The 90,500-nt window shown below is 35.6% G+C and carries 93 protein-coding genes, 1 pseudogene and 1 other annotated feature (1 of these 95 only partly in view); of the genes and pseudogenes, 69 read left to right on the top strand and 25 right to left on the bottom strand.

Annotated elements, in window-relative coordinates:
* The first annotated feature begins 202 nt into the window (after nt 1-202).
* From recD2 to CJ191_RS01595, 11 genes are all read left to right on the top strand, one after another.
* Complete coding sequence (recD2, locus tag CJ191_RS01645; protein WP_102198783.1) at nt 203-2,719, top strand: SF1B family DNA helicase RecD2; 2,517 nt, start codon at nt 203-205, stop codon at nt 2,717-2,719.
* 303 nt (nt 2,720-3,022) lie between these two features.
* Complete coding sequence (gene alaS / locus CJ191_RS01640; RefSeq protein ID WP_102198782.1) at nt 3,023-5,665, top strand: alanine--tRNA ligase; 2,643 nt, start codon at nt 3,023-3,025, stop codon at nt 5,663-5,665.
* A gap of 64 nt (nt 5,666-5,729) precedes the next feature.
* Nucleotides 5,730-5,993, top strand: a complete 264-nt coding sequence (locus tag CJ191_RS01635) for an IreB family regulatory phosphoprotein (protein ID WP_003140964.1) — start codon at nt 5,730-5,732, stop codon at nt 5,991-5,993.
* Nucleotides 5,993-6,412, top strand: coding sequence for a Holliday junction resolvase RuvX (gene ruvX, locus CJ191_RS01630; protein WP_070467187.1), 420 nt, complete (start codon nt 5,993-5,995; stop codon nt 6,410-6,412). The genes CJ191_RS01635 and ruvX overlap by 1 nt, the downstream gene beginning before the upstream one ends.
* Nucleotides 6,413-6,459: 47 nt before the next feature.
* Nucleotides 6,460-6,762, top strand: a complete 303-nt coding sequence (locus tag CJ191_RS01625; protein ID WP_070467189.1) for a DUF1292 domain-containing protein — start codon at nt 6,460-6,462, stop codon at nt 6,760-6,762.
* Between the two features lie 192 nt (nt 6,763-6,954).
* Nucleotides 6,955-8,076: an endolytic transglycosylase MltG gene (gene mltG / locus CJ191_RS01620; RefSeq protein ID WP_102198781.1), complete on the top strand. Its 1,122-nt coding sequence runs from the start codon at nt 6,955-6,957 to the stop codon at nt 8,074-8,076.
* Nucleotides 8,077-8,190: 114 nt separating this feature from the next.
* A complete protein-coding gene (gene udk / locus CJ191_RS01615; RefSeq protein ID WP_070467193.1) occupies nt 8,191-8,826 on the top strand; it encodes a uridine kinase in 636 nt (211 codons plus the stop codon).
* A 118-nt stretch (nt 8,827-8,944) separates the two neighbouring features.
* Nucleotides 8,945-9,424: a transcription elongation factor GreA gene (greA, locus tag CJ191_RS01610; RefSeq protein WP_070467195.1), complete on the top strand. Its 480-nt coding sequence runs from the start codon at nt 8,945-8,947 to the stop codon at nt 9,422-9,424.
* Nucleotides 9,425-9,606: 182 nt separating this feature from the next.
* Nucleotides 9,607-10,359, top strand: a complete 753-nt coding sequence (gene liaF / locus CJ191_RS01605) for a cell wall-active antibiotics response protein LiaF (protein ID WP_102198780.1) — start codon at nt 9,607-9,609, stop codon at nt 10,357-10,359.
* Complete coding sequence (locus CJ191_RS01600) at nt 10,356-11,417, top strand: sensor histidine kinase (RefSeq protein ID WP_102198779.1); 1,062 nt, start codon at nt 10,356-10,358, stop codon at nt 11,415-11,417. The genes liaF and CJ191_RS01600 overlap by 4 nt, the downstream gene beginning before the upstream one ends.
* A complete protein-coding gene (locus CJ191_RS01595) occupies nt 11,410-12,042 on the top strand; it encodes a response regulator (RefSeq protein WP_070467201.1) in 633 nt (210 codons plus the stop codon). The genes CJ191_RS01600 and CJ191_RS01595 overlap by 8 nt, the downstream gene beginning before the upstream one ends.
* A 58-nt stretch (nt 12,043-12,100) precedes the next feature.
* Here CJ191_RS01595 and rnjA read toward each other — a convergent pair whose 3' ends face one another.
* Both rnjA and CJ191_RS01585 read right to left on the bottom strand, forming a co-directional pair.
* The gene (gene rnjA / locus CJ191_RS01590; protein WP_102198778.1) at nt 12,101-13,774 is read right to left on the bottom strand and encodes a ribonuclease J1; all 1,674 of its coding nucleotides are present in this window, start codon (nt 13,772-13,774) and stop codon (nt 12,101-12,103) included.
* Nucleotides 13,774-13,992, bottom strand: a complete 219-nt coding sequence (locus tag CJ191_RS01585; protein ID WP_070467776.1) for a DNA-directed RNA polymerase subunit epsilon — start codon at nt 13,990-13,992, stop codon at nt 13,774-13,776. The genes rnjA and CJ191_RS01585 overlap by 1 nt, the downstream gene beginning before the upstream one ends.
* Before the next feature lie 177 nt (nt 13,993-14,169).
* On the opposite strand from CJ191_RS01585, the gene CJ191_RS01580 reads away from it, so the two are divergent.
* Entirely contained in the window at nt 14,170-15,156 is a 987-nt protein-coding gene (locus CJ191_RS01580) for an aromatic acid exporter family protein (protein WP_070467777.1), read from the top strand.
* A gap of 86 nt (nt 15,157-15,242) precedes the next feature.
* Here CJ191_RS01580 and trhA read toward each other — a convergent pair whose 3' ends face one another.
* On the bottom strand, nt 15,243-15,914 hold the full coding sequence (gene trhA / locus CJ191_RS01575; protein WP_070467778.1) for a PAQR family membrane homeostasis protein TrhA: 672 nt from the start codon (nt 15,912-15,914) through the stop codon (nt 15,243-15,245).
* Between the two features lie 148 nt (nt 15,915-16,062).
* On the opposite strand from trhA, the gene CJ191_RS01570 reads away from it, so the two are divergent.
* The 3 genes from CJ191_RS01570 (at nt 16,063) to CJ191_RS01560 (ending at nt 18,920) form a co-directional block, all read left to right on the top strand.
* A complete protein-coding gene (locus tag CJ191_RS01570; protein WP_070467779.1) occupies nt 16,063-17,349 on the top strand; it encodes a YcjF family protein in 1,287 nt (428 codons plus the stop codon).
* A gap of 96 nt (nt 17,350-17,445) precedes the next feature.
* Nucleotides 17,446-18,021: a DUF1836 domain-containing protein gene (locus CJ191_RS01565; protein WP_102198777.1), complete on the top strand. Its 576-nt coding sequence runs from the start codon at nt 17,446-17,448 to the stop codon at nt 18,019-18,021.
* A gap of 23 nt (nt 18,022-18,044) precedes the next feature.
* Entirely contained in the window at nt 18,045-18,920 is an 876-nt protein-coding gene (locus CJ191_RS01560; RefSeq protein ID WP_070467781.1) for a DegV family protein, read from the top strand.
* An 89-nt stretch (nt 18,921-19,009) separates the two neighbouring features.
* On the opposite strand, the gene CJ191_RS01555 is transcribed toward CJ191_RS01560, so the two are convergent.
* The 3 genes from CJ191_RS01555 to CJ191_RS01545 all read right to left on the bottom strand — a co-directional run bounded on the left by CJ191_RS01555 (nt 19,010) and on the right by CJ191_RS01545 (nt 21,425).
* Nucleotides 19,010-20,602, bottom strand: coding sequence for an ABC1 kinase family protein (locus tag CJ191_RS01555; RefSeq protein ID WP_070467782.1), 1,593 nt, complete (start codon nt 20,600-20,602; stop codon nt 19,010-19,012).
* Between the two features lie 117 nt (nt 20,603-20,719).
* Complete coding sequence (locus tag CJ191_RS01550; RefSeq protein WP_070467783.1) at nt 20,720-21,043, bottom strand: hypothetical protein; 324 nt, start codon at nt 21,041-21,043, stop codon at nt 20,720-20,722.
* An 85-nt stretch (nt 21,044-21,128) separates the two neighbouring features.
* Complete coding sequence (locus CJ191_RS01545; RefSeq protein WP_070467784.1) at nt 21,129-21,425, bottom strand: HesB/YadR/YfhF family protein; 297 nt, start codon at nt 21,423-21,425, stop codon at nt 21,129-21,131.
* A gap of 181 nt (nt 21,426-21,606) precedes the next feature.
* Here CJ191_RS01545 and CJ191_RS01540 point away from each other — a divergent pair, with 181 nt between their 5' ends.
* The 5 genes from CJ191_RS01540 to CJ191_RS01520 all read left to right on the top strand — a co-directional run bounded on the left by CJ191_RS01540 (nt 21,607) and on the right by CJ191_RS01520 (nt 26,096).
* Nucleotides 21,607-22,272 carry an ABC transporter ATP-binding protein gene (locus tag CJ191_RS01540; RefSeq protein ID WP_070467785.1) on the top strand — a complete coding sequence of 222 codons (666 nt, stop codon included), beginning with the start codon at nt 21,607-21,609 and terminating at the stop codon, nt 22,270-22,272.
* On the top strand, nt 22,265-23,035 hold the full coding sequence (locus CJ191_RS01535; RefSeq protein WP_070467786.1) for an ABC transporter permease: 771 nt from the start codon (nt 22,265-22,267) through the stop codon (nt 23,033-23,035). Before CJ191_RS01540 ends, CJ191_RS01535 begins: the two co-directional genes overlap by 8 nt.
* Before the next feature lie 174 nt (nt 23,036-23,209).
* A complete protein-coding gene (locus tag CJ191_RS01530) occupies nt 23,210-23,971 on the top strand; it encodes an acyl-[acyl-carrier-protein] thioesterase (protein ID WP_070467787.1) in 762 nt (253 codons plus the stop codon).
* A 20-nt stretch (nt 23,972-23,991) separates the two neighbouring features.
* On the top strand, nt 23,992-24,927 hold the full coding sequence (gene coaA, locus CJ191_RS01525) for a type I pantothenate kinase (protein WP_102198776.1): 936 nt from the start codon (nt 23,992-23,994) through the stop codon (nt 24,925-24,927).
* A gap of 14 nt (nt 24,928-24,941) precedes the next feature.
* Entirely contained in the window at nt 24,942-26,096 is a 1,155-nt protein-coding gene (locus CJ191_RS01520) for an AI-2E family transporter (protein ID WP_102198775.1), read from the top strand.
* A gap of 86 nt (nt 26,097-26,182) precedes the next feature.
* On the opposite strand, the gene CJ191_RS01515 is transcribed toward CJ191_RS01520, so the two are convergent.
* The 7 genes and pseudogenes from CJ191_RS01515 to CJ191_RS01485 all read right to left on the bottom strand — a co-directional run bounded on the left by CJ191_RS01515 (nt 26,183) and on the right by CJ191_RS01485 (nt 37,426).
* Entirely contained in the window at nt 26,183-28,012 is a 1,830-nt protein-coding gene (locus CJ191_RS01515) for an ABC transporter ATP-binding protein (RefSeq protein ID WP_308409769.1), read from the bottom strand.
* Nucleotides 28,005-29,744, bottom strand: a complete 1,740-nt coding sequence (locus CJ191_RS01510) for an ABC transporter ATP-binding protein (protein WP_070467790.1) — start codon at nt 29,742-29,744, stop codon at nt 28,005-28,007. The genes CJ191_RS01515 and CJ191_RS01510 overlap by 8 nt, the downstream gene beginning before the upstream one ends.
* A gap of 146 nt (nt 29,745-29,890) precedes the next feature.
* Nucleotides 29,891-31,522, bottom strand: a complete 1,632-nt coding sequence (locus tag CJ191_RS01505; RefSeq protein ID WP_102198774.1) for an ABC-F family ATP-binding cassette domain-containing protein — start codon at nt 31,520-31,522, stop codon at nt 29,891-29,893.
* Nucleotides 31,523-31,658: 136 nt separating this feature from the next.
* Nucleotides 31,659-33,818: pseudogene (locus CJ191_RS01500) on the bottom strand (RNA degradosome polyphosphate kinase); the annotation flags it as partial.
* Nucleotides 33,819-33,857: 39 nt separating this feature from the next.
* Nucleotides 33,858-35,411: a Ppx/GppA family phosphatase gene (locus CJ191_RS01495; RefSeq protein ID WP_070467793.1), complete on the bottom strand. Its 1,554-nt coding sequence runs from the start codon at nt 35,409-35,411 to the stop codon at nt 33,858-33,860.
* A 205-nt stretch (nt 35,412-35,616) separates the two neighbouring features.
* On the bottom strand, nt 35,617-36,510 hold the full coding sequence (locus CJ191_RS01490; RefSeq protein WP_102198772.1) for an SDR family oxidoreductase: 894 nt from the start codon (nt 36,508-36,510) through the stop codon (nt 35,617-35,619).
* Nucleotides 36,511-36,547: 37 nt separating this feature from the next.
* On the bottom strand, nt 36,548-37,426 hold the full coding sequence (locus CJ191_RS01485; protein WP_102198771.1) for a Cof-type HAD-IIB family hydrolase: 879 nt from the start codon (nt 37,424-37,426) through the stop codon (nt 36,548-36,550).
* A gap of 167 nt (nt 37,427-37,593) precedes the next feature.
* Between CJ191_RS01485 and CJ191_RS01480 the strand changes: the two genes are divergently transcribed.
* Nucleotides 37,594-38,274 carry a uracil-DNA glycosylase gene (locus tag CJ191_RS01480; protein ID WP_070467796.1) on the top strand — a complete coding sequence of 227 codons (681 nt, stop codon included), beginning with the start codon at nt 37,594-37,596 and terminating at the stop codon, nt 38,272-38,274.
* Nucleotides 38,275-38,277: 3 nt separating this feature from the next.
* On the opposite strand, the gene CJ191_RS01475 is transcribed toward CJ191_RS01480, so the two are convergent.
* On the bottom strand, nt 38,278-38,739 hold the full coding sequence (locus CJ191_RS01475) for a BlaI/MecI/CopY family transcriptional regulator (protein ID WP_070467797.1): 462 nt from the start codon (nt 38,737-38,739) through the stop codon (nt 38,278-38,280).
* Nucleotides 38,740-39,129: 390 nt separating this feature from the next.
* Between CJ191_RS01475 and nrdI the strand changes: the two genes are divergently transcribed.
* The 3 genes from nrdI to nrdF are packed head-to-tail and all read left to right on the top strand — an operon-like array spanning nt 39,130 to nt 42,669.
* On the top strand, nt 39,130-39,501 hold the full coding sequence (nrdI, locus tag CJ191_RS01470) for a class Ib ribonucleoside-diphosphate reductase assembly flavoprotein NrdI (protein WP_070467798.1): 372 nt from the start codon (nt 39,130-39,132) through the stop codon (nt 39,499-39,501).
* Nucleotides 39,482-41,665, top strand: coding sequence for a class 1b ribonucleoside-diphosphate reductase subunit alpha (gene nrdE, locus CJ191_RS01465; protein WP_070467799.1), 2,184 nt, complete (start codon nt 39,482-39,484; stop codon nt 41,663-41,665). The genes nrdI and nrdE overlap by 20 nt, the downstream gene beginning before the upstream one ends.
* A gap of 32 nt (nt 41,666-41,697) precedes the next feature.
* Complete coding sequence (nrdF, locus tag CJ191_RS01460; RefSeq protein WP_070467800.1) at nt 41,698-42,669, top strand: class 1b ribonucleoside-diphosphate reductase subunit beta; 972 nt, start codon at nt 41,698-41,700, stop codon at nt 42,667-42,669.
* Nucleotides 42,670-42,731: 62 nt separating this feature from the next.
* Here the strand turns inward: nrdF and CJ191_RS01455 are convergent, their stop codons facing one another.
* From CJ191_RS01455 to recU, 3 genes are all read right to left on the bottom strand, one after another.
* Nucleotides 42,732-43,679, bottom strand: a complete 948-nt coding sequence (locus CJ191_RS01455; protein ID WP_070467801.1) for an alpha/beta fold hydrolase — start codon at nt 43,677-43,679, stop codon at nt 42,732-42,734.
* Between the two features lie 266 nt (nt 43,680-43,945).
* A complete protein-coding gene (locus CJ191_RS01450) occupies nt 43,946-46,381 on the bottom strand; it encodes a transglycosylase domain-containing protein (protein ID WP_102198770.1) in 2,436 nt (811 codons plus the stop codon).
* A 30-nt stretch (nt 46,382-46,411) separates the two neighbouring features.
* Nucleotides 46,412-47,020 (bottom strand): Holliday junction resolvase RecU, encoded by a 609-nt coding sequence (gene recU / locus CJ191_RS01445; RefSeq protein ID WP_083272745.1) that lies wholly within the window; start codon nt 47,018-47,020, stop codon nt 46,412-46,414.
* Between the two features lie 258 nt (nt 47,021-47,278).
* On the opposite strand from recU, the gene tig reads away from it, so the two are divergent.
* Nucleotides 47,279-48,559 (top strand): trigger factor, encoded by a 1,281-nt coding sequence (gene tig, locus CJ191_RS01440; protein ID WP_102198769.1) that lies wholly within the window; start codon nt 47,279-47,281, stop codon nt 48,557-48,559.
* A 96-nt stretch (nt 48,560-48,655) separates the two neighbouring features.
* Here tig and CJ191_RS01435 read toward each other — a convergent pair whose 3' ends face one another.
* Both CJ191_RS01435 and CJ191_RS01430 read right to left on the bottom strand, forming a co-directional pair.
* A complete protein-coding gene (locus CJ191_RS01435; RefSeq protein ID WP_102198768.1) occupies nt 48,656-49,594 on the bottom strand; it encodes a nucleoside hydrolase in 939 nt (312 codons plus the stop codon).
* A gap of 138 nt (nt 49,595-49,732) precedes the next feature.
* The gene (locus CJ191_RS01430; RefSeq protein ID WP_070469128.1) at nt 49,733-50,932 is read right to left on the bottom strand and encodes a NupC/NupG family nucleoside CNT transporter; all 1,200 of its coding nucleotides are present in this window, start codon (nt 50,930-50,932) and stop codon (nt 49,733-49,735) included.
* 241 nt (nt 50,933-51,173) lie between these two features.
* On the opposite strand from CJ191_RS01430, the gene clpX reads away from it, so the two are divergent.
* The 11 genes from clpX (at nt 51,174) to CJ191_RS01375 (ending at nt 67,545) form a co-directional block, all read left to right on the top strand.
* A complete protein-coding gene (gene clpX, locus CJ191_RS01425; protein WP_102198767.1) occupies nt 51,174-52,430 on the top strand; it encodes an ATP-dependent Clp protease ATP-binding subunit ClpX in 1,257 nt (418 codons plus the stop codon).
* Between the two features lie 84 nt (nt 52,431-52,514).
* Nucleotides 52,515-53,120 (top strand): ribosome biogenesis GTP-binding protein YihA/YsxC, encoded by a 606-nt coding sequence (yihA, locus tag CJ191_RS01420; RefSeq protein ID WP_070469130.1) that lies wholly within the window; start codon nt 52,515-52,517, stop codon nt 53,118-53,120.
* A gap of 91 nt (nt 53,121-53,211) precedes the next feature.
* Nucleotides 53,212-55,107, top strand: coding sequence for a DNA primase (gene dnaG, locus CJ191_RS01415; protein ID WP_257994097.1), 1,896 nt, complete (start codon nt 53,212-53,214; stop codon nt 55,105-55,107).
* Between the two features lie 42 nt (nt 55,108-55,149).
* A complete protein-coding gene (rpoD, locus tag CJ191_RS01410; RefSeq protein WP_070469132.1) occupies nt 55,150-56,274 on the top strand; it encodes an RNA polymerase sigma factor RpoD in 1,125 nt (374 codons plus the stop codon).
* 768 nt (nt 56,275-57,042) lie between these two features.
* Entirely contained in the window at nt 57,043-60,207 is a 3,165-nt protein-coding gene (gene carB / locus CJ191_RS01405; RefSeq protein WP_102198765.1) for a carbamoyl-phosphate synthase large subunit, read from the top strand.
* Nucleotides 60,208-60,327: 120 nt separating this feature from the next.
* Nucleotides 60,328-60,539: a binding site (T-box leader), on the top strand.
* A gap of 304 nt (nt 60,540-60,843) precedes the next feature.
* The gene (gene argB / locus CJ191_RS01400) at nt 60,844-61,707 is read left to right on the top strand and encodes an acetylglutamate kinase (protein ID WP_102198764.1); all 864 of its coding nucleotides are present in this window, start codon (nt 60,844-60,846) and stop codon (nt 61,705-61,707) included.
* A gap of 14 nt (nt 61,708-61,721) precedes the next feature.
* Nucleotides 61,722-62,747 (top strand): ornithine carbamoyltransferase, encoded by a 1,026-nt coding sequence (gene argF / locus CJ191_RS01395; RefSeq protein ID WP_102198763.1) that lies wholly within the window; start codon nt 61,722-61,724, stop codon nt 62,745-62,747.
* Nucleotides 62,748-63,788 carry an N-acetyl-gamma-glutamyl-phosphate reductase gene (gene argC / locus CJ191_RS01390; RefSeq protein ID WP_070469136.1) on the top strand — a complete coding sequence of 347 codons (1,041 nt, stop codon included), beginning with the start codon at nt 62,748-62,750 and terminating at the stop codon, nt 63,786-63,788. It begins immediately after the preceding gene.
* Between the two features lie 23 nt (nt 63,789-63,811).
* Nucleotides 63,812-65,080 carry a bifunctional glutamate N-acetyltransferase/amino-acid acetyltransferase ArgJ gene (gene argJ / locus CJ191_RS01385; protein ID WP_102198762.1) on the top strand — a complete coding sequence of 423 codons (1,269 nt, stop codon included), beginning with the start codon at nt 63,812-63,814 and terminating at the stop codon, nt 65,078-65,080.
* Nucleotides 65,081-65,089: 9 nt separating this feature from the next.
* Nucleotides 65,090-66,271: an aspartate aminotransferase family protein gene (locus tag CJ191_RS01380; RefSeq protein WP_070469137.1), complete on the top strand. Its 1,182-nt coding sequence runs from the start codon at nt 65,090-65,092 to the stop codon at nt 66,269-66,271.
* Nucleotides 66,272-66,471: 200 nt separating this feature from the next.
* Entirely contained in the window at nt 66,472-67,545 is a 1,074-nt protein-coding gene (locus CJ191_RS01375) for an FUSC family protein (protein ID WP_102198761.1), read from the top strand.
* Between the two features lie 330 nt (nt 67,546-67,875).
* On the opposite strand, the gene CJ191_RS01370 is transcribed toward CJ191_RS01375, so the two are convergent.
* The 5 genes from CJ191_RS01370 to CJ191_RS01350 form a co-directional block, all read right to left on the bottom strand.
* Entirely contained in the window at nt 67,876-68,961 is a 1,086-nt protein-coding gene (locus CJ191_RS01370) for a tyrosine-type recombinase/integrase (protein WP_102198760.1), read from the bottom strand.
* A 146-nt stretch (nt 68,962-69,107) separates the two neighbouring features.
* Entirely contained in the window at nt 69,108-70,070 is a 963-nt protein-coding gene (locus CJ191_RS01365) for an Abi family protein (protein ID WP_102198759.1), read from the bottom strand.
* A 235-nt stretch (nt 70,071-70,305) separates the two neighbouring features.
* Nucleotides 70,306-70,689, bottom strand: a complete 384-nt coding sequence (locus CJ191_RS09215) for a hypothetical protein (protein WP_257994096.1) — start codon at nt 70,687-70,689, stop codon at nt 70,306-70,308.
* Between the two features lie 43 nt (nt 70,690-70,732).
* On the bottom strand, nt 70,733-71,503 hold the full coding sequence (locus CJ191_RS01355; protein WP_102198758.1) for a helix-turn-helix domain-containing protein: 771 nt from the start codon (nt 71,501-71,503) through the stop codon (nt 70,733-70,735).
* A gap of 231 nt (nt 71,504-71,734) precedes the next feature.
* Nucleotides 71,735-72,592 carry a hypothetical protein gene (locus CJ191_RS01350; RefSeq protein ID WP_102198757.1) on the bottom strand — a complete coding sequence of 286 codons (858 nt, stop codon included), beginning with the start codon at nt 72,590-72,592 and terminating at the stop codon, nt 71,735-71,737.
* A 138-nt stretch (nt 72,593-72,730) separates the two neighbouring features.
* Between CJ191_RS01350 and CJ191_RS01345 the strand changes: the two genes are divergently transcribed.
* The 3 genes from CJ191_RS01345 to CJ191_RS09110 are packed head-to-tail and all read left to right on the top strand — an operon-like array spanning nt 72,731 to nt 73,357.
* Complete coding sequence (locus CJ191_RS01345; protein WP_102198756.1) at nt 72,731-72,931, top strand: helix-turn-helix domain-containing protein; 201 nt, start codon at nt 72,731-72,733, stop codon at nt 72,929-72,931.
* A 3-nt stretch (nt 72,932-72,934) separates the two neighbouring features.
* Nucleotides 72,935-73,141, top strand: a complete 207-nt coding sequence (locus CJ191_RS01340) for a helix-turn-helix domain-containing protein (RefSeq protein ID WP_102198755.1) — start codon at nt 72,935-72,937, stop codon at nt 73,139-73,141.
* A gap of 54 nt (nt 73,142-73,195) precedes the next feature.
* Complete coding sequence (locus CJ191_RS09110) at nt 73,196-73,357, top strand: hypothetical protein (RefSeq protein WP_180960911.1); 162 nt, start codon at nt 73,196-73,198, stop codon at nt 73,355-73,357.
* Between the two features lie 79 nt (nt 73,358-73,436).
* On the opposite strand, the gene CJ191_RS01335 is transcribed toward CJ191_RS09110, so the two are convergent.
* Nucleotides 73,437-73,784, bottom strand: a complete 348-nt coding sequence (locus CJ191_RS01335) for a hypothetical protein (protein WP_102198754.1) — start codon at nt 73,782-73,784, stop codon at nt 73,437-73,439.
* 55 nt (nt 73,785-73,839) lie between these two features.
* Between CJ191_RS01335 and CJ191_RS01330 the strand changes: the two genes are divergently transcribed.
* The 30 genes from CJ191_RS01330 to CJ191_RS01190 form a co-directional block, all read left to right on the top strand.
* Entirely contained in the window at nt 73,840-74,757 is a 918-nt protein-coding gene (locus tag CJ191_RS01330) for a DUF3102 domain-containing protein (protein ID WP_102198753.1), read from the top strand.
* A complete protein-coding gene (locus tag CJ191_RS01325) occupies nt 74,750-75,274 on the top strand; it encodes an ORF6C domain-containing protein (protein WP_102198752.1) in 525 nt (174 codons plus the stop codon). Before CJ191_RS01330 ends, CJ191_RS01325 begins: the two co-directional genes overlap by 8 nt.
* 12 nt (nt 75,275-75,286) lie before the next feature.
* Nucleotides 75,287-75,589 carry a DUF771 domain-containing protein gene (locus CJ191_RS01320; RefSeq protein WP_102198751.1) on the top strand — a complete coding sequence of 101 codons (303 nt, stop codon included), beginning with the start codon at nt 75,287-75,289 and terminating at the stop codon, nt 75,587-75,589.
* Nucleotides 75,590-75,594: 5 nt separating this feature from the next.
* Complete coding sequence (locus CJ191_RS01315) at nt 75,595-75,822, top strand: hypothetical protein (protein WP_102198750.1); 228 nt, start codon at nt 75,595-75,597, stop codon at nt 75,820-75,822.
* 100 nt (nt 75,823-75,922) lie between these two features.
* Nucleotides 75,923-76,126, top strand: a complete 204-nt coding sequence (locus tag CJ191_RS01310; protein ID WP_102198749.1) for a hypothetical protein — start codon at nt 75,923-75,925, stop codon at nt 76,124-76,126.
* Entirely contained in the window at nt 76,123-76,305 is a 183-nt protein-coding gene (locus CJ191_RS01305; RefSeq protein ID WP_102198748.1) for a hypothetical protein, read from the top strand. Before CJ191_RS01310 ends, CJ191_RS01305 begins: the two co-directional genes overlap by 4 nt.
* A gap of 12 nt (nt 76,306-76,317) precedes the next feature.
* A complete protein-coding gene (locus tag CJ191_RS01300) occupies nt 76,318-76,503 on the top strand; it encodes a hypothetical protein (RefSeq protein WP_102198747.1) in 186 nt (61 codons plus the stop codon).
* A gap of 72 nt (nt 76,504-76,575) precedes the next feature.
* Entirely contained in the window at nt 76,576-76,767 is a 192-nt protein-coding gene (locus CJ191_RS01295; protein ID WP_102198746.1) for a hypothetical protein, read from the top strand.
* Nucleotide 76,768: 1 nt separating this feature from the next.
* Nucleotides 76,769-77,254: a siphovirus Gp157 family protein gene (locus CJ191_RS01290; protein ID WP_102198745.1), complete on the top strand. Its 486-nt coding sequence runs from the start codon at nt 76,769-76,771 to the stop codon at nt 77,252-77,254.
* 11 nt (nt 77,255-77,265) lie between these two features.
* On the top strand, nt 77,266-77,958 hold the full coding sequence (locus CJ191_RS01285) for an AAA family ATPase (RefSeq protein ID WP_102198744.1): 693 nt from the start codon (nt 77,266-77,268) through the stop codon (nt 77,956-77,958).
* Nucleotides 77,955-79,397: a DEAD/DEAH box helicase gene (locus tag CJ191_RS01280; RefSeq protein WP_102198743.1), complete on the top strand. Its 1,443-nt coding sequence runs from the start codon at nt 77,955-77,957 to the stop codon at nt 79,395-79,397. Before CJ191_RS01285 ends, CJ191_RS01280 begins: the two co-directional genes overlap by 4 nt.
* Nucleotides 79,398-79,420: 23 nt before the next feature.
* A complete protein-coding gene (locus tag CJ191_RS01275; protein ID WP_102198742.1) occupies nt 79,421-79,975 on the top strand; it encodes a DUF669 domain-containing protein in 555 nt (184 codons plus the stop codon).
* Between the two features lie 13 nt (nt 79,976-79,988).
* Nucleotides 79,989-82,289, top strand: coding sequence for a phage/plasmid primase, P4 family (locus CJ191_RS01270; protein WP_102198741.1), 2,301 nt, complete (start codon nt 79,989-79,991; stop codon nt 82,287-82,289).
* Between the two features lie 259 nt (nt 82,290-82,548).
* Nucleotides 82,549-82,755: a YozE family protein gene (locus CJ191_RS01265; RefSeq protein WP_102198740.1), complete on the top strand. Its 207-nt coding sequence runs from the start codon at nt 82,549-82,551 to the stop codon at nt 82,753-82,755.
* A complete protein-coding gene (locus tag CJ191_RS01260; RefSeq protein ID WP_180960910.1) occupies nt 82,739-83,056 on the top strand; it encodes a VRR-NUC domain-containing protein in 318 nt (105 codons plus the stop codon). The genes CJ191_RS01265 and CJ191_RS01260 overlap by 17 nt, the downstream gene beginning before the upstream one ends.
* A complete protein-coding gene (locus tag CJ191_RS01255) occupies nt 83,053-83,262 on the top strand; it encodes a hypothetical protein (RefSeq protein WP_102198738.1) in 210 nt (69 codons plus the stop codon). The genes CJ191_RS01260 and CJ191_RS01255 overlap by 4 nt, the downstream gene beginning before the upstream one ends.
* Nucleotides 83,263-83,264: 2 nt before the next feature.
* The gene (locus tag CJ191_RS01250) at nt 83,265-83,720 is read left to right on the top strand and encodes a hypothetical protein (RefSeq protein ID WP_102198737.1); all 456 of its coding nucleotides are present in this window, start codon (nt 83,265-83,267) and stop codon (nt 83,718-83,720) included.
* A gap of 96 nt (nt 83,721-83,816) precedes the next feature.
* Nucleotides 83,817-84,446: a nicotinamide riboside transporter PnuC gene (pnuC, locus tag CJ191_RS01245; protein ID WP_102198736.1), complete on the top strand. Its 630-nt coding sequence runs from the start codon at nt 83,817-83,819 to the stop codon at nt 84,444-84,446.
* 11 nt (nt 84,447-84,457) lie between these two features.
* Complete coding sequence (locus CJ191_RS01240; protein ID WP_102198735.1) at nt 84,458-84,976, top strand: helix-turn-helix domain-containing protein; 519 nt, start codon at nt 84,458-84,460, stop codon at nt 84,974-84,976.
* Between the two features lie 68 nt (nt 84,977-85,044).
* Nucleotides 85,045-85,494 (top strand): DUF1642 domain-containing protein, encoded by a 450-nt coding sequence (locus CJ191_RS01235; protein WP_102198734.1) that lies wholly within the window; start codon nt 85,045-85,047, stop codon nt 85,492-85,494.
* An 11-nt stretch (nt 85,495-85,505) separates the two neighbouring features.
* Nucleotides 85,506-85,739, top strand: coding sequence for a hypothetical protein (locus tag CJ191_RS01230; protein ID WP_102198733.1), 234 nt, complete (start codon nt 85,506-85,508; stop codon nt 85,737-85,739).
* Complete coding sequence (locus tag CJ191_RS09105) at nt 85,739-85,906, top strand: hypothetical protein (RefSeq protein WP_180960909.1); 168 nt, start codon at nt 85,739-85,741, stop codon at nt 85,904-85,906. The genes CJ191_RS01230 and CJ191_RS09105 overlap by 1 nt, the downstream gene beginning before the upstream one ends.
* Nucleotides 85,903-86,118: a hypothetical protein gene (locus CJ191_RS01225; RefSeq protein WP_102198732.1), complete on the top strand. Its 216-nt coding sequence runs from the start codon at nt 85,903-85,905 to the stop codon at nt 86,116-86,118. The genes CJ191_RS09105 and CJ191_RS01225 overlap by 4 nt, the downstream gene beginning before the upstream one ends.
* A 16-nt stretch (nt 86,119-86,134) precedes the next feature.
* Complete coding sequence (locus CJ191_RS01220; RefSeq protein ID WP_102198731.1) at nt 86,135-86,377, top strand: glutaredoxin family protein; 243 nt, start codon at nt 86,135-86,137, stop codon at nt 86,375-86,377.
* A 150-nt stretch (nt 86,378-86,527) separates the two neighbouring features.
* On the top strand, nt 86,528-86,953 hold the full coding sequence (locus CJ191_RS01215; protein WP_102198730.1) for a DUF1492 domain-containing protein: 426 nt from the start codon (nt 86,528-86,530) through the stop codon (nt 86,951-86,953).
* Between the two features lie 579 nt (nt 86,954-87,532).
* The gene (locus CJ191_RS01210; protein WP_102198729.1) at nt 87,533-87,955 is read left to right on the top strand and encodes a terminase; all 423 of its coding nucleotides are present in this window, start codon (nt 87,533-87,535) and stop codon (nt 87,953-87,955) included.
* Nucleotides 87,956-87,968: 13 nt separating this feature from the next.
* The gene (locus CJ191_RS01205; protein WP_374754463.1) at nt 87,969-89,426 is read left to right on the top strand and encodes a PBSX family phage terminase large subunit; all 1,458 of its coding nucleotides are present in this window, start codon (nt 87,969-87,971) and stop codon (nt 89,424-89,426) included.
* A 45-nt stretch (nt 89,427-89,471) separates the two neighbouring features.
* Nucleotides 89,472-90,080, top strand: coding sequence for an HNH endonuclease signature motif containing protein (locus CJ191_RS01200; protein WP_102198728.1), 609 nt, complete (start codon nt 89,472-89,474; stop codon nt 90,078-90,080).
* Nucleotides 89,968-90,258, top strand: coding sequence for a hypothetical protein (locus tag CJ191_RS09210; protein ID WP_180960912.1), 291 nt, complete (start codon nt 89,968-89,970; stop codon nt 90,256-90,258). The genes CJ191_RS01200 and CJ191_RS09210 overlap by 113 nt, the downstream gene beginning before the upstream one ends.
* Before the next feature lie 14 nt (nt 90,259-90,272).
* On the top strand, nt 90,273-90,500 hold the 5' end (the start) of the coding sequence (locus CJ191_RS01190; protein WP_102198726.1) for a phage portal protein. The gene runs 1,293 nt beyond the window's last position; the window shows 228 of its 1,521 coding nt (coding positions 1-228); the start codon lies at nt 90,273-90,275; its stop codon lies beyond the right edge, outside the window.

The raw sequence follows: 90,500 nt of genomic DNA, 5'->3' as shown, positions 1-90,500 counted from the left end.
GTAGAGTCTGCTTACGCAAAATATTGAACCGCCGTGTACGGAACCGTACGCACGGTGGTGTGAGAGGTCGGAATCGAAAGATTCCTCCTACTCGATTTTAGAAATGATTAGCTAACAAAGATATAAAGGGACAAATCTCTCATCCCTAGCTTGCTTGATATGCTATAATTATAAGGATTATGATGAGGAGGGAGTAGCTAACATGGGACAAAATCAAAATAATATATCAAGCGAAGATTATGTCATAGGTGAAGTAAAAGCAACCTTCTTTTTTAATGAGCGCAATTTTTATCGGGTAATGTCAGTTGCAATTGATGAGACAAATACAATGTATTCAGAAAAAGAAATTGTGATGACTGGTAATTTTCCATCTATTCAAGATGGCACTACATATCATTTTAATGGGAAGTTAGTAGACCATGCAAAATATGGTGTTCAATTTCAAGTGACCTCCTATGAAGCGCAAAAAATTACCTCTAAAGAGGGTTTAGTGCGCTTCTTATCATCGGAACAATTTCCTGGTATAGGAGATACACTAGCTAGTCGTATTGTGGACACTTTTGGCGACAAGACGATAGATATCATTCTAAATGATCCTGATGCCTTAAAAGTAGTGAAGGGTCTTTCCAAAAAAACGCGAACCATTTTATATGAAAGAATGGTGGAACAAAGAGGAAATGAGCAAGTTTTTGTAAAACTAGCTGAAATGGGTTTTTCTTCAAGACTAGCAGGACAAATTTATGGTCTTTACCATAATGAAGCAGTTGAAATTATAGAAGAAAATCCTTATATATTGATTGATGATATTCGTGGATTTGGTTTCCAAAAAGCTGATCAAATTGCCTTAAATATTGGATTTCCCTTAGATTCTCCAGTTCGGATTGCAGGTGGCATAATGTTTGTGTTGAACTTGGCTACCTTTGAGTCAGGTAATACTTTTGTGATGGAGAAGCCACTTATTGAAAAAACACAAGAAGTATTGATGCATGGACAGTCTCAATTTATTGATGCTAAATTAATTGAAAATACGATTTCTGACATGAACGAGACAGGTAAGTTAATACTATCTGAAGAGGGGCGGGTTGCTTTACCTTCCCTGTATTTTGCAGAAGTTGGTATTGCGAAAATGATGGATCAAATGCAACAACCACAATACCAACCCCAATATCCTGGTGTTGATTTAGATGAAGAGATTCAACAATTAGAAAAAGATCTTGGTATTTCCTATGGACAAGCACAAAAAAAGGCAATAAAAGAAGCTTTAACGTCTAAAATGTTCATCTTAACGGGTGGGCCTGGAACGGGTAAGACAACGGTATTGAATGGTATCGTACAGTTATATGCCCGTCTAAATAGTATTTCATTAAATGTAGAAGAATATGATCCCGGTGCTTTTCCAATTTCATTAGCCGCACCAACGGGACGTGCAGCTAAACGGATGACTGAAATGATAGGTATACCAGCTTCTACTATTCACCGTTTACTCGGTTTAACAGGTGAAGAAGATGACCGAGAAGATAGTGAAGAGGTGGGTATTCAGTTAGAGACAGACTTGCTGATTATTGATGAAATGTCTATGGTGGATACCTGGTTGGCCTTTAAGTTACTTTCATGTGTACCATCATTTATGCAAGTCATTTTTGTTGGGGACAAAGATCAATTAGCCTCAGTTGGGCCTGGTCAGGTTCTTGCCGACTTACTTTCTTCTCAAACGGTTAAAACGCGTGAATTAGATGAAATTTACCGCCAGAAAAATCAGTCAACTATTGTGCAATTAGCGCATCAGATTAAGCAAGGTATTGTGCCTAAAGATTTGATGATGAACCAAAGAGATCGGTCGTTTTTCAAAGTACAAGCGAGCCAAATTGCCGATCTAGTAGCCGTTGTAGCAAAAAGGGCGATTGAGAAAGGGTATCCAAAACGCGATGTCCAAGTTCTAGCGCCTCTTTATAAAGGACAAGCAGGCATTAATCATATTAATGAGCGACTTCAGGCCGTATTAAACCCCAATGAAGATGGTAAACGGCGTGAATTAGTATACTTTGAGCAAATTTTTAGAGTTGGCGATAAGGTCTTGCAGTTAAAGAATCAAGCCGAGAAGAACGTTTTTAACGGTGACTTAGGCGAGATTGTGGCAATCTTTTTTGCGAAAGAAACAACTAATAAAGTTGACCAGATTGTGGTACAATTTGACGAAGTTGAAGTGACTTATGAACGAAATGATTTTAATGAAATCACTTTAGCTTACTGTACTTCTATTCATAAATCACAAGGTTCAGAATTTCCAATTGTGATTGTGCCGTTAGTGCCACAGCATCATCGCATGCTGAAACGAAATCTGTTATATACAGGGATTACTCGTGCTAAACAATCCCTAATTATGTGTGGAGATCCTCAAGCTTTTCAAACAGCGATTCAAAATGTGGATGCAAGTCGCCAAACACAATTAAAAGACTTTTTAATGGAAGCCGTAGATATTGATGAGCGAACCGCCACTGCAATTCAAAGCGAAATAGCTGAAGAAGCGGAAACGGCAAGTCAGCTAGTGAATAACGAAATGGATAGTACAAATTGTGAACATGATGATGCATTAAGCGAGAAAAATATGGATGAAGAGATATTCAATCATCAAGATTTTCATCTAACTGTCGATCTTATTCTTAGTCATTCTATTGATCCTATGATTGGAATGGATGGGATAAGACCTGAAGATTTTTAGTAGAATCGATAAGGTGAAAACTTGACAAAAAGGGCATTCTGTCAGTATAATTTGGAAGGTAAAAAGACTTTAAAAGTCAACAAGTAGAAAGAACCATATTTTATGAAATTTAGCGAGGATGAATAGGTGCAAGCATCCACCCGTAAAATGCTCTCTTTCTAAAAAATTAGTCGAAAGACTACGCGCTAGCGTTATCCAGCAATTAGAGAGGTAATGTAAACATAGCATTGCAAATGAGGTGGTACCGCGCGAAGTCGTCCTCAGTTTGCAATACTATGTTTTTTTATTTTGAGGAGGAGAATTATGAAACAATTAACATCAGCAGAAATTAGACAAATGTGGCTAGATTTCTGGAAATCTAAAGGTCATAGTGTAGAGCCTAGTGCTTCATTAGTCCCAGTACAAGACCCATCTTTACTTTGGATTAACTCAGGAGTTGCTACCTTAAAGAAATATTTTGATGGTTCTGTTGTACCAGAAAATCCGCGAATCACAAACTCGCAAAAATCAATTCGTACGAATGATATAGAAAATGTAGGGGTTACTGCACGCCATCATACTTTATTTGAAATGTTAGGAAACTTTTCGATTGGTGATTACTTTAAAGAAGAAGTTATTCCATGGGCTTGGGAGTTTTTAACTGACGAAAAATGGTTAGCTCTAGAACCTGAAAAGCTTTATATGACTTATTATCCAGAAGATACTGAAACAGTAGAATTATGGCGTCAAGCGACTGACTTATCTGATGATCATTTTGTCCCAGTTGAAGATAATTTTTGGGATTTGGGTGTTGGACCATGTGGCCCTGATACTGAAATTTTTTATGACCGTGGTGAAAAATACCAAGATCTAGAAGATTCTGATCCGGAAATGTACCCAGGTGGGGAAAATGAACGTTATTTAGAAATCTGGAATATTGTATTTTCACAATTTAACCATATGCCTAATGGGGAGTATGTGCCACTAAAACAGAAAAATATTGATACGGGTATGGGATTGGAACGTATGACTTCTGTTATACAAGATGCACCAACTAACTTTGAAACAGATCTATTCTTACCAATTATTAAAAAAATTGAAACGCTGGGAGCAAGTGTAAAGTATGGTGAAAAAGCTGAAACTGACGTATCGTTTAAAGTGATTGCTGACCATGTACGTGCAGTTACTTTTGCAATCAGTGACCGTGCGTTACCCTCAAATGAGGGCCGCGGTTATATCTTACGTCGCCTGATTCGTCGTGCAATTATGCATGGCCGTCGTTTAGGCATTAAAGATAAATTCTTAGTGAAATTAGTACCTGTTGTAGCTGACATTATGGCTGACTTCTATCCCGAAGTAAAAGATGACCAAGATTTTATTCAAGATGTCATTGATACAGAAGAAAATCGTTTCAATGAGACAATTAATGAAGGGGAAGCCATTATTCAAGAAGTAATTTCTTCACTTGAGGCTGCACATAATAAAATGATGTCTGGTGCCCAAGCCTTTAAATTATATGATACATACGGATTCCCATTAGAATTAACCCAAGAGTACTTGGAAGAAGTGGGTATTGATGTTGATTTATCTGGATTTGAAGAAGCGATGAAGGCACAAAGAGAACGTGCACGTGCTGCTCGTAAGGATTCAGCAGGGATGGGCGTACAATCTGAAGTGTTGAGTGATATTGATGTAGTATCTACATATGTTGGCTATGACCAATTGACAGTAGAGACACGGGTAAATACGATTGTGTCTGGTGATGCTATAGTTAGCTCTGCAGAAGCAGATGAAGAAATTTACCTAGTTGTAGAGCAAACGCCATTTTATGCCGAAATGGGTGGACAAGTTGCTGATACAGGAGATATATTAGATGAAAGTGGTCAACTAATTGGACAAGTGGTAAATGTTGTACGTGCACCAAATGGACAACATTTACATGAAGTAAAACTGGAAGCTGCAGTTGTGTTAGATCAAATAGTACAGTTAGTTGTGGATCGTCGTCGCCACCATTCAATTGAGAAAAATCATACAGCAACACATTTACTACATCAAGCATTGAAAGATGTTTTAGGCGATCATGCGAATCAGGCCGGTTCATTAGTTACTGCGGGTCACCTGCGTTTTGACTTTTCCCACTTTGGTCAAGTAACGGATAATGAATTAGCTGAAATGGAAGCTAAAGTAAACGAAGCAATTGCAGAAGCTTATCCAGTGGTGACAACAGTAACCTCTATTGAAGAAGCAAAAGCTGCAGGAGCACAAGCTTTATTTGGCGAAAAATATGGTAGTGAAGTGCGTATGGTCGATATTAACCATTGGTCTATCGAATTATGTGGGGGTACGCATGTAGCAAATACTGCTGAAATTGGTTTATTCAAGATTATCTCTGAATCTGGTATTGGTGCGGGTGTAAGACGTATTGAAGCTGTGACTTCTCTTGCGGCAATTCAAGAATATAAAAAACAAGAAAATATTTTGAAACAAATTGCAGAAAACTTAAAAGCTAAAAGCTTCTTGAATATTGTTGAACGGTTACAACAATTTAAAGAAGATCATAAAGAAACTTTACAACAATTAAGCGCGTTACGTGATAAAATGAATGCGCAAGCTGCGGTACAAATTTTTGACCATGTAGAAACTGCTGGTGCATACACTGTGATTGCTGAACATGTTCCTAATCGTTCAATGGAAGAGTTGCGTAAAATTGCTGATGAATGGAAACAAAAAGACAGTTCTGATATCCTTGTACTAGCAACTTCTCGTGATGATAAAGCGAATTTATTAGTTGCTGTTGGTCAAGATGCAGTTAAGTCTGGCATCAAAGCGGGTGACCTTGTTAAGCAAATCGCACCAAAAGTTGGTGGTGGCGGTGGTGGTCGACCAGATATGGCCCAAGCAGGTGGTAAAAATCCAGCTGGCATTAGAGAAGCACTTGCATTTGCGAAAGAAATTATTAGCAAATAATGACGAATTCTTGTTAAACTCTAGATAATTAGGTAAACTATAGATAATATTTGGAGGTGTTCTGATGAGTAATAAAGATGAAACAGTCCTATTCAACTTTGGAGAAAATAATGAAAAGGATGTCAAAGAGACATTAGAAATCGTTTATGACTCACTAAAAGAGAAAGGCTATAACCCAGTAAATCAAATCGTTGGTTATTTATTATCTGGTGATCCAGCTTATATCCCACGTCATAATGAAGCACGTAACATTATCCGTTATCATGATCGCGATGAAATTCTTGAAGAATTAATTGTGAATTATATGAAACAATCTGGTCGCGAATAATGCGTTATATGGGATTAGATGTGGGGTCTAAAACAGTCGGAGTGGCTGTTTCTGATCCGTTTGGTTGGACTGCTCAAGGAGTAGAGATTATTCCAATTGATGAAGAAATGGAACAATTCGGTTTGGAACGCCTTGGTGAGTTAGTGGCTGAGTATAAAGTAGAAGCATTCGTTCTTGGTTTACCCAAAAATATGAATAATACGATTGGTCCACGAGCCGAAGCATCACAAAGATACGGACAACTTATTTTAGATCAATTTGACATTCCTGTTTTCTACCAAGACGAACGGTTAACTACTGTTCAAGCAGAGCGGATGTTAATAGCAAACGACGTTAGCCGTAAGAAGCGAAAAAAAGTGATTGATAAATTAGCAGCCGTATTAATCTTACAGAACTATTTAGATACCCACCCATCATAATAGGGTTTAATCTATATTTACCCAATATACAAAAAGGAGAATTTTAAATGACTGAACATCACGAACATGACCATGAAGGTCACGACCACATTACAATCATTGACGAGGAAGGTAACGAACAACTATTCGAAATATTATTTACATTCGATTCAGAAGATTTCGGTAAATCGTACGTTATTCTTTACCCAGCAGGCGTATCTGATGAAGAAGGAGTAGAGTTACAAGCCTTCTCATATGAAGAAAGCGAAGATGGCTTTGAAGGTCAATTGAATCCTATTGAGACTGAAGAAGAATGGGATATGGTAGAAGAAGTATTAGCGACTTTTATCGAAGATGAAGACATGCAATAGGATTAAGTAGCTATTAGAACATATGAAGGATTTGGGACTATTTGGTCCCAAGTCCTTTTATCTTTTAGAATGTTATTTGAGTAATTATTACAGCTATTTTACGTTTATTTGTATTTATCTAACATTTATATAGAAAAATTACACATTCATGTATAATAGGAGTAATGATTTTACAAGAAGAGGAGTCGCTATATGTCTAAGAAAGCACGCGAAGATTTTTACAAAAAACAGAAAGATCTTGATCGTAAAGCAGCATCTACTGCTTCAAAAATAGCTAAGTGGTTTTTGATTATTTCTGCAACCTTAATTATTGTTGTTGGTTTATTTTTATCGTTTATGATCTTTACAGGAGGTATTGGTAGCTCTGGCGAAACTGTCGAAGTGAACATTCCAGAAGGGTCAACAACAGCTGATATTGCAAGCATTTTAGATGACGAAGGTATTATTTTTAACGACTTCCTTTTTACAACATACTTACGGTTCTTTGGTAATGATGCTATTGAAGCTGGAACATATACTTTACATAAGAATATAGGATATACAGATGCTAATAATGAATTACAACAAGGAGCTACAGCTCAAGTAGCGTCTATTGCTATTCCTGAAGGTTCATCGCTAGAAAGCATTTCACAAATTATTGCTGATGCGCTAGCTATAGATCAAGAAGATGCGTTAGCACAAATGACAGATGATGCGTTATTTGAAGAATTATTAGCTAAATATCCTGAATTACTGACTGATGTATCAAAAAATGATGATGTACGTTATAAGCTAGAAGGTTATTTATATCCAGCGACATATCAATTATCATCTACTGTAACAGTAGGAGATATTGTGACGATGATGGTTGATGAAATGGAAAATGTTCGTCAAACACATACAGCTGAGATTGAAGCTTCTGGATTCACTTTCCATGAATTCCTAACTTTGGCTTCATTAGTTGAGGCAGAGGCGCCCTCATTAGAAGACCGTGAAATGATTGCAGGTGTATTCATGAATCGTTTAGAAATTGATATGCCAATTCAATCAGATATATCGGTCTTATATGCAAATAATACACATTCTGCATATGTTACCAATGAGGATGCAGCTGTAGATTCACCATATAACTTGTATATCAATACAGGTTTTGGTCCAGGTCCGTTTAATAACCCTGGTATTGAAGCCATTGAAGCCTCCATGAATCCAACTGAGTCTGATTATCTGTTCTTTGTAGCTGACCTGAAAACAGGTAAAGTATACTATTCGGAAACTTATGAGGAGCATGATGCGTTAGTTGAACAATATGTTACTGAAGAAAACGCTAACTTATAATTTACAGTAAAAAATAAAAATAGCTTGAATTTACTTGCAATTGAGAACATTTTTCTCTATATTTAATAGCAGTGAATTCGAGCTTATTTTTAATATCAGGAAGGTGTGTTTTGAATGCGTAAGCCAATCATCATCGGTGTAACAGGTGGTACAGGTTCAGGGAAGACAACTGTAACCCGTAAAATTATTGAAGAATTTGGCGATGTCAGTTTAGCTTATATCCCACAAGATGCTTACTATAAGGATCAAAGTCATTTAACAATGGATGAACGTGCGTTAACTAACTACGACCACCCACTAGCATTTGACAATGATTTATTAAGTGATCATATTCGACAATTATTAGATGGAGAATCTGTTCAAATGCCGGTTTATGATTTCACTCAACATAATCGTGCAGAAGAAACGATTCGTTTAGAACCCAAAGAAGTGATTATTATTGAAGGTATTTTAATCTTCTTTGATAAAGAACTGAGGGATTTAATGGATATTAAAGTCTTTGTAGATACTGATGATGATATCCGTATTATCCGGCGTATTAAGCGTGATATGGCTGAGCGTGGACGTTCATTAGACTCGATTATTGATATGTATACGTCGGTTGTAAAACCCATGCATGAGCAATTTATCGAACCAACGAAAAAATTTGCAGATATCATTATTCCAGAAGGTGGCTCCAATAATGTTGCGATTGATTTGATGACAACTAAAATTCGCTCAATCATTCCAGATGACTTAAAAACAGATTAATTAAAATATTATTAGAGATTATCAAATTAAGTGTATTGCAAAATATCTAGTTCCATGATATTGTGGGTCTATTCACTTTTGATAAGTTGAAATTACTATTGTTGTTAGGAGTAGAAGTATGGCAGAAGAAGTATATCCAATGACCCAAGAAGGTCTTGAGAAAATTCAACAAGATTTAGACGAGTTAAAAATTGTAAAACGTAAAGAAATCGTAGAACGAATTAAAATCGCACGTTCATATGGAGATTTATCAGAAAACTCTGAATATGAAGCGGCTAAAGATGAACAGGCCTTTGTTGAGGGTCAAATTCAGAAATTAGAGAAAATGGTTCGTTACGCAAAAATTATTGATCCAAATGAAATCGATGAAGGTATTGTTTCGCTCGGACGTAAAGTAACTTTTATTGAGTTACCTGATGGTGATGAAGAAGTTTACTCTATCGTTGGTCGTGCAGAAGCAGATCCATTAGATGGTAAGATTTCTAATGAATCACCGATTGCACAAGCATTGATTGGTAAAAGTGTAAACGATGAAGTGACAATTGACACACCAGGTGGCGACATGGTAGTAAAAATTATTAGTGTCGATGCAATCTAATTTAAGTAAATTTTAAGACATATCTCTATCACACATGTGGTGGAGGTATGTCTTTTTTACAAACTATTATGATAAGTTTAAGGCTTAGGTCTAATGTAAAAAGATTATCTATCTCATAAAATGGTCATATGTAGTAAAATGTAAAATGGTATGATTAAAATATGAAGAGGATGGAGGGCAATATGAGGAATCTATGGATGATATTAGCTTGTTTTGCCGGATTAATTGTTTTTACAGGTTTATTGATTAAACCAGAAAATGTGATTTCTATTGTGGTCGGCTGTGGCTTATTGGCTATCAGTAACCATATAAAAATGCAAATAAATGAAGAAAAGCAGCATCAAAGTTGGTTGAATTTATTACTAGTTGCTATAGGGTGCTTCCTCATTTTTATTGGAATAGTGACCTTACCTTATATTTCAGGCATTTTATTAACCATGATCGTTGTTGGTTTGGTCTACTATGGCATTACTAGAGATCAATCTGATAATGAGAAATATGATTTAACTTTACGTCAAACGAAGATTGTGGAAATGGAAGATAATAAGTTTAATAAGAAAGAAACTTTTTTAGTATTTGATCAATTATTTAATCATGCGCCGTATCAAGAAGAAATATATACTTGGAAAAATATTGAGCTGTATCATTTGTATGCAAATACCTTTATTGATTTTGGATCAACTATTGTCCCTCTTGGTACAAATGTGGTGGTAATTAATCAATTAATTGGTCATACGAAACTGGTTGTGCCTGAAGGTATTGGCTTTGAATTACATGCTAATGGCTTTCGTACGGAAGTGAACTGGAATGGTAAGAAAATACCATTAAATAATGAGCGAAAAATTTTTATGAGTAATGATTATCAACAAAGCAATCGAAAGATTTATTTACAAGTTTCTCAAGGATGGGGAGCGGTTGAGGTGGTCTTTTTATGAGAGGACGTCGCCTGTTAACTATCTTTCTAGTTATTTGGTTATCACTATTAACTTTGTCAATTGGCGCATATATCTTAATGATACTTGCACCAAATATGATGTACGTTAAAACATCCTATCTTGGTGTTGCACGTTTAACTTTACCTTTTATCTATTTGTTAATGATCAATATGGGCATCTCCTTACTGGCAACTTTTATTTTGTATTTCTTCTTATATAAGGATGAGCAGCGATTAACTGCAAAATTAACCGCTTTGACTACTCGGAAATATGATTCACCTGTTTTTCAAGGTGAAGTGACTGGTACATATACGAATGATCAACTGGAAGGTCAAATTGAGCAGTTAAGAGTGATGTTGCAGAATATGGAAATGGCCTTACAAGCGAAGACAGTAGCTGGCGAAGCAAATTCTGAGATGAATCGAAATGAAATAGTCAAAGAGGAACGACAACGAATCGCTAGGGAATTACATGATTCAGTTAGTCAGCAATTATTCGCTATGACAATGCTTCTATCTGCGATTCAAGAACAAGCAGATAATATAGATCCCGTAAATCAACAACTTATTGGTAAAGTGGCTGATATGGTTGATCAAGCACAGGCTGAGATGCGGTCATTACTCCTCCATCTACGCCCAATTTCACTAACCAATCAAACTTTAGCAGAAGGGATTAAACAGCTCTTTAGAGAATTAGAAACAAAAGTAAAAATCAATTTCGAAGCAACGGTGACTGATGTTCAGTTGCTACCGGAAGTAGAGAACCACTTATTTCGGATTGTACAAGAATTATTGTCTAATAGCCTAAGACACGCAAAAGCGCAAATTATAGAGTGCCATTTATATGAGAAAGATCGGAATATTTACCTAAGGTTTTCGGATGATGGTGTGGGTTTTGATACGGATAAAGAATTAGCACAAAGTGGCGGGTATGGTTTGAAAAATATCCAAGAGCGTGTTGGACAATTAGGTGGCAGTGCGAATATTATATCTTTTGAAAATCAGGGGACCTTAGTACAAATTGTTATACCAAGAAAAATGGAGGGTATGTATGATTAGTGTATTACTAGTAGATGATCATGAAATGGTCAGATTAGGCGTTTCAACCTATCTATCTACTCAAGCAGATATAGACATAGTGGGGGAAGCAAGAGATGGATTAGAAGGCAAAAAATTAGCTTTAAGCTTACGTCCAGATATTATTTTAATGGATTTAGTGATGGATAATATGGATGGTATACAAGCGACACAAGACATTTTAGCCGAGTGGCCAGAAGCAAATATTTTAATTGTTACTTCTTTTATTGATGATGAAAAAGTATATCCAGCAATGCAGGCTGGTGCAAAAGGGTATATACTAAAAACATCTTCAGCTAGCGAAATTGCTTCAGCTATTCGGCGAACATTCGCCGGTGAATCAGTCATTGCCCCCACCGTAAATGAAAAACTCATTGCTCATGAGGTAGAATCTAACCGCCATTATCTTCATGACGATTTAACGTCACGTGAGCAAGAGGTTCTGCAGTTGATTGCTGCTGGTAAATCAAACCAGGAAATTGCTGACGAGTTATACATTACTTTGAAGACTGTAAAAACACATGTATCCAATATACTATCAAAATTAGGTGTAGAGGATCGCACACAAGCGACTATTTATGCTTTTCAACATCAGCTTGTAAAATAAAGAAAACCTGCGATATAAGCTTAATAAGCTCGATATCGCAGGTTTTTCAATTCTATCATTATACAGGCATAACGACAGCCATAATCATTGGATTACGTTTAGTGCGTTTATATAAGAATGGTTGTAGGGCGTTTTGCATTGCATCACGTAATATTTTTTCGTTCACTTTCTTACCAGAATTAAGGTGGCCGATAACTGTGGTTCGGATAACTTTTTGCGCATCTTGAATCAAACCAACTGATTCACGCATGTAAATGAAACCACGAGAAACAATATCAGGACCAGCGAGTAATTCATTCTTGCTAAAGTCAACAGATACAACAGCCAATACTAAACCATCTTCAGAAAGATTGTGTCGGTCACGTAAAACAATATTGCCGATATCTCCAATGCCTTTACCGTCAACATAAACAGCTTCACCTGGGAAACTACCTGCGCGACGAGCTGAGTCTTGCGTTAAAGCTAAGACTTCACCATTCTGCATAATAAATATATTTTCACGTGGAATTCCGACTAATTCAGCTTGTTCGGCTTGAATACTTAACATACGGTACTCTCCATGAACAGGCATAAAATATTTCGGCTTCATCAACGATAACATGAGTTTTTGTTCTTGTTGACCCCCGTGTCCAGAAGTATGGACATTGTTTACTTTGCCATGTATAACTTCCGCTCCTGCAGCCAATAATTGGTTGATAACATGGTTTACAGATAAAGTATTACCTGGAATAGGGCTAGATGAGAAGATCACAGTATCGTCTGGTTGAATAGAAATTTGTCGGTGGGTACCGTTAGCAATTCGAGAAAGAGCAGCCATTGGTTCACCTTGAGAACCAGTACACATAATTAAAATTTCGTTTGCTGGGTATTGGTTGATTTCGTTACTTTGAATAAAAGCATCCTCACCAACATTAAAGTAGCCAAGTTCGATAGCATTACGAATGGCGGCTTCCATAGATCGACCAAATACGGCTATTTTTCTACCTTGAGCAACCGCAACATCAATAGCTTGCGATAGACGTGAAATATTTGAAGCGAATGATGCAAAGATTATTCGACCTTCGATGTTGGACATGATATCTGCTAATGATTCACCAACAGCACGTTCTGATTGGGTAAAGCCTGGAATTTCAGCATTTGTGGAGTCACCAAGTAATAATAGGACACCTTCTTCACCAATTTTAGCCATTTTATGGATATCAGCTGGTTCATCAACTGGCGTGAAATCGAATTTATAATCACCAGTAAACACAACATTACCTGGTGGGGTCTTTACCACGATGCCCATTGCGTCTGGAATAGAGTGGGTAGTGCGATAAAAAGAAACGGATGTTTTTCTAAACTTGATAACAGAGTCTTCATCAATAATATGCAATTCTGCATCTCGTAATAAACCGTGTTCTTCTAGTTTATTCTTAATCAATGCCATGGCTAATTTTCCTGCATAGATTGGAATATTGATTTGTTTTAGTAAGAAAGGAATACCACCAATATGATCTTCGTGACCATGGGTAATGAATAAACCTTTAACTTTTTGTTTGTTTTGAATGAGGTATTGATAATTGGCAATAACATAGTCAATACCTAACAAATCGTCTTCTGGGAATTTAACTCCAGCGTCTAATAATAATATTTCATCTTGAAATTGGACCCCATAAGAGTTTTTACCGATTTCGTCTAATCCCCCGAAAGCGAAAACGCCAACTTCATTATTTTTTATATCAACTTTCATTAATTAGAAAGCTCCACAACTTTAAAGTCTGGATTTTGTTGTTCGTATTCTAAATGCGCACCTTCAAGTGGTTGAATAAACTCGACTAGATAGGGGGTTTCATTCTCTAGATAGGCACGAACTTCACGTTTAGTTTCAGCTTGGATATACATAGTGTGTGTTGACTCACGACGTGGTACTTCAGTCAATGAGTCTTGATAAGTAACTTTAAAAATCATTTTTTGCTCCTTTTATAAATTTATTAAAAATGTGATCTTACTCGCTGACACTATTCTACCATATTTCATTATCTTTGCGCACTTTTTTGGAAATTTGGTAGTGTGCTACGTTTTTTACAAAATGAATTTCAGAATATATGCTAAAATATGCATGAGTATAGTTAAAGGAGCGATCGAATGCCTATAGCAATTAAAAGTGCAAAATATGCAGTGGCCACATTTATTGCGATTTTTTTAGCGCAATGGCTAGGGTTAGATTATGCGGTATCTGCTGGTGTTATTGCGATTCTTTCATTAGCAGAAACCAGCAAGAAAACTGTTCAATACATTGAAAACTTGACCCTTACTATGATTTTAAGTTTGCTGATTGCCACTATATTATTTAACATTTTTGGATATGAAATCTGGGTATTCTCACTTTATTTACTGATAACCTATCCTATTTCAGTCTATCTTAAAAGTGATAATGCGATTGCACCCTGTGCAGTCTTTATCTCACACTTATTATTAGAACAAGCTTCTGATTTTAATTGGTGGATCAATGAGATGCTGCTATTAGTTATAGGTGTAGGGATTGCTGTAATAGTCAATTTGTACCAAACATCTGAAAGTGGTCAGATGAATAAGGTAAAGGTGGAAATTGAAGCGGAAATGCAAACCATTTTAAACCAATTAGCTGATAAAATGGATACGTCTCATCATCAAAACTATCTATTATATGAGCATATTGATCAAGCTTATGAATTAGCTAAACATGGCGAATACCTAGCTATGAAAGAGGCAGAAAATAATATTAGCGGTGAAAGTCAAATTTATTATCAAAATTATTTTTCTATGCGTAGTTCACAACTAATTATTCTTTATGATATTAATAATTCCCTAGATAATATTTTTGAATCAACAGAGCAAACATATGATTTGAGTGATTTTTTCAGACATGTTAGTCAAGAATTATCTGAAATGAATACGGCGGCTAAACTTAGAAATGAATTAGCACAATTAAAGACGCGCTTTAGAATGCAACCGCTCCCCCAAAGTAGAAATGAGTTTGAAACCCGTTCAATGCTTTTTGATATTTTATTAGACTGTGAAAAATTTTTGAATTTAAAATATGAATTTTATAAAAGTAGTCAGCGATTAAAGTATCTGCAAAATAAGAAATAATTGAAGAACAGATGCATATAAGTAAATAAGGGGAGGTGACAAAGAAGTCACTTCCCCTTATTTACTTATATGAATTGTTATGTTTCTTACACGTACAATAGCACTGAGAAGTACATAGCAATACTACCACCAAGTACAAATAGATGCCAAATGACATGCCAGAATTTAAGATCATCATGTGCATAGAAAATAGTACCAACCGTATAGGTTACGCCGCCTGCAATTAACCAAGCAATACCGCCACTACCGATTGCTGATGCCATTTGTGGCATTGCAATTATGCCAAACCATCCCATTAATATGTATAGGAGGGTGGAGAATTTCTTCATTTTGTTTAGGAAAAGAATCTTACCCACAATGCCGAATATTGCAATAGACCATTGGGCGATAAAGATAAACCATCCAAACCTACCACCAATTGCGACAAGAGCAAATGGTGTATATGAACCAGCAATTAAAATAAAAATGGATGAGTGGTCGATAATTTTAAAAATACCTGCAGCTTTCGTAAAAGAGAAGCTATGATATAAAGTGGATGCTAAGTATAAAGCACACATTGAAAGGCCATATATAACGTATGAAAACACTTCAAGTGTATCTTCATTTTCAATCCCTTTTAGAATTAGGAAAACAGTGGCAACAATTGAAAGGACAAATCCAATACCATGGGTTACCGAATTTAAGACCTCATTCGTTATATAGTAAGCTTTTGTATAAGGTAATTTCATTTTTTCTCGACTACGTGAATTAGCAGACATTATTTTCCTCCTTAAGTAGGATGTGTTTTTAACATTTGTATTATAGCATATTCTATGAGGTAATTATTAAAAACTGATTCAATATCATACTATTTTAACTAATATCTGATAAAATTAAATATAAGAAATAATCGTTGAGGTGAACAAAATGGCTAGAAATATGGATTGGTCACTAGCAGATGAGTTAACTAAAAAAACACAAGATGAGCTTGAAAAAATTGAGAAGGTACACATTTTGGTTGTAGGAAAAACTGGAGTAGGAAAGTCTACACTCATTAATAGTATTTTCCGTGAAAAATTAGCTGAAACGGGTATTGGACAACCAGTAACAAAACATTTGCGTAAAATTGAAAAAGAAGGCGTTCCAATGGTACTATACGATACTAGAGGATTGGAATTAGATTCTGATACCCAAATGCAAGTCACTAGTGAAATTAATGACACCTTAGCTAAAATGTCAAAAAACCAAGAACAAATGCATGTAGTTTACTATTGTATAAATGCTAGCGCTTCACGTATTGAAGATATGGAGATACGACTGATAGAATATCTTGCAGGTAAAATGCCCGTCATACTGGTTTTGACTCAATCAATTGGTGAACAGGCTTTAAAGTTTGAACGATACCTAGTGAATAAAAATCTACCGGTACAATCGATTATTCGTTTGATGGCTATAGATTATAAAATTACTGATGATTATGCTATTCCCGCTTTCGGCCTTAAGGAATTAGTAGAAAGAACGTTCGGTTTATTGCCACATAACGTACACACAGCTTTTAATAATGCCCAACAAGTTGATATCGATAGAAAGGGTCGAGCAGCTAGACGTTGGGCGCGTAAATATATTGTCACAACATTTGGTGTCGGATTCACACCAATACCTTTCTCAGATGCCACTGTCCTAGTGCCAATGCAAATCGGTATGATGGCACATATTACAGCAATATTTGGTATCTCCATGGACCAATCAACAGCTCTAGGTATTTTAGGTGCTATTGGTGGTACAGGATCAGCAACTTATGTTGGACGGCTTATTGTCTCTAATGTCATAAAATTCATTCCAGGATTAGGATCAGTAGCAGGTGGTGTCATTTCTGGTACAACTGCTGCCATCGTTACAACTGCATTAGCAATGTCATATATTGAAGTATTAACCTTTATCGCTACAGCAGAAGCCAAAGGGAAAGAAGTGAATCCACGAACTGTGCGTAAGCTGATGAAAGAATTATATGGAGAAAGATTAAAACGAGGGAAAGAAGATCCGGATTTCCAAGCAGCTATGGAAGAGATGGAGACTAAGACAAATAATTATAACAAACAACGTCAAACGAATGAAATTCAAAGTAAATCGACAGATAATATTAAAGATACTAATAGTGGGCAACAAGCGCGAATGAATTGGTCAAAATGGACTTTAAGAAAGCGTAAGCGCTAGCTAAATACCTGTACTTTTCGGATTCAAAACTATTGTTCATAGTGATGATAACTTTATGGTATAATGTTCTTATAATGAAATAGTGGGTGAGTAAGAGTGGAGAAACAAATAGAATTTGAAAATTGGGTCAAAAGTTTAGATGATATTAAAATGCCGCGATGGGAAGAAATTACGGATATTCCTTTATATATGGACCAGCTCATTGCAGTTGTAACCCAGTATTTAGAACCATTCCAAATTTTTTCTTCAGATAAAAAGCCTGTGACATCTTCGATGGTCAATAACTATGTTAAACTAGGATTAATTCCTAAGCCAATTAAAAGACATTACAATAAACGTCACATTGCTTATTTAATTGTGATTACCTTGTTTAAGGAAGTTATTTCAATCCAAGACATTCGACGGGTGTTGATTTTTATAGCGCAATCTCAAGGTAATTCAAATGCTTATAACCAGTTTTGTGGATTATTGGAAACCACCATTAAACGACAAGCGCATGACTATTTAAATATAGCAATTAGCGACGATATCCAAACAGACTATTCAAAACCGAATTATTTTGATCAGTATATTATTTACTTGGCTTGTGAAACAGTAACTAATTTGTTATTTGCAAAAAAATTCATTTCTTTTGTAGAACAAGATATCACAGAAAAAGATATAGAAGCATAACGCTTAATGTTGGGGGAATCAATTTGGAAAAAATAGGTTTTATTGTGGACTCTGGTTCAGATGTTCCAAAAGAGTTTGTAGATAAATTTGAAATCGAAGTATTACCTTTAAATGTAGCCTTTAGCGAAGGTGAATATTTAGATGGAGTAACCATCCAACCTCAAGAAGTTTTCGAAAGAATGGCAAATGAAATTCCTAAAACTTCCTTACCAAGTGGTGAACTGATCGAAAAGGCATTTAAAAACTTAATTGCTAAGGGTTGTACGCATATTATTGCGGTAACGATTTCTTCAAATCTTTCAGGTACAAATAACTCTATTCGTTTAATTGCAGAAGATTTTCCTGAAGTAGAATGCTTTCTTTTAGATACTAAAAATATTGGTATTGGTTCAGGATTATTTATGATTGCTGCTACTAAGTATTTGGAAATGAAAAATGACTTTCAAATGATTACCAAAAAGCTACAGGACTCAGTTGAGAAGGGGCATGTATTTTTCCATATTCCAAACCTTAAATATTTGATTGCTGGTGGAAGAATTGGTCGTGTAACAGGCGCAGTAGGTACTTTGTTAAATATTCAACCTATTATTACTTGTGATGATGAAGGGATTTATACTACAATTGCTAAAATTCGCGCTTCAAAATCAAACAATGAAGGTAAAATTATGAAGAAAATGGTTGAACTTGCAAAAAGCGTTGTACCTGAAAATCAGGAGTTTATGATAGCTACTTGTGGTGGGAATCCATCTGCAAGAGTTACAGCAGCTAATTTGCTAGAAGGATTAAAAGAATCACTTCCTAATTTTTCAGAAGCATATGATGTACAGTTAAGCTCAGCCTTGGCAGTGCATACTGGTCCGGAATTAACTGGTTGTGCGATTCTGCCACTGTATAGCTAAAAAATAACAAGAAAGATCCGGAAGCATATCCGGATCTTTCTTGTTATCCTGTCTTTGATATTTTTGTAGTGAGTTATACATACTAATTGTTACTTCCGACGAGCTCTTAACATTGAGATGAGTAATATAAGACCAATCATACCAGTAATAATGAAAAAGAAAATACCTAATAATTCAGCATAGTAAGTTTGTGCTGAAGTAATGATTAAGGTCGAAGCTAAAATTAAGGCAGATAAGATAACGCCAAAAATAATCCTATTAATCATACTATTGATATCACGAATACGCTCATCTATATTCTCAAAAGTTAACCGGACATTCAACCGACCATTGTTAATATTATCCATTAAACTTTCTATTTTATTGGGCATCCGTCTAGTCGAATTTAGGGTCCTAAATACTTCTCTAGCAAGCGCATTAGGATCTAATATCTTTTCCCATGCTAGTGAGCTGCTAGACAAGAAAAATGACTGGAAAATTGCCATAAAATCTAAATGAGGATCTAAACTCTGAGCAACACCTTGTACCATTGCTATTGTCTTTTCTAATAGAATATATTCGGATGGAAAGGTAAGCCCGTGTTTATGACCAAATTTTAACAAGTCTTGGAATATATCATCGATTTCTAAGGCTTCCATTCCCGTAGTTAGATACCTATTGAATAAACTTTCTATATCACGATAGAGAACCACTTTGTCTACGGTTTTGTTTATTTTACAGATTTGTAAAAGCACATTGACTAGACCGTCGATATCTTTTTCAACTAAAGAAGTAAGGATTTGAATAAGTAATTGCTTTTGACCTGGAGAAATTCTTCCCATTGCACCAAAATCGATAAATACGATTTTTCCATCTCTAATCAAGATATTTCCAGCATGAGGATCAGCGTGGTAGAAACCATCATCAAAAACTTGATATAAGTAGGACAAGACAAATTTACTGGCTAAATCATTTAAATCATATCCTTCTTCCTTTAAAGCAAAATGACGACCAATTGAAACGCCCTCAACGTATTCTTGAACTAATATCTTTCGCGTAGATAAGTTCAAGTAAGGAATGGGGTTGATAATAGTTGTTCGTTGTTTATGATTCTCTGCAAATAGCAACATATTATGCGCCTCGTTTAGAAAATCCATTTCTTCTAAAATCTGGACTTTAATATCTTTCAATATTTCGACAGGATTGATAATAATATCCATAAATATTGAAGGAATAGCCTCAACGACGCGAATAAAAATATTTAAATCACGGATTAATTGGTCTTCTATTTCAGGACGTTGAACTTTGACAACTACTTGCTCACCAGTATGAAGTTGGGCCCGATGAACTTGAGCGATAGAAGCTGATGCTAAAGGTTGTTCATTGATTGAAGCAAAGTCAGACTCAATTGCGCTACCAACTGACTCAAAATATTCTTGTTGAATGATATCAAAGGGGATAGGTAAAGTATCCTCTTGTAATTTTTCTAATTCTATTAAATATTCTATAGGTAAAAGGTCGCTTCTAGTAGACAAAATTTGGCCAATTTTAATAAAACTTGGTCCTAATTCTTCAAAAGCTTGTCTTAAGGCTTTAGGTCGATCACTTTCCTCATTTTTTTTAAATCTATACCGTATCTCACCAAATCCATAAGCCCCTAGAATGGAAACAATCTCGCGAAAACGTTTACTATCAGTTTGCATTTAATCACCGTCAATCCAAGCGAATATCTATTGATAACTCTATTTTTATCTGTATTTATGGCAAGTGAGGCTGGGGCAAAATTGCCTCAGCCTCAAATTTTAACGATTGTATTAAAACTACTGATCCTCTTTTTCAGAACTATTACCATCTGTAGATTCTCGGTTAGCTTCTTTTAGAGCTTGCACTTCTTGGGTTAAATTTTCTACTTGACCTTGTAATGCTAAAATACGTTCAGACAAGGTTTTATCCAGCGCATCTGAGCTGGTAGTACTTTCTGTGTGCCCTTTGGCTACTCGTTGAATATCTTCACTTAATGATTTACCCTCAGCCACAGAAATTTGCCCTTTTTCAATTAAGCTTTTGATTAATTCATCCGCTTTTTCATAGGATAGTCTAGTGCCACCGATTGCTGCTAGAAATAAATTCTTAATTGGATTCATATAGCTTCACTCCTTTTTTTACTTAATATGATACCAAAAGTTACGCAGTGGTTGGTAACCACTTATATTGTATTAATAATTTAGACTATTGTTCAATAAACCGGTAAATAAAGTTCTCCTCTTCAGGGGAGAAATCAACTTCGAAATCATAGCCATGGAAGAACCACTCATCATTCTCTGTAATATAGTAATGGATACCGTCAATGGTTTCGTCTGCTAATAAAGCACCTTCAGGCGATTCAACAGTTAAGCCCACTGAAAACCCCTCGTGAACGGCTGTTTTACCATATACACGACTATGAAATCCAACTTCACTACCCGAGGACAATCCCATGTCGTTTTTAAAATATGTTTGTGCTGCTGGTGTTATCGTAAGTTTCATACTGTCACCTCTATAAATTGTAAAACTTATTAGTTTCATTATAACGTATTGTTTATATTAAGCAATATTTTCTTATTTCATACTTGTTAGCTAATTCTAGTTTCCAAAAAACAGAGAATTATCACAAATATGCAATAGTGTATGATAGAATATTCATGTAAGTAAAGGAAGGATGAATCATATGGAAGGAATAGTAACTTTCAATCAAGTAACCTTTAAACCAGGAGAAGATTATTTATTAAAAGATATGTCTTTTACAATTTATCCAGAAGAAATGATACGGATAGAAGGCGCTTCAGGTAGCGGTAAAAGTACTTTGTTACGATTAATTGCAGCTTTAATTCCTAGTAGTTCTGGGGATATCACTTATTTAAACCAACCGCTGACAAAAGTATCTTATCAAGAATATCGACAAAATATATCTTATGTGGCTCAAAACCCGCATTTATTTGGAGAAACAATCCGCGATAACTTTGAACTAGTTTTTAAAGCGCGCGAGCAAGATTTTGATGAAGAATTAGTTTTAAATTATATGAAAGACTTTGGATTGGCCCATATTGGTTTAGATAAGTCTATCCACAAGATTTCAGGCGGTGAAAAACAGCGAGTTGGGCTAATTAGACATCTTATTTTTCCGCCAAAAGTACTTTTATTAGATGAAATCACTTCATCCCTAGATGAAGATAATAGAGCGTTGGTATGGAAAATCTTAATGGATTACAAAGCAGAGCATAAAATAACGGTTATTTGGGTGAGTCATATCGAAGATGGCTCTATTAGTCCAAACCGGATTGTGCATATTTCCCAACAGCAAATATCAATTGAGGAGTGTAGTAGAAATGACTAATGCCTTAACAATAACACCAACGACCCTAGCTTTTTCATTTATTTTAGTTGTAATTGCTGTATTCATTTCATATAAAGAAAAACTTGGATTAGAAAAGGATATTCTTTGGGCAATGTTGCGTATGGTTGTTCAACTTGTCATCATTGGATACGTCCTTACTTATATATTCCAAATTCATTCATTCATAGTAACAGCACTGATTATGATTTTTATGATTGTAAATGCAGCTTATAATTCCGGTAAACGCGCAAATAAGATACCAAATGCTTTTAAAATATCATTAATAGCAATTATTGGTGGGGTGGTAACTTCTATTCTTGTCTTGGTAATTTCAGGATCTATACAGTTTGTACCAGCACAAATTATTCCGATAACAGGAATGTTAGTTGGTAATGCTATGTCTGTAATTGGTTTGGCTTTTCGTAATTTAAATAATGAGTTTTCAAAATCTCAGCAAGAAGTAAACGAACAATTAGCACTAGGTGCATCTATTAAATTGGCATCTACTAGCATTTTAAGAGAAGCAATCAAGGCTGCTATGCAACCAACTATTGATACTGCCAGAACCGTAGGATTAGTTTTATTACCAGGTATGATGACTGGGATGATGTTAGCTGGTGCTGTACCACTAAGTGCAATCATGTATCAAATTCTAATCTATTTTATGATGGTTGCTACTTCAGCTATTACTTCTATGATTGCAGTTTACCTAGCCTATCCTCATTTTTATAGTGAATATGGTCAATTACAAATCCCATCATAGAAAGATGGAAAGGGTTAGAACGATAAGTTTCTAGCCCTTTTTACGTTACTACATAGGTCCAGATTAATGTTTTTATGCTAGCTTAAAATGTGAAATATACGTATAATAAGAGTTATGTTATTGGAGGATAGTATATCGAATGATACGGTTTGAAATTATCAAGGAGGTAAAAGAATGGGTTTAGTATATCAAGAGTTAATTAAAGTACGTCATTACCATTGTAATGCTTTAGGAGAAATGACACTTCCTGCTATCTTGGATATTATGTTGATTGCATCTAATAATCAAGAAGAAACCATTCCTGAAGCGAAAGAAGGTTTTCGTGAACAGGGGTGGGCTTGGATTATTACGCAAAATCAAATAGACATCAATCGTTTACCACGTTACAACGAAGAGATCATTGTAGAAACTGAAGCTACTACCTACAACAAATTTTTTAGTAAAAGGCATTATGCCCTAAAGTCAAAAGACGGCTTAGTGTTAGCGCAAGCAGAGACAACTTTTGCCCTAATTGATCTAAATCACCGGTCTATTGTCCGTATCCCAGAAATAGTTGCAGAATGGTATCAGGTTGAAAAAGAAGTAAAGGCCAGTCGGCGGAAACGGCTAAACAAACAAGTTAAAGTTGACTCTAAGGTTAATCGCTTTGAAGTAAAATTTTTGGATATAGATATGAATAACCATGTAAATAATACAATTTATTTACGTTGGATTACGAATTCATTAGGGATGGACTGGTTTGAAAAATATACTCCGATTAATTATACAGTTGCCTATGAAAAAGAGATGTATCTACATCAAGAAGGAAAAGTGCACTCAGATTTATCGGCACTATCGGATTCACTTAATACAGGCGATACATTTGTTACGCAACATGTAATCGATAGTGAAGATAATGCCCATTGCTTAACAGAAATTACATGGCAGGTTAAATAACCAGCTAGTTTGGAGTAACAATGCAAGTAAATAGAGACTATTATATTATAGAAAGAATGGAATGGAATCAATATTTAAAAGAGCTAGATGAAGAGTTTGAAATTAAGTTGACTAACGAACAATTGGATCGTTTAACATCTCTAAATGATTCTCTATCTTTAAAGGATGCTAACGAGGTTTATAAACCCTTGACACAATTGATTTCTATTTATCGAGAAAATTATAAAAACTTAGAAAGAAAACGGTCTAATTTCTTTGGTATTACTGGTGAAATTCCGCCATTTATCATTGGTATAGCAGGGGGCGTTGCGGTTGGAAAAAGCACAACTGCACGTTTGCTAAAGTTATTTCTAGCTCAAGCCTATCCGGATTTGAACGTAGAATTAATAACCACAGACGGATTTTTATATCCAAATGCTGTACTTGAAGAAAAAGGTTTAATGGATCGAAAAGGATTTCCAGAATCATATGATATGGACGCTTTAGAAACATTTCTAACGGATGTTAAAAGCAACAAGAAAAAAATATCATATCCTAAGTATTCACATTCTATATATGACATTGTCAAAGATGAAGTGAATGTTTTACAAGATCCACAAATTTTAATTGTTGAAGGCATTAACGTTCTCCAAACTACTGAGAACAATACTGTTTATATGAGTGATTTTTGGGATTTGTCCGTATATGTAGATGCTGAAGAAGAGCAAATTGAAGAATGGTTCTATCAACGGTTTAATTTATTGTTAGACCAAGCAAAAGACTCACCAAATGATTTTTATTATCAATTTACTCAGGTACCATCTGAAAAAGCTATGGCAAGGGCTGAATACACATGGCATAATATTAACTTGATTAACTTGAAAGAATATATTTTACCAACTCGTAATCGAGCGAATATCGTTATTCATAAGGAAAAAAACCATTATATTAATGAATTATGGATTAAGAAATATTAGAAAGCAGGCAAATAGTGAAGAAAAAGTTTACCTGGCGAAGAATCGTCAGCTTAATGTTTGTAGTCATAGTTGGCTATTGGACAATGAATAATTTTAATATCATTAAAGGAATGATAGATTCTGTTATTTCAGTGACTTTGCCATTCTTATTAGGTGCTGCTTTGGCTTTTATCCTCAATTTACCTTTGAAATTTTTTGAGAAATACATGACCAAGTGGGTTGGGAAATATTATACCTGGTATAGAATTGTTGGTATATTATTCGGCTATGTGATTATTATAGGTATTATTGTTTTCATTATCTTTTTAGTTTTACCAGATTTGCAGGACACATTAGGGTCTTTCATCAGCCAAGTACCTTCAGAAATTAACAAATTATATTTAGCTATTAACCAATATATTGTAGATAATCCACAGATACTTGAGACTGTGAACCAATTAAATGTGAATACAGATCAGTTACGTGACCAGTTATTCTCTATGGTTCAAACTTTTACTTCCGGTATTTTGGACACTACTATTAGCATGGTTGGTAATTTGGTAAGTGGGGTATTTAATACTTTCGTAGCGATTATTTTTGGAACCTCCATCCTTTTTAAGAAAGAGACATTGGCTAGACAATTTAAAATGATCATTTATGGTACCATGCCTAAAAACTGGGGAAACTTTACTGTAAACCTTGTATCTGAAGCTAATGAGACCTTTAGTCAATACGTTTCTGGACAAGTGGTGGAAGCAGGTATTTTATTAGGACTAGTATTCATTGGTATGACTATCTTCCGTTTTCCATTTGCTTTATCGATTTCTGTGTTAACGGGAGCGATGGCTTTAATCCCTATCTATGGTGCTATTATGGGAGGGATAGTCGGCTTTTTCTTGATTGCGGTTGTGGATGTTGTACAAGCTATTTGGTTTGTGGTTTTCATTATCGTTGTACAACAAGTTGAAGGAAATATTATTTATCCACGTGTTGTAGGAGGATCAGTAGGATTACCTGGTATTTGGGTATTATTCTCAGTAACAGTTTCAGGTGCATTCTTTGGATTAGCGGGTATGCTACTTTCCGTACCCATTTTTGCCTTATGCTATAAACTTGCATCTGCCACAATTAATTACAACTTAGAACAAGATAATATTAAAGTAACTACAAAAACGAATAATATTCATTAAAAGAAAGACCAATAATAAAAAATAAAAGGACGATGACTCGCTTTGGTCATCGTCCTTTTGATATTATAAATTTTATTCATAAAGCATTAAGAATAACCCATAGAAACATCCATAGGTGTTTCTTCAGAGAATTGACTATTATATAAGTCGGCATAGAAGCCACCTGCAGCCATTAATTCATCATGGGTACCATGCTCAGTAATATTCCCTTGTTGCATTACAAGAATTAAGTCAGCGTCACGAATAGTAGACAAACGATGTGCAATAACAAAACTCGTTCTACCTTCCATTATTTTATTCATCGCTTCTTGAATCAATTTTTCTAGACGCGTGTCTACCGATGAGGTAGCTTCATCTAGAATTAGAATATCTGGGTCGGCAATGACAGCTCGGGCAATTGTCATCAACTGTTTTTGACCTAAGGAAATATTGTTTGCTTCTTCATTAATTTCCATTTCATAACCACCCGGTAAAGTATTGATAAAATGATCAACGTTCGCAATTTCTGCTGCTTCTTGTACTTCATAATCATTCGAATCAAGTTTACCAAAACGGATATTTTCTAAAACAGTATCTGTATATAACCAAGCATCTTGTAGTACCATACCAAAGTGATTACGTAATTCACTTCTTGTCATGGATTTAGTTGGTACACCATCAATTTTAATAGCGCCAGCATCTACGTCATAGAACCGCATCAATAAATTGATTAAAGTGGTTTTACCAGCACCGGTTGGTCCAACAATAGCTACTGTTTGACCAGGTTCAACCTTGAAAGAAATATCATTCATTAATGGTTTTTCTGGATCGTAACCAAAGCGTACGTGATCAAATTCTACAGCACCCTTAACTTTTGCTGGTAGATGACCGGTAACTTCTTCTTGGACCTCATTTTCTTCTGCTAAGAAGTTAAAAACACGATGAGCAGCAGCTAATGCGGATTGTAAGACCCCACTTAGCTGAGTAAGCATTTGGATAGGTTGGGTAATTTGTATTACATATTGCACTAAGGCTTGTAAATTACCTACTGTCAACTTACCAGCAAGTGTATATAAACCACCAGCCAGGGCTGTCGCGACGTAACCTAAATTACTTACAGTATTTAAGAGTGGCATCATAAGAGATGATAGGAAGCTGGCTTTAAAACCATAGTCACGTAATTGTTGATTACGATGTTTAAACTCTTCCACAGATTCTGCTTGACGACTGTAAACCTTAATTTCTGTGAATCCAGATAACTGTTCTTGTGTATAGCCAAATAAGTTACCCAAGGCATTTGCTTGGTTCTGGAAGGCTGATTGGGATTGATTAATAATTAGTTTAGCGAAAAGGTATGACAATGGAATAGTAGTTAGAATAATTAACGCCAAATGCCATTGGATTAAAAACATCGAAACAACTGCAAATGAAATCCCCAAGATAGCATTTACAAATTGAATAAATGATTGTTGTAATGCGTTAGTAATTGAATCAATATCGTTAGTCATTCGAGACAAAATGTCCCCGGTAGGATGGCTATCAAAATAGGAAACAGGCATTTGATTCGCTTTCTTAGCAACATCATTACGTAAGTCGTAAATAGCATTTTGTACCACGTTTGTTAGCCAATATTGACCTAAATATTGACCGGACCAAAAGAAACAGCCACGGATAAAATATAGTAGGGCAATATAACCAACATATTGGAAATTAATACTTGCACCCGGTACTTGGTTCATAATATCTACGACATTACTGGTTAATTCAGTAATAGCTAAACCTAGTACAAAAGGCTCTAAAACACCAGCAATATTCATCCAAATAGTGGCAAGCATTGCTAATATAAACTGACCCTTATAAGGTCTGATATATTGCCATAGATTGCTTAAAATTTCCTTCGTTGGAATTTCTCGTTTTTCAATTTCTGTATTAGCCACGATTTAATTCCTCCTCACTTAATTGAGATGATGCAATCTCATAGTATAACTCTGAAGATTTTAGTAGTTCTTTATGTGTTCCACGAGCAGCCACTTCACCTTCATCAAGAACGATGATTTGATCGGCATGGATAATAGAACTTACACGCTGTGCAACAATAATTGTTGTCGCATTCTTCGTTTCATCTTGCAGGGCTTGACGAACAGCTGCATCAGTCTTGTAGTCCAGAGCTGAGAATGAGTCATCGAAAATATAAATCTCTCGCTCTGCAATGATTGAACGCGCAATAGAAAGCCGTTGTTTTTGACCACCAGATAGGTTAGCACCACCTTCATCTAAGTGTGTTGCGTATTTTGTTTCTAGGCGGTTAATAAATTCAGAGGCTTGTGCCACGTTGGTAGCTCGGTCTAAATCCATATCATCGGCATTATATTTACCATAACGTAAGTTTTCTGCGATATCTCCAGTAAATAATAAGGCTTTTTGCGGGGTATAACCAATTTTTGCTCGTAAGGCATCTAAATCATAATTACGTATATCAATGCCATCGATTAATATTTGTCCCTTAGTTACGTCGTAGAAACGCGGAATTAATTTAACGATAGTTGATTTACCTGATCCAGTTGAACCAATAAAGGCTACTGTCTCACCAGGCTTTGTTTTAAAGGAAATATTTCTCAAAACTGGCTTAGAAGCATCTGGATAAGCGAAATCGACATCGCGAAATTCTAGGGTACCAAATTCATCAGTTTCAGTAATGGCAACTTGTGCATCAGGTGATGCAACTGTAATTGGCATATCCATTACTTCCTCTAACCGGCCAGCGGATACTGCAGCACGGGGATACATCATAAAAATATTTGCGAACATGAGTAATGAAAACAGTGCATGGAAAACATATTCGATGAAGGCAACCATAATCCCTACTTGCATAGTACCTTGTTCAATTAAACCTGCACCGAACCATAGAATGGCGATGATCACAGTATTTAGTAGTAAAGAGAAAGCAGCCGGTGTAATCGCAATCGTTTTGAATAATTTTCCAGATTGTTTTTTGTAGGAGTGGTTGACATCTTTGAAGCGCCCCTCTTGGAATTGCTCGTTGTTAAAAGCACGAATTACCCGTAAACCAGTGATATTTTCTCGCAGAATGCGATTAATATTATCTAAACTTGCCTGTTGTTTTTCAGAAATAGGTAACGTATATTTGGCGATAAAAATAACTAATAAGATAATAATGATCGATACAGGAATAACGTAAATACCTAATGCTGGTGAAATGGAGAAGATCATTATAATAGAGAAAATTAGCATCATAGGAGATACCAAACCTTGTTTTAAAGTCATTTCCATAAATTGTAAAATCACGAAAGCATCGGTTGAAATACGTGTCGTTAATGATGCGACCCCTAATTCTTGAAATTCATGATGGGATAGACTTTGCATTTTTTGGTAAGCATCATTTCGGATGTTCATTACCATATCATTGACGATACTAGAAACCGTGTACGCAGTAAGTGTTCTAGAAACTAAGGCTAATATTACCAAGCCCATCATTAGCCATGTATATCGCCACAATAAAGGGATGTTCCGTGTAATGATTGCATTATCAATCATCTGTGCTAAAAGGGTAGGCAGGCCGATCATAACAGCAGCAGTACCAAATGTAGCAATCAGTGTAATAAATAATTTACCAGGATATTTTTTTATATATTGCCAGATAAAATTCAAGTGTTCTCCTCCTTAAAATATTTTTACTGCTTTTAAATTAGGAATTATAGCTAGAGTGAATAAAAGGCAGACCGAAACCGGTCTGCTTTTATCAGTTTGGCTGATGGCAAAAGATTATAGCTCTCTTTCTTTTGTCATCAGCTCCTTTATTCAGCGTATAATTTTTTGATGCGGTCTTGCACATCTTTATTTTCTAAGAATTCTTCATAAGTTGTATCCATACGGTCAACTATACCATTTGGTGCTACGTGAATGATACGGTTAGCAATTGTTTGGATAAACTCTCGGTCATGAGAAGTGAATAATTCTACTTCTTTAAATTTAATTAATCCTTCATTTAAACTCGAAATAGATTCTAAATCTAAGTGATTTGTTGGATCATCCATTATTAAGACATTTGCTTTGGATAACATCATTTTAGATAACATACAACGAACACGTTCTCCACCAGACAAAACATCTAAGTTTTTGTTTACTTCATCACCTGAGAAAAGCATGCGCCCTAAGAACGAACGTAAGAAAGTATTATCTTCCTCTTCTGGACCATTAGCAAACTGACGCAACCAGTCTAGGATACTTTGTTGACTATTTTCAAATTCATCAGAGTTATCACGGGCTAGGTATGTTTGGCTAGTAGTGATTCCCCATTTGTATGAACCTGAATCTGGTTCCATATTACCGGTGATGATTTCCATCAGAGCAGTTGTAGAGACATCATTACGAGAAACAAAAGCAACTTTATCTTTAGGACGAATAATAAAAGAAATATTGTCTAATACTTTTACGCCATCTATTGTTTTAGAAATGTTCTCTACTGTTAGGACATCATTACCAATTTCACGCTCTGGTTCAAAACCTACGAATGGGTATTTACGACTTGAGGGACGAATATCGTCCAACTCGATTTTTTCCAATGTCTTCTTACGAGATGTGGCTTGTTTTGATTTAGATGCGTTGGCAGAGAAGCGAGCAATAAAGTCTTGTAATTCCTTTATTTTTTCTTCTTTTTTCGCATTTGCATCAGCTTGTAGTTTAGCTGCTAATTCTGAAGATTGTTTCCAGAAATCGTAGTTACCAACATAAAGTTGGATTTTCCCATAATCTACATCACAGATATGTGTACATACTTTATTTAAGAAATAACGGTCATGGGAAACAACTAATACAGTATTAGGGAAGTTGATGATATATTCAGCTAACCATTCTATGGTATCTGAATCTAGACCGTTTGTTGGTTCATCTAAAAGTAAAACATCAGGTTCACCGAATAAAGCTTGTGCTAGTAAAACTTTTACCTTTTCCTGTTCGGCTAATTCACTCATCGTTTGGTAATGCATGTCTTCATCAATACCTAAACCACGTAATAATTGTGATGCTTCACTTTCAGCATCCCAACCATTCATTTCAGCGAATTCAGCTTCTAATTCACCAGCGCGAACACCATCTTCTTCTGAGAAGTCAGCTTTAGCATATAAAGCATCTTTCTCCTCTCGAATATCGTATAAACGCTTATTACCCATGATTACTGTGTCTAAAACGGTACATTGTTCAAAACCAAAATGATTTTGACTTAAGACTGATAGACGTTCATCTTCTCCCATTGATACGTTTCCGGTTGTTGGGCTTATTTCTCCAGATAAAACTTTTAAGAATGTAGATTTACCTGCTCCATTAGCGCCAATAATGCCGTAGCAGTTTTCTGGAGTGAATTTTAAGTTTACTTCATCATACAATTTACGATTCGCAAATTGTACACTTACATTATTTACAGTTAACATCTTGATCCTCTTTCTTCCGTAAGATTCATGGCGAAAAACGCCTAACCATACTCATGGTACATGATTAGCACCCTTGAATCAAATACATTTGAACCAAAGGTACTATTTTTATTTTAGATAACGAATAAATATCTCACTATTTTTTATTTAAACGGTTTTGTAAGCGTTCAAACCAAGTCATTTTACTCTGAGGAGCCGATGTTCTAGCTTGATCACTCTCGTTTTGAGCCTTTTTCATGAAGATTCGTTGGGAATCCACTGGCGCTAAATCGTTTTGCACATACTGATATGTACAATCAGGCAATTTGAATCGAGCCTTGGTATTATCCTCAAGATAGACTTTAAGAATTTCCATAATCTCGTTATGTATTTTTTTATCTAAAATTGGGAATTCGATTTCCACTCGGCGTATCATGTTTCGAGTCATCATATCCGCTGATGATAAAAATAATTTTTCATCACCATTATTATTAAACCAGTAAATTCGGCTGTGCTCTAAGAAACGACCAATAACGGAAAGAACAGTAATGTTGTCTGATACCCCTGGAATTCCAGGTACTAAACAGCAAATTCCACGAATAATTAAATCAACCTTTACACCAGCTTGACTTGCTTCATATAATTTTTTAATGACATCTTTTGAAGTGAGCGAATTCATTTTAGCGATAATATGACCATTACCATAAGCCTTATGCATTTGAATTTCATCTTCAATATCTTCAATGTAGTTATCACGGATTGCGAAAGGTGATACGTGTAGGTAGTGGTAGTCAGGTTGGTTAGAGTAGCCACTTAAGTAGTTGAAGAAATCTGTTGCGTCTTCTGCAATCCCTTCATTGGTTGTGATGATCCCCATATCAGTATAGAAGCGAGCCGTTTTATCATTATAGTTACCTGTTCCAAGGTGGACATAACGGTAAACGCGACCGTTCTTTTGTTTAACCACCATGGCAATTTTCGAATGGGTTTTTAAATGCGTTTTACCATAAATTACATGACAACCAGCTTCTTCTAATACTTTTGCCCATTGGACGTTATTTTCTTCATCGAAACGTGCTTTTAATTCTACTAACACGGTAACTTGCTTTCCTCGTTCTGCAGCTGTTTTCAAGGCAGAAATAATAGGCGAATTAGATGATACCCGGTATAATGTCTGCTTGATTGCTAAGGTATGTGGATCGTTAGCCGCATCTTGGATAAATTCAACTACAGGCTTAAATGAATCATAAGGGTGGTGCACAAAAATATCGCGTTTTTCAGCTAATTTGAATAAGTTAGAGGTTTGTAACTCACTAGGGTAAACAGGTTTAAACGGTTCATAACGTAAATTAGGGAAATAATTCTCTAAAATATCAATGGCATCACCAAGACCAGTTAGATCAAGTGGCCCATTCACGAAGTATAGGTCACGTTCTAGTAAGCCCAATTCTTCCAATAGGTATTCGATGTCTGCTTGGACATAGTCTTGATCATGGTCATCATCTTGTTGAATTTCAATACGAACGGCCATACCATTACGTCGTTGTACTAAATAGTCTTCAATAACTGTTAATAAATCTTCCGCACCATCTTCTTGAATGTCCAAATCGGCATTACGAGTTATACGGAACAAGAAACTGGATTCAATAGTGTAGCCAGTAAATAAGGTTTCAATAAAGTTTGAAACGATATCTTCTAAATTAATGAGATAGTGTTTACCATCTTCTTCATAATGGTAGTAGCGGTTTACCAATTGCGGAATTGGCACAATGGCTACTTGCTGTTCACCTTCGCGACTTAAATTCACAAATATATGAATTAATTTGTTATTCAAGCTTGGAAAAGGGCGATAAGCATCGATACCAAGTGGGGTAAGCGTTGGGTATATCTCGTTAAAAAAGAATTTTTTCATTTTTTCTTGACGATGCATTGGCGCTTCATTGAAGGGAATAAAGTGAATATGATGTTTTGCCACTTCTTTTTTCAAATCTTGGTACAAGGCATATTGATACTCATTGTTTTCATGATTCTTTTCAGCTATTGCAATTAACTGCTGTTCAGGCGTCCATTGCTTTTTACTATCTAATTCATTCACATTTAAATGGTACTGGTCTTGTAATCCAGCGACACGAACCATCATAAATTCATCTAAATTTGAGGTTCCAATACTTAGAAAATTTAAACGTTCTAGTAAGGGATTTCTCTCATCGGCAGCTTCTTGTAATACCCGATGGTTAAAACTTAACCAAGATACTTCTCGATTTTCATAGTAATCAGGGTTATCAAGATTGTATTTGATTTGTTCAGTCATTTTCGTATTCTCCTTCTTATTAAACTATGGAGAGTTTAGTAACTGTTAAATAATGGCCCGATATGAATTTGCATGTATAAATTCTAAGGTTATATCTTTACCGATAGCCCGTTCGATGTGTTTCTTTTGATCTTCAGAACGATAAACTTCGGATAATAATTCTCCTTGGTAGAATACACGTAGAATTAAGTGTTTGCCTTTCATTACGGTATCCATACTTTTTACAATATTATTATGAGAATCATTTAGACATTCAGCAAACTTGATCAGTCCTCCAATATTTTGAAGGTTTTCCATTTGTTTATCGTCTAGCATTTCTCCATAGCTAGTTAAATATTGGTCAAATAAAGTTTTATTTTTATATGAAGCTAAAATGGACAGTGCTAATCTTTCAGGGTGAGAGAATCCATTTAAATTAGAATTGGAAAGTAGGTAAAATGTATGTTGAGAAGCATTTCCTGGTTCGATCATTTCGCCAAGATTATACAAATATGCACCGTAGTTCATTAATTCTAATTCATGGTCACTCCAATTAAGATAGCCGTCCTCACTTAAAGCAGTATATAGCTGGCGTGCAATTACCATACGTTGTGCAGAATCGGACATTGAAAATTGATAAATACTAGATAAGCGCTCGACACTTTGTTGAGCGACGTGGTGAATATCAAATGCTGCACGATATTTCTCTTCTAGATATTCGTAAACAATCCCTTCACGTAAACCTTGCTGTGAAAATTTAAATATGGAGGCGTTCACTGTATCAATGAGTTCTTGGAAAACAATTGTTGCTGGTATGATAATGTCTGCTCGATTAGAAGATAAGCCTTCTAATTTGAGCATTTCTTTCATTGATGAATCGACAAAGGTATCAAAGACCTGATCAATTTGATTAGGCTTCATTGTATATTCATGTAATCCAGCCATCCCATAATTTGATTGCATCTGATGGACACGCGCAACATTACGTGCAGAACCACCAATAGCAAAGATAGGTAAATCTATATTTTCAAAAAAGGGCTGCTCAGAAAAAGCTTGGCGAACAAATTTACGAGTTTCTTTAATACTTTTCGCATCATTAAAGTCTTTTCCGCTAAAGAATTTTTCTTGTAAAGATACCGCACCAAATGGGAAAGAATAGGCTTGAACCAACTCTTTATCTTTAAAAAGTGTTATTTCTGTTGAACCTCCGCCAATATCAATGGTGACCCCATCTCTATCACTCATTGAATGAATAACTGCAGAAAATCCATAATAGGCTTCCATTTCTTCCGGTACTAATTCAATTGTAACGCCAGTTTTTTTCTTCACTTGATGGATGATGTCATCTCTATTCGCAGATTGTCTAATGGCTGCAGTAGCTTTAGGTAAGATACGGTCAACTTTAAGAATGGCAGCTTCTTTTGCAAATGCGCCAATAATTCTAGCTAAGGTATCAATACCTTCTTGTGACATCTCATTATTATCGTTTATATATTGAAAAATCCGTGCGGGAATTTTAATATTTTGAATCTCTCGCATGGCTAAATTATCTTCGACTTGAAAGACAACAAGGCGAATAGAGTTTGAACCTATATCAATCAAACCAATTCGTTCTTTCATAATTATTGTGTCCTTTCGTTTCTCTTGGGTTACAGTAACAACTAAATTTAAATTTATCTTAAGTTTAGTATAACGTAATTTTTATAAATCTGAAATAATATATCTTGAATACTAGAGTGCTATTTTGACAATATATGCCTATATTCATTTTGAAAAAAAACGAGCAAGGCCATGGGCTTTACTCGCTTATTCTTTGGAAAACTTTTTATAAATGTACAGCTTTGCCACCCGTAGCGCCAAATACTTGAGAAGTAACATAAGATGCAGCATCGGAGGCTAGAAATACATATAAACTGGCCATTTCAATAGGTTGACCGGGACGTCCCAATAGGGTGTTTTGACCAAAATCACTTAAGTCATTATTTGGACGGCCACCATCCAATTGTAGAGGTGTCCAAACGGGACCAGGAGCGACGCCGTTTACTCGTATGCCTTTAGGTGCAAAGTATTTACTTAAGGAAACAGTTAAATTATTAATCGCACCATTTGAAGCAGCATAATCTAGGAAGAAAGGACTTGGATCAAAACCTTGTACAGACGAAGTGGTGATGATTGAAGCTCCTGCTACTAAATCTTGTTCAGCTTCGCGGACGATTTCATAAATTGAAAATAGCTTGACATCAAAAGTCTCTTTTACCCGATCAATCGTTAGATCTTGTAGTTGCTGTATAGCTACTTGTTCACCCGAATTTAAGACGAGAATATCCACTGTGCCAAGAAAATCATGTGCTTTTCGATAAGCTTGACTCGCTTGGCCACTCTCTCTGAAATCAGCAGGAATTGCAGAAAATTGGCCTGGCTCTTTTTGTAAAATCCCCAGGGTATCTTCAACATCTTTTTCTTCACCAGGCAAGTATTGAATAACAGCATTTGCACCTTCTCTGGCATAAGCAATTGCAACAGCTCGACCAATACCAGAATCACCTCCGGTAATAAAAGCATTTCTATCTTTTAACCGATCGTTACCTTGATATTCATTTTCACCAGTAATGGGTTGTGGATCCATTACTTGTTCTAACTGAGGATGTTGATGGGCTTGTTCAGGAAACGCTTGATGATAGTAAACAGTACGAGGATCAGTTAAATGTTTTTCGTTCATTAGCTACCTCCGATAAAGACTTTATTATAGTTGTTCATTATTGACTATCAGCTAATTTTAAAGCATGATAAATCGCATTCGCAACACCGTCATCATAGTTACTAGTTGTTTCATATTTTGCATGTTTTTTTACTTCAGCTTCTGCATTGGCCATGGCATATGAATAGCCTGCAGCTTTTAACATTGAGACATCATTAAAGTTGTCACCCACTGCGACTACGTTATCAATGTGATAACCATGATCTTGACAGTATTTTTCAATGGCTTTTCCTTTAGTACCGTCCGCATGATTAATTTCAATATTATATTTGAATGATGATGTGATATGAGTATCAGGATATAGCGCACCAATTTCTTCTGCTAGTGGTTTGATCGTGTTGTCTGGGTCAGCATCTACAAAGGTAATTTTAATGATGGCTTGACCTTCCTCAGTTACTAACGTCCGTAAATCCTCACGATATTCAATTGTGGTAACCTCATTTGACTGTGTTGCACGTGTTCTTGCTTCTTCTAAAGACATTTGGGGATTCATACCATGAATAAGTTCTGTAATCGCTAATATACGTTGTTCACGCGAAGAAGAATATACATTTTTACTGGTCATTGCTTCCATATAATATCCAGCTTCATACCCCTTATCTAGAATATCGAGAGCAGTTTGATCTTCAATATCTACTTCATACTCTACCTTACCATTACGGTCAAAAAGGATCGAACCGTTTAAACCAACGATAGGACAACGAATACCTGCTTCGTCTAATTTTACTTTAGCCTCTGTAAAATTACGACCAGTACATACAACAAAAGGAATCCCCTTATTATATGTATGCATTATTGCATCAATATTCTCTTGTGGAATATCCATGTGTTCATCTAATAGCGTGCCATCCATGTCCGAAACTATCAATTCAATCATTTATAAGCTCCTATCTCAATTAAGTTAACTTTAGTTTAACATGGTCAATTTAAATTCACTAGTCAAACGGTATGTTCGTTGGTTAGGATTAAACTAAGTCAAACACATTCATTATGCTGGGAAGTGCTATAATATAAGCTATATAAAAGAGAAGGGTAGTAGATGTTATGACAAGTTTTGGTAAACTGCCAAGTGATTGGGCAAGAGAGTTAGCACCAGTACTCACATCTGAAACGTTTAGAACGTTTGAAAAATTTATTGCAGCAGAGTATAAAAAAGGGCCGGTTTATCCGGACCCAATGAACATCTATGCAGCTTTTGAACACACACCTTTTAATCAGGTAAAGGTAGTCATTTTAGGACAGGATCCTTACCATCAACCCGGTCAAGCTCAAGGTCTAAGTTTTTCAGTGGCAAAAGGGGTAAAAATCCCTCCATCGCTTCGCAATATTTATAAAGAACTGGAAGCAGATTTAGCTATTTCCCAGGTAGATCATGGCGATTTGAGAGAGTGGGCTGATCAAGGCGTTTTATTATTAAATGCTGTATTAACGGTTCCAGATAGTCAGGCAAACGCCCATAAAAGTAAAGGCTGGGAGCTGTTGACCGATGCAGCAATAGAGGCGTTAAATGATGCCCCAAAACCAATAGTTTTTATTTTATGGGGAAATTCAGCAAAAGCAAAAGCGCGTTTAATTGATACAAATAAGCATTATATTCTAAGTTCAGTCCATCCCAGCCCTTTATCTGCTTCACGTGGATTCTTTGGAACCAAGCCATTTTCCAAGGCGAATGCGTTACTCGTTCAGTCTGGCCGTACGCCAATTAATTGGCAATTATCTGAATAAACATTAATGTGTGTCTGGATGATGTATACATTGTCCAGGAGTACAATGACAAGTTACATGGTCAACGTAGGTTGCTTGGTCTAAAGCAGTTAGGATATTATCTTTCATCCTATCGTCTAAAATGGATGCTTGAATCAGTGCAGAGATGACTTTATCGGCATCTGTATTGCACCATCCATTCAATAATGTCTTGGCTTGATGTTGTAATGCCGTATCTTCATCTATGGCTGGTCGATAAATAAACGATTTACCATTTTTAACAGTCTCTAGCCAGCCTTTTTTACTTAGACGACCAATAAGGGTTTTTATAGTGGCCGGTTTCCAGCCTTTTTTATCTGCTAAGGAAGCAATAATAGTGCGGGAGTTGGTTTCTTTTTGAGCCCACACCACACGCATAATTTCCCATTCTGAAGCAGACACATCTTGAAAATCATGACTTTTAGGATTTGTTTTTGCTGTTACCATTATTTACTCCTTTCGATATGTGCCTTAACAGTTAAAGATTACGTTTGTAAATGATAAAAATCAAGTCATAGTCATTATGTTTAGGGATAAAACATTTTTTGTATAATTTAAGACATAAACTCAAAAGAAATTTACAGACAAAAGATTTAGTTGGTGGCAGATTTGCCGATAAAAATATTTTTACCAGGGAGAAGAACTAGCTTAAATGGTGGCTTATTCTAGTGATTGTATTTTATAATGACTCTTGGCTTAGTTGAGAATAAATGTTTGCAGAAAACAAACCGTGGTTTAATATAGTTGAAATCTAACAAAAAACCATATATAGTTGTATATAATAGAAATGCACCACTACATGTAGTGGTGTCATTCTTTGATTAGGAGGAATGTGATGTGAAGATTGTGTATATGTCCTTAACAGGGCAGACACAAAAGTTTGTAAATAAACTTGAAATGGATAGCCTTAGAATTACAATGGATAATGCTTTTCAAGAAATAAGCGAACCCTATATCGTGATTGCTCCAACTTATGATATTGAAGTAACCGAAATATTGAATGATTTTATTGAAACTGGTCAAAATCTATCGTATTTAAGAGGCGTTTGTGGTTCAGGGAATTTAAATTTCAATGAACTTTATTGTTTCACTGCAAAAGATTTAGCAAAAGCGTATAATGTACCTTTGCTATTGACTTTTGAATTTCAGGGAAATATGAACGACGTAACAATTTTGAAAGAAAAGGTGAATGAAATTGGACCAACCTAAAGCAGTAGTACAAGATAAAGAAATTACATATTTCAAGTTAAATAATGAAGTTAACCGTCCACTTGATGGGAAAATTCAAATTGAAAAAGATCAAGAAGCGGTTCGTGCTTACTTTTTAGAGCATGTAAATCCAAATACAGTGTTCTTCTATACTTTAGATGAAAAAATTGACTATTTAATCGAAAATGACTATTTAGAAGAAGACTTTTTAAACTTATATAATCGTGATTTTGTTAAACGTTTGATGCAAGAGACGTATGACTTTAAATTCCGTTTTAAATCATTTATGAGTGCTTATAAGTTTTATACACAATATGCACTTAAAACTAACGATGGTAAACGTTACCTAGAACGCTACGAAGACCGTATTGTATTTACTGCCTTATACTTAGCAAACGGTGACGAGCAAGTTGCGAGTGATTTACGTGATGAAATGATTAATCAGCGTTACCAACCTGCAACGCCTACTTTCCTTAATGCAGGTCGTAAACGTCGTGGTGAGTTAGTTTCATGTTTCTTAATTCAAGCAACAGATGATATGAACTCAATCGGTCGTACAATCAACTCAGCGCTTCAACTATCTCGTCTAGGAGGTGGAGTAGGGGTTAACTTAACGAATATTCGTGCTGCCGGTGATCCGATTAAGAAAATTGAAAATGCATCTTCAGGAATTATTCCAGTAATGAAATTATTAGAAGACTCATTCTCATACTCTAATCAACTAGGCCAACGTAACGGTGCGGGTGCTGTATACTTGAGCGTATTCCACCCGGATGTGGTATCTTTCTTATCTGCTAAAAAAGAAAATGCAGACGAAAAAATTCGTGTGAAAACTTTATCATTAGGACTAGTTGTACCTGATAAGTTCTATGAGTTAGCAGAAAAAGATGAAATGATGTACTTATTTAGTCCATATGATGTTGAGCGCATTTACGGCAAACCATACGCTTATGTTAATATCACTGAAGAGTACGACAACTTAGTAAACAATCCTGAAATCAGAAAATCTAAAATCCGTGCGCGTGATTTAGAAGATGATATCTCTAAATTACAACAAGAATCTGGTTATCCGTATATCATCAACATCGATACTGTAAATGATCAAAATCCGATTGATGGAACGATTGTGATGAGTAACTTGTGTTCTGAAATCTTACAAGTTCAACGACCTTCAATCATCAATAATGACCAAACGTTTGAAGAATTAGGAACAGATATTTCTTGTAACTTAGGATCAACAAATATTAATAACTTAATGCATTCACCAGACTTTGGTAAGTCTGTTGAAACCATGGTACGTGGGTTAACTTACGTTACTGATGCATCATCGATTGATGTAGTGCCTTCTATTAAGAAAGGGAATGACTTAGCACATACAATTGGATTAGGTGCTATGGGACTACATACTTACTTTGCTTTAAATGAAATGTACTATGGTTCTCCAGAATCAGTAGAATTTACAGATAAGTATTTCTTATTATTGAACTACTATACTTTAGTTGCTTCAAATAAAATTGCTAAAGAACGAGGTGTAAGTTTTGATAACTTTGAAAACTCAACTTATGCAACGGGTGAATATTTTGACAAATATATTAATGAAGCGACAACTTTTGAATTTGAAAAGGTAGCTGCATTGTTTGAAGGTATTCATATCCCAACACAAGAAGATTGGAAAGCATTGCGTGCAGCAGTACAAGAACATGGTTTATACCATCAAAACCGATTAGCAGTTGCACCGACAGGTTCAATTTCTTATGTAAATGAAACGAGTTCAAGTCTACATCCAATTATTCAATTAATTGAAGAACGTCAAGAGAAGAAAACTGGTAAAACATACTACCCAGCACCATTCTTAAACAATAAAACATTACCTTATTACCAATCTGCTTATGATATCGATAACCGTAAAATTATTGATATCTACGCAGCTGCTCAACAACATATTGATCAAGGTATGAGCTTAACCTTATTCATGCGTTCAGATATTCCAGCAGGTCTATATCCATGGAAAGAAGGCCGTACAAGCAAGATGACAACGCGTGATTTAAATATTTTACGTCGTTATGCATGGAAACGTGGCATTAAATCTATTTACTATGTACGTACGTTTACAGATAATAACGAAGAAGTTGGGGCTAACTACTGTGAAAGCTGTACTATTTAATCCGTAGAAATTGTAGTAAGGAAGGAACATACATGACGAATTTTAATGAAAATCCTTATATCGCTATTAACTGGAATGATATTGAGGATATGATTGACAAGTTAACATGGGAAAAGTTAACAGAACAATTCTGGTTAGATACACGTATTCCATTATCAAATGACTTAGATACATGGCGTACACTATCAAGTGAAGAACAAGATATGATTGGAAAAGTATTTGGTGGGTTAACCTTGCTAGATACTTTACAATCTGAAGATGGCATACAATCATTGAAGGCATCAATCCGTACTCAACATGAAGAAGCGGTATATAATAACATCCAATTTATGGAAAGTGTCCATGCCAAATCCTATTCATCAATTTTCTCAACATTGAACACACCTAAAGAAATTGACAAAATCTTTGCTTGGACACGTGAAAATGAATTTATTCAATATAAAGCTAACCGTATTAATGATATTTATCAAAACGGTAATGACTTGCAAAGAAAAGTAGCCTCTGTCTTCCTAGAGTCGTTCTTGTTCTATTCAGGATTCTACGCACCTTTATGGTATTTAGGTAATGGTAAATTACCTAACGTTGCTGAAATCATTAAATTGATTCTGCGTGATGAAAGTGTCCATGGTACGTATATTGGTTATAAATTCCAAATTAAATTCAACCAATTATCAAAAGAGGAACAAGAAGAAATGCAAAACTGGGCATTTAGCTTACTATACGAATTATATGAAAATGAAGCGAAATTCAGTGAATATATTTACGATGATTTAGGTTGGACAGAAGATGTGAAAATCTTCTTACGTTATAATGCGAATAAATCCCTTCAAAATCTTGGTTTTGATCCGTTATTCCCTGATACAGCAGATGATGTAGACCCAATTGTAATGAATGGTATTTCTACGGGAACATCTAACCACGACTTCTTCTCGCAAGTAGGTAATGGTTATTTACTTGGACAGGTAGAAGCTATGTCAGATGAAGACTATCATAAGTGGACTTAATGAAAAACAGTAAAAAGCACGCTTGTCGAAAAATGACAGGCGTGCTTTTTAATAATGTGCGTTTATTTAGAAGATGTTTTAAGTTGTTTTTTAAACCAATTGTTAATCATCTGATATACAGGCTTTGTATTACCATACATTAAGCACTCATGACCTCTATCTTCAAACATCATGATGGTGGCATCTTCGAAACCAGCACGGATCAGTTCTTTGGCTAGTTTTTGGGTTTCTTTTCCGCCATTGATCAAAGGATCGTTACGACCAGCAATAATAGCAATTGGCAAGTCTTTACGGATATTTCGGGTCCATGAAGTTATTGTTGCTTTATGGGCAATTTTGACTAATTCTGCAAATCCATTATTAGTAAAAACAAAGCCGACTAGGGGCCAATCGCGTTCTTCACCATTATTAGGTGGATACCAATATTCTGGATACGAATTAGCAACGCTAGGATCATCGGAGAGACCGGTACCAAATAACTTTTGATGAATATAATAATTATAAGCGTCAGGATGAAGGATATTTAAGATTGGTGCCAAGGCAGCACCAGTTGCGAATAAAGGACTATTTGTATTAGTTCCGCTAAGGAGGACACCATCAATTTCTTGGCTATATTTTCCAAGATATAAACGAGTAATATAAGCACCCATAGAGTGACCGAGGATATAGTAAGGTAAATCTGGATAATGTTCTTTTGTTTTTTGAACTACACGATGTAGATCTTCAACCATAATATGCCCAGCATCTGTTGTACCAAAATAACCTAGGCGGTTGTGTTCCTTAGCTAGCCCGCCATGTCCAATGTGATCATGAGCAATGACTAGAAAATTTTGCGCTATAAATGACTCTGCTACTTTTTTATAACGGCCACCAAATTCTGACATCCCATGGACAATGTGGATAATGGCCTTTGGATATTCTGCTTCTTGCCATGCATAAACTGGGATGTAAGGGCGGTCTTTTGATGCAGATGGAATGGTTACGGTATCGTAGTAATCTAGTGCAAACATAATTTCCCCCTCTTTTTGTTTGATTATTTCTATTATAAAGGCTTCATTTAAAAAGCACAATAAATAGAAGGTGAGACAATAGTCGTTTAGAATTGACGTACTGAACCAAAAGGCGAACAATAATGAAATGTTATTGGAGACATTTGGGCAGTATCGGACAATGCTGACTTTTGGCACCCGATTATAAACGTTCTTATATAGCAAAGAGAGGCTGAGACATTTTTTGTCCCAGCCTCTACAATTTATTATTTAGAGATCATGATTAATTAGGCAGCTTCATCTTCACCTATAGTATCATCAGAACCTGCTGGACTTGATACTGATGAAGAAGCACTTGGTTGTTCTTCAGGTATAGATTCGGAAGTTGAAGAATCCACTTCACTTGAAGGGGCCTCCACTTCTGAACCATCACTCTCACTTGATTCAGATGTTTCAATATCAGAAGAACTTGATTCCTCCATCGATTCTTCAACTGATGATAATGCACTTGAACTTGACGATGAAGCAGGTGAATTTGAGCTGCTAGAAGATACACGACTAGAAGACGACGATGATTGAACAATCGCATTTCCAGATGCTAGCCAATTTTGATAATCCTTATAAAGGCTATCATTTGCTAAACCAGTTAACACCTGTGATGAAGGTGTCGCATTAGTTGGGAATTCATCTGGTATTGCATCTTTAACTAATTTCACTTCATGTACTGAATCAGGCTGTACCCAATCCGCATTTTCTGAAGTAGTGGATAGGTATCCCATAATAGCTTGGTATAGATAACTTACGATATATCGATCTGGTCCATCAATATAACCGACCTCATCGGTAGAGAATGGGTTATCATAACCAGTCCAAATTGATAGGGCATAATCAGTTGTATAACCTGACATCCAGGTATCCGGTACAGCACTTGAGTCAACACCGAGTTCAGCAGCTTGCTCTTCTGTATAGTTGGTGGTACCAGACTTACCTGCTTCAGCTAGACCAGCTGTATGGTAGTTAGTAGATAATCCGTATGCAGTATCCGTGAAGTTATCTTTGAGCATATCGGTTACCATATATGCAGTGGACTCATCCATTGCTTGATTGCTTGTTGAATCAATAGTAACTTCTTCACCATCTATCGTTGTGAAATAATCAACCGCACGTGGCTGGTTATATTCACCATAATTACCTAAAGTAGCAAAGGCAGCACTTAATTGTAATGGTGTAATCTCACCACCAATAGCATTTGATTCGTAAACACCATTTCCGTCATTTAACACAATGCCCATACTTTGTAGGAATTCATTTACTTGTTCAGTACCTACTTCTTGCAGTAGTTTTAAAGCTGGAATATTACGTGAACCAATTAAGGCTTGGCGAAGTGTAATAGTACCTTGATATAAGTTATCCCAGTTGTTAATTTCATCACCACTTGAGAATTCGTGTTCCTCATCTTTAATAGAGGATTCAGTTGAATAATTCAGATACTCTATAGCCGTTGCATAATCAGCAAATGGTTTAATTGATGAGCCAACACTTCGTTCTAACTGAGTTGCGCGATTATATGATAGTTGCCCATCTTGATTACGGCCGCCATAAAGGGCGAGTATATGTCCTGTTTCAGTATCTACAAGTGAAGCCGCGGCTTGCATATTATCGTTTGTGAAGAAATAACCATCTTCATCCTCGATCGTATTGTAGATTTCAGTCATCGCATCCATATCTAGGTGTGTATAGATTTGTAAACCATCTGAATACATATCATACCCAGCTTCTTCCACTTCAGCAGCAACTTCTTGAATATAAGCATCTAGCATAATTGCCGTTTGTGTTTCAGCAGTAGATTCACTTTCGATATCTAATAGGCCTTCATCGATAGGCGTTGCAACAGCTTCGTCATATTCTTCTTGGGTAATTTTTTCATTATCTAGCATTTCAGAAAGTACAAGATTTCTTCTCTCTAAAGCAGCCTCAGGTTCAGAATATGGATCATAAGCATTTGGTGCCTGGGGCATTCCGGCTAGTAGGGCGGTTTGCGCTAAAGATAGTTCACTTAATGATTGACCATAATATACTTCAGCAGCAGTACCCATACCATAGACACCATTCGCCATATATACTTTATTAATATAAAACTCAAAAATTTCTTGTTTAGAATAGTCTTGTTCTACTTGAATTGCTAACCAAATTTCTTGCACTTTTCGTTTATAGGTCTGGTCCTCTTCATTCGTTGAAAAAGAGGTCAATTTAACCAATTGCTGGGTTAGGGTTGAACCACCTTGTGCTATCCCACCCGCCTTTAAGTTAGCTAAAAATGAACCTGCTATACGAATAGGATCAAAACCGTTGTGCTTCATAAAACGGCGGTCCTCAATAGATATTACAGCATCAAATGTTTGTTGTGAAATATCATTTTCGTCAACAATTATACGATCATTTTGACTTGTTTCATAAACGACATTACCTTCGTTATCATATACACTTGATGCAATCGTGCCATACAAATCTTCTTCAGAAATTGAAGGGCTATCAGAAATCCATAAAAAAGCAATAATGGAAAGGGCAACCCCTATAGCTACACCTAGTCCAACAATCCCAATTAAAATCTTTTTCCAAAGGGCCATACCAGAACGGTTTGACGAGCTTCGCTTGCGTTGATTTTTCTTAGACGATTTTCTATTGTTTTGACTTCGTCGTCTTGAGTTTTGATCTTGACTCATGTTTATCACTCCTAGTAAGTTTGTTTAATTTTAATCACTCACTGCTATCATTTTATCCACTGCTGCTAAATAGTCAATTTGGGGTTGGTAGCCCATATCTACTGAAAAACCTTTAGTTTGAATTTTTTTCAAAGGGATTGCAGTGATATCGTTAGCTAAAAAATTTGTCCAATCTTCTAATAAAGCAGTAATGGGATATACATAGGCTTCATGAAGTTCTTTAAATAGAAATATGACAAAACAAACACCACCATGCTTGGCACAATTTGTCATGTGATCTATTTGATGCTGATGAATATTATGAAGAGGAAATTTAGTTTTAAGGTTAGTTTGTTTAGCCTCGAAATCAAGATACTTTCCTTTGTAAATACCATTGTAGTCTGTTGTGGAAGCAGATTTATAGTAAGCCTCTGTTATTTTTGCACGACTTCTTTTTGGGTAGTCAACTGACACAACTTGAACAGGTGTTGGCTTTTTGTGAATAACAGCTTTATCACGCAATAAATACCACTGGTTGGTCTGATTAATCATTTCTTCTAACTTCATACCACGTTTAGCAAAGCTTGACTTCCCTTTAGAAGCTGGGGATAGGGAATGTTTTGTCTGATTATGGTAGATTTTACCATTAGGATATCTCATGATGCCCTCCTTTAGATATGGTCATTATCTAAGAGACCATATTTATTCTATTCTATCCTATTTGTCCTTTGTACAATAGTTTTATCATGGATTTTAATATAAAAACAAGAAAAAACCTCAAGTTTATTATAACATTAAAGGCGATTTTGGCTCATTAACTAGACAACTCGTGAGTTTTAGTGTAGTATTTTATGATGTCAAGATTATGCATAAATACGTAATCGATTAGTAAATATAACTAGAGTTAGGGGAATTTAAATGTCAGTAAATTATGAACAAACATCAACAAATGAAGGTATTTTACACTTTACCGTAGCAAAAGAAGATGCAGAACAAGCTAAGAAACAAGCTTTTAACCGAATTAAAAAGGATGTATCTGTACCAGGTTTCCGTAAAGGAAAAGTAAACTATCAAATGTTTGTGAGAATGTTTGGTGAACAAACTTTACTTGAAGATGCTGTAAACATCGTTTTACCAGAAGCCTACACAAAAGCTGTTGAAGAATCAGGCTTGGATATTGTTACACAACCTCGCTTTGATATTAAATCTGCCGAGCCAAATGCTGACTGGGAATTAATTGCATACGTGGCAACTAAACCAGAAGTTAAATTGGGTCAATATAAAAACCTAACTGTTTCTAAACAAGAAGTTGAAGTGACTGAAGAAGAAATCAATGATCGTTTATCTGCAGCGCAAGCTAATTTAAGTGAATTAGCATTAAAAGATGGGGCTGCTGAAAATGGCGATACAGTAGTTATCGACTATGAAGGTTTCCAAGATGGCGAAGCTTTCGCAGGTGGTAAAGGGGAAAACCATTCATTAGAATTAGGTTCTAACTCATTCATCCCTGGTTTTGAAGACCAACTAGTTGGTGTAAAAGAAGGCGATGAAGTAGAAGTAAACCTTACTTTCCCTGAAGAATATCATGCGGATGAATTAGCTGGTAAAGATGCTACTTTTAAAGTGAAAGTACATGAAGTAAAAACTAAAGAAGTGCCAGAATTAGATGATGAATTTGCTAAAGATGTTGATGAAGAAGTTGAAACTTTAGACGAATTAAAAGAAAAATACCGTAAAGAATTAACTGAGCAAAAAGAAGCAGCAGCTAAAGAAGCTCGTGAAGAAGAAGCTTTACGTTTAGCAGTAGAGAACGCTGAAATTACTGAATTACCACACGAAATGGTACATGAAGAAGTTCACCGTCAAATGGATCACTACTTAAACGAAATGCAACGTTCAGGTATCTCTAAAGAAATGTACTTCCAATTAACAGGTACAACTGAAGCTGACTTACATGCTCAATTCGAAGAAGATGCTGATACACGCGTAAAAACGAACTTAATTCTTGAGCAAATCGTTGAAGATGAAAACATTACTGCAAAAGTTGAAGATGTAGAAAAAGAAATTGCTACATTAGCTGAAACTTACAACATGACTGTTGAAGAAGTTAAAAATGTCGTAACAGAAGACATGTTAAAAAATGATATTGCATTGAAGAAAGCAATGGCTTTAATCACTGACACTGTAGAAGAAGCATAATTTAAGATTATTCGAACATAAAAGCCAGTGAGTTACTGGCTTTCCCATATGTAGAAAAAAACCGAGCCTGTGCTCGGTTTTTTTACGCGCTAACTATTAAAATGCTTTTTTGATAGTATCTAAGAAATGTTTGTTGTATTTTTCTGCGTCAACACCTAGCGCAACAAATACATTTGGTTTTTCGTTACGGTTTAATGCTGATTGATCTTGAACTAAGCGCCCCTCTTGCTCGCCGTATAAGCTCTTGATGCGGAATGTTTCACCAGTCACCCAGTCGCTGTTAAGTGCAACAGAGACAGCCAATGGGTCATGTAATGCACAACCTGTAAGGTCTTCATATGAATTAGCGTAAGCTTTAAAGTAGTAAGTGACAATTTCATGGAAAACTTGGGCAGCTTCAGACATTTCTAACCAAGGTGCAATATCAGTGTCGGTGATTAGCGTTCGTAAAGTAACATCTAAACCAATCACTTTAATAGGCAATCCAGAATCGAAAACAATATTATTTGCTTCAGAGTCTTTCCAGAAGTTTGCTTCAGCAAAGGGGCTAACATTTCCTGGTACAGTTAGCGCACCGCCCATTGATACAATACCTTTAATTTTTTGCATAGCAGGTAGATCCTTTTGAATTGCTAATGCAGCATTTGTTAAAGGTCCTGTTGTTACTAAGACTAATTCTTCACCGTATTTGTTTGCAGACTCAATAATAAAATCGATAGCATCTTGATCAGAGATATTATTGCCAGCAGGTAATTCAATATTCCCTAGGCCATTTAGCCCATGAAAGATACCAGATGCTTTTTCTTGGATATAATCTTCACTTGCGCCAATCTTGTGGGCAGCGCCTCGGAAAACCGGAATGTCTTCGCGGTCCAATAATTTTAATACCGCTGAGGCATTGTGGACACACTTGTCAACTTCAGCATTTCCAAATACAGATGTAATACCGATTACTTCTGCATCTTCTTCGCCCAAAGCAAGTGCAATAGCCATTGCATCATCAATACCCGTATCAAAATCTAAGATTAATTTCATATTTAAACCCCCTAAAAAGTTGGATATTTTAATATCTTATCCTAAGTAAAGTATAAGGCATTGGCTTTCAAATTGATAGAAGAAAGACAATGCCTTATACAAGTTTATTAAAATGGATTGATGAACCAGCTTTCTAAATTAGAAGAAGAAACCAACTATTGTTGCTGAAATCATAGATACTAAGACTGATGCAATGATTAAACGCCATGTATTGTTTGCGATAACTTTGGCCTGTTTAGTTGACATAATTTTTACAGAAGCAATAATCATGCCGACAGTTGCGATATTTGAAAATGAGATAACATAAGTTGACATCATTGCCATTGTTTTCTCTGTTATTTGTCCTGCAACCGCTTGAACTTCACCTAAGGCGACAAATTCATTGGTTAATAATTTGGAAGCCATGATAGAACCAGCGCTTACGATATCCGTACTTGGAACACCCATTATATATGCAAGTGGGGAGAAAACGTAACCAAGGATAGTAAAGAAATCTATGCCAAATACCAAACTAGCTAATGAATTAAGGAAGGTAATTAAAGCTGTAAAACCAATTAATGATCCAGCAATTGCTAAAGCAATTTGGAAACCACTAGAGATGTAGTCGCTCAATACGGAGAAAAAGTTTTCTTCTTCAATACCTTCATTTTCCTTAGCTTCTTCAATAGGGTTAAAATCTACCTGAAGAGTTTGTGGATTATATGGTGTCATCAATGAGACGATGACGAAAGCGGCAAAGACATTTAAAAGAATGGCTACTACTACAAATTTACCATCAACCATTTGCATATAAGAAGCAATAGTCGTAGCAGATACACAAGATAACCCCATTAACGCAAATGTAAATATTTGTTCGGGCGAGAATTTATCAATGTAGCGCTTAATTGTAATGAAACCGTTTGATTGGCCAAGCATGGCCATCATGATAGCAATATATGATTCATTTTCCCCCATACCAGTCACCTTATTAAGGGCTTTACCTAAGAATTTAGCGATAAATGGTAGGACGTTAATATATTGAAGGATACCAATCAAACCAGAAATAAATACGATTGGCATTAAAACGTTTAGGAAGAAAATACCATATCCTGTGGATCCCTCACCAAAAACAAATTCGGTACCACCATTTGCTTGTAAGATTAACCAGTTAAAGAACTCTGATATACCTTCCAAAATTGCGATCCCAAAGCTTGTTCTTAAACCAACGAAGGCTAAAACAAACATAATAATCAATAAAATGCCTACTTGTTTAATACGGGCGTTCTTACGGTCTTTACTAAGTAATAAAGCAATAAGTCCAATGACAATTAGACCGATAATTCCGCGAATAATACTCATAGTGATCTCCTTTTCTTATTTTTATTCAAATTTTTGCACTGCTAATCATTATAAAATATTGACTAGTAAAATACTAGTAATTTAAAAGAATTCCCGAACGATAAACTGGTTACATTTTTAGACTTATCATATATGATATACAATAGACCTAAAACATATAAAATGAAGACATTTAAATTGACTTAAAGTCAAGAATTTGGCACAATAAGATGATGTAAAAAGGGAAAGGAGAACGGATAGCATGTATAATGATGATGAACAAACAACGATTCACTGTTCTTTTTGTGGAAAATCACAAGATGAGGTAGACAAAATCATCGCTGGACCGGGTGTTTATATCTGTAATGAATGTGTAGCACTGTGTCAGGAAATTATTGATGAAGAAGTTAGCCAAGAACGAGAAGAATCTTATACAATGGTTGAACCACCAAAACCAACTGAAATTCGTTCCATCTTAGATGATTATGTTATTGGCCAGGATCAAGCCAAAAAGACTTTGTCAGTAGCAGTATATAACCATTACAAACGTATTTCTTCTAACAACGAAGCTGCTGATGATGACATTTCTCTTCAAAAGAGTAATATTCTATTAATGGGACCAACTGGTTCAGGAAAAACATACTTAGCTCAAACGTTAGCGCGTATTTTGGACGTGCCATTTGCGATTGCGGATGCAACGACATTGACAGAAGCGGGTTATGTTGGGGAAGATGTTGAAAATATCTTAGTCAAATTAGTACAGGCTGCTGATTTTGACGTGGAGCGTGCCCAAAAAGGGATTATATATGTTGATGAGATTGATAAGATTGCGCGTAAATCAGAAAATGTTTCCATTACACGTGATGTCTCTGGTGAAGGTGTTCAACAGGCGTTACTGAAAATTTTAGAAGGAACTGAAGCAAACATTCCGCCACAAGGTGGGCGTAAACATCCACATCAAGAATTGATTCAAGTAGATACAACCGATATACTCTTTATTGTAGGTGGTGCCTTTGACGGTATTGAACCAATTATTAAAGAACGCCTCGGGGAAAAAGTGATCGGTTTTGGTAATAGTTCAAAGAATCAGATTTTAAATGATAATGATGCGATTATGCAACAGGCTATTCCTCAAGATTTACAAACATTTGGATTAATTCCTGAATTTATTGGTCGTTTACCAATTATGGCTAACTTAAATAAGTTAACCAAAGAAGATTTAGTTCATATTTTAACAAAACCAAGAAATGCTTTAGTAAAGCAATATCAGCAATTGTTAAAGATGGATGATGTTGAACTTACATTTACTGATGAAGCGCTTGATGCGATAGCACAGAAGGCTTTAGACCGTAAAACAGGAGCCCGTGGTCTCCGTTCAATTATTGAAGAAGCAATGTTAGAAATTATGTTTGAGATTCCATCTCGTGATGACGTCTCAAAAGTGACGATTACAGCTTCGGTCATTAATGATGATATTGAACCGGATTTATTTGATTTAGAAGGCAAAAAAATCGCTTAAATAAGTCTAAGCGTTGCAATGTATGAAATACAATGGGAAAGACTGGCTTTAGTCTTTCCTTTTTGTGTCAGAAAGGAGATTTTCATGGACGTGCATAATGTTGAATTTCTAATCTCAGCCGTAAGGCCAGAGCAGTATCCAGCTTCTACAATACCTGAGATTGCTTTAGCGGGACGGTCAAATGTTGGAAAAAGTTCATTTATCAATACGATGATTAATCGAAAAAAATTGGCTAGAACATCAAGTAAGCCTGGAAAAACACAACAGTTAAATTACTATCAAATTGAAGATTTGTTCTATTTTGTAGACGTTCCTGGATATGGATACGCTAGAGTGAGTAAAACTGAAAAAGCAAAATGGGGCGAGATGTTAGAAACATATTTTACTACCCGTGAAAACCTAGTTTTAGCACTTCTTGTAGTGGACTTTCGCCATAAACCAACCAAAGATGATATTCAAATGAAAGAATTCATGGATTACCATGGCGTACCTTATTTTGTTATCGCAACAAAAAGTGACAAAATTAAGAAAAGTCAATGGAATAAACACCTAAGTGATATTTATAAAACATTAGGATTAGAATCAATTGATCAAATTTTACCATTTTCAGCTGAAACAAAAAATGGTAGAGACGAAGCTTGGGAAATTATTCAAGCTGTTTTAGATGGCGAATTTGAACTTGAAGAATAATTATTCAAATAATATGTCCATATCGATTGCATTTTGATTTGGTTTCCGCTATATTTATTGTGAGTTTTTGCCGGCAAAAGTAGGTGGTCAATTGGCGAATTTTATTCCAGAGGAAGTCATTAATGAAGTCAAAAACAATGTAAATATCCTTGATATAACTAGTCAGTTTGTTGACTTACAAAAAAGAGGCCGTAACTATTTTGGTTATTGTCCATTTCATGAAGAACGTACGCCTTCGTTCACAGTAAATGAAGAAAAACAGATTTTTCACTGTTTTTCATGTGGTCGAGGGGGTAATGTTTTTCGTTTTATGGAAGAAATTGAAGGCTATACATTCCCACAAGCTGTTCAGAAAGTAACAGAACTTGGAAATGTTTCAGTCTCTTTCGACTGGTCTGCTCTAGAAGATGGACAGCAGACAAACAACTATAGTAATACACAGAATCGGTTAATTCAAATTCATGAAGAATTAAGGCAATTTTATCACTATTTGTTGATGAATACTGAAAATGGAAATCTAGGATTGCAATATCTATATGATCGAGGATTGCGTAAAGAAACACTAGAAACCTATCAAATAGGTATTGCACCTGAAGATGGTAGGTTAGCAGCTCAGCACCTTTTAAATAAAGAATTTACGGTTGAAGAATTACAACTGTCTGGCATTTTTGTAGGGGATCAAGATCGTTTAAAAGATCGGTTTGCTGGTAGAATTATGTTTCCACTAAGAGATGTAATAGGTAAGACTGTGGGTTTCTCTGGGCGGATTTTACCTGGGTCGATGCATCAAAAGAACTATCCTGATGCTGCTAAATATTTAAATAGTCCTGAGACAGAGATTTTTGAAAAGAATACTTTCCTATTTAATCTTGATTTAGCTCAAAGTGAAGCTAGACGAGCCAAAGAACTTGTATTGTTTGAAGGTTTTATGGATGTAATTGCTTCTCATAATGAGGGTATAGGAAACGGTGTTGCCTCTATGGGAACAAGTTTAACTAGTAATCAAATTAGAGTGATTGAAAAGGCAAGCAAACAAATCTTAATTGCTTATGATGGAGATACTCCAGGTCAAAAAGCAACGTTACGAGCGATCAATTTGATTCAAGATCAAAGTAATCGATTGAAAATAAATGTGCTATCTTTTGAACAGAATTTAGATCCAGACGAATTTATACAAAAATATGGTGGCGAGAAGTATGCCAATTTTGTTATAAATAAAAGAATGAGTCCGATACATTTTATGAGAAACTTCTATCGGAAGAAGTTTTCTCTTGAAACGGACAATGGAAAGATTCAGTTTATAAATGTGATGCTTGAGGCGATTGCAAAAACACAGCAAGCGATTGAGCGAGATATTTATATCAGTGAAATTTCTGAAGATACGGGTGTATCTAAAGATACACTCTTGCAACAATTAGAGAGTTATACTTCAAATAAACAGAATTATCAATCATATCAGGAACAGGGCCATAGGTCATCTCAGTATTTTAATGATGGTAACCTAGCAGTGCCTGAGGTTGGAGTTACAAGAGGTCAGAAAAAGACACAACTTGAAAAAAGTGAATTGCTATTGTTGTATCGTTTACTCTATAATAGTGAGACATGGTTACTCATAGCGAATAAGGATTTTCATTTCCAATCTAGTGAAGTTGAAACGGTCTATATGCTACTGTCAGACTATAGGGATAGGAAACAAAACATAGATGGTGAAATAGATCCAGGAGACTTCTTACAAGCTTTAACAGGCGCTGAAGAGCAACGTTTGGTTGCTGAAGTAATGAACTTAGAAGTCGCCCCTGATATTGGTGAAGGTGAAGTGGAAGACCTTATTTATAATATACAAACTAAAGGGAGTATAGAACAAAAGATGCAAACTTTAGATGATGAAATTGCTTATGCAAAATCCGTAGATGATTTTGCACAAATTGGTATTTTGATCAAGAAAAAAATTGATTTATTGAAACAACTAAAAAATCGTAATAGTTAATTTAATGATGCTAATTTTTGATTTATGTTAGGAGCGAATTGAATGGCAAAGAAAAAAGTGGATGGTATCACACTTAACCAAGCTACCAAACAATTAATAGCTGAGAAGAAAATTTTTGGTACAATTCAGTATACTGATTTAAGCGATAAAATCGCACAACCTTTCGAATTGGATGATAAAGAAATGGATAGCCTGATTGAAAAATTCGAAGATCAAGGTATTGCAGTTGTGGATGAAAATGGCGAACCAACAATGCGCCAAATGGACAAAGAAGCCGACAAGGAAGCTGAAAAAGTGAAAAAAGAAGAGGTAGATCCTACTTCTGTTGCTTCTGATGTTAAAATCAATGATCCAGTTAGAATGTATTTGAAAGAAATTGGTCGTGTTGAATTATTAACGGCTGACGAAGAGGTTTCCTTAGCACAACGTATTGAGCAAGGGGATCCAATAGCTAAACAAGAATTAGCGGAAGCAAACTTACGTTTAGTTGTGTCTATTGCAAAACGTTATGTAGGACGTGGTATGTCTTTCTTAGATTTAATTCAAGAAGGAAATATGGGTCTGATGAAAGCTGTTGAGAAATTTGATTATCATAAAGGATTCAAGTTTTCTACATATGCTACGTGGTGGATTCGACAAGCAATTACTCGTGCCATCGCTGACCAAGCACGTACAATCCGTATTCCAGTACATATGGTCGAAACGATTAACAAGTTAGTTCGTATTCAACGCCAACTATTACAAGACCTTGGCCGCGAACCAACCCCAGAAGAAATTGGGGCTGAAATGGACTTACCAACTGAAAAAGTACGTGATATTCTTAAAATAGCGCAAGAGCCAGTGTCACTTGAAACACCAATTGGTGAAGAAGATGATTCTCATTTAGGAGATTTCATTGAGGACCTTGATGCTACAAGCCCAGCTGACTATACTTCTGCTGAATTATTGAAAGAACAATTAAACGAAGTACTAGATACTCTGACAGATCGTGAAGAAAATGTGTTGCGTTTACGTTTTGGATTAGAAGATGGTCAATCGAAGACATTAGAGCAAGTTGGGCAACAATTTGGTGTTACTCGTGAACGAATTCGTCAAATTGAAGCGAAAGCTTTGAGAAAGTTACGCCACCCATCTCGTTCAAAACAATTGAAAGATTTCTTAGAATAAATATATTAGAGAAGATGAGACAAAAGTCGTTTAGCGTTGACGTACTAGACCAACAGCCGAAGAATAACGAAATGTGATTGGCGTATTTTGGGTAGTATCGGACAAGGCTGACTTTTGAAACCCGATTATAAACATGTTTTATATAGCAAAGAGAGGCTGAGATATTTTTGTCGTAGCCTCTTTTTTGTTTACTAGAGAAATTTATTGACATCAGTAAATGGTTATCGAATGTATTCAGATTTCATCTATGTTCTTAGATAGTGAATTGTAGTTTAGCTCTAATGGGTAGCGCTTATAGCGTATTCGTTTTTATCTACTAGTATGCTTGATAAAGTTCTGCCATCTAGTAAAAAAATAAAATAATGGCCATATAAAATACAAAAATTGTATTATATATATTTGAATACTGTTAGGAGATATCAGTTACTAATTTATTACATATATAGTAATAAATGGTTTTTTGATAATAAAATAGTTGTGAATAAATGAGAAATATATATTTTTTTTCATTTTCTGTTTGACCTATAATTCAACATAGCGTAAAGTACATCAGAGGAAAAACTACTTCACAAACGTGTATAGAGTCGACTGACCAAGAATTACACTGAACTGCTTATGAAAGCACGTGAAGATATTTTTTTAATAAGCCAATCAGCATCTAATTTCTAATAAATCCTTAGTTTCAGACATTTATTTGGAACTAAGCGATTTAGGGAAATTGGTGGATTTGTTATGCAATCGGTAGGCCATTAGAAAAGGGGAAAAAATATGCCAAAGAGAACAGATATTCACAAAATTCTAGTTATCGGATCAGGTCCAATTGTTATTGGACAAGCTGCCGAATTTGACTATGCTGGAACCCAAGCTTGTCTTGCTTTAAAAGAAGAAGGCTACGAAGTTGTTCTGATTAATTCGAATCCAGCGACCATAATGACTGATCGAAAAATAGCAGACAAAATATATATCGAGCCGATTACTGAAGAAATGGTTTCTAAGATCCTTTATGATGAAAAGCCAGACGCAATTTTACCCTCGTTAGGTGGTCAAACGGGTTTAAATATGGCTTTGACATTGGATGCTTCTGGAATTTTAGAAGAACTAGGTATTGAATTAATAGGGACCAACCTAGAAGCGATTGATCAAGCTGAGGATCGAGAATTATTTAAAAACTTGATGACGTCAATTGGTCAACCAGTTCCTGATTCAACCATTGTGCACACAGTTGATGAAGCAATCGATTTTGCCAATTCTATTGGCTACCCTATCATTGTACGCCCAGCTTTTACAATGGGTGGATCAGGCGGTGGTATTTGTGAAGATCAAGATTCACTTGAACAGATTGTTAAAAATGGTTTGACGTTATCACCGGTAAGCCAATGTCTAATTGAGAAATCTATTGCTGGTTACCAGGAAATAGAATACGAAGTAATGCGAGATAGTTCGGGAGAAGCCAAAGTAATTACATCTATGGAGAATTTCGATCCAGTAGGTGTTCATACGGGTGATTCAATTGTATTTGCCCCTAATCAATCTCTTAACGATGAACAGAATGATTTGCTAGCTGAAGTTGCACTTAAAATTATTCAAGCTTTAGAAATTGAGGGTGGTTGTAATGTGCAATTGGCTCTAAAACCTGATAGTAATGAATACTATATTATCGAAGTAAATCCACGTGTCTCGCGTTCTTCAGCTCTAGCTTCAAAAGCAACAGGATTCCCTATCGCTCGTGTAGCAGCCAAAATCGCAGTAGGTTACTGCTTTAATGAGTTGTATAACCCTTACACGAAGACGCATTTTTCTGACTATGATCCAAAAGATATCACTTATACTGTTGCAAAGGTACCGCGTTTTTCTAATGATAAATTTAAACATGCCGGTAGAAGCTTGACGACGCAAATGAAGGCTACAGGTGAAGTCATGTCACTTGGGCAATCAATTGAAGAATCTTTACTAAAATCTATTCAATCATTGGATAATGGCCATGCTCATTTATTTGATGTGGATGCTAGTAACGCTTCAGATGAAAAGATTATGAAAGAGCTAGTAGAGGTAAAAGACGATCGGATATTCTATCTAGCTGAAGCAATTCGTCGCGGTATGAAAGTTGAAGAGGCATATGAATTAACTAAAATTCGTCCATTATTCCTTCAAGCTATCAAACATATCGTAGACATCGAAAAAGCTATCAAAGATCAACCTCAAAACTTTGAAATAGTAAGAGAGGCGAAAAAGAATGGCTTTGATGATCAAACAATTGCAGAAATTGCTGGCTTAACTGCTAGCGAAGTGAAGGACCTTAGAGAATCCAATGGCATCACGCCAAACTTTATTCCGGTTACAATTTGGGGAATGGGAGATTATGGTGAATCTGGTTACTACTTCACTTCTTATAACGGAGAAAACAAGCCAAAAACGACTACAGATAAGCAATCTGTCTTAGTTTTAGGATCTGGTCCAATTCGAATAGGTCAAGGAATCGAATTTGATTATGCGACAGTACATTGTGTTAAAGCATTACAAAAGGCTGGGTATGAAGCGCTAATCATCAATTCTAATCCAGAAACAGTTTCTACAGACTTTTCGATATCTGACAAATTATTCTTTGAACCCGTTACTTTTGAAAATGTTATGGCAATTATTGAACGTGAACAACCGGTAGGTGTGATGATTCAATTTGGTGGCCAAACAGCAATTAACTTGGCCAATGATTTAACTCAAGCAGGTGTTCAAATTCTTGGGACATCAGTTGAAGATATGAATCGTGCAGAGGATAGAAAACTATTTGAACAGGCCTTAAAACAATTAGGAATTGCACAACCAAAAGGAGATACAGCTTTGAATTTAGAAGAGGCTCTTGCAATACCTGAAAAAATAGGTGGCTATCCAGTTTTAGTTAGACCTTCTTTTGTCTTAGGTGGTAGAGGAATGGAAGTAGTTTATAATCAAGAAGATTTAACTACATATATGAATGATGCTTTGGTTGAAAGTAAAAAATTAAACCGTGAAGCACCAATTTTAATTGACCATTATGTGCAAGGAATAGAAGTTGAAGTGGACGCTATTTGTGACGGACAAGATGTCTTTATCCCAGGAATTATGGAACATATTGAAGCTGCTGGTGTTCACTCTGGGGATTCTATGGCCGTATTCCCGACACAAAGATTGTCTCAACCAGTGATTGATCAGGTTATAGAAGAAACAGTTAAAATTGGTAATGGCTTAGGAACTATTGGAATGGTAAATATTCAATTTATCGTAGAGAATGAAGAAGTTTTTGTAATCGAAGTGAATCCGAGAGCAAGCAGAACTTTGCCTTTCCTATCTAAAGTGACTGATATTGAGATTGCACAAATTGCTACTAACGTGATTATGGGAACTAGCTTAAAAGCCCAAGGATTGGGAACTGGTTTATATGACTATACTGGAGATGAGGTACATGTAAAAGCACCCGTATTCTCTTTTACTAAGTTAAATGGTGTTGATCCTGCTGTAAGTCCAGAAATGAAATCTACTGGTGAAGTGATGGGTACTGGAAAAACTTATGCTAGTGCTTTACAAAACGCTTTTGAGGGAGCGAATATTCCTTTAATCAAAAAAGGCACTATCGTATTCAATATATTCGAAAATGAATTAGAAGAAATTCAAAATAGTTTAAAAAATCTATATAATGCTGGTTACGAAATAGTAGTAAATATTAATGATAGTTCAAAAGAAATAATATCTGAGGTCTTTACTAGCTTTAAGAATACTGAAGATTTAGACCAGTTTATCATTCAAGATAAGGGGCAAATCGTAGTAGATACCACAGGTAATGTACCTGGTTACGAAAGAGGTTTATCTACTAGAATGGCAGCTATTAGTCACCTTGTACCACTTTTTACCCATTTAGATACTTTTAAAGCTTATGCTACGGCTTTAGAAGAAAAAAGCTAGTTGCTTTCAATTAGTCTAATATTTACAAGGTTGTGTTATAAAATATATATCACCATATTTAAAAAAGGATTAAAATTTAATTGACATTATCATTATTTTCTAATAGAATAATAGAAATATTTAAAATCAAGTATGGAGAGAGTAGGTAACTATTGGATTTACAGCGAATTAGGATAGAGTGGAAGCCTAATATGATAAGGTTGCTGAACCGCACTTCATGGATAAATTGGTGAATGACAAGTAGTCAATTTCGCTGATGCAGCGTTAACAAAAATGAGTGAATTCGATTTGAATTAACTAGAGTGGTACCACGGATAAGCCTCGTCTCTATGTTCTATTTGAACATGGGACGGGGCTTTTTTTATATAATTGAATCAAAGATAAAGTTAGTAATTTGCGGTATATACTTAGCGAGGTAGTGACGGTGTGAGACTACTGATATTAACCAAATGAATCGTGCTTTATAGATTTCTTGTAAGGGTTAAACTGAACAAGGACGTAATATCCACGTTAGGATAAGAGATAGTCTTTTTCAAGTAGTTGTGAAAAGGCTAAGTAGAGTGGTATCGCGGTTAAACGCCTCTATATTTGCAATAAGCAGATATAGGGGTATTTTTTATTAGGAGGGGGATAAAAGTGATAGAAATTAGTAAGCAAGATATTGAAAAGGCTAATATTTTAATTGATTCGTTGGCCTATATAAAAGATTTTTATCAAAAAATTATAGTCATTAAATATGGTGGGCATGCAATGGTTTCTGAAGAAATTCGTCAGCGAGTAATTTCAGATATTGCTTGGCTATCTTATGCGGGTATGAAACCAATTATTGTGCATGGTGGTGGACCTGAAATTAACCGGATGCTTGAGTTACAGGCAGTTGAACCGCAATTTATGAATGGTTTGCGAGTGACTTCTCATGATGTGATGCGGACAGTGGAGATGGTATTAACAGGGTTGATTTCACCAAATTTGACAACTATGCTAAATGAAGAAGGGATTGCTGCTATTTCAATATCAGGTAAGGACAATAAGGTAATGGAGGCAGTGAAGAAAGATGAAGCGTTGGGGTTGGTGGGAGAAGTTACCAAAGTAAATACAGCATATCTGCATCAAATGCTTGCAGATAATATATTACCTGTTATTTCACCGATTGCTTATGGACCTCAGGGGGAGAGCTTGAATATCAATTCTGATGAAGCTGCAGCCGCAATTGCCTCAGCTTTAAAAGCAGAGAAAATGATCTATCTAACGGATATTAATGGCATATATGAGGATCCAGCTGATCCCACTAGCTTATATTCAGAAATGTCCGCTAAAGAAATTCAAATAGCAATTGAAAATGAAGTAATTACTGGAGGTATGATTCCTAAGGTAAAAAATTGTCTTAGTGCAATTCAATCTGGCGTTCACTCATGTCAAATTATTGACGGCACTATTCCTCATGCTATTATTTTAGAACTTTTTACTAAAAATGGCCTCGGTACAATGATTACAGCGTAAAAGGTGGTAAGAAAATGAATTTACAAAATAAAAACTTTTTAAAATTATTAGATTACACTAGTCAAGAAATTGAATTTTTGATTGATTTCGCCTTACATTTGAAGCATTTAAAGCAAGCCAATATTCCTCATGAATATTTAAAAGGTCAAAATATCGCACTTTTATTTGAGAAATCATCCACTCGTACACGTGCAGCCTTTACCGTTGCGGTAAATGACTTAGGTGGACATCCCGAATATCTTGGGGCTAATGATATTCAACTTGGCAAAAAAGAATCAGTCATTGATACGGCAAAAGTGTTAGGTTCAATGTTCGATGGCATCGAATATCGTGGGTTTGACCAAGAAGCAGTTGAACTATTAGGGGCGCATGCTGGTGTGCCAGTTTGGAATGGGTTAACTGATTCTTGGCATCCAACGCAAATGATCGCAGATTTTATGACGATAAAAGAAATATTTGGCACTTTAAAAGAGCAGCATTTGGTTTATCTAGGTGATGGTCGTAATAATATGGCGAACTCTCTAATGATTGCCGGTGCAAAATTAGGCGTGGACATAACGATTGCAACTAGTCCAGAATTAGAACCTGATCAAATGATTTTAAAGGCGGCAGAAGATATAGCGAAGACGACGCAAACTAAAATAATAGTTACAAATGATCCTTATGCAGCAGTTAAATCAGCTACGGTTATTTATACGGATGTGTGGGTATCTATGGGAGAAGAAGCCAGTTTTGAAGAACGTATTCAACAATTAATGCCATTTCAAGTTAACCAAAAGTTAATTGATCATGTAGAATCAGATCAGTTTATTTTCCTGCATTGTCTACCTGCCTTCCATGATGCAGAAACAACGTATGGACAACAGGTATTAGATCAATATGGCTATAAAGAAATGGAAGTGACCGATGAAGTCTTCCAGGCAGACTATGCTAAACAGTTTATACAGGCAGAAAATCGACTCCATTCAATTAAAGCAATCATGGCAGCTACCAATGGGCATCTATTTTGGCCAAGTCAAGCGATTAAAGGTGGTGATTAGATGATTAGAGTAGGTATTATCGGTGCAACCGGTTATACGGGTGAAGAACTTATTCGTTTACTGGTTACCCGTCCGGATATAGAATTAACTTGTTTAACCTCAAGAAATCAAGTTGGGACAAAGGTTCAAGATTACTATCCACATTTTAAAGGACTTATTGATCAAGCTTTCATAGCTTATGACCCCAACCATATTTTTGATTTAGTAGACGTATTATTTTTATGCTTGCCACATGGTGTTTCTATGGAAATTGCAAGCGCCGCACAGGGTTATGATGTGAAAGTGATAGATTTAGGGGCAGACTTCCGAATTAAAGATAAAGAAGTATATGAAGCATATTACGGTGTTCAACAAACAGAACCAGAACTCCTAGCTCAAGCAGTTTATGGACTGCCAGAATTGTATGCTAGAGAAATTCAACAAGCAAACTTAATCGCTAATCCAGGTTGCTTTGTAACTTGTAGCTTATTAGCTTTGCTACCTATTATCGATGCTGATTTTATTCAGAAGAATTCGATTATTATTGACGCCAAAACAGGTGTATCAGGCGCTGGAAGGTCAGCAAAAGCAGCCAACCTACTGACAGAATTAGGGAATAACTTTTATGCTTATAACCCACTAACTCACCGTCATATCCCAGAAATTGAACAAGTTTTAAATCATATAACAAAAAGTCCGGTAACTGTTCAATTTACCCCACACTTATTGCCGACTGAGCGTGGGATTTATACAACTATTTATGTAGACTTAACTTCAGAAGTTTCAGAAGACAAAGTCCAACAAATATACAAAAATTATTATCAGGATAACTACTTTATCCAAATTTTAGAAAAAAATCAATTACCACAGATGAAGGCTGTCCGTGCTAGTAATTTTACTCAAATTCAAGTGCAGATAGATAAAAGAACTAATCGTTTAGTTATCTTTGCTGTGATCGATAATCTGGTGAAGGGGTCAGCAGGACAAGCAATTCAGAATATGAATTTAATGTTTGGACTTGACCAAACTACTGGTCTTAGCCAAGCGCCCATTTTCCCGTAACGCTTTAAGAAAGGAGTCAAGATATGCCACAAATAGATCATGTAACTATCACTACCGTTGAACGTACGCCTACTTCTTTGGAGAAGCAAATAATCCCTGGAGGTTTCTGTGCTATCGACAATGTCTGGGTATCAGGAGTACATTCAGGTTTTAAACATCGTAACAAAGATTTGGCGCTTATTTATTTTCCTAAAGGTGCAACAATGGCAGGCGTCTTTACGAAGAATGCCATTGAATCTCATCATATCAAGTATGATAAAAAACTTTTAAATGAACAAGCGACATTCAAAGCAATTATGACTAATTCAGGAAACGCTAATACCTTTAATGGAGAAAAAGGGGATGCGGATGTCAAAATCATGGCTGAAACACTAGCGAATAAATTAGCTATTCACCCTGATGAGGTATTGATTTGCTCAACTGGTGTAATCGGTGTGCCAATGGATCTAACAAATTTTGATAAAAAGGTAGCACATTTAAGCCATAATCTAACCGATGGAGACTCTATTCAGGCAGCTGAAGCAATCATGACAACAGATACTACCATTAAACAAAAAGCAATAGCTTTTGAAATAGAGGGTAAACCAGTACATTTAGCTGCAATTGCCAAAGGTTCAGGTATGATTCACCCTAATATGGGCACTATGCTGTCATATATCGTAACCGACTTAGATTTAGGGCAAGCAACCTTATTGCAATTACTAAAAGAAGCAGTTAGACAGACTTTCAATAAAATTTCAGTTGATGGAGATACTAGCCCAAATGATTCTGTAATTTTGGCTTCTACCAATAAAATATCTGTTAACCCAACTAAGCAAAATATTCTCCTCTTCCAAGAGAGATTAACAGAAATATGCCAAATGATGGCACAGGAAATTGTAGCAGATGGGGAGGGTGCTTCAAAATTCGTAACTGTATCAGTCAAAGGTGCAAGTAGCCTTTCTGATGCAGAGGGGATTGCTAAACAAGTTGCCACTTCCTCCTTAGTCAAAACAGCAATTTACGGTCAAGATGCCAACTGGGGACGTGTATTATCAGCTATTGGTCAAGCACAGCCAAATTACCTAGATCCGAGCAAAATCAAAATTCAATTTATCTCGAAAAAAGGTTCAATACTTACTTGTAAGGGCGGACAAGGATTAGATTTTGACGAAGCCTTAGCCTTTGAAATATTATCAGAAAAAGAAATAACGATTGATATCGATTTAGGATTAGGTAAGAGCCAAATAGCTGTTTGGACTTGTGACATTACGGAAGATTACATTAAGATTAACGCTGATTACCGCAGTTAGGAGTATATAATGAATACAGAAGAACTGATTGCATTGGGTCAGGAAGTCACCATGCATACTTTCAACCGCCAAGAAACTGTCCTAGTCAAAGGTCAAGGAGCCTATGTTGAGGATCTAGATGGAAAAAAGTATATCGATTTCATTTCTGGCATTGCATGCAATGTATTAGGCCACGCTGACCAAGAATTCGTCGAATACATTTCTAAGCAAGCAGGCAATTTGATACATGTATCTAACCTTTTCTGGAATGAAAATGGGATCAAACTAGCTGAAAAATTAAGCGAAGTATCAAATCTTGACAAGACTTTTTTCGCTAATTCGGGTACAGAAGCCAATGAAGCAGCCATTAAACTAGCCCGTAAATGGGGGACTGAAATGAAGGGTCCCGATGCTTTTGAAATTATTTCCATGAACCAATCTTTCCATGGTAGAACTTTGGCCAGTTTAACAGCGACCGGTCAAGAAGACATGCATACTGCATTTAAACCACTACCTGTGGGCTTTAAATACGTCGATTTTAATGATATAAACGACTTAATAGCAGCCGTGAACAATAATACATGTGCTATTTTGCTGGAGGTCATCCAAGGAGAGGGTGGAGTCAATGCAATTACGCCAGAATATGTTGCTGCTGTGAATGAAATTCAGAAAAAGGAAAAAGTTTTAGTGATCGTTGATGAAATTCAAACCGGTATCGGCCGAACCGGTACCATGTTTGCTTTTCAACAGACGAGTCTAAAACCAGATCTTATTACCTTAGCTAAGGGATTAGGAGGTGGGTTACCGATTGGTGCGCTTGTGGCTAAAAATCATGTCGCCAGTCATTTTAAACCGGGAGATCACGGCACAACCTTCGGTGGCAATCCCCTAGCAACAGCAGCTGGAAACTATATTCTTTCAGCGATAGAAAAGCAGCACTTGTTGGCAAATGTGCAAGAAGTGTCACAATATATCATTAATGAAATTGAGTCATGGCAGTCCCTAGCCATTAAAGAAATTAGAGGAAAGGGATTATTAATCGGCTTGAAACTGACGAAATCAGTTGGGCATGTAATTACCAAAGCTGCTGAACAAGGATTATTGATTACTTCCGCTAAAGATGATGTTATCCGCCTGCTACCACCATTAAATGTCTCAAAGTTAGTAGTGGATGAAGGATTAGAAAAATTAAAGGTTGCACTACAGGCATAAAAGTAATATATCTCATAGGTTATCTAAAGTGAGTATTTATATAATAAAATAATTTTAAGACCTTTCTTTTCTTGTGTATATATGATTAGAAGGTATCTGAAAAGTGAAGTTTATATTTATCATATTAGTGGTATAATTGAAGAGCAACCGGATGCTGACCTATATAATAGGAAGGTCCGGTATTTTTTGGAGGAGACAACATGCATTCAATTTTAAAACAAACTTTTTCATTAAAACCCTCCCCAGATCATCACTTAGAAAGAATACTTGTTGCCGGTATTTGTGCGCTGATTGTAAATTTAACCGGATACTTTTTAAAAAATCCTGGTATCAATGCTACATCTAGCTTGGGATTATTTACTTTTCTGCATTTTCAATCTTACGAAGGACAGCGAACGATTAAGCGAATGATATTTGTCGCAATATCGCTATTTACTGCTTATACGGTTGGCCTTATTATTGGTCAAATCCCCTTAATGGCACCCATATTTATTAGTTTTGTCGCATTCTTTGCAAGATTAGTTTACCGTATCTATCGAATTGATAAGCCAGGAGATATTTTCGTGATACTCGTGATGGCTTCAGGAGCAACGAGAGATATGTCGCTGAGTCAAATTCCGACCCAGTTAGTCGAGCTAAGTTATGGGATTCTAGTTTCTTTATTCATGGCTTATTTATTGGTTAAGTATTTAGACTTACCTAAACAATCGTTTACGTTTAGTTTCAATTATAAAGAGGCTATTCGGACTGAACCTAGAATGATAGTTGATTCATTTTTTTATGCGGGTGTGTTATTTTTCGCAGCTTATCTTAATATCGTTTTAGATTTAAGCCCTTATTCTTGGATTATTGTCTCGTGTTCAGCTATTTTACAAGGGAACACATTACAGATAATATTAAATAAGAGCTTCCAAAGAGTTTTTGGCACTACTGCTGGACTAGCAACTGCAGCCCTGATTTTATTGATACAAATTCCGCATCTTGGTCGAATTGCAATGGTAGTGGTGCTGTATGTGTTAGCTGAATATTTTATTCCAAGAAAGTATTCATTTGGGATATTCTTCGTGACCAATATGGTCTTGATTCAATTAACCTTTCAAAATCCAAATCTTGGCTTCGATTATTTAGGCGATCGATTTAGCGGGATAGTCATTGGGACTTTAATAGGAAGTGTAGCTGCGTATTTACAATACCATTTATATAAATTTTACAGTCAATCTTTGATACAGAATCGAACTTATGATTATAAAGAAAAGATGGATGAAAAAAACTAGTCATCATAATGTTTAATGAAAATAATTACCCTAAAACCATTTAACTGTATGGTTTTAGGGTATTTTTGTATGGTATTTAACTGAGTTTCGTATTTTATCCGAATAAGACTTCATCATTGAAAGGCCTTCTGGTAAAAAGTTTTTTATCTCCGAATACAACCCAAAATATAACGAATCATTTAAAAGAACCTAGAAAAAACGACTTTTTTCATGAACGGCCTACTTTAGAAGAAAGCATATTCACTATATAAGGAAAATGCCGAATGCAGGATTATAACATCCTTATATACCAACGATTTAGACGTTTGAGGGCACATAGAGGGCACAGGTTTAATTTAAGCCTTCTAAAACTTCCAATAATTTCTCATCTTGTTCTTCTTTAAATTCGTCCAAAATATGCGTATAGATTTTAAGTGTTTCGGTAATGTTTGAGTGTCCTAATCTTTTAGAAATATAATTAATGTCTATTCCTTTATATAGCAAGTAAGAGCAGTGAGTATGTCGTAAACTATGGATACCGAGAACAGGTATATCTAGTTCTCTGCAACTCTTTTTAAGATACTTTCTAACGCCTGTATCGCTAATAACTGGGTGGTTCCACTCATCTAGGAATAAATACTCCGGTGATATACTTTGGTATTTTAGTTTATATTTCTTAATTCGATTGGTAAATTCTTTAGTAACTTTAATTTTCCTAATACTGCTAGGTGTTTTAGCATCAGTAAAATTACGCTCACCATTGTTATACGCATAGCCACGATTCACTTCTAGTGTAGTTCCGTGTATATCCTTCCACGAAAGTCCATATATTTCACCTAATCGTAAGCCTGTGTTAATTGCGATATATAAGATTGTGGCTCTAGGCGTTAATTCAGAAGTGAATAGATCCATTAACTTCTCGGCTTCACTAACATTCCAAGCTTTTACTAACTTTTGCTCCTTGATATCATAGTTTAATTGGATATTGTGTGTAGGGTTAGTTTTGATAATACCGTCTGCAAAAGCAATTTCTATACAACGCTTTATTCTAAAATGCGTTTTTTCTACTGTGTTCTTTGCACGATTTTTACCGCGTTCATTTAAAAAAGCTTGATATTTAATTCTTGTTAGATCTTTTAGCTTTAAGTTGCCAAAATAATCCTCAATTAACTTAATTAAATATTCGTACTGTTCTTCTGTGGATTGGCTTACTTTCCCTTCTTTAAAAGTTTCATACCAGTTTCTAAAGTAGTCTACTAATTTAACTTCACTATCCGCTATGTTATCGTCCAGCTCTTGTTTATTAGCATAAATTAGTGCTTCTTTCTTCGTATCAAACCCATTCTTTTTGCGTTGTTGTCTATTACCGTGTTTATCAGTAAGATTATATCTAGCTACCCATTTCCCAGTAGTTTTGTGTTTAGTTGCTGATGCCATAAAAGTCAACTCCTATTTTTAAATAATTTATGTTAAAATAGGGTATGCAAAAAAGCACACCTATTAGTGCGTTTTGTTAAACTTCAGACAACCTCACTCCTTGGGTCGCCAAACTTTAAGGAGTGGGGTGTTTTTTGTTTCTTCGGTTATTTGTTTTGATTTCTAGCATTAAGTAATTGGAAATTTTCCGGAAAACCTAAAGATAAGTAAATTTTATTTATATCAATTGTATTTAATTTATTAGATAAAGTTTTACTCCTTTTGTTGATAGCATTCAGCATTAGCGAATACTGATTATTAGTTAATAAAAGTTGTAAATATAATAAATTATTGAAAACATCTTGTTTAGGATCTGAAGGAGCAATGTTGAATGGGGCATGAAGAGCCTCCATATATTGTAGATTATTAGCTGCTTTAAAATTAAAAATAATATTATCGTGTGCGACTGAGTTTCTAATACCTTTCAAATTAAAAAGGAATTTTTCTAAAGTATTGGGTTCTAAAATCGTTTGTTCTTCAACATTATCAATTAGAAATTCATTTAAATCTTTTGCGATTTGGTTTTTTAAAGAATCATCTAAAATTTTAAAAAGATAGTATGTCTGCCCAAGAGTTAATTCATTAATAAGAACCCATATAGGAACATCTTTGTGGTTGTTATAATAGTGTTTGATAGAATTTGAATTTCTATCTTTAATCTTATTTTGGATTATGTTAGATAAACTAGAAATGGTTTTTGAAATACTTAATAGATCAGCACCTTCGTATGTTTCAGTTCTTAAATAAGCATATTTTTTGTCATGGTATTTTTCACCAAACCTATATGCTAAAATACTCTTCAAGTGTTTTTCCGCAATTAAAATATTTTTAAAGATTATAGATTTTAATTCACTATCATAAATATGGACTGCACGAATTTCGTCAAAGCTTGCTCCTTCGATGTATTGGTCAGAGTTAACTTGCTTAAAAAATTTACTTGATACATTGACTACATTGTAGTAACTGTGTTCGAGTATATACTGAGCTGCTTTATCGGGGTGTGATACTACCACTCCACGCTCTTTAAGAATTTCTAATTGCTGATTTATCGTTTTAAATGGTTTAGCCATATAACCTCCTGAAAAAACAAAAAACACCCCTTATCTGAGATAAGAGGTGTTCCGCGCAATGAGACCTCCAATTACGGTCAGCAACTCATTGCTAATTCTTATCTCATATAATATGAAATTTTGATATAAATGTCAACAAAATAAGTGATTTAATTTTTAGTTACTTACTATATTTACCTTTTTTTTCATAGTTATCCAACAGATGCTCTACTAATCTACCTGATTGGTAGATTTTTTATTTTTTTGATTTAAAGTTACGCCCGCAGTTATTGCAGTGATACTGATTCTTACCTTTCTTTCCTGCAAAACCTGCTATAGTACCGATACCACCAGTTAAAATTGCGCCACCCACAGCTTTTCCGACTGAAAAACTTTTGCGGTCGTTTTGCATAAAAGTTACATTGTTAGACTTGCAGACAGGGCACTTTACCTTAGATACTACTCCTGTCGCTCTTAAACTTGCATCATTCATGATTTCTACGGATTTCTTTGCACCCTTATTAAAAATTTCGCTAGATTTATTCATGCTTGTTATGGCACCTTTAGATAAAGGTTTAATTACCTTGTTAGCATGGTCAGCATATTCATTTGTTTTGTTCCATATTTCTTTAAAATCCATACGTTTGCCTCCATAAAAAACGGTCATTTTATAAACAGGGGAACTACATTACAACAGTCCCTACAACTTTAATATCATTTACATCATCAAATATCAAATCTTCATATTTAGTGTTCAAGGATACTAACCTTAAATGATTATCTTCTATATAAGCTTTTTTCAAATAACTTTCATTATCTATAATAAATACTCCAATTTGACCACTTCTAATCTCTGTCGTTTTCTTAACAAATATATATTCATGATCTTCAAACATCGGCTCCATCGAATTGCCGTTGACTTGTAAAATTAAGTCATAACTTGCATCGGGTATAATTTTTGTTGGTATTTGAATTAACTCATGCCTATCATCCGCTAGAAATTCTCCAGAACCTGCAGATACCGCACCATCTAAATAGTCTTCAGTAGTATCTTCTTGTTGGTGTTTTTTATTTTTATGTTTTTCAAAAGATAGTATGTTGTTCTGCTCTTCTAACTGTCGTTCAGCAAAGTTGTAGACTTTGGCTTGGCGGGATTCAGTAAGTTTAGAAGATATCTCGGTTATTTTATCTACAGTAGCAGAATTTGACTTAAGTTTCGGTAAATTAACCTTACTATCCACATTCTCTAAGAAAGATTCCAAATCTAAACTAAATGCCGATGCAATACTTTGAACTGTATCTAAAGAAGGTATTATAGGTTTACCGCTTTGGGGGTTTTTACCCTTTTCTAACATAGAAATGTATCCTTTAGTTAAATTAGATCTATCAGCAAGTTCTTGCATAGTTAACTTGTTCTCTTTTCGTAAGATATTAATCTTTTCTCCTATTAACATTAACTCACCTCCTTAAACACATTGTATAATAAATTAAACACATTTTCAATTTTTTGTTTAATTTAGTTGACAACTAATGTTTAATATATTAAACTAAATTTAGAAAGTTAAGAAAGGAGGTAACAGCAATGAACAAGACACTAAAAACACTCGCCTTAATCACTATTGGGATAGCAATCGGACGAGTGTCAACGAATTTTATCAAAATTGAATATGAATTAGTTGATTAATCTATTTCTTATTTGTAAAGCTATTAATCGTTTGTATTAATAAGATAAGTATTATGTCGAATTCAATATCTTTAATTAAACCCGACATAAAATAGAAAACTGCTGTTAAAACGAGGTTGATGACATAACTATATGTTTCGTCTCCCCATTTATCAATGTGATATTCTTTAGTTTTAAGGTTAGAAAGGAAGTCATTTTTATGGATATTATGTTCGATAACTTCTTTAGAGTTACTGGCATGCTGTTTTTCGCTAGATACATACTTTGGACTATTCTCATTGTATTTATGCATATTAAGGAGTCTTATTTCAACAATAAGTTCATCGAGTTTATCATTGATACTCTCTTGGACATCGTCTTCTTCGGTTCTTTTCACATTTTCAAAAGGCTCTATGCTGATAGAGACTGATTCAGATTCAGCAAAGTCTTCTAAAGATTGATCTAATGAATCGATAATAGTAGAAGTCATTGGAGTAATGTGTAAATTACTAATATTGCGTAGGTATTGTTTATAACTATTTTGCATATCATTCACAGCGTTTGTTGCAACTTTAATTGAATCAAAAGGGATTGCGTTCAATGTAGTTCTTATAGAAGCTATTGTGGTAGGACTTGGCTTATATATCGAGGTTAATTTAGGTATAGAATTTTGAATTTTAGTAGCCTCGTATATAGCTCTCGATGGTATCTGTTGAGCATCTACTATCCCTTTCATGGCATCCGAGTATAACGATGCATACGACTCCACGGGTATTTTAGGAATCGATATTTCTTTCAAGGCATTTTGACTAGCTAACATCTCTTGAGCTAGAGCAGTGAAATTAGGTGTTTGTATAGGCGGTATATTAATATCAATCAAAAAGTAATTTACCTCGTTTCCATATGTAGGATAGATAAGACAACCAGGGCGAAGGGGTTTTATCTTCAGGTAAAGTATAACAGTTTTTATCCACAGGTACAATATATAGCTGTTGATAAGTTAAGGGGGTATTTAATAATGCTATTGAAAAATAAATTACGACATATAGTAAATTTGAAAGGTATAAATCCATACCAATTATCGAAGAAAATGGGTGTCAGCCCAACGCAAGTACATAAAATTTTGACTGGAAAATCAAAGGATATGAAACTATCTACAGCATTCAAACTCGCAGACACACTAGGCGTAGACATCAACGAATTTAGAGAGGAGGGGTAGGAGATGACTGTAAAAACAACATCTTATAAAATCAAAGAGTTTAGAGAAGAAAAAGGATGGTCTCAAGAGGAGTTGGCTAATAAGTCAAATGTTAGCAGAAGTATTATTTCTGAACTCGAAACAGGAAAGAGAATAGCTACTGGGACAGTTACATTAATGAAGATAGCAAAAGCATTAGAAGTTCCGATGAGAGAAATTTTTTTAAATTAAAAGTTTAATACATTAAACATGTATAAGCAAAATAAAAAAAGAAGGTGTAAAACAATGAACGAACCACAATTACCAACTACATTAAAAGAATATGAAGGCACAAGTTTTATATATCCATATACCGAATTATTAAAACTCTCATTACATAAGGATATTAAAAAAAGAAGACCTTGCACTGGCATGCAAAATCTTCTTGATGAAATCAAAGGAGAATAAGACATGAAAAAGACGAAGAAAGAAAAAATATTAATAGTATTATTATCGTTTATTTCGGCTTTATTAGCTTCGGCTCTAATTAACTCATTATAAGAGACGTCAATAGAGAAGTAAAAAAAGCGACAAGTATAGGCACAATAATATTCCAAATTACTCTATTTATTCTAAGTTCTTTATCTATTTCGAGGTAAGATTCACCCTCGGAGGTTATTACATATTTAATTTCTTTTTTAGGGTAACCTGACTCTCTTTGTTCAATAAAAGATAGTGATGCTAATTTTTGCAGAATGTCTTTTGAAGTCGTTGTAGGTAAACCTATCCTACCTGCAAGATAGTCTGCTGAAACTCCAACTATTTGATTTCTCACTTCTGAGGAATCAAGGTATTCCAATACATTACGTTCTTTTTTAGATAATTTTATATCCATTTTTTTCCGCCTTTACATTTTTTAACTAATTATACCAAAGAAAGGAGAGACACGATTGAACGAAATAACACTATCAAATGATTTAGATCAAATTGAATTAGAGATTAATCATCATAAGAATATCGCAGGACAATCAATATGGGAAATCGGTAGACGATTGAACCATGTAAAAGAAAACGATTTAGCGCATGGGCAGTTTATGGAATGGCTTGAGAATATCGGAATAGAGCATACTTCAGCAAAGCGGATGATGAAAACAGCTAAAGAGATTCCAAATAGTGCAACGTTGCACCATTTAGGAGAAACAGCATTATATCTAATTTCCACACTTCCCGAAGAAGAAAAACAAAAAGAATTATCTAAAGCAGAGGCTGGTGAACCATCAACTGTTAGGGAATTGCGAGAACTAAAAAAACACCTTAAAGAAAAGGAACAACAAATAACCGAAGAAAAGCAACGTGGAGATGCGCTTGCTGAAGCCTTGGAGAAGGAACAAGCGAAGCCTCAACCCAAACCTATTGTTCAAACTAAAGAGGTAAAACCTGCTGATTATGATGACTTAAAGTCTGATAATCAACAGTTACAAGAAGTTTTAAGAAATAAAGAAAATCAATATCAATCTTTAAGGACGCAATATCAAAATTTAATCGACCAACGTTCAGAAGTAGATGAAAAGTCAAAGAAATATGATGAATTAAACGACGCAATTAAAAGGATGCAAGGTCAGTTAGATAAAGGTCAACAAGAAATCGCAGCACAAAAAGAGGTTTACGACTTAGTAAGAAAATCAAAAGAGTTGATTGCTGAAGTAGCGCCGTTAACTTATTTAATTGACGCGGAAAACGTTATTTCGAATGAATATGCTAAGAAGCCTTTGATTGAAATTGTAAATAAACTGCACGACATTGCAAGAAAGATTGAAGAACAAATTGAAGATACAAACATTATCGAAGGAGAGATTATAAATGGCTGAAATGATTGAAAAACCACAAGATTTTCTTGGTATGGCATTGCAACAAAATAAAGCAATTGCAGAAAGCATGGAACAACTTTATAACGAAATGAAATTAACAAACGAGAAAACGGAACAGAGGTTTGCTGAAATCGAGGAAATCCAAGAGAGTTTGAAGAAAAACGTTACTTTGACTCGTGGAGAAATCGCTAGATTAAAAAGACTGATTTTAGCTAAATCAAAACCATTAACCCACCAGTTCTTTAAAGAACCTGTTAGTGAAGAATTGTTCGAAGCAAAACGAGGGCACACTATTTCTTACTTATGGACAATTTTAAAGATGAAATATGACGTGAGTACGTATCCAGAAATTTCACATATTCATTTTGATGAAGCGATGAATATTGTTCGCGGAACAACGATTGATGATTTCCCAAAAGCTTATTACCGTTTGACACCGAAAATGCAAAACATTGCTGGACAAGAAATTGAACATGTTGAGTTTCTAGAAGACGATTCAATGTCCTTGTTTGAATAGTAGGTGAACAAAATGGAAACCACATCTTTAATCAATAGTCTAATCGCAAAAGAAATCGAATTGGCAATTGCTGAAAAAGAAAAGAAAATCAAGGAACTAGAAATAGCTTCCGACAAAGGTTCAATTGGGGATATGAAATGGTTTTGCGAACGCACTGGAATGTCAGCAAATCCAGCTAAAGACCGCATCTTGTATCCATTTCGCAAGGAACTGGAAGGGAAACTAGTTAAATATCCAGAGTCCAGCGGTTCGAAGTGGCAGTTTAATAAGTTCCTTGTCAACCAATGGATTACCGAAAATTTTGAAAGGTGGTAACACTAATGAACAAGAAAATAAAAACACTCGCTTTAACCGCTGCAGTTATTGGTCTAGCGACAGTGATTAAGCGAGTGAATGGGTTACAAACTCAAATTAATGAGATTAAGACAACGCAATCTGGCTTAAAAAGAAAATTGAATTTAAAAGTTGATAAAAATAATTTGATAAAAGAAATAAATTTAACCCCAGAAAAACTCAGGATTAATAGCTCTAAGCTAGAAGGTATTTGAGATAACTTTCTAAGTTATTAACATCGAGATGAATTCATTTTTATCCATTTTTAACACCTCCTTCCTAAGGAGAATTATACCAAAGAAAGGAATGATCATAATGAATAAATATTCTAAAAACACAGTCGTGTGGGGAATTGTAACAGTAATTTATTTCATCGGCATGCTAGAAACAATTGTTCAAGGCTATGCAGGTTGGATTCCAGTCTTGCTATTCGTACCATTTATCATTTCACTGGCTTATACATGGATCAATGCGAAAAATGCAGACATTTTTATGTGGCATGAGGATGAGTACAAATGAGTAAAACGCCACTAGACATCATCGAAGAAAACCGTCGATGGCAGATTCAAAAGGCTATCAACGATTACGATGGTACTAATTTAAGAGAACACTTAGATGATATTAAACGCATTAATGATTATTACGACAACCAAATTATCGAGCAGCGCTATGTCGATAAATGGAAAAATTATTCATAAGGAGGGGTAACTATGAGAGGTATATATGATCTCGATAACCAACAGTTTTATCCAGATGACAGAAGTATTGACTTCAACATCATCGAAACACGTTATGCAACAGTCTCAGCGAATTCTAGAGAAGAAGCTGAAGAAATCTATAGAGAAAATCCAGATGATTATCAGGATGTTAAATCAAAAGTTGAAGTTTATAAATAAAAAAAGCACCTATGGCAGTAGGCGCTAAATAAAAATATTTACAGGTCAATTATACCACAAAGGAGGCACGAGATGATTGAAAGTGTGAAATATACGCTGGAATCAAAGGTTGATATGTACGAGCGTGAAATCGACCGAATCGAAAACAGATTACAAGATTTAGACACCGAAACAATGGGCTTGCGTGTGGACAGAGAAGAACTGATTAAACAAGTTGAAGAACACAAGCGAGCTTTATTAAATCTATGTTCAAAGGAGGACTAAAATGCAACTTTACAATTTAACCGCAAACTACCAGCAAATTGTTGATTATATCGACAGTGCGGAAGAACTGGATGAATCACTACTAATTGATACGTGGGAATCTATTGATGAAGCATTTGAAGATAAAGTCATCTCAACTGCTTATGTGATTAAAAATAACGATGCAGACATCGAAACCATTTCCAACGAAATCAGACGTTTGCAGAAAAAGAAACAAACCAAAAGAAATGCGAATGAACGTTTGAAAGGTTACATCAAAGATAACATGTTGCAACTTGATAAGACACGTATCAAAGGTGATTTATTCGATGTGTCGGTTCGAAATAATGCGGAATCGGTAGAAATTTTAAATGAAGAAGCATTGCCAGAAGATGCGTTTAAAGTGACGAGAACGCCCGATAAGACGGCTATCAAAGAAGCACTGAAGAATGGTCATGAAGTCGACGGAGCGACCTTAAAACGCACACAATCGCTTCAAATTAGATAGGAGGATGAAGTATGAGTTTAGCAATTAAAAATGCAAAAGAACTGTCCACAGATACGACTACATATTTGATATACGGACAACCTGGAGTTGGTAAGACATCAGCAATTAAATATTTACCAGGCAAAACTTTAGTTGTCGATATTGATAAATCATCAAGCGTACTAGCTGGTGAAGAAAATATCGACATTGTGGAAGTGGATACTCATAACATTTGGGATGAATGGTTGAACGTGGTATCAGAAATCATTACAGATAAAACCATTTTAGATAAATACGACAACTTAGTAATTGATAACGTGTCAGAGCTATTCCGTTCAACGCTATCAAACTTAGGTCGTATCGGAAAGAATAACCGAGTGCCTAGCATGGCCGATTACCAGCGTGTCGATTTCACTATCTTAGATAGTCTACGTGCATTAAGCCAATTACCAATACGGTTAATCTTTACAGCATGGGAGAAGTCGGACCTGTGGGAAGCCGAAAATGGTCAATCATTTAATCGTGCTTTTCCAGACTTACGTAATTCTATTATGAACAACTTCTTAGGACTATGTGATGTGGTAGGTCGGTTAATGGTCTACGCAAAAGATGATGAAAAAGTACGTGGATTTGTTTTACAACCTGACAATTCAATTACTGCTAAAAATCGACTAGATGACCGTTCAGGATGTCTGATAGAGGAGTTGGTGGTGCGTAATGAATGACATTCCAATTATATGACTATCAAACGGAATTAGTCACTAAAGCTAGAAAATCACTTGCTAAAGGACATAAAGGCGTTTTAATACAATCGCCTCCGGGAAGTGGTAAATCAGTTGTAATCGCAGAAATAGCTAGATTAACGACCGATAAAGGTAATCGTGTGATGTTCCTAGTCCACAGGAAAGAGCTTGTAGAACAGATTACAGAAACATTTACAGCTAATGATGTTGATTTAAATTTATGCACGATCATGACAGTGACGAAAGTGGCTAATCGATTGATAAAACTACCTAAACCCGACTTAATCATCACTGATGAAACGCATCATAGTAGAGCCAAAACTTACCGAAAGATTTACGATTACTATTCAGACGTTCCAAGATTAGGTTTTACAGCTACACCCTGGCGAATGAACGGTAAAGGTTTTGATGATATTTATTCAGAAATGATAGTAGGAAAGTCAGTTAAATGGTTAATCGAAAACAAGCGATTAGCACCTTATGAGTTTTATTCAATTCCACGAGCAGATATCGATAAATTAAAAAAATCGTCAACTGGTGATTACACTAACCAATCGATTGAAGATGCACTTAAAACGACCATTTTTGGTGATGTAGTTGAGAACTACGTAAAGGTAGCAAATGGACAGAAAACCATTCTATATGCACACAGTATTGAATATTCAGAGAAATTTGCTGATGAGTTCAGGAGTGCAGGTATTAAAGCGGTTCATGTTGATAGTAAAACACCGAGTTCAGAACGTGATGAGATTATGAATGATTTTAGAAACGGAAAAATTAAAGTTTTATGCAACGTGGATTTGATTTCAGAAGGTTTCGACGTTCCAGACTGTACTTGTGTGATTATGGTAAGGCCCACAGATAGCTTGGTACTTTATTTGCAACAATCCATGCGGTGCATGAGATACCAGCCGAATAAGACAGCAACTATTATTGATCATGTAGCGAATTACATCAGACATTTTCTTCCTGATACTGACAGAACATGGCACTTGGAAAGTTTCGAGAAGAAACACAAGAAAAAACAACAAAACGAGAATGAAATAGCCATCAAAGAATGTCCTAACTGTTTTGGTGTAATGGAAAGCAAAACATTAAAAGAAAACAATTTCTGTTGTCCTTATTGTGGTTTCAAAATTGAAGTCGTTAAGATTGAAAAAGATGTAATAGACACAACGTTATCTAAATTAGACACGCAACAGATTGTCGTTGATTATTCCAAAATTAACTTGATCAAGAAGTATAAATCTACTGATAAAAAAGAATTACAAAGCATCGAAGATTGGTACTTGTACGCTAAAGCGCGCAACTATAAAGACGGATGGTTAAAACATAATATTCCGGGTTTTAAAAATACACCATGGTCAATATTTTATCAAACTATTAAGCCAATTAAACGTAAATATAGCAGCATATTTTAATTAAGAAAAGGAGAATTTTTATTATGTCATTTTTAACAACAAACTATTCAGAATTAGAACGTAACACAGGTTTTGAAGCTTTACCAAAAGGTAATTATGAAGTGATTATCACAAAACCAACAATTAAATCGTCTAAAGCAGGACGCGAATATATCAATATGCAGTTAGTGGTACGTAATGATTTAGATAAAGTGGATAATCTAGCAAATACAAATGCTAAATACCACAATCGTGTCGTGTTCGCTTCAATTTTTACAGATAAAGAAACTAATCAATATAATACCGAAGATTTAATGTATTACCTTGAAGCGGTACAAGTTCCAGAAGGCACAGAAATTAAAGACATGCAACATTACTTAGATTTAATTGCAGATAAACCTGTGCGCGTTTATGTAACACAAAGTGAAAACGAATATCAAGGTGAAAAACAAATTCAAAATAATGTGTGGGCAAACAGTGTAGAGAAATCTCAATTCCCACAGGTTAACCACCAATTCAAAAACAAATCAAATACGGACCCGTTTGGCGGTACGCAATCACTTGATGAATCAGAAATTTCAAAAAACTTACCATTTTAGAAAGGGATATTAAATGATACCAGACGAACTAAAACAGCTTAATAATTGGTGCGTTTGGGTGTACCAGGAACGGGACGGTAAAAGAACTAAGGTCCCAGTTGATCCAGTGAGTGGGGAGTTGGCAAAGTCCAACGACCCATCGACTTGGGTTGATTATGATACTGCTAAAAATGTATGGCAGACCACAAACGCTAATGGGTTGGGTTTCTTCTTTACACCGCCTTACGTCGGAATAGACATTGATAATGTAGCGGACGAATTAGAACGATACAAATTAGGCGATTATGATACGAACATTGTGTTCGAATTTTATGAATCGTTTAAAAGTTATGGAGAAATATCGCCCAGCGGAAATGGGTTCCACATTATTACCAAGGGTAAGATACCTGGTGCTCGTAGACGACACAAAAATGTAGAAATGTACGATAGCGGTCGATTCTTCACAATGACAGGTAATTCACTTGGGAAATACAGTGAAGTGTCTGAAGTTTCTGAGTTGAATTTTGACCGTATATATAGAAAGTATCTTCCAGATAATGTACAGAAATTAAATTTTGATAATCATGGCATTTCCCACAGTTTATCTGATTCAGCAGTAATTGGGAAAGCACTCGAATCTAAATCGGGTGAAAAGTTTAGATTATTCATGAATGGCGGTTGGGAAACACAGTTCTCTAGTCAATCTGAAGCTGATATGGCATTCGCTAATATTCTAGCGTTTTGGTGCGCAAGGGACTTCGCACAAATGGATAGTATATTCCGCCGGTCATCACTCATGCGTGATAAATGGGATGAAAAGCGTGGGAAAACTACATACGGTGAAGCAACGCTATATAAAGCAATCAATGAAACTGCTGATGTATATACGCCTACAAACAAACGGGAACCGATGAAGTATGATTTATCTTTCTTGGAAAACAAAAAGGAAGATGAAGTCATCGAACTACCACCTAGAAGTTGGGATGATACAGGGAATGCGCAGCGATTTATGGACAACTACGGAGACATCGTTAAATACTCATATCAATCTAAAAATTTTTATGTGTATGACGGACAGAAATGGCAAATCGACAATATGGGACTTGTATTCAAACTAATTGATAGCACGATTGAAAACATGAAGTTTGAAAAGATAACCGTTCCCGAAGATGAAAAAGAATCCGAGAAAATTATTCAGAGTTTTCAAAAATTCATTTCAAAAAGTCGTTCTACAAATTCAAAGAAGAATATCTATACAGAACTACAACATCTAACTGCCATATCTACTGATGAATTTGATAAGGATAACATGACTATCAATGTTCAGAACGGATACATTGATTTATCCAGCGGAGAGTTACACGAACACGACCAAGACAAGATGTTTTCAAAGATAACAAATGTAGAGTATTCAAATAAAATGCGACCTGATGCGTGGTTAGATTTTCTAAATGATATTTTCGATGGTGATGAAGATTTAATTCATTACATCCAAAAAGCACTAGGTTATTCACTAACAGGTAGTGCTGAAGAACAGATAATGTTCATTTTGCTAGGGAATGGTCGTAACGGTAAATCGTTATTCGTAAACACAATCGCTGAAATGCTTGGTGATTATTCTAAAAATACTCAAGCTGAAACGCTTATGGAAAAGAAAGGCGAGAAAATCAATAACGATGTCGCTCGATTAAACGATACACGTTTCGTCACTTCCACAGAACCTAATCAAGGTTTCGTATTCGATGAAGGATTGGTTAAGCAGATGACTGGTGATGATAAAGTATCCGCACGTTTTCTACACCAAGAATTCTTTGAGTTTGATGTTAAATTTAAAATTTGGCTTGCTACTAACCATAGACCAATTGTTAAAGGTACTGATGATGGGATATGGCGTAGGTTGATTACAATACCGTTTGATGTTCAAATACCAACTCACAAAGTTGATAAGAAATTGAAATTCAAACTAATGCGTGAAGCTCCAGCAATATTAGAGTGGATGGTTGAAGGGTGTTTACTTTGGCAAAAAGAAGGATTGGAAAATCTACCAAGAAAGATTAAAGAAGCGAACGCAGATTATCGTTTTGAAATGGATCCAGTTCAATCATTTATAGAAGAACAGTGCATCATAGGTGATGAGTTTGAAGAAAACGGTAGCACTTTATACGAAGCATACACCAAATGGTGCGTTGATAATGACCGCTATGATGTGGGCAAAAATAATTTTGGTAAGCAATTGAAAAGTAAATTTAAAAGTCGCAGAAGTAACGGGATTAAATATATAGGTATAAAAATTTTAAGGCAATATACCTTTGGTTCAGATATCCCAATTAAGTAATGGAACACTAACGGAATACTTTGGAACACTAAATGGAATACTAAACCCCTAGAGCCACAAGGGAATGGAATACATGGAATACCTTTTTATATAAATTTATAAATAATAAATATAAGTATATATATGTATATATAAAGAAAAAAGTAAGAAAAGGTGTTCCAAGTGTTCCAAATTATTGGGGGAGTAAGGCTCAAGTCGTCCAATAGGTCGTCCAAATTGTGGATTTAGTCGTCCAAATTAAAAAAAGGAGTTGGAAAACATGACCAGTTTTAAACAATGGCTAGAAAAATATGAAGATGAAAATTCTCCAACAGGGGACTTTGCAAGAGATGTGATTGTAGATGAAGATTTTCCAATTATTCAAACAAAAGAATTTGTGGAGAAATATTTAATTAAAAATAATGCAAGTGATAAAACGATGGATATCTTTTACGAGGTGTGGGATAGATTTGAAAACAGAAGCTGACATTCAATCAGAAATTATGATTGAACTTTCAAAACGAGGCCACAAGATATTCAGAGCGAACGCAGGGAAGATTAAAACGGAGTTCGGTACTTATATAAAATTATTTCCTAAAGGGTTTCCTGATCTTTGCGGATGGAGAAAGTCGGATGGGAAATTCATTGCAATTGAAGTGAAAAATGAAAAAGGGAAATTAAGACCTGAACAAGTGAAATTTTCTGAATTTGCAAAAACGCAAAACATTCTATATGGCGTGGCTAGAAGTAAGGAACAGGCAGTAGAAATCGTGGAGGAACTAAGATGACAATCAGATTTAACCCACAAGGCTATAAGCCGACAAAGAAAGAACGAATTACACATAACATGGACACCTTTGAACGAAAAGTTGGTAGAGCATTGGACCACTTGAATGCTGGTGAAACTACTAAAGACCAATTTATCCATGAAATTAACGTGGCGCATGGTAACTACAAGCGTAATCAAAGAGAAATCTATAATTTGGAGGACTAACCATGAACTTACAAGAGGAACTGAAATTATTAAAAGAACGTATTGCTGAATTAGAAGAACAGGCAAAACAGGAACAGGAGTTTCCAAAAGATGGTGACGAATACTGGTTTATGAGTGATAGCGGGGTCATAGGCAATAGCTTTTACAGTAACTATTACATTGATAATGACCGACTAGAAATTGGAAACTTTTTCAAGGATGGAGAACAAGCAAAGTTTGCAGTTGAAAAGCTAAAAGTTGAAGCGGAACTGCGGAAGTATAGTAAACCTTTTGAGTACGGAATATTCAACTATTACATATTTTTTGCTATAGATAGTGGCTTCATTGACGTTAATTGTAAGGCCTACTGTCCATCACAAGGAACTATCTACTTTGAAAGCGAAGAAAAGGCTCAGCAAGCAATTGAAGCAGTCGGTAAAGAACGTATCAAGAAATATATCTTTGGAGTGGAGGACTAACTATGAAACACCCAGACATTGAAAAGTTAGAAAAACAAGCATTGCTGGAACGCATCGAGCGACTAGAAAAGAGAATTGAGAAATTGGAGAAGAAGAATGACAAATAAAAAGAAAACTATCATTGGTTTGCAGGTAGTCGCAACAGTTTACTTGCTAGGTAATATGCTTTACAGCAACTTGCAAGCGTTTGACCTAATGTCCACAGCGATGGGTCTGTTAGGTTTATTCGGTAATATCCTACTGGCGCACAAGAGATCAAGTACGTTCGCTTTGAATATGTCTAATAATATTTTAGGGGGTGTCCTAAGTTTCCAAAATCGTTTCTTTGCTGAGGTAGGCATGAATATCATCTACTTCGTAACACAAGCGGTGCAGGGCATTCCTTACTTCAAGAAACATAAGGACGAAACTGGCGAGGTAGTAACCAAATCAGAGTTCGAGCCAGTCAAAATCATCACTTACATCGCATTTGGCACCTTGGTGATGGGGTTAGTAAGTAAGTTCTTTGACGGCAATATGGTAGTGCTAGATAGCGTACAAAATGGTATTGCAATTGGCGCACAGTTACGTCAAATGAATGGTAATGCTGATGGGTGGCTATTATGGGTGCTATCTAACATCATCAACATCATCGTGTGGGCATCAGTAGGTAACTGGATATTAGTGGCTTCATTCGCAGCGTATGCAATTGTGGCGGTTAGTGGATATCTAAATTGGTCGGAATAGGAGGGTAAACTATGGGATATAGTGTGGCAGAAATCATCGATTTGTTGCAATTTAGCTATGGCTTGCATGGCACATATCTTTGCAAAAAGACGGGTATTAAATACACGAATATACAAATCGCAAAACGTGAAAATTTTTTAACAAAGAAAACGGAACAAATGTTTGCTAATTATTTTGGCGAAGATTGGAATAGCGTCGGGGCTATACGGAAATATCAACAGCAAAAGAACATCGTCATGAACGTTGATGGTGAGAAGATACGAAAGTTAAGACGTGATAAGGGGCTATCTGTTACCGATTTAGGCAAAGAATTGGGCGTCGGGCGTGAACGAATGCGGTCTATTGAGAAAGGAAAAGCTACACTTTCAAGCTGGCAAGAATACTTGAAATTTAAGCAGTATTTTAAGAATGACCTGTTAAAAGAAGGTGCAGTCAAGAAGAAAAGATTTATTAAGAAAGAATTTATCACGTTTAGAAACGTTGGTGGGCGCTGGGAAATGGTTAAGCGAGTGAAGGAAGTAAAAGTTTAGGTTAAAATTTCCGATTTACTGGAAACTTACGAAAATGGTGGGGAAAAGGGAAAGTGGGAGGAATAAGCATGAAAATTGAAATTGATAAACCAGTTGTGCCGAAATGGTTTGATGATTGGTATAAAGATGTACCAACGGAACAAGATGGTTATGGAGCTACAAAAGAAGAACACGCAATCCAATTAGTATCGCAAGTTGGTTGGGGAAATGGATTGTATAAATCAATGTCTAATTTTGAACGTGAGCATGACGAAGAAAGAGTTGGTTATGTTCTTGATAATAAAACAAAGCTTTTCCATGCTATCTTATTTGGTTACGAAGTAGAAAAAGAGCCACTTTACTACGCTAAAATTAAAGGGTGGGAATTATCAAAAGGGAATATTTATTGGAATGCAAATGTTCGAGAGAAGTCATTGTTCATACAAGGTAAATCTCAAGTAGGCATTTTTAAAACCAAACTAACCAAATATGAATGGAACGAACTAGGTATCAATGACACCAATGCTGACTTTGAGTAGGTGGAGTGAGTATGAATTATAGTTTTCAAGAGTTTTTACTAAACTTAGTAGCATTAGCGATAGTTATACTACTTGTGATGGTAGGGATAACATTATTTGATAAACCTAAGCCTGAATTTTCCACCGCAAAACCAATCCACCAGCAACAAATTGGTGATGAAACCGAGCCAGATATACTGATTATCTATGAAGCAGAAGTTGACGGTGTGAAAGTATATCCTAGTGTGATTAAGGAGCCAAAATAATGATGTATGACGCGGTTGTAATCACGACTGAAGGTAAACATACATACCAGAACATAGAAGTTAAGAACGAGCAGTATTTAACGGATAAGATACACAAAGATTTAAAGACTGAAATTGTTGAGATTGAGATTAAGAAAGTATTTGAAGAAGGGGTTTGGAGCGAATGAAGATTAAAAACGGACAAGACTTATACATCGTAAGCAATGCAGACTCTCAAGAAACGGAGTTAATCACCGATAGCGAGAAGAAGGCAATTGACTACATAAACAAGCAGTTAAAAGAAGAATACGGATTTACGCAAGAAATGATTGATGAGCTGTACGAAGATGATGAAGTAGGAGAATACTACTTGTTAGATTGTGCGCCATTTAAAGAATAGGAGATTTTAGAAAATTATGAAAATTATCGTATACAACAAAGACAATTGCCCAAAATGTAAACACACTGAAATGCAATTAAAAGCACGAGGTATTCAATTTGAAACGAAGAATATCTTTGACGAAGAAAATGTGAACATTTTAGAATGGGCGCAGGCGACAGGTAACCGCACAATGCCATTGGTGTTTGTTGATGGAGAGTTTGCGTGGGGAGATAACCGACCAGACAAGGTGGAAGAACTGGCAAAGTTGGTGGAATAGATGGACCTATTAACACAATTGTTATTGAGCATTGGTACGTTCGCATTATTAGTGGTGTTAGGCTCATTCATATTCATAATGCTGAACACGTTATTCGATGTAATTGAAGAGCAACAGCAAGCGAGAGAACGGGATAAGCGGAGGGAATAGATGAGTGAAGCTAAATACTTATTACAGAAAATTGCGTTCTTAGATGCTGAAATCAATTCACTGATACGGGAACATGAGAGTGTGAAGTCAACACTACTGAAAGCGACAGACTATTCCAATGAACCTGTGGCGACTACTAAGCGGAATACGAGCGAAGATAAGTTAGTTAAGTTGGCTGATAAGTCTAGTGACATTGATCTAAAGATTGATGAACTGGTGGACTTTAAAATAATGATGGGCGATTATATCAATCGGATTGAAGATATAAAATATAGAATAATATTAAGAGAACACTATATTAATGGCGTACCTTTTTCTGAATTGCCAGACGTTTCAGACGTTATCCGATATTCAGAACGTCATTTACACAGATTGCATGGCGAAGCATTACTGGCATTTCAAGAAGTTTTAAAAGATGTCAGTTGATGTCAGTTGATGTCATAGAATGTCATTAAGATACATGCTATATTGATATTGTGATATTTAAGCGATGGGATATCACATAGCCTCCGAAAGTCTTTAGCATACGGAAATATGTTTAAAGCAACGCAGGTTCCTCCTGTGGATATATAACAGGTACTAAGTGGATGAGCCACCATGATAGTTGCAAGGCTATCTAGTATCATTAGCAAGGCACAGTCAGCTCAAATACATTGTACATTTAATCATCACTGACTAACCTTGCTTATCAAAAATAAAATGCATGTGTACAGTGCATGCGCACACAACTAGAGATGGTTTAGTGGTTGGGGGTTCAATTCCTCTCACGCACTGGTGTGACCTAGGTTCGAATCCTATGTGTGTGTTTAAAGCCATTAAGTATAGAAGCACTATATAAATGGAATACCCTGTTAGAGTAATCTAGTAAGGTAGCCAGCTTTTCTTAATAGTAGTTGGTTAATGGTTCAAATAATATAAATAACATCAATAGCTACCCAGTCTTTTAATAGGCACACTTACTAGTGGCGGGTGGCTTTTTATTTTGTAAAGAAAGGTGGTGGTCTAGTGCTGACTACAAGAGAAGAAAAATATGTACAAGGGTTGGTAGCTGGGCTATCACAAAGAAAATCGTATCGTGAAGCCTACCCAAATTCTACTAAGTGGAAGGATTCGACAGTTGATGTAAAAGCTAGTGCATTACTAAAAAAAGATAAGGTTTTGGTAAGGTACAACGAGTTGATGAGTGAACATAAAGCAAAAGCACTTTGGACAAGAGAACAGGCTATAAACGACCTTATTTGGCTTAAAGAACAGTCGAAAATGTCTATTGAACAAGATGATGAAGGGTACGTTCGTCAAGGAACATCAACTGCTTTCGTGAATACTATTCAAGAGTTAAACAAATTAGAAGGGTTGTATCCTTCTGAAAAACAAGAAATCGAATTATCTGGAGGTGTGCAGTTTGTTGACGACATCGAAACAGATTAAAATATCCAGTTTAATACCAACAAATTTTCATAGCGCGTGGCGAGCGTCATTAGATCCTAATAAATTACACATTGCTTGTAAAGGTGGACGTGGTTCAGGTAAGTCATCAAACGTGGCACATATCATCGTGCAAATGCTTATGCGGTACGCCGTAAATGGAGTGGCTATACGTAAGACAGACAACACGCTAGAACAGTCTGTATACGAACAAATAAAGTGGGCGATTGCAGAGCAGCAAGTAACGCATCTGTTTAAGTTTAATAAATCGCCATTGCGCATCACTTATAAACCTAGAGGTAATTACATTGTGTTTCGTGGAGCTCAAAACCCAGAGCGAATCAAGTCATTAAAAGATAGTCAATTCCCTTTTGCAATCGGTTGGATAGAAGAGTTGGCAGAATTTAAAACTGAAGATGAAGTAAAGACCATTACTAACTCACTTTTACGTGGTGAATTAGCTGATGGTCTTTTTTATAAATTCTTTTATACATATAACCCACCAAAGCGGAAACAATCGTGGGTGAACAAGAAGTATGAAACACAATTTCAACCTAATAACACATTCGTACACGCTTCAACCTACCTTGATAACCCATTCATAGCCAAAGCCTTTATAGAAGAAGCAGAAGCCACTAAAGAGCGTTCAGAACGCCGATATCGTTGGGAGTATTTAGGTGAAGCGATTGGGTCTGGTGTTGTACCGTTCGATAATTTACGTTTCGAGACTATCACTGATGAGCAATTAGCAACTTTTGATAATTTTAGAAACGGTCTTGACTATGGGTATGCGACCGACCCACTCGCTTTTGTGCGGTGGCATTATGACAAGAAAAAGAACGGTATTTATGCGGTTGATGAACTGTATGGGCAAAAAATGAGTAACAGACAGACTGCTAAGATTCTAAAAGAGCGAGGATATCAGAGCGACTATATCTATGCAGATAGCGCAGAGCCAAAGTCAAACGCTGAGATGAGAGATGAGTACGGCTTTAAGAAGCTATTTGGGGTTAAGAAAGGTCCTGACTCAGTTGAGTTTGGTGAGCAGTGGTTAGATGACTTAGATTTTATTTGCATCGACCCTAACCGCACGCCGAACATTGCTTGGGAATTTGAAAATATAGACTATCAGGTTGACCGTGACGGTAATCCTAGAGCACGGCTAGAAGACAAGGATAACCACTGCATCGTTGGGAATACATTAGTTGATACAGATAAAGGGCAAATACCAATATCTGAATTAGTTGGTAAAAAAGGAAATGTACATACTTATAATTTTGATACAGGTAATAAAGAATTGTCAGCATTTGAAGATGTCAGAATGACAAGACCTAATGCAGATGTTTATGAATTGGAATTAGAAGACGGAACGACTATACAATCGACAGATGAACATTTATTCTTAACTGAAAATGGTTGGAAAAAGCTAAAAGAAATAACTGAAAATGACCGTATAATCAATGTTTCTTATTGATACTACAAGATATTCATTGTATAATGTAGTAAAGGAAGTGATTGTATGAAATACCAATATTTTGACGGCATCAAATTTACACTAGATGAAAATACAGGTTACTATTTAAATTCTACAATTAGAACAAGATTACATAGATATGTATGGGAATTCTATAATGGCAAAATACCAAGTGGATATGAAGTGCATCATGTAGACCATGACAAATCTAATAATGATATCGAAAATCTGAAATTACTCCCTAGAAAAGAACATTTAAAATACCATGCTTCAATAGCAGGCAAAAGAAACGTTGAGAATGGATTGTTAGATAGAATAAGACCAATGACTAAAGAGTGGCATTCTAGCGAAGACGGACGCGAATGGCACAGAAAGCATTATGAAAAAACTAAAGATAAATTGCATGAAGAAAAAGAATTTATTTGTGAACAATGTGGAAAAACATATATATCTGAAGTAACAGGAACAAATAGGTTCTGCTCTAACAAATGCAAGAGTAAATGGAGGCGAGATAGTGGAATCGATGACGAAACAAGAATATGTGAATATTGCGGAAAAGAATTTAGAATCAATAAATATTCAAAATCAAAAACTTGTTCAAAATCTTGCTCTGCAAAACTCCGACATAAAAAGCGTAAAAGTGAAGTCGATTAAATATAAAGGAAAACAAGACGTTTACAATATGGAAGTACCTAACCACCACAACTATTCAGTTGCTGGTGGTTTTATTATTCATAATTGTATTGACGCTACTAGATATGCATTCGCTGATGATATGAGGCCAGTTAAGCAGTCAGCAAGTTATGCAACGTTAGCACGAGGAATTATGTAGAAAGGAGGCTTTAGATGCCAATTTATGACAGTTTTAGAGACTCAAGCGGGCAAGTAAAGACCTTAAAATTACGGTTTAGCCGAGAATCGAGAATACGTTATCGAGCTGAATCAGCTGAAGCGATTATTGCAAAAGATTTTGAGATGCTAAAGAAGTTTATTGAGCACCATAAACGTCATCAAGTACCACGGATGCAAGAGTTGATTGACTATTACGAAGGAAATAACCACAACGTTTTAACG

The organism is Aerococcus viridans (genome assembly GCF_002871935.1).
GTDB lineage: Bacteria > Bacillota > Bacilli > Lactobacillales > Aerococcaceae > Aerococcus > Aerococcus viridans_B.
The sequence above is the reverse complement of the archived record's forward strand: the minus strand, read 5'-3'. Positions and strand labels throughout refer to the sequence as shown.

Coding starts and splice junctions, on each gene's coding strand:
- recD2 (WP_102198783.1), top strand. CDS start 203: ATGGGACAAAATCAAAATAATATATCAAGCGAAGATTATGTCATAGGT.
- alaS (WP_102198782.1), top strand. CDS start 3,023: ATGAAACAATTAACATCAGCAGAAATTAGACAAATGTGGCTAGATTTC.
- CJ191_RS01635 (WP_003140964.1), top strand. CDS start 5,730: ATGAGTAATAAAGATGAAACAGTCCTATTCAACTTTGGAGAAAATAAT.
- ruvX (WP_070467187.1), top strand. CDS start 5,993: ATGCGTTATATGGGATTAGATGTGGGGTCTAAAACAGTCGGAGTGGCT.
- CJ191_RS01625 (WP_070467189.1), top strand. CDS start 6,460: ATGACTGAACATCACGAACATGACCATGAAGGTCACGACCACATTACA.
- mltG (WP_102198781.1), top strand. CDS start 6,955: ATGTCTAAGAAAGCACGCGAAGATTTTTACAAAAAACAGAAAGATCTT.
- udk (WP_070467193.1), top strand. CDS start 8,191: ATGCGTAAGCCAATCATCATCGGTGTAACAGGTGGTACAGGTTCAGGG.
- greA (WP_070467195.1), top strand. CDS start 8,945: ATGGCAGAAGAAGTATATCCAATGACCCAAGAAGGTCTTGAGAAAATT.
- liaF (WP_102198780.1), top strand. CDS start 9,607: ATGAGGAATCTATGGATGATATTAGCTTGTTTTGCCGGATTAATTGTT.
- CJ191_RS01600 (WP_102198779.1), top strand. CDS start 10,356: ATGAGAGGACGTCGCCTGTTAACTATCTTTCTAGTTATTTGGTTATCA.
- CJ191_RS01595 (WP_070467201.1), top strand. CDS start 11,410: ATGATTAGTGTATTACTAGTAGATGATCATGAAATGGTCAGATTAGGC.
- rnjA (WP_102198778.1), bottom strand. CDS start 13,774: ATGAAAGTTGATATAAAAAATAATGAAGTTGGCGTTTTCGCTTTCGGG.
- CJ191_RS01585 (WP_070467776.1), bottom strand. CDS start 13,992: ATGATTTTTAAAGTTACTTATCAAGACTCATTGACTGAAGTACCACGT.
- CJ191_RS01580 (WP_070467777.1), top strand. CDS start 14,170: ATGCCTATAGCAATTAAAAGTGCAAAATATGCAGTGGCCACATTTATT.
- trhA (WP_070467778.1), bottom strand. CDS start 15,914: ATGTCTGCTAATTCACGTAGTCGAGAAAAAATGAAATTACCTTATACA.
- CJ191_RS01570 (WP_070467779.1), top strand. CDS start 16,063: ATGGCTAGAAATATGGATTGGTCACTAGCAGATGAGTTAACTAAAAAA.
- CJ191_RS01555 (WP_070467782.1), bottom strand. CDS start 20,602: ATGCAAACTGATAGTAAACGTTTTCGCGAGATTGTTTCCATTCTAGGG.
- CJ191_RS01550 (WP_070467783.1), bottom strand. CDS start 21,043: ATGAATCCAATTAAGAATTTATTTCTAGCAGCAATCGGTGGCACTAGA.
- CJ191_RS01545 (WP_070467784.1), bottom strand. CDS start 21,425: ATGAAACTTACGATAACACCAGCAGCACAAACATATTTTAAAAACGAC.
- CJ191_RS01540 (WP_070467785.1), top strand. CDS start 21,607: ATGGAAGGAATAGTAACTTTCAATCAAGTAACCTTTAAACCAGGAGAA.
- CJ191_RS01535 (WP_070467786.1), top strand. CDS start 22,265: ATGACTAATGCCTTAACAATAACACCAACGACCCTAGCTTTTTCATTT.
- CJ191_RS01530 (WP_070467787.1), top strand. CDS start 23,210: ATGGGTTTAGTATATCAAGAGTTAATTAAAGTACGTCATTACCATTGT.
- coaA (WP_102198776.1), top strand. CDS start 23,992: ATGCAAGTAAATAGAGACTATTATATTATAGAAAGAATGGAATGGAAT.
- CJ191_RS01505 (WP_102198774.1), bottom strand. CDS start 31,522: ATGTTAACTGTAAATAATGTAAGTGTACAATTTGCGAATCGTAAATTG.
- CJ191_RS01495 (WP_070467793.1), bottom strand. CDS start 35,411: ATGAAAGAACGAATTGGTTTGATTGATATAGGTTCAAACTCTATTCGC.
- CJ191_RS01490 (WP_102198772.1), bottom strand. CDS start 36,510: ATGAACGAAAAACATTTAACTGATCCTCGTACTGTTTACTATCATCAA.
- CJ191_RS01485 (WP_102198771.1), bottom strand. CDS start 37,426: ATGATTGAATTGATAGTTTCGGACATGGATGGCACGCTATTAGATGAA.
- CJ191_RS01480 (WP_070467796.1), top strand. CDS start 37,594: ATGACAAGTTTTGGTAAACTGCCAAGTGATTGGGCAAGAGAGTTAGCA.
- CJ191_RS01475 (WP_070467797.1), bottom strand. CDS start 38,739: ATGGTAACAGCAAAAACAAATCCTAAAAGTCATGATTTTCAAGATGTG.
- nrdE (WP_070467799.1), top strand. CDS start 39,482: ATGAAATTGGACCAACCTAAAGCAGTAGTACAAGATAAAGAAATTACA.
- nrdF (WP_070467800.1), top strand. CDS start 41,698: ATGACGAATTTTAATGAAAATCCTTATATCGCTATTAACTGGAATGAT.
- CJ191_RS01455 (WP_070467801.1), bottom strand. CDS start 43,679: ATGTTTGCACTAGATTACTACGATACCGTAACCATTCCATCTGCATCA.
- CJ191_RS01450 (WP_102198770.1), bottom strand. CDS start 46,381: ATGAGTCAAGATCAAAACTCAAGACGACGAAGTCAAAACAATAGAAAA.
- recU (WP_083272745.1), bottom strand. CDS start 47,020: ATGAGATATCCTAATGGTAAAATCTACCATAATCAGACAAAACATTCC.
- tig (WP_102198769.1), top strand. CDS start 47,279: ATGTCAGTAAATTATGAACAAACATCAACAAATGAAGGTATTTTACAC.
- CJ191_RS01435 (WP_102198768.1), bottom strand. CDS start 49,594: ATGAAATTAATCTTAGATTTTGATACGGGTATTGATGATGCAATGGCT.
- CJ191_RS01430 (WP_070469128.1), bottom strand. CDS start 50,932: ATGAGTATTATTCGCGGAATTATCGGTCTAATTGTCATTGGACTTATT.
- clpX (WP_102198767.1), top strand. CDS start 51,174: ATGTATAATGATGATGAACAAACAACGATTCACTGTTCTTTTTGTGGA.
- yihA (WP_070469130.1), top strand. CDS start 52,515: ATGGACGTGCATAATGTTGAATTTCTAATCTCAGCCGTAAGGCCAGAG.
- rpoD (WP_070469132.1), top strand. CDS start 55,150: ATGGCAAAGAAAAAAGTGGATGGTATCACACTTAACCAAGCTACCAAA.
- carB (WP_102198765.1), top strand. CDS start 57,043: ATGCCAAAGAGAACAGATATTCACAAAATTCTAGTTATCGGATCAGGT.
- argF (WP_102198763.1), top strand. CDS start 61,722: ATGAATTTACAAAATAAAAACTTTTTAAAATTATTAGATTACACTAGT.
- argC (WP_070469136.1), top strand. CDS start 62,748: ATGATTAGAGTAGGTATTATCGGTGCAACCGGTTATACGGGTGAAGAA.
- argJ (WP_102198762.1), top strand. CDS start 63,812: ATGCCACAAATAGATCATGTAACTATCACTACCGTTGAACGTACGCCT.
- CJ191_RS01380 (WP_070469137.1), top strand. CDS start 65,090: ATGAATACAGAAGAACTGATTGCATTGGGTCAGGAAGTCACCATGCAT.
- CJ191_RS01375 (WP_102198761.1), top strand. CDS start 66,472: ATGCATTCAATTTTAAAACAAACTTTTTCATTAAAACCCTCCCCAGAT.
- CJ191_RS01370 (WP_102198760.1), bottom strand. CDS start 68,961: ATGGCATCAGCAACTAAACACAAAACTACTGGGAAATGGGTAGCTAGA.
- CJ191_RS01365 (WP_102198759.1), bottom strand. CDS start 70,070: ATGGCTAAACCATTTAAAACGATAAATCAGCAATTAGAAATTCTTAAA.
- CJ191_RS09215 (WP_257994096.1), bottom strand. CDS start 70,689: ATGGATTTTAAAGAAATATGGAACAAAACAAATGAATATGCTGACCAT.
- CJ191_RS01355 (WP_102198758.1), bottom strand. CDS start 71,503: ATGTTAATAGGAGAAAAGATTAATATCTTACGAAAAGAGAACAAGTTA.
- CJ191_RS01345 (WP_102198756.1), top strand. CDS start 72,731: ATGCTATTGAAAAATAAATTACGACATATAGTAAATTTGAAAGGTATA.
- CJ191_RS01340 (WP_102198755.1), top strand. CDS start 72,935: ATGACTGTAAAAACAACATCTTATAAAATCAAAGAGTTTAGAGAAGAA.
- CJ191_RS09110 (WP_180960911.1), top strand. CDS start 73,196: ATGAACGAACCACAATTACCAACTACATTAAAAGAATATGAAGGCACA.
- CJ191_RS01335 (WP_102198754.1), bottom strand. CDS start 73,784: ATGGATATAAAATTATCTAAAAAAGAACGTAATGTATTGGAATACCTT.
- CJ191_RS01325 (WP_102198752.1), top strand. CDS start 74,750: ATGGCTGAAATGATTGAAAAACCACAAGATTTTCTTGGTATGGCATTG.
- CJ191_RS01320 (WP_102198751.1), top strand. CDS start 75,287: ATGGAAACCACATCTTTAATCAATAGTCTAATCGCAAAAGAAATCGAA.
- CJ191_RS01315 (WP_102198750.1), top strand. CDS start 75,595: ATGAACAAGAAAATAAAAACACTCGCTTTAACCGCTGCAGTTATTGGT.
- CJ191_RS01310 (WP_102198749.1), top strand. CDS start 75,923: ATGAATAAATATTCTAAAAACACAGTCGTGTGGGGAATTGTAACAGTA.
- CJ191_RS01305 (WP_102198748.1), top strand. CDS start 76,123: ATGAGTAAAACGCCACTAGACATCATCGAAGAAAACCGTCGATGGCAG.
- CJ191_RS01300 (WP_102198747.1), top strand. CDS start 76,318: ATGAGAGGTATATATGATCTCGATAACCAACAGTTTTATCCAGATGAC.
- CJ191_RS01295 (WP_102198746.1), top strand. CDS start 76,576: ATGATTGAAAGTGTGAAATATACGCTGGAATCAAAGGTTGATATGTAC.
- CJ191_RS01290 (WP_102198745.1), top strand. CDS start 76,769: ATGCAACTTTACAATTTAACCGCAAACTACCAGCAAATTGTTGATTAT.
- CJ191_RS01285 (WP_102198744.1), top strand. CDS start 77,266: ATGAGTTTAGCAATTAAAAATGCAAAAGAACTGTCCACAGATACGACT.
- CJ191_RS01280 (WP_102198743.1), top strand. CDS start 77,955: ATGACATTCCAATTATATGACTATCAAACGGAATTAGTCACTAAAGCT.
- CJ191_RS01275 (WP_102198742.1), top strand. CDS start 79,421: ATGTCATTTTTAACAACAAACTATTCAGAATTAGAACGTAACACAGGT.
- CJ191_RS01270 (WP_102198741.1), top strand. CDS start 79,989: ATGATACCAGACGAACTAAAACAGCTTAATAATTGGTGCGTTTGGGTG.
- CJ191_RS01265 (WP_102198740.1), top strand. CDS start 82,549: ATGACCAGTTTTAAACAATGGCTAGAAAAATATGAAGATGAAAATTCT.
- CJ191_RS01255 (WP_102198738.1), top strand. CDS start 83,053: ATGACAATCAGATTTAACCCACAAGGCTATAAGCCGACAAAGAAAGAA.
- CJ191_RS01250 (WP_102198737.1), top strand. CDS start 83,265: ATGAACTTACAAGAGGAACTGAAATTATTAAAAGAACGTATTGCTGAA.
- pnuC (WP_102198736.1), top strand. CDS start 83,817: ATGACAAATAAAAAGAAAACTATCATTGGTTTGCAGGTAGTCGCAACA.
- CJ191_RS01240 (WP_102198735.1), top strand. CDS start 84,458: ATGGGATATAGTGTGGCAGAAATCATCGATTTGTTGCAATTTAGCTAT.
- CJ191_RS01235 (WP_102198734.1), top strand. CDS start 85,045: ATGAAAATTGAAATTGATAAACCAGTTGTGCCGAAATGGTTTGATGAT.
- CJ191_RS01230 (WP_102198733.1), top strand. CDS start 85,506: ATGAATTATAGTTTTCAAGAGTTTTTACTAAACTTAGTAGCATTAGCG.
- CJ191_RS09105 (WP_180960909.1), top strand. CDS start 85,739: ATGATGTATGACGCGGTTGTAATCACGACTGAAGGTAAACATACATAC.
- CJ191_RS01225 (WP_102198732.1), top strand. CDS start 85,903: ATGAAGATTAAAAACGGACAAGACTTATACATCGTAAGCAATGCAGAC.
- CJ191_RS01220 (WP_102198731.1), top strand. CDS start 86,135: ATGAAAATTATCGTATACAACAAAGACAATTGCCCAAAATGTAAACAC.
- CJ191_RS01215 (WP_102198730.1), top strand. CDS start 86,528: ATGAGTGAAGCTAAATACTTATTACAGAAAATTGCGTTCTTAGATGCT.
- CJ191_RS01200 (WP_102198728.1), top strand. CDS start 89,472: ATGAAATACCAATATTTTGACGGCATCAAATTTACACTAGATGAAAAT.